Source organism: Cupriavidus sp. 30B13 (assembly GCF_049059565.2).
In the GTDB taxonomy this organism is placed as follows: domain Bacteria; phylum Pseudomonadota; class Gammaproteobacteria; order Burkholderiales; family Burkholderiaceae; genus Cupriavidus.
Window position 1 is genome coordinate 2074081 of sequence record NZ_CP188223.1, and the last position, 113321, is coordinate 2187401.

Annotated in this window: 96 protein-coding genes (2 of these 96 only partly in view); 58 read left to right on the top strand and 38 right to left on the bottom strand. The window is 70.7% G+C overall.

Features of this window, described 5'->3' with window-relative positions:
• Positions 1-571, bottom strand: the 5' portion of a protein-coding gene (locus ACKI2N_RS09515; RefSeq protein WP_420994184.1) for a hypothetical protein. The gene continues 365 nt to the left of window position 1, outside the view; only the first 571 of its 936 coding nucleotides appear in the window; it begins with the start codon at positions 569-571; the stop codon falls past the left edge of the window.
• A gap of 455 nt (positions 572-1026) precedes the next feature.
• Here ACKI2N_RS09515 and ACKI2N_RS09520 point away from each other — a divergent pair, with 455 nt between their 5' ends.
• The 7 genes from ACKI2N_RS09520 (at position 1027) to ACKI2N_RS09550 (ending at position 12196) form a co-directional block, all read left to right on the top strand.
• Positions 1027-2028, top strand: a complete 1002-nt coding sequence (locus tag ACKI2N_RS09520) for a LysR family transcriptional regulator (protein WP_420994185.1) — start codon at positions 1027-1029, stop codon at positions 2026-2028.
• A 448-nt stretch (positions 2029-2476) separates the two neighbouring features.
• Complete coding sequence (locus tag ACKI2N_RS09525; RefSeq protein WP_420994186.1) at positions 2477-3352, top strand: alpha/beta hydrolase; 876 nt, start codon at positions 2477-2479, stop codon at positions 3350-3352.
• 19 nt (positions 3353-3371) lie between these two features.
• On the top strand, positions 3372-4577 hold the full coding sequence (locus ACKI2N_RS09530; RefSeq protein ID WP_420994187.1) for an efflux RND transporter periplasmic adaptor subunit: 1206 nt from the start codon (positions 3372-3374) through the stop codon (positions 4575-4577).
• 18 nt (positions 4578-4595) lie between these two features.
• On the top strand, positions 4596-7811 hold the full coding sequence (locus tag ACKI2N_RS09535; RefSeq protein WP_420994188.1) for an efflux RND transporter permease subunit: 3216 nt from the start codon (positions 4596-4598) through the stop codon (positions 7809-7811).
• Between the two features lie 9 nt (positions 7812-7820).
• A complete protein-coding gene (locus ACKI2N_RS09540) occupies positions 7821-9353 on the top strand; it encodes an efflux transporter outer membrane subunit (RefSeq protein WP_426990806.1) in 1533 nt (510 codons plus the stop codon).
• 200 nt (positions 9354-9553) lie between these two features.
• On the top strand, positions 9554-10672 hold the full coding sequence (locus ACKI2N_RS09545) for an alkene reductase (RefSeq protein ID WP_420994190.1): 1119 nt from the start codon (positions 9554-9556) through the stop codon (positions 10670-10672).
• A gap of 303 nt (positions 10673-10975) precedes the next feature.
• Complete coding sequence (locus ACKI2N_RS09550) at positions 10976-12196, top strand: MFS transporter (protein WP_420994191.1); 1221 nt, start codon at positions 10976-10978, stop codon at positions 12194-12196.
• A 34-nt stretch (positions 12197-12230) separates the two neighbouring features.
• Here the strand turns inward: ACKI2N_RS09550 and ACKI2N_RS09555 are convergent, their stop codons facing one another.
• Together ACKI2N_RS09555 and ACKI2N_RS09560 are read right to left on the bottom strand one after the other, a co-directional pair.
• Positions 12231-13100, bottom strand: coding sequence for an aldo/keto reductase (locus ACKI2N_RS09555; RefSeq protein ID WP_420994192.1), 870 nt, complete (start codon positions 13098-13100; stop codon positions 12231-12233).
• A 116-nt stretch (positions 13101-13216) separates the two neighbouring features.
• A complete protein-coding gene (locus ACKI2N_RS09560) occupies positions 13217-13438 on the bottom strand; it encodes a hypothetical protein (RefSeq protein ID WP_420994193.1) in 222 nt (73 codons plus the stop codon).
• Between the two features lie 1245 nt (positions 13439-14683).
• Between ACKI2N_RS09560 and ACKI2N_RS09565 the strand changes: the two genes are divergently transcribed.
• The 4 genes from ACKI2N_RS09565 (at position 14684) to ACKI2N_RS09580 (ending at position 18546) form a co-directional block, all read left to right on the top strand.
• Positions 14684-15406, top strand: a complete 723-nt coding sequence (locus tag ACKI2N_RS09565) for an IclR family transcriptional regulator (protein ID WP_426990809.1) — start codon at positions 14684-14686, stop codon at positions 15404-15406.
• Positions 15407-15553: 147 nt separating this feature from the next.
• Positions 15554-16447, top strand: a complete 894-nt coding sequence (locus ACKI2N_RS09570; protein ID WP_420994195.1) for a TauD/TfdA dioxygenase family protein — start codon at positions 15554-15556, stop codon at positions 16445-16447.
• Positions 16448-16508: 61 nt separating this feature from the next.
• Complete coding sequence (locus tag ACKI2N_RS09575; protein ID WP_420994196.1) at positions 16509-17486, top strand: Bug family tripartite tricarboxylate transporter substrate binding protein; 978 nt, start codon at positions 16509-16511, stop codon at positions 17484-17486.
• Between the two features lie 127 nt (positions 17487-17613).
• The gene (locus ACKI2N_RS09580) at positions 17614-18546 is read left to right on the top strand and encodes a 3-hydroxyacyl-CoA dehydrogenase (RefSeq protein ID WP_420994197.1); all 933 of its coding nucleotides are present in this window, start codon (positions 17614-17616) and stop codon (positions 18544-18546) included.
• A 317-nt stretch (positions 18547-18863) separates the two neighbouring features.
• On the opposite strand, the gene ACKI2N_RS09585 is transcribed toward ACKI2N_RS09580, so the two are convergent.
• The gene (locus ACKI2N_RS09585) at positions 18864-20984 is read right to left on the bottom strand and encodes a TonB-dependent receptor family protein (protein ID WP_420994319.1); all 2121 of its coding nucleotides are present in this window, start codon (positions 20982-20984) and stop codon (positions 18864-18866) included.
• A 275-nt stretch (positions 20985-21259) separates the two neighbouring features.
• On the opposite strand from ACKI2N_RS09585, the gene paaA reads away from it, so the two are divergent.
• From paaA to ACKI2N_RS09625, 8 genes are all read left to right on the top strand, one after another.
• Positions 21260-22264, top strand: coding sequence for a 1,2-phenylacetyl-CoA epoxidase subunit PaaA (paaA, locus tag ACKI2N_RS09590; protein WP_420994198.1), 1005 nt, complete (start codon positions 21260-21262; stop codon positions 22262-22264).
• Positions 22265-22299: 35 nt separating this feature from the next.
• On the top strand, positions 22300-22584 hold the full coding sequence (gene paaB, locus ACKI2N_RS09595; protein WP_420994199.1) for a 1,2-phenylacetyl-CoA epoxidase subunit PaaB: 285 nt from the start codon (positions 22300-22302) through the stop codon (positions 22582-22584).
• Positions 22585-22592: 8 nt separating this feature from the next.
• Entirely contained in the window at positions 22593-23429 is an 837-nt protein-coding gene (gene paaC / locus ACKI2N_RS09600) for a 1,2-phenylacetyl-CoA epoxidase subunit PaaC (RefSeq protein WP_420994200.1), read from the top strand.
• A 6-nt stretch (positions 23430-23435) separates the two neighbouring features.
• Positions 23436-23981 (top strand): 1,2-phenylacetyl-CoA epoxidase subunit PaaD, encoded by a 546-nt coding sequence (gene paaD, locus ACKI2N_RS09605; protein WP_420994201.1) that lies wholly within the window; start codon positions 23436-23438, stop codon positions 23979-23981.
• 14 nt (positions 23982-23995) lie between these two features.
• Entirely contained in the window at positions 23996-25084 is a 1089-nt protein-coding gene (gene paaE / locus ACKI2N_RS09610; RefSeq protein WP_420994202.1) for a 1,2-phenylacetyl-CoA epoxidase subunit PaaE, read from the top strand.
• A 246-nt stretch (positions 25085-25330) separates the two neighbouring features.
• Positions 25331-25753: a VOC family protein gene (locus tag ACKI2N_RS09615; protein WP_420994203.1), complete on the top strand. Its 423-nt coding sequence runs from the start codon at positions 25331-25333 to the stop codon at positions 25751-25753.
• 192 nt (positions 25754-25945) lie between these two features.
• Complete coding sequence (locus ACKI2N_RS09620) at positions 25946-26656, top strand: SDR family NAD(P)-dependent oxidoreductase (protein WP_420994204.1); 711 nt, start codon at positions 25946-25948, stop codon at positions 26654-26656.
• Between the two features lie 304 nt (positions 26657-26960).
• Positions 26961-27188 (top strand): DUF2188 domain-containing protein, encoded by a 228-nt coding sequence (locus ACKI2N_RS09625; RefSeq protein WP_420994205.1) that lies wholly within the window; start codon positions 26961-26963, stop codon positions 27186-27188.
• Between the two features lie 47 nt (positions 27189-27235).
• On the opposite strand, the gene ACKI2N_RS09630 is transcribed toward ACKI2N_RS09625, so the two are convergent.
• From ACKI2N_RS09630 to ACKI2N_RS09650, 5 genes are all read right to left on the bottom strand, one after another.
• Positions 27236-28423 carry an extracellular catalytic domain type 1 short-chain-length polyhydroxyalkanoate depolymerase gene (locus ACKI2N_RS09630; RefSeq protein ID WP_420994320.1) on the bottom strand — a complete coding sequence of 396 codons (1188 nt, stop codon included), beginning with the start codon at positions 28421-28423 and terminating at the stop codon, positions 27236-27238.
• 39 nt (positions 28424-28462) lie between these two features.
• Positions 28463-28894, bottom strand: a complete 432-nt coding sequence (locus ACKI2N_RS09635; protein WP_420994206.1) for a CopG family transcriptional regulator — start codon at positions 28892-28894, stop codon at positions 28463-28465.
• Between the two features lie 86 nt (positions 28895-28980).
• Positions 28981-30417, bottom strand: coding sequence for an efflux transporter outer membrane subunit (locus ACKI2N_RS09640; RefSeq protein WP_420994207.1), 1437 nt, complete (start codon positions 30415-30417; stop codon positions 28981-28983).
• An 18-nt stretch (positions 30418-30435) separates the two neighbouring features.
• A complete protein-coding gene (locus ACKI2N_RS09645) occupies positions 30436-32040 on the bottom strand; it encodes a DHA2 family efflux MFS transporter permease subunit (protein ID WP_420994208.1) in 1605 nt (534 codons plus the stop codon).
• Positions 32033-33202, bottom strand: coding sequence for an HlyD family secretion protein (locus ACKI2N_RS09650; RefSeq protein WP_420994209.1), 1170 nt, complete (start codon positions 33200-33202; stop codon positions 32033-32035). Before ACKI2N_RS09650 ends, ACKI2N_RS09645 begins: the two co-directional genes overlap by 8 nt.
• Before the next feature lie 178 nt (positions 33203-33380).
• On the opposite strand from ACKI2N_RS09650, the gene ACKI2N_RS09655 reads away from it, so the two are divergent.
• Complete coding sequence (locus ACKI2N_RS09655) at positions 33381-34118, top strand: CerR family C-terminal domain-containing protein (protein ID WP_420994210.1); 738 nt, start codon at positions 33381-33383, stop codon at positions 34116-34118.
• Positions 34119-34195: 77 nt separating this feature from the next.
• Here ACKI2N_RS09655 and ACKI2N_RS09660 read toward each other — a convergent pair whose 3' ends face one another.
• From ACKI2N_RS09660 to ACKI2N_RS09675, 4 genes are all read right to left on the bottom strand, one after another.
• Positions 34196-35215, bottom strand: a complete 1020-nt coding sequence (locus tag ACKI2N_RS09660; protein ID WP_420994211.1) for a Bug family tripartite tricarboxylate transporter substrate binding protein — start codon at positions 35213-35215, stop codon at positions 34196-34198.
• An 81-nt stretch (positions 35216-35296) separates the two neighbouring features.
• Positions 35297-36463, bottom strand: coding sequence for an acyl-CoA dehydrogenase family protein (locus ACKI2N_RS09665; RefSeq protein WP_420994212.1), 1167 nt, complete (start codon positions 36461-36463; stop codon positions 35297-35299).
• 37 nt (positions 36464-36500) lie between these two features.
• Positions 36501-37766 (bottom strand): CaiB/BaiF CoA transferase family protein, encoded by a 1266-nt coding sequence (locus ACKI2N_RS09670; RefSeq protein WP_420994213.1) that lies wholly within the window; start codon positions 37764-37766, stop codon positions 36501-36503.
• A gap of 10 nt (positions 37767-37776) precedes the next feature.
• Positions 37777-38553: an enoyl-CoA hydratase/isomerase family protein gene (locus tag ACKI2N_RS09675; RefSeq protein WP_420994214.1), complete on the bottom strand. Its 777-nt coding sequence runs from the start codon at positions 38551-38553 to the stop codon at positions 37777-37779.
• A 163-nt stretch (positions 38554-38716) separates the two neighbouring features.
• Between ACKI2N_RS09675 and ACKI2N_RS09680 the strand changes: the two genes are divergently transcribed.
• The 6 genes from ACKI2N_RS09680 (at position 38717) to ACKI2N_RS09705 (ending at position 49758) form a co-directional block, all read left to right on the top strand.
• Positions 38717-39553 carry an IclR family transcriptional regulator gene (locus ACKI2N_RS09680; RefSeq protein ID WP_420994215.1) on the top strand — a complete coding sequence of 279 codons (837 nt, stop codon included), beginning with the start codon at positions 38717-38719 and terminating at the stop codon, positions 39551-39553.
• Positions 39554-39746: 193 nt separating this feature from the next.
• On the top strand, positions 39747-40748 hold the full coding sequence (locus tag ACKI2N_RS09685; protein ID WP_420994216.1) for a bifunctional helix-turn-helix transcriptional regulator/GNAT family N-acetyltransferase: 1002 nt from the start codon (positions 39747-39749) through the stop codon (positions 40746-40748).
• Positions 40749-40928: 180 nt separating this feature from the next.
• Entirely contained in the window at positions 40929-42980 is a 2052-nt protein-coding gene (locus ACKI2N_RS09690; protein WP_420994217.1) for a CHAT domain-containing protein, read from the top strand.
• A gap of 1 nt (position 42981) precedes the next feature.
• Positions 42982-46767 (top strand): NACHT and WD repeat domain-containing protein, encoded by a 3786-nt coding sequence (locus tag ACKI2N_RS09695; protein WP_420994218.1) that lies wholly within the window; start codon positions 42982-42984, stop codon positions 46765-46767.
• 85 nt (positions 46768-46852) lie between these two features.
• Complete coding sequence (locus ACKI2N_RS09700) at positions 46853-48229, top strand: hypothetical protein (protein ID WP_426989521.1); 1377 nt, start codon at positions 46853-46855, stop codon at positions 48227-48229.
• On the top strand, positions 48226-49758 hold the full coding sequence (locus tag ACKI2N_RS09705) for a hypothetical protein (protein WP_420994220.1): 1533 nt from the start codon (positions 48226-48228) through the stop codon (positions 49756-49758). The genes ACKI2N_RS09700 and ACKI2N_RS09705 overlap by 4 nt, the downstream gene beginning before the upstream one ends.
• Here the strand turns inward: ACKI2N_RS09705 and ACKI2N_RS09710 are convergent.
• A complete protein-coding gene (locus tag ACKI2N_RS09710) occupies positions 49741-50799 on the bottom strand; it encodes a DNA-binding protein (protein ID WP_420994221.1) in 1059 nt (352 codons plus the stop codon). The two genes, ACKI2N_RS09705 and ACKI2N_RS09710, sit on opposite strands and share 18 nt — an antisense overlap.
• Positions 50800-50950: 151 nt before the next feature.
• Between ACKI2N_RS09710 and ACKI2N_RS09715 the strand changes: the two genes are divergently transcribed.
• Entirely contained in the window at positions 50951-52180 is a 1230-nt protein-coding gene (locus tag ACKI2N_RS09715; RefSeq protein ID WP_420994222.1) for a tyrosine-type recombinase/integrase, read from the top strand.
• 54 nt (positions 52181-52234) lie between these two features.
• Here the strand turns inward: ACKI2N_RS09715 and ACKI2N_RS09720 are convergent, their stop codons facing one another.
• The 3 genes from ACKI2N_RS09720 to ACKI2N_RS09730 form a co-directional block, all read right to left on the bottom strand.
• Positions 52235-54094, bottom strand: a complete 1860-nt coding sequence (locus ACKI2N_RS09720) for an FAD-dependent oxidoreductase (protein ID WP_420994223.1) — start codon at positions 54092-54094, stop codon at positions 52235-52237.
• A 53-nt stretch (positions 54095-54147) separates the two neighbouring features.
• Positions 54148-55509 (bottom strand): c-type cytochrome, encoded by a 1362-nt coding sequence (locus ACKI2N_RS09725; protein ID WP_420994224.1) that lies wholly within the window; start codon positions 55507-55509, stop codon positions 54148-54150.
• A 106-nt stretch (positions 55510-55615) separates the two neighbouring features.
• Positions 55616-55801: a DUF2970 domain-containing protein gene (locus tag ACKI2N_RS09730; protein ID WP_420994225.1), complete on the bottom strand. Its 186-nt coding sequence runs from the start codon at positions 55799-55801 to the stop codon at positions 55616-55618.
• Positions 55802-55971: 170 nt separating this feature from the next.
• Here ACKI2N_RS09730 and ACKI2N_RS09735 point away from each other — a divergent pair, with 170 nt between their 5' ends.
• Positions 55972-57396 (top strand): PLP-dependent aminotransferase family protein, encoded by a 1425-nt coding sequence (locus ACKI2N_RS09735; protein ID WP_420994226.1) that lies wholly within the window; start codon positions 55972-55974, stop codon positions 57394-57396.
• 6 nt (positions 57397-57402) lie between these two features.
• On the opposite strand, the gene ACKI2N_RS09740 is transcribed toward ACKI2N_RS09735, so the two are convergent.
• Positions 57403-58896, bottom strand: coding sequence for a glycine betaine ABC transporter substrate-binding protein (locus ACKI2N_RS09740; protein WP_420994321.1), 1494 nt, complete (start codon positions 58894-58896; stop codon positions 57403-57405).
• 282 nt (positions 58897-59178) lie between these two features.
• On the opposite strand from ACKI2N_RS09740, the gene ACKI2N_RS09745 reads away from it, so the two are divergent.
• The 15 genes from ACKI2N_RS09745 (at position 59179) to ACKI2N_RS09815 (ending at position 76272) form a co-directional block, all read left to right on the top strand.
• Positions 59179-60204, top strand: a complete 1026-nt coding sequence (locus ACKI2N_RS09745) for a LysR family transcriptional regulator (protein WP_420994227.1) — start codon at positions 59179-59181, stop codon at positions 60202-60204.
• Complete coding sequence (locus ACKI2N_RS09750) at positions 60201-61664, top strand: NAD(P)-binding domain-containing protein (RefSeq protein WP_420994228.1); 1464 nt, start codon at positions 60201-60203, stop codon at positions 61662-61664. Before ACKI2N_RS09745 ends, ACKI2N_RS09750 begins: the two co-directional genes overlap by 4 nt.
• Before the next feature lie 75 nt (positions 61665-61739).
• Positions 61740-62906, top strand: coding sequence for a CMD domain protein (locus ACKI2N_RS09755; RefSeq protein ID WP_420994229.1), 1167 nt, complete (start codon positions 61740-61742; stop codon positions 62904-62906).
• A gap of 301 nt (positions 62907-63207) precedes the next feature.
• Positions 63208-64974 (top strand): ABC transporter ATP-binding protein, encoded by a 1767-nt coding sequence (locus ACKI2N_RS09760; protein WP_420994230.1) that lies wholly within the window; start codon positions 63208-63210, stop codon positions 64972-64974.
• Positions 64975-65134: 160 nt separating this feature from the next.
• Entirely contained in the window at positions 65135-66844 is a 1710-nt protein-coding gene (locus tag ACKI2N_RS09765; RefSeq protein WP_420994231.1) for an ABC transporter substrate-binding protein, read from the top strand.
• A gap of 13 nt (positions 66845-66857) precedes the next feature.
• The gene (locus ACKI2N_RS09770; RefSeq protein WP_420994232.1) at positions 66858-67889 is read left to right on the top strand and encodes an ABC transporter permease; all 1032 of its coding nucleotides are present in this window, start codon (positions 66858-66860) and stop codon (positions 67887-67889) included.
• Positions 67886-68725 carry an ABC transporter permease gene (locus ACKI2N_RS09775; RefSeq protein WP_420994233.1) on the top strand — a complete coding sequence of 280 codons (840 nt, stop codon included), beginning with the start codon at positions 67886-67888 and terminating at the stop codon, positions 68723-68725. The genes ACKI2N_RS09770 and ACKI2N_RS09775 overlap by 4 nt, the downstream gene beginning before the upstream one ends.
• A gap of 20 nt (positions 68726-68745) precedes the next feature.
• Entirely contained in the window at positions 68746-70017 is a 1272-nt protein-coding gene (locus tag ACKI2N_RS09780; protein WP_420994234.1) for an SfnB family sulfur acquisition oxidoreductase, read from the top strand.
• A gap of 1 nt (position 70018) precedes the next feature.
• Positions 70019-71281 carry an SfnB family sulfur acquisition oxidoreductase gene (locus ACKI2N_RS09785; protein WP_420994235.1) on the top strand — a complete coding sequence of 421 codons (1263 nt, stop codon included), beginning with the start codon at positions 70019-70021 and terminating at the stop codon, positions 71279-71281.
• Positions 71281-72642 (top strand): LLM class flavin-dependent oxidoreductase, encoded by a 1362-nt coding sequence (locus ACKI2N_RS09790; protein WP_420994236.1) that lies wholly within the window; start codon positions 71281-71283, stop codon positions 72640-72642. Before ACKI2N_RS09785 ends, ACKI2N_RS09790 begins: the two co-directional genes overlap by 1 nt.
• A gap of 39 nt (positions 72643-72681) precedes the next feature.
• On the top strand, positions 72682-73509 hold the full coding sequence (locus ACKI2N_RS09795) for a MetQ/NlpA family ABC transporter substrate-binding protein (RefSeq protein WP_420994237.1): 828 nt from the start codon (positions 72682-72684) through the stop codon (positions 73507-73509).
• A gap of 4 nt (positions 73510-73513) precedes the next feature.
• A complete protein-coding gene (locus ACKI2N_RS09800; protein ID WP_420994238.1) occupies positions 73514-74668 on the top strand; it encodes a methionine ABC transporter ATP-binding protein in 1155 nt (384 codons plus the stop codon).
• The gene (locus tag ACKI2N_RS09805; RefSeq protein WP_420994239.1) at positions 74649-75302 is read left to right on the top strand and encodes a methionine ABC transporter permease; all 654 of its coding nucleotides are present in this window, start codon (positions 74649-74651) and stop codon (positions 75300-75302) included. The genes ACKI2N_RS09800 and ACKI2N_RS09805 overlap by 20 nt, the downstream gene beginning before the upstream one ends.
• Before the next feature lie 309 nt (positions 75303-75611).
• Positions 75612-75893, top strand: coding sequence for a type II toxin-antitoxin system RelE/ParE family toxin (locus tag ACKI2N_RS09810; protein ID WP_420994240.1), 282 nt, complete (start codon positions 75612-75614; stop codon positions 75891-75893).
• Between the two features lie 31 nt (positions 75894-75924).
• Complete coding sequence (locus ACKI2N_RS09815) at positions 75925-76272, top strand: HigA family addiction module antitoxin (protein WP_420994241.1); 348 nt, start codon at positions 75925-75927, stop codon at positions 76270-76272.
• Between the two features lie 27 nt (positions 76273-76299).
• Here ACKI2N_RS09815 and ACKI2N_RS09820 read toward each other — a convergent pair whose 3' ends face one another.
• From ACKI2N_RS09820 to ACKI2N_RS09855, 8 genes are all read right to left on the bottom strand, one after another.
• Complete coding sequence (locus tag ACKI2N_RS09820) at positions 76300-77538, bottom strand: sigma-54 interaction domain-containing protein (RefSeq protein WP_420994242.1); 1239 nt, start codon at positions 77536-77538, stop codon at positions 76300-76302.
• Between the two features lie 4 nt (positions 77539-77542).
• Entirely contained in the window at positions 77543-78727 is a 1185-nt protein-coding gene (locus tag ACKI2N_RS09825) for an acyl-CoA dehydrogenase family protein (RefSeq protein ID WP_420994243.1), read from the bottom strand.
• A complete protein-coding gene (ssuD, locus tag ACKI2N_RS09830; protein WP_420994244.1) occupies positions 78724-79872 on the bottom strand; it encodes an FMNH2-dependent alkanesulfonate monooxygenase in 1149 nt (382 codons plus the stop codon). Before ssuD ends, ACKI2N_RS09825 begins: the two co-directional genes overlap by 4 nt.
• A 14-nt stretch (positions 79873-79886) precedes the next feature.
• Positions 79887-80453, bottom strand: coding sequence for an FMN reductase (gene msuE, locus ACKI2N_RS09835; RefSeq protein WP_420994246.1), 567 nt, complete (start codon positions 80451-80453; stop codon positions 79887-79889).
• A gap of 498 nt (positions 80454-80951) precedes the next feature.
• On the bottom strand, positions 80952-81320 hold the full coding sequence (locus ACKI2N_RS09840; protein ID WP_420994247.1) for a cupin: 369 nt from the start codon (positions 81318-81320) through the stop codon (positions 80952-80954).
• Between the two features lie 87 nt (positions 81321-81407).
• Positions 81408-82208 (bottom strand): DUF2968 domain-containing protein, encoded by an 801-nt coding sequence (locus tag ACKI2N_RS09845; RefSeq protein WP_420994248.1) that lies wholly within the window; start codon positions 82206-82208, stop codon positions 81408-81410.
• Positions 82209-82265: 57 nt separating this feature from the next.
• Positions 82266-82445 (bottom strand): hypothetical protein, encoded by a 180-nt coding sequence (locus tag ACKI2N_RS09850; RefSeq protein ID WP_420994249.1) that lies wholly within the window; start codon positions 82443-82445, stop codon positions 82266-82268.
• A 142-nt stretch (positions 82446-82587) separates the two neighbouring features.
• On the bottom strand, positions 82588-86193 hold the full coding sequence (locus ACKI2N_RS09855; RefSeq protein WP_420994250.1) for a DNA translocase FtsK 4TM domain-containing protein: 3606 nt from the start codon (positions 86191-86193) through the stop codon (positions 82588-82590).
• Between the two features lie 252 nt (positions 86194-86445).
• Between ACKI2N_RS09855 and ACKI2N_RS09860 the strand changes: the two genes are divergently transcribed.
• Positions 86446-87663, top strand: coding sequence for an EAL domain-containing response regulator (locus ACKI2N_RS09860; RefSeq protein ID WP_420994251.1), 1218 nt, complete (start codon positions 86446-86448; stop codon positions 87661-87663).
• A 15-nt stretch (positions 87664-87678) separates the two neighbouring features.
• Here the strand turns inward: ACKI2N_RS09860 and ACKI2N_RS09865 are convergent, their stop codons facing one another.
• Positions 87679-88092, bottom strand: coding sequence for a DoxX family protein (locus ACKI2N_RS09865; protein ID WP_420994252.1), 414 nt, complete (start codon positions 88090-88092; stop codon positions 87679-87681).
• A gap of 165 nt (positions 88093-88257) precedes the next feature.
• The gene (locus ACKI2N_RS09870) at positions 88258-89214 is read right to left on the bottom strand and encodes a LysR substrate-binding domain-containing protein (RefSeq protein WP_420994253.1); all 957 of its coding nucleotides are present in this window, start codon (positions 89212-89214) and stop codon (positions 88258-88260) included.
• Positions 89215-89429: 215 nt separating this feature from the next.
• Here ACKI2N_RS09870 and ACKI2N_RS09875 point away from each other — a divergent pair, with 215 nt between their 5' ends.
• Both ACKI2N_RS09875 and egtB read left to right on the top strand, forming a co-directional pair.
• Positions 89430-90050, top strand: a complete 621-nt coding sequence (locus ACKI2N_RS09875) for an FMN-dependent NADH-azoreductase (RefSeq protein ID WP_420994254.1) — start codon at positions 89430-89432, stop codon at positions 90048-90050.
• A 316-nt stretch (positions 90051-90366) separates the two neighbouring features.
• On the top strand, positions 90367-91656 hold the full coding sequence (gene egtB, locus ACKI2N_RS09880; RefSeq protein WP_420994255.1) for an ergothioneine biosynthesis protein EgtB: 1290 nt from the start codon (positions 90367-90369) through the stop codon (positions 91654-91656).
• Positions 91657-91922: 266 nt separating this feature from the next.
• On the opposite strand, the gene ACKI2N_RS09885 is transcribed toward egtB, so the two are convergent.
• From ACKI2N_RS09885 to mltG, 7 genes are all read right to left on the bottom strand, one after another.
• A complete protein-coding gene (locus ACKI2N_RS09885; protein ID WP_420994256.1) occupies positions 91923-92621 on the bottom strand; it encodes an ankyrin repeat domain-containing protein in 699 nt (232 codons plus the stop codon).
• The gene (locus tag ACKI2N_RS09890; protein WP_420994257.1) at positions 92614-93408 is read right to left on the bottom strand and encodes a TatD family hydrolase; all 795 of its coding nucleotides are present in this window, start codon (positions 93406-93408) and stop codon (positions 92614-92616) included. The genes ACKI2N_RS09885 and ACKI2N_RS09890 overlap by 8 nt, the downstream gene beginning before the upstream one ends.
• A gap of 127 nt (positions 93409-93535) precedes the next feature.
• A complete protein-coding gene (locus tag ACKI2N_RS09895; protein ID WP_420994258.1) occupies positions 93536-94057 on the bottom strand; it encodes a GNAT family N-acetyltransferase in 522 nt (173 codons plus the stop codon).
• A 90-nt stretch (positions 94058-94147) separates the two neighbouring features.
• Complete coding sequence (locus ACKI2N_RS09900; RefSeq protein WP_420994259.1) at positions 94148-94591, bottom strand: PilZ domain-containing protein; 444 nt, start codon at positions 94589-94591, stop codon at positions 94148-94150.
• A 130-nt stretch (positions 94592-94721) separates the two neighbouring features.
• Positions 94722-95729, bottom strand: coding sequence for a DNA polymerase III subunit delta' (locus ACKI2N_RS09905; protein WP_420994260.1), 1008 nt, complete (start codon positions 95727-95729; stop codon positions 94722-94724).
• Between the two features lie 85 nt (positions 95730-95814).
• Entirely contained in the window at positions 95815-96429 is a 615-nt protein-coding gene (gene tmk / locus ACKI2N_RS09910) for a dTMP kinase (protein ID WP_420994261.1), read from the bottom strand.
• 9 nt (positions 96430-96438) lie between these two features.
• Positions 96439-97434 (bottom strand): endolytic transglycosylase MltG, encoded by a 996-nt coding sequence (gene mltG / locus ACKI2N_RS09915; RefSeq protein ID WP_420994262.1) that lies wholly within the window; start codon positions 97432-97434, stop codon positions 96439-96441.
• A 224-nt stretch (positions 97435-97658) separates the two neighbouring features.
• Between mltG and ACKI2N_RS09920 the strand changes: the two genes are divergently transcribed.
• The 3 genes from ACKI2N_RS09920 to ACKI2N_RS09930 all read left to right on the top strand — a co-directional run bounded on the left by ACKI2N_RS09920 (position 97659) and on the right by ACKI2N_RS09930 (position 99882).
• Positions 97659-98654 carry a YgfZ/GcvT domain-containing protein gene (locus ACKI2N_RS09920; RefSeq protein ID WP_420994263.1) on the top strand — a complete coding sequence of 332 codons (996 nt, stop codon included), beginning with the start codon at positions 97659-97661 and terminating at the stop codon, positions 98652-98654.
• 35 nt (positions 98655-98689) lie between these two features.
• A complete protein-coding gene (locus ACKI2N_RS09925) occupies positions 98690-98980 on the top strand; it encodes a DUF4936 family protein (protein WP_420994264.1) in 291 nt (96 codons plus the stop codon).
• A gap of 77 nt (positions 98981-99057) precedes the next feature.
• Positions 99058-99882, top strand: a complete 825-nt coding sequence (locus tag ACKI2N_RS09930; RefSeq protein ID WP_420994265.1) for an NRDE family protein — start codon at positions 99058-99060, stop codon at positions 99880-99882.
• Between the two features lie 38 nt (positions 99883-99920).
• Here ACKI2N_RS09930 and ACKI2N_RS09935 read toward each other — a convergent pair whose 3' ends face one another.
• The gene (locus ACKI2N_RS09935; RefSeq protein WP_420994266.1) at positions 99921-100403 is read right to left on the bottom strand and encodes a hypothetical protein; all 483 of its coding nucleotides are present in this window, start codon (positions 100401-100403) and stop codon (positions 99921-99923) included.
• 94 nt (positions 100404-100497) lie between these two features.
• Positions 100498-101397: a LysR substrate-binding domain-containing protein gene (locus ACKI2N_RS09940; RefSeq protein ID WP_420994267.1), complete on the bottom strand. Its 900-nt coding sequence runs from the start codon at positions 101395-101397 to the stop codon at positions 100498-100500.
• Positions 101398-101525: 128 nt separating this feature from the next.
• On the opposite strand from ACKI2N_RS09940, the gene ACKI2N_RS09945 reads away from it, so the two are divergent.
• Positions 101526-102800 carry an MFS transporter gene (locus ACKI2N_RS09945; RefSeq protein ID WP_420994322.1) on the top strand — a complete coding sequence of 425 codons (1275 nt, stop codon included), beginning with the start codon at positions 101526-101528 and terminating at the stop codon, positions 102798-102800.
• Between the two features lie 28 nt (positions 102801-102828).
• On the opposite strand, the gene ACKI2N_RS09950 is transcribed toward ACKI2N_RS09945, so the two are convergent.
• Positions 102829-103254, bottom strand: coding sequence for a GNAT family N-acetyltransferase (locus tag ACKI2N_RS09950; RefSeq protein WP_420994268.1), 426 nt, complete (start codon positions 103252-103254; stop codon positions 102829-102831).
• A 253-nt stretch (positions 103255-103507) separates the two neighbouring features.
• Here ACKI2N_RS09950 and ACKI2N_RS09955 point away from each other — a divergent pair, with 253 nt between their 5' ends.
• From ACKI2N_RS09955 to otnK, 8 genes are all read left to right on the top strand, one after another.
• Positions 103508-106168 (top strand): type VI secretion system Vgr family protein, encoded by a 2661-nt coding sequence (locus ACKI2N_RS09955; protein WP_420994269.1) that lies wholly within the window; start codon positions 103508-103510, stop codon positions 106166-106168.
• Positions 106168-107001, top strand: coding sequence for a VRR-NUC domain-containing protein (locus tag ACKI2N_RS09960; protein WP_420994270.1), 834 nt, complete (start codon positions 106168-106170; stop codon positions 106999-107001). The genes ACKI2N_RS09955 and ACKI2N_RS09960 overlap by 1 nt, the downstream gene beginning before the upstream one ends.
• 12 nt (positions 107002-107013) lie before the next feature.
• Positions 107014-108579: a type VI immunity family protein gene (locus ACKI2N_RS09965; protein ID WP_420994271.1), complete on the top strand. Its 1566-nt coding sequence runs from the start codon at positions 107014-107016 to the stop codon at positions 108577-108579.
• Between the two features lie 128 nt (positions 108580-108707).
• Positions 108708-110273: a type VI immunity family protein gene (locus ACKI2N_RS09970; protein WP_420994272.1), complete on the top strand. Its 1566-nt coding sequence runs from the start codon at positions 108708-108710 to the stop codon at positions 110271-110273.
• 128 nt (positions 110274-110401) lie between these two features.
• A complete protein-coding gene (locus ACKI2N_RS09975; protein ID WP_420994273.1) occupies positions 110402-110896 on the top strand; it encodes a hypothetical protein in 495 nt (164 codons plus the stop codon).
• Between the two features lie 66 nt (positions 110897-110962).
• Entirely contained in the window at positions 110963-111700 is a 738-nt protein-coding gene (locus ACKI2N_RS09980; protein ID WP_420994274.1) for a FadR/GntR family transcriptional regulator, read from the top strand.
• A gap of 34 nt (positions 111701-111734) precedes the next feature.
• The gene (gene ltnD, locus ACKI2N_RS09985; protein WP_420994275.1) at positions 111735-112634 is read left to right on the top strand and encodes an L-threonate dehydrogenase; all 900 of its coding nucleotides are present in this window, start codon (positions 111735-111737) and stop codon (positions 112632-112634) included.
• 11 nt (positions 112635-112645) lie between these two features.
• Positions 112646-113321 carry the 5' portion of a 3-oxo-tetronate kinase gene (gene otnK, locus ACKI2N_RS09990; RefSeq protein WP_420994276.1) on the top strand. The gene runs 632 nt beyond the window's last position, so 676 of the gene's 1308 nt are visible here — the first part of the coding sequence; it begins with the start codon at positions 112646-112648; the stop codon falls past the right edge of the window.

Sequence of the window (113321 nt, forward strand, 5' to 3'; positions counted from 1 at the left end):
CGTTGTCGTAGGGCTCGGGCAGGTGCAGGCGCAGCTTCATGACGGCGGGCGAGTCCGCCAGCGCGGCGGCGAAGCCCGGCACCCAGCCCGGAAAGGCGGCGCCGCTTCCCTGCAGGTAGACGTGCAACCGGTGCAGCCGGTCCGGGCCGTTGGGCGTGGCATCGGGCTGTCGGTCGACGTAGGTCCTGGAGCCCCGCGGCAGCAGGTACGCGTTGTCCCAGCCGAACAGGTGCACTTCTTCGCCGAACAGGATCGGGCTCGCGGCCAGGAACCGCGCCTGCTCGGATTCGCCGGCAAAGCCGATCTCGACCGCGCCGTCGAGGACGATATCCAGGCCGCGCACGCCGCTGGCTAGCGGCCACAGGTTGGCGCGGCGCTCGCGGGAGAAGTGGTGCTGCGCGTAGAAGCCGAGCCCGGGCAGGCGGGCGCACAGCGGTCCGTGCACGTCGCGCCAGTAGAGCGCGAACAGCTCATGGGGCACGCCGTCGCGCCGGCGCACCGGCGAATAGGTCTGGCACCTGATGGCGGCGTCGCGCTGGCCGTAGCCGGCCGGATTCGGTTTCTCGCTCATCGGTGCCGTCCTTGCCCGGGGGCGCATGCAATGCCCCAATCTTAAGCAGCCGGGGCCAAAGATAAATCGCGGCGGCGCCAACAGTGCATTCGGCGGGAGTGAACAGATTCACCTGCACGCGGCGCGCGCCGGCCGGCAGCGCGGCGCGCGCCCGCGCCGGGCCCTGCATTGTTCGGCATCCCCTAGCAGACAGTTGAACGGAACCAGGACAAACGGCGGCCTGCGGCGGCATAGACTGACGCCGTTGCCGGGCTGGCTCCCCTCAGGCTTGCCGCATCCGTCACGAAAGCGGACCAAAGCGACAGCGCGCGCACAACCAGGCGGCGGCCGCTATACAAAACGGCCTTTCCTTGCGGTTTTGGCACGCCGTTTGTAGAATACGGACGAACGTATTTTTCGTGCGGCCGGCTTTTTGTGGTCGATGACAGACATTCCAAGTTAGCGAGTGGACCGAAATGGACCGACTTCTGGCAATGAAAGTATTCACGCGTGTCGTGGAGACCAACAGCTTTACGCGCGCGGCGGATACGCTGGACATGCCGCGGGCCTCCGTCTCGGTCATCGTCCAGCAGCTCGAGGCGCACCTGAAAGTCCGCCTGCTGCAGCGGACCACGCGCCGCATCAACCTGACCGTCGACGGCGCCGCCTACTATGAGCGCTGCATCCGCATCCTGGAGGAAATCGAGGAAACGGAATCGTCGTTCGCCAACGCCGGGCAGCAGCCGCGCGGAAGATTGCGGGTGGAGATGCAGGGGGCATTGGGCAAGCAGATCGTGATGCCGCATATCGCGGAGTTCCACGCGCGCTATCCGGAGATCGAGCTGATGGCGGGTTTCGGCGACAGGCCGGTGGACCTGATCCAGGAAGGCGTGGACTGCGCGATCCGCGTGGGTATGTTGCAGGATTCCAGCCTCGTCGCGCGCCGCGTGGGCACCTACCAGGCGGTGACGGTGGCAAGCCCCGCCTACCTGCGCAAATACGGCGAGCCCGCCGCCATCGCGGACCTGGAACGGCATGTGGCGGTGAACTACTTCTGGCCACGCAGCGGCCGCATGATGGAGTTCACCTTCGCCACCGGCGGCGACCCCGTGGCGGTCAAGATGAACGGCAACATCGCCGTCAACGACGCACAGGCCTACCTGGAGAGCGCGCTGGAAGGCGTCGGCCTGGTGCAGGCCGCGCGGTTCATGGCGCTGCCGTATCTCAAGTCCGGCCGCCTGGTGGAAGTGCTGTCGCAATGGAAGCCGCTGCCCATGCCGATCTCCGTGGTCTATCCGCACAGCCGCCACCTCGCGCCCACGGTCAGGGCGTTCGTGGACTGGATCGCCGAGCTGTTCGAACGCAGCCCGCTGTTCTCGGCCGACGCGCCCCAGCCGCTTCCTGCCGGCACGGCGGCAAAGCGCGAGCGGGCGCCCGTAGCGGCGGCGGCGGAAGAAGAGGCCGCGCTGGTGGTCTGATCGCGCCGGCGGCAGGGCCGCCGCACGCGGCGGCGGCGGCTTGCCGCCGGCGTTGTCCCTCATTGTCTTCATGCGCCACGTGGCCAATCGCGTGGCGCCGGCGCTCGCGTGCCATTGCCGCGCGGCGCGTCGATACCGCGTCGATACCGCGTCGACATCCGCGCCGATGCCCATGGCCGGCGACCACGGCGCGGCCATGCCGCCGCGGCCGGTCTCTCCGGACACCCGCGTCCGAAATACGCCCCGTTAGCCCCAGTAGCCCCGGCAACTCCCTTAGCAGCCCCATCGGCGCCGGATATCCCGACGCCGTCCGTGCCGCCGCCATGCGCGGCGCCGCGCGCATGTTCCTCGCTGCCTTCGCGCTTCGCGTTCGCCATTGTTCGGCGTATCCGACAAATCTAGTCGCCGGCGGCGCATTGATCCGTGCCCACCCGGCAACAACAATTCGGTGCATCGCAACATCACCGGCATCGCCCGCGCTGCCACCGACATCATGCTTGCACAACACCGGCCAGGGCTGGAAATCACCGACCACGACATCGACGGCCACGCGGCGCGCATTCCGCTGCGCGCGTACCGCCCGGCCGCGTCGCGGCCGAAGATTCCGGTCATCGTCTACTTCCACGGCGGCCGCTTCATCGGCGGCGGCATGGACGAAGCGGACCACACCGCGGCCGCCATCGCCACCGGCACGCGGGCATGGGTAATCTCGGTGGGGTACTCGCTGGCTCCGCGCTATCCGTTCCCGACCGCGCTGGAAGACGGCTATCTCGCGGTGCGCTGGGCGGTCGGCCATGCCCAGGCCCACGCCGCGGATGCGCGCCGCCTTGGCATCGCCGGCAACGACGCGGGCGCCAACCTGGCCACCGGCGTCGCGGCGATGGCGCGCGACCGCGGCGAGATCGCGATCGCCGCGCAGGCGCTGCTGGCGCCGTTGCTCGACCCGAGCATGACGCGCATCGGGCAGGGCGAAGGGCAGGCGCTGGCGAACCTGGCCGAGCTGGCGCGCTGCTACCGCGCCTACCTGCCCGAGGTGGCCCAGCAACTGCACCCGTACGCCGCGCCGCTCGAATCGCGGCGCCTGGCCGGGCTGCCGCCGACCTGGATCGCCACCGCGCGGCACGACTGCCTGCAGCAGGAAGCCGAGCTGTACGCGGGCGCCCTGCGGGCCGCGGGCATCGTGACCGAGGTGCTTTCGTATGCCGCGCCCTCGCGCGAGGCGCTCGAGACCGATCCCGCCGCGCTGGCGGGCCTGATTGCCTTTTTCGGACAGCGGCTGGCGCCCCCCGGGGCGCGCCCGCGGAAATCACGCATTTCTCTTTGACGATACCGGAGCTACTCAAATGACATTCCATCGCAAGCGTTTGTATGTCGCGTTCGGCGCGGCACTTCTCGTGGCCGGCGTGAGCGCGGGCACGGCCTTCCGCGTGTGGGGCGACGCGCCCGCCAACGCGGCGCACGCCGCCGAGGCCCCGCCCGCCACCGAGGTCGACGTGGCCGGCGTGGTGACCGACACCATCACCGACTACCAGAACTACTCGGGCCGCATCGAAGCCATCGACAAGGTCGAGGTCCGCCCGCTGGTGCCCGGCACCATCGTGGCCGTGCATTTCAAGGACGGCGAGCTGGTGGCCAGGGGCGACCCGCTCTTCACCATCGACCCGCGGCCCTACGCGGCCGAGGTCGACCGCGCCGCCGCGCAGGTGGCCGCGGCCCAGACCCGCAGCGCCTACACCGCCACCGACGCGGCGCGCGCCGAGCGGCTGCTGGCGGACAACGCCATCGCCAGGCGGGACTACGACCAGACCCAGAACGCGGCACGCGAGGCGTCGGCCAGCCTGAAGGCCGCGCAGGCGGCGCTGGAGGCGGCCAAGGTCAACCTGGCCTATACGCGCATCGCCGCGCCGGTGGCCGGGCGCGTCTCGCGCGCCGAGCTGACGCTGGGCAACGTGGTGTCGACCGGCGCCAGCGCGCCGGTGCTGACCACCATCGTCTCGGTGTCGCCGATCTACGCCGCGTTCGACGTCGACGAGCAGACCTACCTGCGCTACCTGAAGCGCGGCGGCAAGTCGACCGTGCCGGTCGCCATCGGCCTGGCCGACGAGCGCGGCTTCTCGCGCGAGGGGCAGGTCGCCTCCGTCGACAACCGGCTGGACATCGGCTCCGGCACCGTCCGCGTGCGGGCGCGCTTCGACAACGCCGACGGCGCGCTGGTGCCGGGCCTGTATGCCCGCGTCAAGGTCGGCGGCGGCGCGCCGCACGCCGCGCTGATGGTGGACGAGGCGGCCATCGGCACCGACCAGGACCGCAAGTTCGTGCTGGTGGTGGACAAGGACAGCCGCGCGCAGTATCGCGAGGTCACGCTGGGCGAGCAGCACGGCGGCCTGCGCGTGATCGCGCAGGGCCTGCAGGCCGACGAGCGCATCGTCGTCAACGGCCTGCAGCGCGTGCGCCCCAACGATCTCGTCAAGGCCAACGTCGTCGCGATGGCGGGCAGCGCGGCAGCGCAGTCCTCCGCGCAGGCAGCGCAGCCGAAGTCGGCTTCATAAGCCGCCAGGAGAACCGCCATGAACATCTCCAAGTTCTTCATCGACCGCCCCATCTTCGCGGGCGTCCTCTCCATCCTCATCCTGCTGGGCGGGCTGATCTCGATCTTCAGGCTGCCCATCTCGGAGTATCCGGAGATCATCCCGCCGTCGGTGGTCGTGCGCGCCCAGTTTCCGGGCGCCAACCCGAAGGTCATCGCCGAAACGGTGGCCTCGCCGCTGGAAGAAAAGATCAACGGCGTCGAGAACATGCTCTACATGCAGTCGCAGGCCAACAGCGACGGCAACATGACCACCACGGTCACGTTCAAGCTGGGCACCGACCCGGACAAGGCCCAGCAACTGGTCGAGAACCGGGTCTCGCAGGCGTTGCCGCGGCTGCCGGAAGACGTGCAGCGCCTGGGCGTGACCACCATCAAGGCGTCGTCGACGATGACGCTGGTGGTGCACATCACGTCGCCCAACGACCGCTACGACATGAAGTACCTGCGCAACTACGCGCTGATCAACATCAAGGACCGGCTCGAACGCATCGAAGGCGTGGGCGACGTGCAGCTCAAGGGCTCGGGCGACTACGCCATGCGCGTCTGGCTCGATCCGCAGAAGGTGGCCGAGCGCGGCCTGACCGCCACCGACGTGGTCAACGCGATCCGCGAGCAGAACGTGCAGGTCTCGGCCGGCGTGATCGGTGCTTCGCCTTCGCTGCCCGGCGTGCCGCTGCAGCTCGACATCAACACCAAGGGCCGGCTGCAGACCGAGGGCGAATTCCAGAACATCGTGCTGAAGACCTCGGCCACCGGCGGCGTCACGCACCTGCGCGACGTGGCGCGCGTGGAAATGGGCGCCTCCGAGTACGGCTTGCGCGCGCTGATCGACAACAAGCAGGCCGTGGCGCTGTGGATCTTCCAGCAGCCCGGGGCGAACTCGCTGCAGATCGCCGAGGCCATCCGCAAGACCATGGCGGAGCTCAAGGCCGACATGCCGGCCGGCGTCGACTACCAGATCGTCTATGACCCGACCCGCTTCGTGCGCTCCAGCATCGAGGCGGTGGCCCACACGCTGATCGAGGCCATCGCGCTGGTGGTGCTGGTGGTCATCATCTTCCTGCAGACCTGGCGCGCCTCGATCATTCCGCTGCTGGCGGTGCCGGTGTCCATCGTCGGCACCTTCACCTTCCTGCTCGGCTTCGGCTTCTCGATCAACGCGCTGAGCCTGTTCGGCATGGTGCTGGCGATCGGCATCGTGGTGGACGACGCCATCGTGGTGGTGGAGAACGTCGAGCGCAACCTGGCGGCCGGGCTGTCCCCCAAGGAAGCCACCTACCAGGCCATGCGCGAGGTCAGCGGCCCGATCATCGCCATCGCGCTGACGCTGGTGGCGGTGTTCGTGCCGCTGGCGTTCATGAGCGGGCTGACCGGCCAGTTCTACCAGCAGTTCGCCATGACCATCGCCATCTCGACGGTGATCTCCGCCTTCAACTCGCTCACGCTGAGCCCGGCGCTGGCGGCGCTGCTGCTCAAGGGGCACGATGCGCCCAGGGACTGGCTCACGCGCGCCATGGACCGCGCCTTCGGCGGCTTCTTCCGCGTCTTCAACAAGGTGTTCCAGCGCGGCTCGGACGGCTATGGCAAGGGCCTGGCCGGCGTGGTCGGGCGCAAGGGCAGGATGCTGGCGGTCTACGCGATCCTGCTGGGCGCCACGGTGCTGGCCGGCCGCGCGGTGCCGGGCGGCTTCGTGCCCGCGCAGGACAAGGAGTACCTGATCGCCATCGCCCAGTTGCCCAACGGCGCCACGCTCGACCGCACCGAGGACGTGGTGCGCCGCATGACCGCCATCGCCATGAAGGAGCCCGGCGTGCAGTCCGCGGTGGAATTCCCCGGCCTGTCGGTCAACGGCTTCACCAATTCGTCCAGCGCGGCCATCGTGTTCGTGACGCTCAAGCCGTTCGGCGAGCGCCGCGGGCAGGCGCTGTCCGCCGACGCCATCGCCAGGCAGCTCAACACCAAGTACGGCGCCATCAAGGACTCGTTCATCGGCGTGTTCCCGCCGCCGCCGGTGCTGGGGCTGGGCACGCTGGGCGGCTTCAAGCTGCAGCTCGAAGACCGCGGCGCGCTGGGCTACGACGCGCTCAACGATGCCGCGCAGGCGTTCATCAAGAAAGCGGCGCAGGCGCCCGAGCTGGGGCCGATGCTGTCCAGCTACCAGATCAACGTGCCGCAGCTCGACGTGGACCTGGACCGCGTCAAGGCCAAGCAGCTCGGCGTGCCGGTGACCGACATCTACAACACCATGCAGGTGTACCTGGGCTCGCTCTACGTCAACGACTTCAACCGCTTCGGCCGGGTCTACCAGGTGCGCGTGCAGGCGGATGCGCCGTTCCGCGCCAGCGCCGACGACATCGGCCTGCTCAAGACCCGCAACGCCGCCGGCGACATGGTGCCGCTGTCGTCGCTGGTGACGGTGTCGCCGACCTTCGGCCCGGAAATGGTGGTGCGCTACAACGGCTATACCGCCGCGGACATCAACGGCGGCCCGGCTCCCGGCTATTCCACGGGCCAGGCGCAGGCGGCGGTGGAGCGCATCGCGGCCGAGACGCTGCCGCGCGGCATCAAGTTCGAATGGACCGACCTGACCTACCAGCAGATCCTGGCCGGCAACGCGGCGGTGTGGATCTTCCCGATCAGCGTGCTGCTGGTGTTCCTGGTGCTGGCGGCCCTGTACGAGAGCCTGACGCTGCCGCTGGCGGTGATCCTGATCGTGCCGATGAGCATCCTGTCCGCGCTGGCGGGCGTGTGGCTCACCGGCGGCGACAACAACATCTTCACGCAGATCGGCCTGATGGTGCTGGTGGGGTTGTCGGCCAAGAACGCGATCCTGATCGTCGAATTCGCCCGCGAGCTGGAGATGCAGGGGCGCGGCGTGGTGGAAGCCGCCATCGAGGCCAGCCGCCTGCGCTTGCGCCCGATCCTGATGACCTCCATCGCTTTCATCATGGGCGTGGTGCCGCTGGTGGTGTCGTCCGGCGCCGGTTCGGAGATGCGGCATGCCATCGGCGTGGCGGTCTTCTCCGGCATGCTGGGCGTGACGCTGTTCGGCCTGATGCTCACGCCGGTGTTCTACGTCGTCATGCGCAAGCTGGCCGGCGGCCACCGCCTGGTCAACAAGCACGGTCCCGCGCCGCAGACCGCGGCCACCGCCGCGATCCCGGCCGCGGCCACACCCTCCACGCAAGCCTGAGGAGCCATCATGCAACGCTATCTCAATCCACGGAATCTCGGCCTTTCGGCCCTGCTGGCGTCCTTGCTGGCGGTGGCGGGCTGCTCGCTGGCGCCGGTGTACCAGGTGCCGGACGCGGCGGTGCCCGCCGCCTTCAAGGAAGCCGCCGGCGCGGACGGCGCGCCGCCGGCGGTGTCGGCGGACGGTGCCTGGAAGACCGCCGCGCCGTCGGACCAGCTCGCGCGCGGCGAATGGTGGACGGTCTTCGAAGACGCCGCGCTCGACGCGCTGGAGCGCCAGGCCATCGACGCCAACCAGAACCTCAAGGCGGCGCTGGCGCGCGTCAAGGAAGCGCGCGCGCTCCGCCAGAGCGCGCGCGCCGCGCTGTTCCCCGACCTCAACGCCGGTTTCGGGCCGACGCGGGAGCGGGTGTCGCCGGCCTCGCAAGGCTTGCCCGCGGCGGCGGACGTGCCGGCGCAGACGCTGTGGCGGGCGCAGGCCACGGCGTCGTACGAGGTGGACCTGTTCGGCCGCGTCTCGGACTCGGTCGCCGCCGCCACGGCCGAGGCCGCGCAGAGCGAGGCGCTGATGCGCGGCGTGCTGCTCGCCCTGCAGGCCGACGTGGCGCAGAACTACTTCAACCTGCGCGAGCTCGACGCCGAGCAGGCACTGTTCGCGCGCACGGTGCGCCTGCGCGAAGACGCGCTCAGGCTGGTGCAGAGCCGCTTCGACGCGGGCGCGATCAGCGAGCTGGACATCGCCCGGGCCAAGGCCGAGCTGGCCACCGCGCGCTCGGACGCGATGACGGTGGCGCGCCAGCGCGCCGCCGCCGAGCACAGCCTCGCGGTGCTGCTCGGCCAGACGCCCGCGCAGTTTGCCGTGGCGCCGAGCCCGCTCGCGCCGGTGGCCGTCCGCATCCCGGCCGGGCTGCCTTCCGCGCTGCTGGAGCGCCGGCCCGACATTGCCGCGGCGGAACGCGCCATGGCGGCCGCCAACGCGCGCGTGGGCGTGGCCCGCGCCGCGTTCTTCCCGTCGCTGAGCCTGACGGGCGCGGGCGGTTTCGAGTCGGCCACGCTGGGTGACCTGTTCAAGTGGTCCAGCCGCGCGTTCCTGCTCGGGCCGCTGGCGGGCACCGCGCTGACCGTGCCGCTGTTCGACGGCGGCCGGCGCGCCGGCAACCTGGCCGGCGCGCGGGCCGCCTACGAGGAGGACGTGGCGAACTACCGCCAGCAGGTCCTGCAGGCCTTCCGCGAGGTCGAGGACGCGCTTTCCGACCTGCGCATCCTGGCCTCGCAGACGCAGACCCAGGCCGACGCGGTGTCGGCATCGGGGCGCGCGGCGCAGCTCTCGCGCACGCAATACACCGAGGGCGCCGTGAACTACCTGGATGTCATCGACGCGGAGCGCACGGTGCTGCAGGCGCAGCGCGCGGCCACGCAGCTGGCGGGACTGCAGGCGGTGGCGACGGTGAACCTGATCCGCTCGCTCGGCGGCGGCTGGGGGCCAGGCCAGCCAGGGCAGGGCGCCTCTGCCGCGGCAGTGGAGGAGGTGGCGGCGCGGTAACACCATGGCGCGCCGGGCCGCAGCCAGGCGCATTGCGGACGCCGGAGTCCGAAGTGATCGGAGCCCCCGACCGTTTTTCTTCGGAGGCCGAACGTATAGATTGGGAACCAGCTCCCAGGCAAACAAATCTCGCCGCTTCCGGGCAGCGAACGATCCAGGCATTCATCGTGAATCAACCCATCTCTTCAGCAGAGGAAATCATGTCCAAGCTCTTCTCCAGCATCGAAGTCGGTCCCTACCAGATCTCGCACCGCGTCGTGCTCGCGCCGCTGACCCGCATGCGTGCGGAAGAGGGCGCGATCCCCGGCCCGCTGATGGCCGAGTACTACGCCCAGCGCACTTCGGCGGGCGCGCTGCTGATCGGTGAAGCGACCATCGCGGCACCCGACGGCAACGGCTACCTGGGCGCGCCCGGCCTGTACGAAGACAGCCAGATCGCCGGCTGGCGCCTGGTGACCGACGCCGTGCACTCCAAGGGCGGCAAGATCTTCCTGCAGCTCTACCACGCCGGGCGCCAGTCGAACGCCGAACTGCAGCCGGGCGGCGGGCGCCCGGTGGGCCCGTCCGAAGTGCCGCATGGCGGCGTGGCCTACACCAAGGCGGGCTGGATTCCCAACACGCCCAACCGCGCGCTGGAGACCGGAGAGATCGCCGGGCTGGTGGAGAGCTTCCGCACCGCGGCCGCGCGCGGCGTGGCGGCCGGCTTCGACGGCGTGGAACTGCATGCCGCCAACGGCTACATCTTCGACCAGTTCCTGCAGGACGGCAGCAACAAGCGCACCGATGCGTACGGCGGCTCGTTCGAGAACCGCGCGCGCTTCCTGCTGGAAGCCACGCGCGCCGTGATCTCGGTGTGGGGCAGCAACAAGGTCGCGGTGCGCCTGGGCCCGAGCGGCTCGTGGGGCGACATGTCGGACAGCGACCCGGTGGGCCTGTTTACCTACGTGGCGGCGGAACTCGCCAAGCTCGACCTGGCCTACATCCACCTGATCGAGCCGCGCGTGCTGGGCAACGTCGATGACGAAAGCAAGGACCAGAACCCGGTCGCGGCGCAGACCATCCGCAAGCACTACAAGGGCACCATCATCGCCGCGGGCGGCTTCAAGGGCCACTCGGCGGAGGCCATCATCGCCGCCGGCGACGCGGACCTGGTCGCCTTCGGCCGCGATTTCATCGCCAACCCGGACCTGCCGGAACGCCTGCGCCGCAACCTGCCGCTCAATCCGTATGACCGTCCGACCTTCTTCGGCGGCACGGAAATCGGTTATACCGACTACCCGTTCTACGGCGAAGCGGCACAGGAAGCCCGCGCGGCCTGAGCGCGCGGTAACGCGCCGGCAAGGCGGGGCCGCAGCGGATTTCCCGTGCTTGTCTTCTCTCCCGCAGGCGGGCAGGGGAGGCAACCGGCTCGGGCCCCGCCTGGCCAATCACACCGCCCGTCGGGCGGTTTTTTGTTTCCGCTTTCTGTGCCCGCGTCCTGTGCCCGCCTCCTGTTCCCGCCTCGATTTCAACCGCGTGCCCATTGTCGGGCGAGGCTGATCAATGTGTTCGGCCCGTGCCAGCATATCCGCGCCCATTCTTTTCGTAGAGTGAGCCGCACCACGGATCACAAGGAAGCAGACGTGCACCAATCCCACCATTGCATGGCCCGGCGCGCGCCCGGCCCGGGAGCCGGTTTCTGGGTCGCGGCCGCGGTGGTGGCGCACACCCTGTGGACCAGCGCCGCGCCGTCCATGACCTATCCGCTCTACGCCAGCGCGTGGGGACTGACGCCGACGCAGACCACCGGCATCTTCGCGGTCTACCCGATCGTGGTGGTGGCGGTGCTGGTCGTGCTGGGAGACCTCTCGGACTATGCCGGCCGCCGCGCCACCATGTTGTTGGGGCTGTCGGCTTCGCTGGCCGGCACCCTGCTGTTCGCCGCGGCGCCGGGCGTGATGTGGCTCTATGCCGGGCGTGCCTTCATGGGCATCGGCGTGGGCCTGTCCGCCGGCCCCGCCACGGCGGCGATGTTCGAGTTCGCGGCCGAATCGCGCGGGGCGCAGGCGGCGCGCTTTGCCGGCGCGCTGAACACGTCGGCGCAGGCCAGCGGGCTGGCGGCGGCAGTGCTGGTCGGCGGCGGGTTGATCCAGTACGCGCCGGCGCCGATGCACCTGAACTTCTGGGTGCTTGCTGCCGTGCTGGCGCTGATCGCGGTCTTTGCATGGCGGCTGCCGCGCCGGCAGGCGCAGCGGCCGTATCGGGACTGGCGCTTCAGGCCGGTGTTGATTCCCGCTGCATTGCGCCCCGCCTTCCTCGTTTCGATGACCGCGGTCACCACCGCGTATGCGATCGGGCCGATGATGTTGTCGGTCGGCGCGCAGATCGTGCGCGATCTGGTCGGCTCCGCCAATGTGTTCGTCAACGGCATGGCGATCGGCCTGTTCGCCTTCGTGTGGGGCGTGACGGGGCTGCTGATCCGGGGCATCGCCCATGGCAAGGCGATGCGGCTGGGCGCGGTGGCCACGCTCGCGGCCATGGCCGCGCTGGTGCTGGCGGCGTCGCTGCATTCGCTGCCGTGGTTCGTGGCCGTGGTGGTGGCGTCCGGGATGGGCTACAGCCTGCTGTTTACCGGCGGGATCGGATCGATCAACAGCCACGCGCTGCCGGCGCAGCGCGGCGGCGTGCTGTCGGCGCTGTATCTGGTCGGCTACCTGGTGCAGGGCGCGCTGGCGCTCGGGCTCGGCGTGCTGGCGACCGCCTTCGGCCTGAGAACCGCGGTCGAGGCCGGTGCCGGCGCCGTGGCGCTGCTGGCGCTGGCCTCGCTGCTGCTGGCATTGAAGATGCCTGCCGCCCGCGCATGACGCGCAGGCGGCAGGCTAGCGCGCCAGGCGCGCTTCAGCGCGCGCGCGTGGCTTGATCGAGTGCCTGGAAGTCCGTGTCGGGAAGCACCAGCGCGGCTGCCGCGGCGTTTTCCTCGAGGTGGGCGACGTTCGACGTGCCCGGAATCGGCAGCATCGCCGGGCTCTTGCGCAGCAGCCAGGCCAGCGCCACCTGTCCCGGCGTGGCGCCGAGCTTGCGCGCGATCTCGTCGAGCACCGAACCCTTGCGGGCCAGCGCGCCCGCCGCCAGCGGATACCAGGGAATGAAGCCGATGCCGTTGTCGGTGCAGTAGTCCAGCACGGCTTCGCTCGACCGGTCGCCGAGGTTATAGCGGTTCTGCACGGTTGCCACGTCGAAGTATTCCGAGGCCGCCTCGATGTCGTCCACGGAGACTTCGCTCAGGCCCGCGTGCCGCACGAGCCCGCTGTCGAGCAGGAACTGGATCGCGCCGAACTGCTCGTCGCGCGGCACCTTCGGGTCGATGCGGTGAAGCTGCCACAGCGCGATCTGCTCTACGCCGAGCAGTTGCAGGCTCTGGTGCGCCTGCTGGATCAGGTATTCGGGCCGCCCCAGCGGGGTCCACTGATCGGGGCCGGTGCGCGCCAGTCCGGCCTTGGTCGCGATGACGAGATCGCTGGCGTAGGGCAGCAGCGCCTCGCGGATGATGGTCTCGGACACGCGGGGTCCGTACGAATCTGCGGTATCGATGAAATTCACGCCCAGCGCGGGCAGGCGGCGCAGCGTGCGGATCGCCTCGGCGCGGTCGCGCGGCTCGCCCCAGATGCCGTCGCCGGTGATGCGCATGGCGCCGAAGCCGAGCCGGTTGACCGGCAGGTCGCCGCCGATCAGAAAGGCGGGGGAGGCGGGTTGGCCAGTTGCGTTCATTGCTGTTCCTGTGTGAAACGTTGGCTCGGGAAAGCCCGGCGCCCCGCGCGGCGCCTTCGGCGGATGACCGAAGGCGGATGCGGGGCGGCCGGGTGCCGGAATGCGCAAGAAGGGAATCAGGCCCGCGCGTCCATCGCGGGATGCTCGCCCGGAACGGCCGAACGCTCCGGCGGGGCCGATGGCCCGGACTTGTCCATGCCGGCCGTGGTCAGCGCGGCGGGCTGCCTGCCGCGCGACGCATCGGCGGCGCCGTAGACTTCGGACGAAATGTGGCAAACGACGGCGCCGGCCAGTGCCAGGGCGCCGAGAAGGATTGCGGAGAAATGCCGTACGGCCATGAGGAATTCCTGATCGAATAGGGTAGGAGCGGATTAGCGGAGGTGCCACGTCGCGGCACGCGTGCCGGGCAGGATCGCGGGTGACGAAGCGCTGGCGGAAAACTCGATGGGTGCATCGTAGGCGCTGGCGACGCCCGAATAAATTGCGGGGGCCGAACAGTCATGTTCCTTGCCGCGAACAATGGAGGAGGGCGTGCCGCTTCGGCCGGCGATGGCGCGTGGCAAGGCCGTGCATGCGCTGATTGACACACTCGCCTATCACTTCGCGCAGGCTGCCGAAGCGGATGAGCGGCACCCTGAAGTCCCACCGGAGCGGCTGTCCGAGCCAGTGCCTCCGGTGGGTCCTCCGGTGGGTCCTCCGTTGGGTCCTTTACGCGCGCCGGCACCACCAGAATCCTGCGGTCGCGCCGAGCGGCCCGAATCGCCGGGAGCGTTTCCCGGCTTGCGCCTGGCGCCGGAACTGGAATGCGATCCCCGGCTGCTGTCCCCGCTCGCGGATGACCCGGATTCCCCGGTGCTGGAATTAGATCCCGTAGTGCCATTGGTTCCGGTTCCACCGGAATTGCCCTGAGCCATCGCTGCGGCACTAAAGCACAGCACCACTACCGACGCGCACACCGTTTCCGAAATCCACATTGCTGTCTCCTGATCTCTCTGCCGTATCGAACGCGGGCAAGTTCCATACCGGCGGCGCCGGGAACGACCGGGCGGCGCGCGGGCGCGGACGACCCGGGTGTCCGGGGCAATGCGGCATGCCGCGCATGGCTGGCCGTGCCAAGGCGAGCGTGTGCGCTTTACCTTTCCTTGTAATCGACACCGTCACTGCGGTCGTAAAAAACGCCTGCCGGAGGCAGGCGTTTCAAGGAGAGAGGTGCTGGACTTGCTGGCTTGTTTGCCGGTCAGCCAGGTGCGGGTTTCAGGCTTGCCTGGATTGCTCGCAGCGCCTTCTGCAGTGCCTGCCATAGTCTCCTTTTATTTAACATAACAATGATTATGCGGATAACAACGACACCGGCACACCAGCAACCCGGCTACCCCCAACGCCCCGCAGTGCGCCGACTCCGTATCATGAGCCTGGTACAACCCTCGGTTACGCCCGCGCGCCAAAGGCTCGTATCATGGGCAACACAGCAAAGAGGCCGATGCGGCCCGCCTAGTGCAGCCCCCACCATGCCTGAATCTCCGATCAAGACCTCGAAACGCGTCTTCGAAATCTTCGAGGCGTTCGAAAACGTGCAGCGGCCCATGGCGCTGAAGGACTTTACCCAGCGCTTCGGCTATCCGCCCTCGAGCGCGTCCGCGGTGCTCAAGAGCCTTGTGGCGCTCGGCTACCTGGACTACGACCGGTTCTCGCGCACCTACATGCCGACCATGCGCATCACCTCGCTTGGCAACTGGATCCAGCAAGCCATCTTCGGCCAGAACGAAGAAGTGCTGCGGCTGATGCAGCAGCTGTCGGATGAGTTCGGCGAATGCATCACGCTCAGCGCGCAGAGCGATCTTTACGTGCAGTACGTCTACCTGATCCCCTCGCGCCTGCCGATCTGGTACTCGGTCCCGATCGGCACGATTCGCCCGCTTGCCCGCTCCGGCAGCGGCTGGATCATGCTGGGCGCGCGCACCGATGCCGAGATCGACGAGCTGGTGCGCCGCATTAATTTCCACGAGCCCGATCCTTCGCGGAAAGTGAAGCTGGCCGAACTGATGGAGCATGTCGAGCAAGGCCGCCGCGACGGCTACCTGTTCAACAAACACACGCTTGAGCCGGGCGCCGGCGGCATTTGCATGGTGTTGCCCGAGCGGCGCTTCGGCCGGCTTTTCGCGCTGGCGGTTTCCGGTCCGGTCGAGCGCCTGGAGGCCACGCAGGAACGAATCCTGACCGCCATGCGCAAAGGCATCGCGGAACTGAGCACGACCGCCGTCCACGCGGAGGCCTGCCCGGAAGGGTCCGCGCAGACGGCTGGCTGATCGCCGTCTCCGCTCGTTTCACGTATGTGTAAATGCAGGCGGGAGGGGCGTTTCCCCCCTGCCGACCGAGGGTGCGGTGCTAGACTTTTTGCCACGTAACCGGAATGCCGCAACGGCGCCGAGTTTCATACAAAAAGGAGACATGGCATGCGCATCGAGCAGCTGCACGAAGACTTTGGGGCGGAAATCAGGGGTATCGGCCTGATCGACGCGGTATCGAATTCGGATGCCTTTGCCGAGGTACGCGCCGCCTTCGAGGAATATTCGCTGCTGGTCTGGCGCGACCAGCCCGTCAGCGACGATATCCAGGCCACCTTCTCGCGTGGCTTCGGTCCGCTCGAACTGGTCAAGGTGGGTTCGGTCGGGCATGGCACGTTCTACTCGCGGATGAACAACATCGGTCCCGACGGGGATGTCGTGCCGCTCAACGACATGGCCATGATCGTGGCGCGCGCCAACCAGCTATGGCACACCGACAGCTCGTTCAAGCGTCTTCCGGCCCTGGCTTCGGTGCTCTCGGCCCGCGTCATTCCCGAACAGGGCGGCGAGACCGAGTTCACCTCCACGCGCGCCGCCTGGGAACGCCTGGACGCCACGGAACAGTCCAGGCTGCGCGATGCCATCGCCATTCATAGCTACGCCACCTCGCGCGACAAGGTCGACCGCAACATGATGAGCCCGGAGGAACGCGCCGCCCTGCCCCCCGTGCGCCGCCGCCTGACATGGCGCAATCCGGTGAATGGCCGCTGCTCGCTGTACCTTGCCTCCCACGCCGGGGCCATCGAAGGCATGGCTGCGCGGGAGGGCGCCGAATTGCTGGAGAGCCTCATGGCGCGCGCCACCGAACCGGCCCATACGTACGTGCACGCCTGGCGTCCGGGCGACGTGATCATGTGGGACAACCGTGCCACGATGCACCGCGGCCGCCCCTGGGGTGGAAAGCAGCCCCGCTCGATCGTGCGCACGACCATCTCCGCCTGCGCTGCGGACGGGCTGGAAGACGTGCTGCCGGAATTGTGGCCACAGCGCGCAGTGGCCTGAAATCCGTCCGCGGCAAAGCACAACAGGCACGCTCGACAGAAGCGGCCAAGCAGGAGACAACATGAATTCGAAGCTCGCCCTCGCCGGCTGCCTGATCGGCGCCGTGCTCGGCACCGGGACCGCGCAGGCGGCCGGGCCGTATCCGGACAAGCCGGTCCGCATCGTCGTGCCCTACCCGGCCGGCGGCTCCACCGACATCCTGACGCGGCTGCTCGCGAAAGGCCTGAACAAGCGCTGGGGCCAGGCCGTGGTGGTCGACAACCGCGGCGGCGCGTCCGGCATCATCGGCACCGAGGTCGTGGCCCGCGCCGATCCGGACGGCTACACGCTGCTGATGAACGGCAACGGCCCGCATACGATCAACGTCAGCCTGTTCGACAAGCTGCCCTACGATCCGGTCAGGGATTTCGTGCCCATCGTGCGCGGCATGACGATCCCGCTGCTGATGGTGGCGCCGGCCAACGCGCCCTACAACGACGTCAAGTCGTTCATCGCCTGGGCCAAGGCGAACAAGAGCACCGCGAACTATTGCTCCATCGGCCCGGGATCGCCCTCGCACCTGGCCGGGGAACTGTTCAAGTCGATGGCCGGCCTGCCCCAGCTGACGCACGTGCCGTACAAGGGCAGCGGCCCGGCCATCATGGACACCATCGCAGGCACCTGCAATGTGATGTTCGACGCGGCGCTGTCGTCCGGGCCGCACGTCAAGAACCGCAAGCTCAAGCTGCTGGCGATCGGCACCGAGCAGCGCGACCCGTCCTGGCCCGACACGCCCACCGTTGCCGAAAGCGGCCTGCCCGGCTTCAGCGCCTACACCTGGAGCGCGCTGTTCGCCCCCGCCGGCACGCCGCCGGCCATCGTGAAGAAGATCCAGCAGGATGCCGACGCCGTGCTGCGCAGCCCCGAGCTCAAGGCCGCGCTGGTCGAGCAAGGCGCGCAGGCCGGCGGCGGCTCGTCCGAGGAACTGGCCAGGTTCGTCGACACCGAGATCGCCAAGTGGGGCAAGGTCATCAAGGACGGGCACATCACCATGAACTGACCCCCTCCTCTCTTCCCGCGGCCGGGCGGCGCCATCCGCCGCCCGGCCACGCCCGCGGAGGCCGGCTCGCAGCCTCGCCGTCAATCGTTCCCACGGGGAACATCGCAAAAGAACAGGACACTCGCTGATGGAAAAGATCGCAATCATTGGGGCCGGCCTGATCGGCCGCGCATGGGCATCGGTATTCGCCCGCGCCAACCATGTGGTTACGCTGTACGACGTCGACAAGGATGCGGTAGCCGCCGCGCGCGGCGCCATCCTGGCCGCCCTGGTCAAGCAGCACGAGCTGGGACTGCTCGGCGAAGCGCCGGAATCGGTGATCGAGCGGGTGCACGTCACCCAGTCGCTCGAAGAAGCCATGCGCGGCGCGGACTTCGTGCAGGAAAACGTGCGCGAGACCGTTGCCGCGAAGCAGGAGATCTACGCGCTGCTCGACCAGCTCGCGGGGCCCGGCACGCTCATCGCCAGTTCCACGTCCGGCATTCCGGCATCGAGCTTTACCGAGAACCTGGCCGGCCGCGCACGCTACTTCGTCGGCCATCCGATCAATCCGCCGTCCGTGGTGCCGCTCGTCGAGCTGGTGCCGGCGCCGTGGACCGACCCTGCCGTGATCGAGCGCGCCAGGGCGATCTATGCGCGCGCGGGCCAGGTGCCGATCATCGTCAACCGCGAGATCCAGGGTTTCATCGTCAACCGCCTGCAAGGCGCCCTGCTCGCCGAAGCATTCAGGCTGGTGGAAGACGGCTACGTGAGCAGCGGCGACATCGACAAGGCGGTCAAGGACGGACTCGGGCTGCGCTGGTCGTTCATGGGACCGATGGAAACCATCGACCTCAACGCGCCGGGCGGCCTGCGCGACTATTGCGGGCGCTATGGCCCGCTTTACCACGACATCGCCAGGCAGGCGACGCCGCGGCACTGGGACGATGCGCTGATCGGCAAGCTCGAGCAGGAGCGCCTTGCCGAACTGCCGGCCGACCAGCGCGCGGCGCGCCAGGCCTGGCGCGATCTGCGCCTCATGCAACTGGTCGCGCACAAGCGCGGCGCGCCAAGCGAATAGCCCGCCGTTGGGGCGCCAAGGTGACCTCTCCGGAAGGTCTTGCCGATCAGGCCCGACGCGGCCGGCCCCATGATGATCGAGCGGGACGGGAGCTCGGCAGGCGTGGCCGGGCGTGATCAAGGCCCGCAACCGGGCCATCCTCGGCCTGGAGTGAAGCGCGCAGGCACGGCGCCGGCCACGGGGCACGGGGCCATGCCGCTGGCGCGCCGAAACCTTGCGAGGGCAAGTTGGACGAGGCATCCGCCAGCCTCGCGCCGGACGGCGTGCCCCGCGGGCCGGGGCCCCTGCTTCCGCAGGCGCCCCCGCGCCGAGGTCTCTCAGAACCCCACGCGCGCCTGCACGTACACCATGCGCGGCGCGCCGACCATGCGGCCGGCGTTGCCGTCGACGTTGCGCGTGTAGAAGCGCTTGTCGAACAGGTTGTTCAGGCCGATGCTGATTTCGCTGTTCTTGCGTTGCGGCACCTTGAACATGGCCTGGATATTCCACAGGCGGAAGCCCGGGATGCGGCCCACGCTGGCGTCGGCGGACTCGGCCACGGTGTTGGCCAGGTCGGAGAACTGCGAGCTCTGGTGCGTGGTGGCGAGGTTGAAGGTCCAGTTGCCGAGCTCGTAGCGCGCGCCGATCGTGTCGGTATTGCGCGAGTAGAACGGCACGTCGAGCCCCGAGGTGGGACCCGATTTCTGGATCGCCCTGGTGTAGGTGTAGTTCGCGTACACGTTCAGGCCGGCCAGCGGGCCCTTGCGGTCGAAGGCGTAGTCGATGGCCAGTTCGACGCCGTCGTGGTGCGTGGCGCCGATGTTCTGGAAGGTGGCCGGCACGACGCCGGGCACCTGCAGGATCTGGTTGTCGAACTTCATCTTGAAGGCGGTCAGCTCGGCCTTGATGCGGCTGTCCTGCCAGCGCGTGCCGACTTCGAAGGTGCGCGCCACTTCCGGCTGCAGCGGGTTGCTGGCGGTCTGCGAGTTGAGCTGCAGGTTCTGCACCGGCCCGAACGACGTGCTGTAGTCGGTGAAGATCGTCCACGCGTGGTTGACCAGGTAGGACAGGTTCACCGACGGCAGCGGCTTGTTGTTGACCGTGTCGAACTGTTGCGTGGTGCCGCGCTGCTGGCGGCTCGAATCGATGTGCTCGAAGCGCAGGCCGGGCGTGAGGCGCCAGTTCCCGAACGCGATGCGGTCGTCGATGTACGCCGCGTGCGCGTCGGTCGCGTTGTCGAAGGTGGTGGTCGGGCCGTTGATGCCGGTGGCCAGGCTCTGGTTGAAGCTGTTGTCGTCGCCGCGCTCGCGGATGTAGCGATAGCCGACCGTCACGTCATGCGTGGTCGGGCCCAGCCCGATGCGCTGGGTGTAGCGCGGCTCCACGCCGAAGGTCTGGTAGTTGCGCGGCTGGTGCGCCAGCTGCGCGCCGCTGATCAGCGTGCTCTGGCGGTAGCTGTCGTTGTAGAAGGCGCGGATCTCGAATTCCTGCACATCCGACAAGGTGTTGATGTAGCCGATGTCGAACGCCGTGCGGTTGCCGCTCCAGTAGTCGGTCGGCCGCGTGTTCTGGAACGGGTTGGCGTTGTATTGCGCCACCGTCAGGCCGCCCGGCGTGCGCGACTTCACGTCGTAGTACGAGAACTTGCCGTACACCTCGGACGTGCCGCTGAGCGCGTAGCGGTACTTCAGCGCGAGGTCGTTGACGTTGTCGTCGCTGCCCGCGCGCCACTCGCGGCCCGTCATGCCGGAATACAGCAGCGCCAGGCCCAGGCCATTGTCGAGCTGCGTGCCGACGAAGGCGCTGTATTGCGTGTTCAGGCCCCCGCCCTGCGTGAAGATGTTCTCGCGCACCGATGCGTCGCCGCTCAGGCCGGGCGTGGTGGGAATCGGCCGCGTCGTGAAATTGATCACGCCGCCCACGTTCTGCGGGCCGTAGCGCACCGCGCCGCCGCTGCGCACCACGTCGATCGACTCGATGTTGGCCAGGCCGACCGGCACGAACGAGAGCTGCGGCTGGCCGTAGGGCGCCACCGCCATCGGAATGCCGTCGAGCAGCACCGTCGAGCGCGGCGTATAGCGGCCGGTCAGGCCGCGCACGCCGATGTTCAGCGAGATCGCGCTGCCCGCCGTGCCGGAATTGTCCGTCGCCTGGACGCCCGGGATGCGCCGCATGACGTCGCCGATGCTCGCCGCGCCGGATTCGTGGATCGACTCGGCCTCCACCACCGTGCGGGCGCCCGGGAAGGTCCGCACGCTGTTCTCCAGGCCGGTACCCAGCCAGTTGCCCGTGACCTGCACCGTATCGAGGGTCACGTCGGCCTTGCCGCCCTCGCCCTGGGCGCCGGCTTCCTGTGCCCGCAGCGCATCGGGCGCCCCCATCAAGGCCAGCGCTGCCGCCGCCGTCACGCAACGCGCGAAGCGCCGCGATGCCGCCTGCGCCACATTGTTTTCCACCATCATTACTACGCTCCCTTTCTTATTCCCGTACGTATCCCCGTACAAAACGGCCGTATTCTAAATGATAACTAGTTGCATTCCCCGACAAAAAATATTCGTCGCCAAAAAACAATCGATTTGCACACCGTTCTGTGCATCTGGCGCTACAGCGGATGCCGCGGGGCTCACCTTGGAGAGCTATTGGCTATTAAATTTTTTGGATCAATTTTCATAATTCATCGACCGATCGGTCGGTTTATAAATATACTCAGTCACTGGTCCCCAGGAAAATTCCCATGTACACCCAGTCCCTTGATCTCCCAGGCGGCCAGCAGCCGATCGCTGCGGCGAACGCCGAGGTTTCCCCCGAGCAGGCCCGCTTCGACGCGCTGATGCGCGCCGACGGCAAGATCGAGCCGCAGGACTGGATGCCCGACGCCTACCGCAAGACGCTGATCCGCCAGATCTCGCAGCACGCGCATTCCGAGATCATCGGCATGCAGCCCGAGGGCAACTGGATCAGCCGCGCGCCGAGCCTCAAGCGCAAGGCCATCCTGCTGGCCAAGGTGCAGGACGAAGGCGGCCACGGCATCTACCTGTACAGCGCGGCCGAGACCATGGGCGTGTCGCGCGATCAGCTGGTGGACGCGCTGCACGCGGGCAAGGCCAAGTACTCGAGCATCTTCAACTACCCCACGCCCACCTGGGCGGACGTCGGCGTGATCGGCTGGCTGGTCGACGGCGCGGCGATCATGAACCAGATCCCGCTGTGCCGCTGCACCTACGGCCCGTACGCGCGCGCCATGATCCGCATCTGCAAGGAAGAGTCGTTTCACCAGCGCCAGGGCTTCGACGCCCTGCTCTCGATGATGAAGGGCACGCAGGCCCAGCGCGACATGGTGCAGCAGGCGGTGGACCGCTGGTGGTGGCCGGTGCTGATGATGTTCGGGCCGAGCGACAAGGACTCGATCCACAGCGGGCAATCGTTCCGGTGGGGCATCAAGCGCATCTCCAACGACGACCTGCGCCAGAAATTCGTCGATGCCACCGTCGAGCAGGCCAAGGTCCTCGGCGTGACGCTGCCCGACCCCGACCTGAAATGGAACGAGGAACGCCAGGCGTACGACTACGGCGCCATCGACTGGGAAGAATTCTGGCGCGTCGTCAACGGCGACGGGCCCTGCAACAAGGAGCGCCTCGCCACCCGCGTGAAGGCGCACGAGGACGGCGCGTGGGTACGCGAGGCCGCGCTCGCCTACGCCGCCAAGCAACAGGCGCGCGCCCGCAGGCAGGCGGCCTGAGCGCGCCGGCATCCGAAACCGCACAGGAGACAGCAATGAGCAAGGAATGGCCGATCTGGGAAGTATTCGTGCGCAGCAAGCAGGGCCTGGACCACAAGCACTGCGGCAGCCTGCACGCGGCCGACGCGGCCACCGCGCTGCGCATGGCGCGCGACGTCTACACGCGCCGCCAGGAAGGCGTGAGCATCTGGGTGGTGCCGTCGGCCGCCATCACGGCATCCGACCCGGCCGACAAGGAAACGCTGTTCGAGCCGGCCGGCGACAAGATCTACCGCCACCCGACCTTCTTCGTGCTGCCCGCCGAAGTCGACCACATGTAAGGCGGGCCATGACCACGACCACGACCACGATGCCCCCCAAGAGCGCGGCTGCGTCCCCGCATCTGTCCTACGTGCTGCGGCTGGCCGACAACGCCCTGATCCTGGGCCAGCGCAACAGCGAATGGTGCGGCCAGGGCCCGGCGCTCGAGGAAGACATCGCGCTGGCGAACATGAGCCTGGACCTGATCGGCCAGGCCCGCCTGCTGTACTCGCACGCGGCGGCGCTCGAGGAAGCCGCCGGCGGCGCCCGCAAGACCGAAGACAGCTACGCCTACTTCCGCACCGAGCGCGAGTTCGCCAACTACACCCTCACCGAACTGCCGCATGCCGGCTCGCTGGCCGCCACCGCGCGCAGCGGGCGCGACTACGCGGTGACCATCACGCGCAATTTCCTGTACGCGGCGCTGATGCGCCACCTGTGGGCCGCCCTGCAGTCGTCGGCCGACCCGCAACTGGCGGCCATCGCCGCGAAGTCGCTGAAGGAGGCCCGCTATCACCTGCAGCACGCCGGCGAGTGGCTGGTGCGCTTCGGCGACGGCACCGGGGAGTCGCACCGCCGCGCGCAGGCCGCGCTCGATTACCTGATGCCGTACACCGCGGAATTCTTCGCGGCGGATGCCGTCGAGGCGGCCATCGCCGCCGCCGGCATCGGCCCGCTCACGGCGGATCTCCAGCCCGCGTGGCAGGAAGACGTGGCCGCGACGCTGGCCGAGGCCACCCTCGCGGCGCCGGCCCCGGCCAGGCACGTCACCACCGGCAAGCATGGCGAGCACTCCGAGCACATGGGTTACCTGCTGGCCGAGATGCAGTCGCTGGCCCGCCAGCACCCCGGCGCCACCTGGTAGGCCATCATGCACGCCACCGCCACGACCGAAGCGGACGCCACGCTGGAACAAGCCTGGGCCGTGCTGGAAACGGTGCCCGACCCCGAGATCCCCGTGGTCTCGCTGCGCGAGCTGGGCATCCTGCGCGAGGTGCGGCGCGGCGCCGACGGCGCGGTCGAAGTCGTCATCACGCCGACCTACTCGGGCTGCCCGGCCATGGCGCAGATCGCCGAGGACATCGGGCAGGCGCTGACCGCGGCGGGCATCGCGCCGCACCGCGTCGCCACCGTGCTGGCGCCCGCATGGACCACCGACTGGATCACCGGCGAGGCGCGCGAAAAGCTGCGCCGCTACGGCATCGCGCCGCCGCCGGGCAACTGCGCCAGCCCGTCCGCGCCAGGCGAAGCCACCATCCGCTTCGTGCCGCGCGCGGCCGCCGGCGCCACGCCGGCCTGCCCGCAATGCGGCTCCGCGCACACCGAGCGGCTCGCGCAGTTCGGCTCCACCGCGTGCAAGGCCCTGTACCGCTGCCTCGATTGCCGCGAGCCGTTCGACTACTTCAAACCGTACTGACCCGGACCGACACCATGGCGACTCCGCAATTCCATCCGCTGCGTATCCGCGAGGTAAGGCCCGAAACCGCCGACGCCGTCACGGTCTCGTTCGAGGTGCCCGACGACCTGCGCGAGGCGTACCGCTTCACGCAAGGCCAGTTCGTCACGCTCAAGACGCACCTCGACGGCGAGGAAACGCGCCGTTCGTACTCGATCTGCGTCGGCGTCACCGACTACGACCGCGACGGCGAGCTGCGCATCGGCATCAAGCGCGTGCGCGGCGGGCGCTTCTCGAACTTCGCGTTCGACACGCTGCGCCCCGGCCACGAGATCGAGGTCATGACCCCCGACGGCCGCTTCTTCACGCACCTGAACGCCGACCTGTCGCGTTCTTACGTCGCCTTCTCCGGCGGCTCCGGCATCACACCCGTGCTGGCCATCATCAAGACCACGCTCGAGACCGAGCCGACCAGCCGCTTCACCCTGGTCTACGGCAACCGCAGCGTCGACGCCATCATGTTCGCCGAGGAGCTCGAAGACCTGAAGAACCGCTTCATGAGCCGGTTCTCGCTGTACCACGTGCTGTCCGACGACCTGCAGGAAGTCGAGCTGTTCAACGGCGTACTGGACCAGGACAAATGCCGCGACTTCCTGCAGACGCTCATGCCGGCCGCGGAGATCGACGAAGCCTTCATCTGCGGCCCGGCGCCGATGATGGATGCCGCCGAAGCCGCCTTGAAAGCCGCCGGCGTGGCGCCCGAGAAGGTGCACGTGGAGCGCTTCGGCACGCCGCTGCCGCAGGCGGGCGTGCCGCCGGTGGAGATCACCGACGACATGCCGGCCGCCGATCTCGAACTCATCATCGACGGCAACAAGCGCAGGCTGCGGCTGCCGTACCAGGGCATCAGCGTGCTCGACGTCGGCCTCAAGGCCGGCCTGGCGCTGCCCTATGCCTGCAAGGGCGGCGTGTGCTGTACCTGCCGCGCCAAGGTCCTCGAAGGCGAAGTGAAGATGGAAAAGAACTACACGCTCGAGCAGCATGAGATCGACGATGGCTTCGTCCTCACCTGCCAATGCCACCCGGTGTCCGGCCGGGTCGTCGTAAGCTACGACGAACGGTAACCGGATCGCCGCACCTGCAAAAAGGCCCCCCGCAACGACCGACGCCGTGTTCACCAGGTACCCCGTGCGCCTCGCGCGCCAGGTGCTGGCCGCAGCCGGTTTGAAGACCGGGCGGGTGCCGGACCTGCGCCACGCGAACGCCTGCGGCCCGGCCGGCGGCCACGGCAGCTTGACGCCACGGGGCCGGCGCTACAGGATGCACGGGTGTCCCGCACGGGGACCCGACCATCCCGGAGAGGCAAGACCATGAACGATGAACCCCTGACCGCCGGCGTCGACCATGTCGGCTTGAGCGTGCCGCATCTTGCGCGCACCCGCGATTTCTTCATCCAGTGCCTGGGCTGGAAGCAGGTCGGCGAGAAGCCGGACTACCCGGCGGCATTCGTCTCGGACGGCAAGCTGCTGGTGACGCTGTGGCAGGTCGCCGATACGTCGGCCTACACCGGCTTCGACCGCAAGACCAACGTCGGCCTGCACCACCTTGCGCTGCGCGTGGCCACCGAAGACAAGCTCGACGAAGTCTTCGGGCGCGTGTCGAAATGGCCGGGGGTGGTCGTGGAGTTTCCGCCCGAGCAACTGGGCGCCGGTCCAAAGCGGCACACAATGATCCGCGAGCCGGGCGGCGTGCGCATCGAGTTCGACTTCGATCCGCGGCTCGCGGCCGGGTAGCCGCCGCGCGGGCGGCCCGGCAGCCCCATGGCCATGGACGGAAACGATATCGACCGCTTCATTTGTTCTCGCTGCGCAAGACTGTTTGTCCACCATGTGTGTACGCAGGACGCGCCGGATTGCCTAGATTTAGGCCCATCGGTGGCCGCCGTTCCCGGCGGTGACAACCGAGCCAACCTTCGCGAGACCATCATGAGCAATCAACAGAAAGTCGCCGTCGTCACCGGCGCATCCCAGGGCATCGGCGCAGAAGTCGTCAAGGCATTCCGCGCGCGCGGCTACCGCGTCGTGGCCACGGCGCGCTCCATCCGGCCGTCCGGCGACGACGGCGTCCTCGCGGTCGCCGGCGACATCGGCGATCCGGCCACCGCGCAGCGCGTCATCGACCAAGGCGTGGCGCGCTTCGGCCGCATCGACACGCTGGTCAACAACGCCGGCATCTTCATCGCCAAGCCGTTCACCAGCTACACCGCCGAGGACTACGCGGCGGTCATCAACGTCAACCTCAACGGCTTCTTCCACGTCACCCAGCGCGCCATCGCCGAGATGCAGAAAGTCTCCGGCGGCCACATCGTGAACATCACCACGAGCCTGGTCGACCATGCCGTCAGCGGCGTGCCTTCGGTGCTGGCCTCGCTGACCAAGGGCGGGCTGAACTCGGCCACCAAGTCGCTCGCGATCGAATATGCGAAGACCGGCATCCGCGTCAACGCCGTGTCCCCCGGCATCATCAAGACGCCGATGCACGCGGAGGAAACGCACGCCGCGCTGGCCAGCCTGCACCCGGTGGGCCGGATGGGCGAGGTGCGCGACATCGTGGACGCGATCCTCTACCTGGAAGCGGCGAATTTCGTCACCGGGGAGATCCTCCACGTCGACGGCGGCCAGAGCGCCGGCCACTGACCGCACCGGGCAAGCGCGCAAAGAAGCGCGCAAAGAAGCCCACCAGCAAGCGCGCCGCGCGGCCACGCCCTTCGGCGGGCCTGGCGGCGCGCCGCCGCGGAAGCGGCGCCCGGGCCGCAAGCAAGCCAGGGGCTTCAACATCTATACTCCACCCCAGGATCTGCCAACGGCCGGCCATGCCCCAGCCTGGATCCTCGTCCTGTCCCCGATGGAGCACCCGATTGATACCCCGGATACGCCACTTGCGCGCGCACACCCGTGGCCGCGCCCTGCCGCGCCGCGCCGGCCCCTGCGGTAGCCCGGCATGAGCACGCCCGCCAACTCGAACGTGCATGTGGTGCTGAGCGCCGACGGACACTGGACCGTCGCCGTGGAAGGCGTGGGGCGGGTGACCAGTTGCGTGTCGCGCGAGGCCGCCATCGAAACCGCCACGGCGCTGGCGCTTGAAAACCGCGTGGTGCTCTACGTCCACCAGCGCGACGGCCAGTTCGACTGGTGGAAGGATTTCGGCGACGGCGCCGCGCCGCCCTGACCCGCCTGACCCGCCCTGACCTGCCCCGTCCTTGGCCGGGCGCCGCGTCACTGGCGCAGCGGATGCGCGAGAAAGAAGCGGACCATCTCGGCGCTGGCATCCGGCCCGCTCGCGTCGGTAAACGATCCTTGCGGACTGCCGCCCGCCCAGGCGTGCGGCGCGCCGTGAATCAGCCAGTACTCCGCCTCCACGCCCTGCGGCGAAACCAGTTGCCGGCGCGTGAAGCCGCGCCCGCCTTGTCCTGCGCTGGCGGCCTGCCGCTGGCTGTCGCCGGCCGGGCCGCCCTCGAACTCCTGCAGCAGGCGAGCGCCGTTGGCCATGTGGACGGTCGTGTCGGCGTCGCCCTGGAACACGATCAGCGGCCGCAATGTGCCCGGGACCCCGGGCGCGCCGTCGCGCCGGGGCGCCGCCCGCCCCTTTGCCATCAGCTTCCCGGCCAGCTTGCCGCCGTTCATCGCCGCCAGCGCCGAGGGCAGGTCGTGAGCGCTGCCGTAAGGCAGGCCCGAGTGAATCCCCGCGGCGGCATACAAGTCCGGATAGGTGCGGATCATCACCGCGGCCATGGCGCCGCCGGCGGACAGGCCGGCGACGTACACGCGCGCCGGATCGACATGGTGCTCGGCCATGATCTGCCGCGTGATGCCCGCGATCAATGCGGGCTCGCCCAGTTCGCGCTGCTGGTCGCCCGGCTTGAACCAGTTCCAGCAGCGCGAGGCGTTGGCCGTCATCGGCTGCACGGGATAGGCCACCAGGAAGCCATGCTGCTCGGCCAGCGCGTTCATGCGGGTGCCGGCCGCGAAGTCGTCGGCGTCCTGCGTGCATCCGTGCAGCATCACGACCAGCGCGGGCGGCTCGCCCGCGCTGCCGCTGCGGTTGCCGGGCACATAGAGCTTGTAGCCGCGCTGGCCGGCCTGGCTGGCGTAGCTTCCAGCGCGGAATTGCCCGCCCTCCCGGACGTCCGCCGGCCGCGCGGGCGGCGGTTCCCGCCGCGGCTGGGCCGGCGGCGCCTCCCACGCCTTGCCGGCGGGCGGCACGCTGCCCGGCACCTCGGCCCCGTGAGGCAACAGCGCCTGGACCACCTGCGCGGGCCGGACTACGCCGGCGGCGGCGCCCTGGCCGGCGGCATCGCCGCGCAGCGCGCGCTGTATCACTTCGGTGGCCTGCAGCGGGTCGGCGTTCTGCAGCAATTGCATGGCTTCCTGCATGGAAGCCATGAACGCTTCGTTCATTTTCATCATGGTGTCCTTGGGATGGGCGATCAGCCGCCGCGTGGCTTAACTGATTCGCCCGGCCAGCGCTGCCTTGACCGCGGCGGAGGCATGGAAAGCGCCCAGCACCACGACCGACTGGATCGTGGCCAGAGCGAGCTCGGGTGTGATATCGGCGGCAAGGCTGGCAAGGCCCAGCACATGGATGTCGAGGCGCTGACCGGCCGCTTGCGCGGCCTCCAGGTCCCGGCGCGAGAAATGCTGCAGGCCGAGGACCAGTGCGCGGCGCGTCACGGTCTCGCTCACCGCCTGCGCGTGCGTGGCCAGTTGATTGCGGATCGCCGTGCGGATCAGGTCGGTGCGGTTCGAGTAAAAGCCTTCTTCGACCAGCAGGTCGATCTGGCCCAGGTCCACCGGGCCGAGATTGATCGTGATCTTCTCGGTTTCGCCGCCTTTGGGGCGAAGCGGCAGTATTTGTGCTTCTTCATTCTCTTTCATTATGCTCAACCATCCGAATACCATCCAGTGAGATGGTTATAGGCTGGTTTGCATCCGAAAGCAAGCGCCGATCGCGCCAGCGGGGGTCAGCCCGCCGGCCGCCAGCCCAGCCCGAGCGACTTCTGCAGCGAGACGAAGTCCTCCACCAGGCTGGCGTCGCCCGAGATGCGGTCCTGCTGGGCCAGCACGCGGGTGCGCTCGGCGTCGAGCCATTCGAGCATGGTGGCGGTGCCGGCGCGGTAGCGCTGGCGCGTGAGGTCGGCGGCGCGTTCGGCCGAGGCTTCGCGCCGGCGCAGCACCACCACGTTCTCGCGCTGGTGGCCATAGCGCGACAGCGCCACGTCGGCATCGCGCAGTGCCTTGAGCACGGTGCTTTCGTAGTTGGCCCGGGCTTCGTCGCGCCCGGCCTCGGCGCCCGCCACGCCGGCCGCCACGCGGCCGAAGTCGAGGATGTTCCATTGCAGGCGCGGCAGCGTCAGCCAGGTGGCGTTTTCCTTGCGCGCCAGGTGGCCCGGATCGGCCGCGCTGAAGCCGAGCGAGCCCAGCAGCGAGAGCTTGGGAAACCAGTCGGCCGTGTGCACGCCGATCTGGGCGTTCTGCGATGCCAGCCGGCGCTCGGCGGCGCGGATGTCGGGCCGCGCCTTGAGCAGCGCGGCGGGGTCGCCCACCGCCACGGTCGCGGGAATCGCCGGCATCGCCCTGGCATCCTGCAACTGCGCGTCGAGCGCGCCGGGCTCGCGCCCGCTGAGCACCGCGAGTTCGTCGAACAGCTCGGTGATCTTGGCCTGCACCGGCGCCATGTCGGAGCGCGTGCCGTCGAGCTGCGTGCTCAGGCGCTCCACTTCGAGCTGCGAGGCCACGCCCCGGCTGCGGCGCTGCTCGGTCAGGTCCAGCATGTCGGCTTCCAGCTTCTCCGAGTCGCGCAGGTGGTCCAGCCGCGATTGCTGCTCGCGCAGGCTGACGTAGGCCTGCGCCACCTCGGCGGCGAGCTGGACGTGCGCGTCGGCCAGGTCGGCCTGCGCGGCATCGGCCTCCGCCGAGGCTGCCTCGACGGCGCGGCGCGTGCCGCCGAACACGTCGATTTCCCAGCTGGCGTCGAAGCTGGCCAGATAGAGCGAAAGCGGCCCGCGCCCGCCTCCGGCATCGCCGCCGGTAAGCGCGGCCAGGTCGGGCGAGCGCGTGCGCAGCATGGCCGCGTCGGCGCTGACCGTGGGCAGCTCGCCGGCCTGCTTGCCGCGCAGCCCGGCGCGGGCCTGCCTGACGCGCGCCTGCGCGGCGCGGATGTCAGGGCTGTTGGCCAGCGCCTGTTCGATCAGCGTGTCGAGCTGGGCGTCGCCGAGCGCGTGCCACCAGTCGGCGGCCAGCGGCGCCTGCGCGTCCACGCCGGCGGGCGCGTGCGCAAAGCCGGCGCGGGTGGCGACACCGCCCACCTCGGGCGCGCCGCGGTAGTCGGGGCCGACGGTGCAGCCGGCCAGGGCGAGCGCGGCGGCCAGGGCCGCCAGCGCGGGTTGAAAGCGGGACATCGGCGGAAACATCATCAGTCAGTGACCGGAAGAGACAGGGGCGCCCGGCTTGGGCGTCTTGAGCAGCAGCGCCAGCGGAATGCACAGCAGCAGCGCCAGGCCGAGCGCGTAGAACGTTTCGGAATAGGTCATCACGGCCGCCTCGCGCGCGATGGTGGCGGCCATCTGGCCGACCGCCTGCAGCTTGGCGTGCGCCATGTCGCCATGCTGGGCGAAAAAGCCCGCCGCGCTGGAGGCCAGGTGCTCCTGCCCGAGCGGGCTGTTGGCGCTGACCGATTCGCGGATCACGGCGTCGTGGTAGGCGCTGCGGCGGTCGATCAACGTGCCCAGCAGGGCCAGCCCGATGGAGCCGCCGAGGTTGCGCGCCATGTTGTAGAGCCCGGCCGCGTCGCCCGCTTCATGCGTGGCCACCGCCGCCATCGAGGCCTGGTTGAGCGGCATCATCGCCAGGATCTGGCCAAAGCCGCGCAGGATCTGCGAGCCGGCGAAATCGTGGCCCACGCTCTGCGCGGTCAGCGAGATGTCCAGGAAGCAGCTGGCCACGAAGCACAGCAGCCCGGTGATCACCAGCACGCGGATGTCGAACTTGCCGAGGATGCGCGGCAGGACCGGCATCATCAGGAAGGCCGGCAGGCCGGACAGCAGCATGATGCCGCCCGCCTGCTCGGCGTTGTAGCCGGCGATGCTCGCCAGGAACTGCGGCAGCAGGTAGGACACGCCGTACAGCCCCGCGCCCACCGTGGACACGATCAGGATCACGCTGGCGTAGTTCTTGTTGAGCAGCAGCCGCAGCCGCACGATCGGCGTCTTCGCGGTGAACTGCGCCACCAGCATCATGGCGATGCCGGCGGCCGAGATCAGCGACAGCCACACGATCATCGGCGACTCGAACCAGCGCTCGCGCTGCCCCTCTTCCAGCACCACCGTGAGCGAGCTCAGGCCGATGGTCAGCCCGACGATGCCGAGCCAGTCGGCATCGACGAACTGCCTGAAATCGGCGCGGTCCGGCTTGAGGCCGAAATACAGCAGCGCCACCAGCACGGCGCTGACCGGCAGGTTGACGAAAAAGCACCAGCGCCAGTCCACGTTCTCGGCCAGCCAGCCGCCGATCACCGGCCCCAGCAGCGGGCCCAGCAGCACGATCAGGCCGAACGCCGACATGCCGACCGGCAACTGGTGGCGCGGCAGCCGGGTGCGCACGATGGTCTGCGCGGTGGGGATCATGGCGCCGCCGGCCAGGCCCTGCCCGATGCGGCCGATCACCATCACGCCCAGCGTATGCGAGAGCCCGCACATCATCGAGAAGCCGGTGAACAGCAGCGCGTTCCACATCAGGAAGCGGCGCAGCCCGAACACACGCGTGAGCCACGCGGTGAGCGGGATGATGACGATCTCGGACATCAGGTAGCCCGTGGAAATCCACGTGCCCTCGGTGCCCGCCGCGCCGATCTGCCCCTGGATCTGGGGCAGCGCCGAGTTGGTGATGGAGATGTCGAGCGTGGCCAGCAAGGCGCCGAGCGAGCCGGCCGCCACGGCGATCCAGTCCGCCGCCGAAGCGTTGGCGGGCGCGGCCGGCGGGCTGCCCGCCACGGCGCCGCCGGCTTGCGCCGCGGCCTCAGCCATGAGCGGCCCCGGCGACGGGCGCGCGGGCGCTCTGCGCAGCGTGCTTGCGGGTATCCACGTCCACCGTCACCGACAGCCCGGGCACCAGCGCCGGGCGCGCGCTGTCCGGGATGTCCATGTGGATGCGCACCGGCACGCGCTGCACGATCTTGGTGAAGTTGCCGGTGGCGTTCTGCGGCGGCAGCAGCGCGAACTGCGCGCCGGTGCCGGGCGCCAGGCTTTCCACGCTGCCGTGCAGCGCGCCGTCGGGCAGCGCATCGACGTGGATGGTGACCGGCTGGCCCGGGCGCATGTGGCCGACCTGGGTTTCCTTGAAGTTGGCCGTCAGGTACAGGTCCTGCACCGGCACCACCGTCAGCAGGCGGGTGCCGGGCTGGGCGAACTGCCCCACGCGCACCGCGCGGTCGGCCACGCGGCCGGCCAGCGTGCTGCGCACCACCGTGTCCTGCAGGTCGAGCTCGGCGCGGCGCGCGGCGGCCTGCGCCACCGACAACTGCGCGCGCGCCTGTTCGATCTGGGCCTGCAAGGTGCCGGTGCGGACCTGCGCCGCGCGCAGCGCCGCCTCGTTGGCGGCCAGCGTGGTGGCCGCGCGGGTCTGCGTGTTGCGCAGCTCGGCGGTGCGCTCCTCGGTCTCGGCGCCGGTCTTGACCAGCGGCGCGTAGCGGTCCACCTGCGAGGCCGCGTAGCGCACATTGGCCTGCGCGCCGGTCACCTCGGCCGCGGCCTGCGCGATATTGGCCTTCTGCTGCACCAGGTCGGCCTCGGCGCGGGCCACGTCGGCCTCGCGCGCGGCCACCGTGGCCCGCGCCTCGTCGGCGGCGGCCTGGTACTGGCGCGCATCGAGCCGCGCCAGCGGCTGGCCAGCCTCGACCACCTGGTTGTCGCGCACCAGCACCTCGGCCACGTAGCCGCCCACCTTGGGCGCCACCGTCACGCTGTCGGCCTGCAGGTAGGCATCGTCGGTCGACTCGATGAAGCGGCCGACCAGCCACCAGCGCACGCCCCAGGCGAGCGCGCCGAGCACCAGCACGGCAAGCAGGCCGAGCAGGAGCGCGCGGCGGCGGCTGCGAGGCTGGGCGCGGGCTTCGGGAGACGTTGCGGGGGCGTCGCCGCGCGGCGGCGGATTGCCGAGCGAATCGGCGGTGGGGGCGTTGGCGGACATGGAAGCTCACAGGTTCTGTGAGCGCAATTATTCCAGTTGGAAAAAATGTGTCAAGTGGTATATTTTCGTCCTGGCGCGGCCGGCCGGCGACTTGCTTCCGGCATGCGCCCACAATGACGACGAACGACACGACGAACCACGACGCGCCCCCGCCATCAACAAAAGGAGACCCGAGCCCATGGCCAGACACCGCCCCGCAGCCGAAGGCGGCTACCAGCGCGGAGAAGAAACGCGCGCGCGCATCGTGCAGGCGGCGCTGCGCCTGTTCGGCGAGCGCGGCTACGAGGGCGCCTCCACGCGCGACATCGCCCGCGAAGCCGGCGTCAACGCCCCGGCCCTGCAGTACTACTTCGACAGCAAGGAGGGCGTCTACCTGGCGTGCATCGCCTTCTTCGTGGAGCGCGTGTGGGAGCACCTGGAGGAGGTGGTGGCGCATGCGGAAAGCGTGCTGGCCGACGCGCACGCCGGCGACCGGGCGCTGACCGAGGCCTACCTGAGCATCCAGGCCCGCTTCGCCTCGTTCGCCTACGACGCGCCGGAAGCGGTCCACTGGCGCATGTTCATGGCGCGCGAGCGGGCCGGCCTCGGCCCCGCGGCCTCGTTCGACGTGATCGACAAGGGGCTCAACCGCCGGCTGTTCGCGGCCACCTCCGGCATCATCGGCCGCCTGCTCGGCAAGCCGGCCGACGACGAGGAAACGCGCATCCGCACCGTGGCCATCGACGGCCAGGTGCTGGTGTTCCGCATGATGCGCCGGCAGGTGCTCAGCGTGCTGGGCTGGGAGAGCATCGGCCAGCGGGAAACCACGCGCGTGGCGGCGGTCATCCTCGACCAGACGCGTGAACTGCTGGCGGCGCTGGTGAGGAGCCGGAAGGCGCGGCTGGCGGCGGAGCCGGGGCGCGGGGCGCGGGACTGAGCGCGCGCCGTGCCCGCCATCGTCGCTATTGCGCCCTTCCCGCCTCGCTCGCCCTTCCCGCTGTCCCGCGCGGCGCCCTACTGCAGCTCGATCTTCGCGATCTGGGCCAGCCGCTTCCAGCGCGCGATTTCCTCCTTCTGGTAGTCGCGCAGCTCCGCCGGCGTCGACAGGATCAGCGCCGTGGACTGGTGCTGGTAGTACTCCTTGACGTCGTCGGCCGCGCCCGCGGCGGCGAACAGTTCGCCGAGCCGCCGCGCGATCGGGGCCGGTGTCTTGGCGGAGACCGCGGCGGCCACCCAGTTGTAGGCCAGGAAATCCGGCACGCCCGCCTCCGCCGCGCTCGGCACGCCCGGCAGCAGCGGCGAGCGCTGCGGCGCGGTATAGGCGAGCCCGCGCACCTTGCCGCCCTTGACCAGCTCGATCGCGCCGCTGGCGTCGACCACGGCGAAATCCACGTTGGCGGCCATGACGCCGTTGATGGCGTCGCCCGCGCCCTTGTAGGGCACGGCGGTGGTCTTCATGCGGCCTTGCTCGTTGAGCCATTCGCTGTACAGCGTGTAGGACACCGAGCCGGTGCCGTAGTTGAGCGCGCCCGGGCGCTTGCGCGCGTCCTCCATCAGTTCCTTGAGCGTGCGGTACGGCGAGCCGGCCGGCACGATGATCAGGCAGGGGCCGCGCGACAGCAGCGTGATGGGCGTGAAGTCGGTCAGCGGGTCGTAGGGCAGCTTGCGGAAGGTGGCGGCGTTGGTGGACAGCGTGGAGTTGCTGCCGATGAAGACCGTGTAGCCGTCGGCCGGCGCGCTCAGCAGCGTCTGCACGCCGATGAAGCCGTTGCCGCCCGGCTTGTTCTCCACCACCACGCCCTGCCCGGTCAGCTCGCCGATCTTCTTGGCGAACATGCGCGCGGTGGTGTCGGTGCCGCTGCCGGACGGGAACGGCACGATGAAGCGGATCGGCCGGCTGGGAAAGGCCGGCGGCTGCGCCAGCGCGGCGGCGGGAAACGCCGCCAGCGCGGCGCCGGCGAGCGCGCCCCTGCCGGCGAGGCTGGCGAAGCGGCGGCGCGAGAGCGTGGTGGGTCGGGTGGTGGGTCGGGTCATGCTGTCTCCTTGATGCTCCGCCCGGCAGTGGAGTCCCCCGGTGCGGATGTGGCTTCGAATCGCGGCGCGGCGGCCGCCCCGCTAGCGCTTGAGCCCGAGCAGGTCGCGCGCGATGACCCAGCGGTGCACTTCCGAGGGGCCTTCGTAGATGCGCATCAGGCGCGTCTCGTTTGCCATCTGCTGCAGCGGCATTTCCTTGGTCATGCCCATCGCGCCGAAGGCCTGCATGGCATGGTCGATCACGTCCCACGCCATCTCGGTGGCGAACACCTTGATCATCGAGACCTGGGTGCGCGCCTCGTCGCCGGCGTCGATGCGCGCGGCGGCCTCGTAGGTCATCAGGCGGCAGGCATGGATGCGCGTGGCGGCATCGGCCACCCACCACTGGATGGCCTGGCGCTCGGCCAGCGGCGCGCCGAAGGTGTGGCGCTGCGGCGCGTACTCGCACAGCATGTCGAGCGCGCGCTGCGCGCGGCCGATGCACCACGCCGCCATCTGCACGCGCCGGCTCGACAGCCGCGCCTGCATCGGCGCGAATCCCCGGCCTTCCTCGCCCAGCAGCTGGGCGCGCGGAATGCGGCAGTCCTCCAGCACGACCTCGTAGGTGGAGGCGCCGCCGATCATCGGAATGCGCCGCTCCACCTTGAAGCCGGGCGTGCCGCGGTCGACCAGGAAGGCCGAGATGCCGCCGCGCGCGCCGCGCGCCTTGTCGGTCACCGCCATCACGATGGTCCAGTCGGCGCGCGCGGCGCGGCTGATCCAGATCTTGCGGCCGTTGAGCACCCAGTCGTCGCCGTCGCGCTCGGCGCGCGTCGACATCATGGCCGGATCGCCGCCGGCGCCGGGTTCCGAGATGGCGATGGCGGAAATGGTCTCGCCGCGCGCGTACGGCTCCAGGTAGCGCGCGCGCTGGGCCGCGTCGGCGGTCTTGAGCAGCATGCGCAGGTTGGGCGAGTCGGGCGGCAGGTCATAGGGCGCGATGGTCTTGCCCAGTTCTTCGTTGACGCCGACCATGGCCACCACCGGCAGGTCGGTGCCGCCCATCTCGGCCGGCGCGTCCAGGCCCCACAGGCCAAGCTCGCGCGACAGCCCGTCGAGCCGCTCCTGGTCCTGCGGCAGCAGCGCGAGCTGGCCGCCCTGCGCCTCGCGCGCCAGCGCGCCCGCTTCCAGCGGGATCAGCTGCTCGCGCACGAAACGCGCGACCAGGTCCTTGAGCATCTGGTGCTCTTCATCCAGCGCGAAGTTCATGCCTCGTCTCCTCTCGTTGTCATGGTGTGCGTGATCCTCATGGTGCGTTGCCGCCCGCGCAGTCCGCCGTTTCGGCGCCGCCCGCCAGCAGCGCGATCTCCTCCGGCGCCAGCCCCGCTTCGCGCAGGACTTCCGCGGTGTGCTCGCCCAGCGCCGGCGCGTGGCGGCGCAGCGACAGCGGCGTGGCGGAGAAGCGCGCCGCCGGCCGCATCTCGCGCAGCGGCCCTTCGGTGGGATGCTCGGTCCGCTGGAACAGGCCGACCGCGGCGAGATGCGGATGGCCGGGCAGTTCGTCCGGCGTGTAGATCGGCGTGGCCGGAATGTCGAGCGCCTCGAACAGCGCCATCCACTGCGCGGTGGTGCGCGCGGGCGTGATTTCCCCGAGATGCCGGTACAGCGCGCGGATGTTGGCGTTGCGCTTGGCGCGGCTGGCGATGTCGTACTTGTCGGCAAGCTCGTCGCGGCCCACGGCATGGAAGAAGGCCTTCCAGTGGCGGTCGGTATAGGGCAAGGCGCAGATCCAGCCGTCGGCGGTCTGCGCCGGGCGGCGCCCGCCCTGCAGCAGGCGCGCGTAGCCGGCGCCGCCGGTGGCCGGCTCGAAGGTCAGCCCGGCCAGGTGCTCGGCCATGACGAAGCTAGCCATGGTTTCCAGCATCGGCACCTCCACCGACTGGCCGCCACCGTGGCGCTCCCGGTGCAGCAGCGCGGCCAGCACGGCGTTGGCCAGCGCCAGCCCGGTGGTCTTGTCGGCGATCAGGCTGGGCACGTACTCGGGGCGCCCGCCCGCCGACGAGCCCAGCGCCACCAGCCCGCAGGCGGCCTGGATGATGTCGTCGAAGGCCGGCTTGTCGCGGTGCGGGCCGTCCTGGCCGAAGCCGGTGGCCACGCAGTAGACGATGCGCGGATTGATGGCCGCCACCGCCGCGTAGCCGAAGCCCAGCCGCTCGATGGCGGCCACGCGCATGTTGTGGACCAGCACGTCGGCCCCGGCGATCAGGCGCCGCAGCGCGGCCGCGCCCTCGGGGCGCTTGAGGTCCAGCACCACCGAGCGCTTGTTGCGGTTGAGCGCCAGATAGATCGAGCTCATGCCGGCGTGGCGCGAAACGCCGTTGGCGCGCATCAGGTCGCCTTCCGGGCCCTCGATCTTGATGACGTCCGCGCCGAGGTCCGCCAGCGCCTGCGTGGCCATCGGGCCCAGCACCACCGAGGTCAGGTCGAGCACGCGGATGCCGTCCAGCGGGCCGGCCGGCGCCGCTGCCGCTGTCGCCGCTGCCGAATTCGCTGCCGGGATCGGTTTGTCCATGCGGCCTCCCTCAGCAGCGCCGGAACACGGGCGTGCGGCGCTCGGCCATCGCCGCCACGCCTTCGCGGAAATCGGCGGTGGCGAACTGCCCGCGCTGGATGGCCAGCTCGCGCCGGTTGGCCTCGGCCACCCGGTCGGCCAGCCCCAGGCGCAGCGTCTCGCGCGTGCTTTCCACGGCCAGCGGCGCCGACGCCGCGATCTCGTGCGCCAGCGCCAGCGCGCGTGGCAGCACTTCGCCCTGCGCCACCAGCTCGTCGGCCAGCCCGATGCGCACCGCCTCCTCGCCGCCGATGCGCCGGCCGGTATAGAACAGCAGCGCGGCCTGCTGCTCGCCGACCAGGCGCGGCAGCGTCACGCTCATGCCGAAGCCCGGGTGAAAGCCCAGCCGGTTGAAGTTGGCGCTGAAGCGCGCCTCGCGGCAGGTCACGCGGAAATCCGCCACCAGCGCCAGGCCCATGCCGGCGCCGATGGCCGCGCCCGCCACCGCCGCCACGATCGGCTTGCGGCTGCGGTACAGCTTCATGGCCTGGGCGTAGAAGGCCGACGGATCGCGCGACACGCTGCCCTGCTCCGCGCCGCTGAAATCCGCGCCGGCGCAGAAAGCGCCCACGCCGGACGACAGCACCACGGCGCGGCACGTGTCGTCGTCGTCGAGCCGCAGCAGGGTCTCGGCCAACTGGCCCATGAGGCCGGCGTCGACAAAGTTGTGGGGCGGGCGCGAGATCTCGATCTGCGCGACATGCTGGTCGCGCGACAGGCGGATCTCCGGCGGGGATGCCAGGGTCATGGCGTAGGCTCCGGATAGACGGTGAAGAAGGAAGGGAGGCAGCGCCGCCGCATGCCGGCACCGCCTCGCTGGCCGACAGTATTCGCCGATGCACGGCCCGGCGCTACGCTACAATTTCGGATACCGAAATCATGGGCAGTCCACCGACGCCGCCGCCTGCCGCATGCCAGCCCCCTCGCCCGCCGTCTCCACGCGCCAGCTCACCCACAGCACCGGCCGCTTCACGCGCCAGACCGGCGGCAGCCAGTCGCTCGAGCGCGGGCTGATGCTGCTGCGCGCGTTCCGCGTGGGCTCGTCCAGCCTGACCAACGCCGAGCTGGCCGCGCGCACCGGCCTGCCGCGGCCCACCGTGAGTCGCCTCACGCGCTCGCTGGTCGATGCGGGCTTCCTGCGCTACGACATCACCGAGCGCGCCTACCGGCTGGCCGCCGTGGTGCTCAGCCTGGCCGACGCCTTCGGCCACGCCAGCGTCGTGCCTGAGGTCGCCTTGCCGCTGATGCGCAGGATTGCCGAGGCGAAGAAGGTCAACGTGGGCCTGGCGGTGGCCGACCAGACCGCGATGGTCTACCTGGCCTCGGTGCGCCACAGCGGCGACAGCGTGTCGCGCACGCGGCGCGTGGTGCCCGGCACGCGCGTGCCGATGGAAGCCACGGCGATCGGCCTGGCCTACCTGGCCGCCCTGCCCGCCGCGGTGCGGGAAGACCTGGTGCAGGAGATCACGCAGAAGGCCGGCGAGCCGTGCCCGGAACTGCGCAAAGAAGTGGCCCGCGGCATCGCGCAAGCGCAGGCCCTGGGCTACTGCACGGCCAATTACCAGCCCGGCCACCTGACCGCCGTGGGCGCCGCGTTCCAGGGCCCGGACCACCAGTGGTACGGGCTCAACATCAGCTTCCCGCACAAGGCCAGCGAGAAGCCGCGCGACGTGGCGCGCTATGCGCCGCTGCTGCTCGGCCTGATCGCGGAGATCCGCGCCGCCTGCGACGGGCGCGCGCGCGCCTGAGCCCGGCGCGGCCGGTCCGGCGAAGCAAGCCGATGTCCGCGAAACAGTGGCCGGCCCGCCTTGAACAAGTTGCGCGTCGCAAGTATATTGGTTGCGGACCGCAACCCTTCGATTGCCGGATTCCCGGATTCCCCGGATTGCCGGATTGCCAGCCCGGTGTCCCGGCCCTCCCTTCCAGCCTAACCCCGCTCCCATGGACTTCGTCGACCTCCCCGCCCAGACCCGCGACCGCACCATCCTGGAACTGCGCGAGTTTTCCCGCAAGCTGGTGCGCGAGCTGGGCTTCATGCGCAACACCCTGGCCGACAGCGAGCTCTCGCCGTCGGCCGTGCACGCCATCATCGAAATCGGCCTCGCGCCGGGCCTGCCGGCACGCGATCTGGCCCTGCTGCTGCGCCTGGACAAGTCCAATACCAGCCGGCAGCTCGCCAAGCTGGAGGCCGCCGGCCTGCTGCGGCGCGAGGCCGCGAGCGACGACGGGCGCTCGGCCCGGCTCTACCTGACCGAAGCGGGCCAGAAGCTGCGCCGCAAGATCGACCGCTTCGCCACCGACCAGGTGTCCGGCGCGCTGCGCAAGCTGATGCCTGCCGACCAGCAGACGCTGGTGCGGTCGCTCTCGCTGTATGCCGATGCGCTGGCGCAGGACAACGCCACCAGGGCGGCGCGCGCGGCCAGCGATGGCGACGGGCGGATCGTCGAAGGCTACCAGCCCGGATGCATCGGCGACGTGGCCAGCCTGCACGCGCGCCACTACGCGGCGGCGTCGGGCTTCGGCGTGTATTTCGAGCGGAAGGTGGCGACCGAGCTGGCGGAATTCGCAGCGTCCCTGCCCGCCCCCGGCAAGGCGCTCTGGCTCTACGTCGAGAACGGCAGGACGCTGGCTTCGCTCGCCATCGACGGCGACCCGGCCGGCGGCGCCGCCCATCTGCGCTGGTTCATCGTCGACGCCTCGCTGCGCGGCACGGGCCTCGGGCGGCGCTTGCTGGACAAGGCCATGGCGTTCGTCGACGCGCGCTTCGGCGAAACGTATCTCTGGACCTTCAAGAGCCTGGACGCGGCGCGCCATCTCTATGAGTCGTCCGGCTTCCGGCTGACCGGCGAGGCGGAAGGCTCGCAGTGGGGCACCGTGGTGGTGGAGCAGCGCTTCAGCCGGCGCGCGGGCGGTGCCGGCGACGCCGCGCAAACGCCGCGCTGACCTTTGCCCCCGCGCGCTGGCCAGCCAGGCCATGGCGGATGACGCTTGCGTCACCGCTGCGGCGATCGGCATACGGAGGCGTCGCCGCCCAAATTGCATTTTTGGCAAATATCACCTTCATTAGCTAGGGAAGACAAAAACACCCCAAAAATACCGGCGCCCGGGCTCGCGGGAGGGACCATGGCTCGCAACTACTCCGAGCTCGAGATCGTCCTCGGCACCGATGGCAGCGGCCGGTACGAGGTGGAAGCGCGCCATCGCGTGCCCGAGGGCGACGCCATCACGCCGCGCGTGCCGCTGGCGCTCGATCCGGCCGCGCCGGCGCTGCGCGATGCCGATCCGCAGGTGTGCGGCCGCGCGCTGGCGGCCAGCCTGTTCGCCGCGCCGGCCGTGCGCGATGCGTTCGTGGCCGCGCAAGCCGCGGCGGACGAGCGCCGCCTGGATCTGCGCGTGCGCCTGCGCATCGGCGTGGAAGCACGCGAACTGCATGCGCTGCCATGGGAAACCCTGTTCGACCCGGCCGGCGAGCACGCGCTCTTCATCGCGCAGCGCTGCTTCTTCTCGCGCTACCTGTTTGCGCGCGAGATGCGCCTGCCCAAGCTGCGCGCCAAGAGCGACGTGACGGCCCTGGTGGCGGTGGCCAACCCCAGCGGCCTTGGCCCCGGCATGGCGGCGATCGACGCGCAGGGCGAGGCCGCGCGCGCCTGCGCGGCGCTGGCCCCGGTCCCGGTGACGGTGCTGGCCGAACCCGGCCAGGCCTCGGTCGAACGGATCCTGGACGCGCTGCGCAACGGCGCCGACGTGCTCTACCTGGTCTGCCACGGCGCGCTGGTGGACGGCGAGCCGATGCTGTGGCTGGAACGCATGGACGGCAGCCGCGACCTGGTGGCCGGCAGCGTGCTGGTGAACCGCATCGCCACGCTGGACCGGCCGCCCAACCTGGTGGTGCTGTGCTCGTGCCAGAGCGCCGGCGCGGGCCCCAGGGCGGGCACCACGCTGATGGCGCTGGGCCCGCTGCTGGCGCAGGCCGGGGTGCCGGCGGTGCTGGCCATGCAGGGCAACGTGGGCGTGGCCACCATGAGCGCCTTCATGCCGGTGTTCTTCGCCGAGCTGCGCGACCACGGCGAGGTGGACCGCGCCGCGGGCGTGGCGCGCGCCGCCGTCAGCCAGTACCCCGACTGGTGGATGCCGGCGGTGTTCACGCGGCTCGACAGCGGCCGCATCTTCTACCCGCCGGGCTTCGGCCCCGACGAAGGCGATGGCACCGACGCCTGGCGCGCCGTCATCGAGAACATCCAGCACGGCGAAACCACGCCCATCCTCGGCCCCGCCATGAGCGAAACGGTGTTCGGCTCGCGGCTGCAGCTGGCGCAGATGTGGGCCGAGGCCTATCACTTCCCGATGGCGGCGCACGAGCGCGACGAGCTGCCGCAGGTGGCGCAGTACCTGGCGGTCTCCCAGCAAGGCGTGTTTCCGCGCCGGCTTTTCTACAAGTTCGCCTACCAGCACCTGTGCGAGCAGTATCGCGACATCCTGCCGCCCGCGCTGTCGGCGCTGCGCAACGAAGACATCATCGCGCAACTGGGCGAGGCGGTTTGCGCGGTGGGGCGCGCGCAGCGCCGGCAGGATGCCGACAATCCCTACCGCGCCATGGCCCGCCTCAGGCTGCCGGCCTACCTGACCACCGATCCCAGCGACCTGCTGGCCGACGCGCTGCGCGAGGCCGGCACCGACCCCGGCGTGCGGCTGTGCCGCTGGAACCGCCAGGCCGAAGCCTGCGACGACGCGCTGGCCGAAGGCCGCAAGCGCGCCAATCCCACCGCGCAGGCGCCCATGGTGCTCAAGCTGTTCGGCGACCTGCGCGAGCCCGGCTCGCTGGTGCTGACCGAGGACCAGTATTTCGACTACCTCACCAGCGTGTCGATGAACCGCAACGCGATACCGCTCTCGGTGCGCGCGCGGCTCAACGACAGCGCGCTGCTGTTCGTCGGCTTCGACGTGCAGTCGTGGGAATTCCGCATCCTGTTCCGCAGCATCCTCAACCTGGAGGGCGCGGACCTGCGGCAGGAGTACCAGCACCTGTCGGCCCAGCTCGACCCCAACAGCATCGTCGACCCGGTGAGCGCGCGGCGCTACCTGGAACGCTATTTCCAGGACAAGGCGCGCCTCAAGCTGTACTGGGGCGACGTGGGCATGTTCACCGCCGAGCTGCTGCGGCGCCTGGAGGGATGAGATGGCGGCCCTTCCCGCTTCCGGCGCCGCCCGCAGCGACGCGCATGCCGGCGCGCGGTGCCCCTACATCGGGCCCATGCCGCTGGGCGAGGCAGATCCGATCTTCGGCCGCGACGCCGAGATCGACGAACTGCGCGACCGCCTCGTCGCCGACCGCATCGTCTTGCTGTATTCGCCTTCCGGCGCGGGCAAGAGCTCGCTGATCGAAGCCGGGCTGCGGCCGCGCCTGGCCGACCGCTTCGACGTGCTGCCGAGCGCGCGCGTGAGCGTGCCCTACGACGGCGGCAACCGCTATGTCACCAGCGTGCTGCATTGCTGGGCGGCGCGCGCCGGGCTCGCGCCGCGGCCGGACGACACGCTCCTGTCCTGCCTGGCCCGCCTGGAGGACCACGGCGCGGGCGGCCGCGCGCGGCGGCTCCTGATCGTGCTCGACCAGTTCGAGGAAATCTTCACGCTCGACAGCACCGACCTCGCGGCCAAGCGCGCCTTCTTCGCGCAGCTGGGCGAACTGCTGGGCCGCGGCGGCAGCCCGGTGTGGGCGCTGGTGGCGATGCGCGAGGAATATTTCTCATGGCTCGACGCTTATCGCGAGCTGGTGCCGACGCGGCTGGTAAACACCATGCGCATCGACCTGCTGTCGCGCGAGCAGGCGCTGCAGGCGCTGCGCGGGCCGGCGCTGGCGGCCGGCGTGGACTTCCGCGAGGACGCGGCGCGGCAACTGGTGACGGACCTGGCCCAGGTGCGCACGCGCGACGCCGCCGGGCAGGTCAGCCTGCGCGAGGGGCGCTATGTCGAGCCGGTGCAGCTGCAGGTGGTCGGGCTGAGCTTGTGGCAGTCCTGCTTCGGCCCGGCCGGGCCGCCGGCGCGCGGGGGCGTCATCACGCTCGAGCAGGTACGGCACCTGGACACCGGCGCGGCGCTGGCTTCGTATTGCAACCTGGCCCTGGACGCGGCCACCGCCACGCGCATCCGCCAGCGCGTGGTGCGCGACTGGATCGAGAACAGCCTGATCACCGCCACCAACATGCGTGCCCAGGCCACGCTCGATGCCGGCTCGCGCAACGCGCCCACCGCGGCCGAGCTCGACGTGCTGCAGCAATACCACCTGGTGCGCGCGCAAAGCCGCCAGGACGCGCAGTGGCTGGAGCTGGCGCACGACCGGCTGATCGAGCCGGTGCGCGCCAGCAATGCGCAATGGCGCACCCGCTACCTGCCGCACTGGAAGCAGCTGGCGCGGGCCTGGGCCCTGTCGGGCGAGAATCCGGGCGTGTTCGGCAAGCTCACCTCCACCGAGGAACTCGACGACACCCTGCTCGAAGCCGAAGACCGGCACAGCGAAGCGGAAAACCGCTTCCTCGCCGCCTACCAGCGCCACCGCGCCGAGCGCGAGCGCGCGCGGCGCTGGCACATCTTCGGCTACTCGCTGGCGGGCGCCACGCTGCTGTTCCTGATCGTGGTGGTGGTGCTGGCGTGGCAACTGCGCGCGACCAAGCAAGACCTGGCCATGCAGAACGCCTTGTTCTCCCTGCTCGGCTCGCGGCCGACGCCGGACGCCGCGCTGCTGGCGGCGGTCGAAGGCACGCGCGGGCAGCCCGGCCACGCACGGCCGGAAGGCTTCGATTTCCGGCGCTCGCTGGTCGGCGCCATGAACCGGGCGCGCCATATCGAGGCCTATCTGGCGCGCGCCGACCAGCAGATGCTGGAAGTGCAGGCCGACGCCGGCTACCGGGCGACCGCGCGGCTCGGCGGCAGCCGCCAGACCGTGGACATCACAGCGCTCGAACCGGGCGGGCGCACCGTGCGCCTGGACGAGACCGCGCTGCGCAACCAGCATCCCGCGGGCGTGCGGGTATTCGCGCTGACCGGCGCCGGCACGCTGGCCACCGGCGGGCAGGACGGCAGCGTGGCCGTGTGGAACGCCGCCCGGCCCGCGCGCGCGACGGTGCTGCTGCCGCCGCCGGACGCCGGGCGCGACGGCGGCTGGGGAGCGGTTTCCGCGCTGTCGAGCGACGGCCGGCGCCTGGTCGCGGGGTACGACCGGGGCGGCGTCGCCGTGTGGGATCTGGCCAGGGCCGGCGATAGCTGGCGGCGCCCGATCGCCGGCGGGCGCGCGCACGCGCTGCGCGTCGCCGCTGCCGTGCTGTTCGACCAGGGCCGCCAGCTCGCCACCGCGGGGCGCGACGGCAAGGCCCGGCTGTGGCGCCTGCCGGAAGATCCGCAGGCGGACCCCGCGCTATTGACGGCGCCCGAGCACGACCTGCCGGCGCCGGCCGGCGAGGCCGACTGGTATGCCGGCTACCACAGCATCGCGGTCAGCCCGGACGGCCGCCTTGCCGTCGCCGGCACGCGCGGCGGGCGCATCAGCGTGTGGCGCACCGCCGACGGCGAGCTGTGGCCGCGCCCGCTGCAGGGCCACGACGACGCGGTGGCGCGGCTGGTGTTTACCGACGACAGGCAGCTGCTTTCGGGCGGCTGGGACGGCCGCGTGATCCGGTGGCAACTGGATCCCGAGCGCATGCAGTCCGCCCGCAACGAGCTGCTGGACCTGCCGAGCCAGATCACCGGCCTGGCACTGGCGGGCAAGGACCAGCGCCTGTTCGCCTCCACCGAGCAAGGGGAACTGCTGCAGATGCGCTTCGATGCGCCCCGGCACCCGATGGCCAGCGTCGTCTCGCGCGGCCGGGACGAGACGCCGCTGCTGCTGGCGCTGGCCGGTGTCGCCCCGCCGCTGGCCGCCGCGGCCGAGAACGGCAAGCTGGTGCTGCTGCAGGCCGAAGCGGGCAAGCCCGCCAGCCGGCGCCCGGTCGCCTTGCCCGCCGCGCCGGTGCGGGCGCTGGACTGGGCGCGCCGCGCGCGGCGCCTCGCCGTGGCGGACGACAACGGCCAGATCTGGCTGCTCGACGCCGACGGCAACGGCAGGCCCATCCTGCCGGGCGTCATGGCCGGCGCCGGCACCCGCCTGACGCTCAGCGACGATGCCCGGCTGCTGGCGGTCCGCTCGGGCGATCCGGCCGGCGAGCGGCGCCTCGAACTCTGGCGCCTGGCACCCGACGCGGGCGCGGCTGCCGCCACGGCTTCCATGGCCCCTGCCGCCTCCGCCGACGAGGCCATGACCTGCCGCATCGCGCTGCCCGAGCCGCTCGCGCACGCTGCCTATGCCGCGTTCAGGCCCGGCACGGCCGAGCTTGCCGTGGCCGAGGACGACAAGATCAGCCTGTGGCGCATCGCGCTGCCCGGCGCCGGCTGCGGCGACGCCACGGCGGCCGTGGCCCTGCGCTTCGAGGCCCTGCCGCGCGGCCAGGTCACCAGCCTGGCCTTCGATGCGCGCGGCACCGCGCTGGTGGCCGGCAACTATCTCGGCAAGGTGTACCGGCTGGCATTGCCGGCGGCATCCGGCGCCGCCGGGGCGGCCCAGGCCGCCCCGGCCATCCTCAAGCAGGATGCCGCCGGCGTCATCACCGCGCTGGCCGCGCCCGAGGCGCCGTTCGTGGTGGCCGGCGACGACCACGGCAACCTGTTCCTGCTCGATCGCGAGACCGAGCGGCCGCTGCCCGTCCCGCAAACGCTCTATCGCGACCCGCGCCAGCCGATCGCCGCCCTCTCCGTCAGCGACGACGGGCGCTGGCTGTACGCCGCCGGCACCAGCCTCTCGGCCATCTGGGACCTGGACATGGCGCACTGGCGCCAGCAAGCCTGCGCCATCGTGGGCGGCGGCTTTACCGCGGCGCAGAAGGCGGAGTTCTTCAAGGGCGATACGCCGCGGCCGACCGCGTGCGAGCCGCATTGAACACCATGCACGCCATGCACTGAATGTTTTCGATGGAGCGGGCAGTGCGGACCACCCTGCCGCGCCCGCGCAAAAGGAGCACCCCATGCCAATCCAGACCATTGCCGGCGGCAGTGCCACCTACGCCCTGCTCGCGCTCGATGCCGGCGGCAACGAGCGCGGCGGCGACCCCGACGGCATCGGCGGATGCCTGTCCGCGCGCCTGCTGGCGCAGTGGCAGGCCGCCGCGCCTACCGATGTCTTTCTCTGGAGCCACGGCTGGCAAGGCGACCTGCCGGCCGCGCGCAGCCAGTACGACCGCTGGATCGGCGCCTTCTCGCGCAGCGCGGGCGACGAGCAAGCCATGCGCGCGCGGCATCCGGACCTCGCCGTTGCCCATATCGGCGTGCACTGGCCCAGCCTGCCGTGGGGCGAGGAGGAGCTCGGAGAGACGGGCGCCGGCGCCAGCTTTGCGGCACAGGCCGGCGCCGGCCCGCAGGCTCTGATCGAAGCCTATGCGCAACGCCTCGGCGACACGCCGGCGGTGCGCGCCGCGCTCGCGGCCATCTTCGAGGCGGCGCGCACCCAGGCCGACGCCGTCCGCCTGCCGGCGCAGGCGCGCCAGGCCTATCTGCGGCTCGACCAGGCGCTCGCGCTGGGCAGCGCGGGCGTGGGCGGCGACGCCGGCTCCGACCGGCTGCCGTTCGATCCCGACGCCGCCTTTGCCGAAGCCACCCAGCTGGGCGCCGCGTTCGGCGGCGGCGCCTTGCTGGGCGGGCTGCTGGCGCCGCTGCGCCAGCTTTCCTTCTGGAGCATGAAAAAGCGCGGCCAGACCGTGGGCGAGCAAGGCGTGCATGCGCTGGTCAACCACATAGAAGAGGCGCTGCCGGCCGCGCGCATCCACCTGATGGGCCACAGCTTCGGCGCCGTCGTCATGTCCGCCGCGCTGGGCGGCCCCGGCGGCACGGCGGCGCTGCGCCGCCCGGCGTGCTCCTGCGTGCTGGTGCAGGGCGCGATGTCGCTGTGGGCCTACGCGCCCGACATTCCGGTGCGGCCGGGCACGCCAGGCTATTGCCACCGCCTGCTGCCCGATGGCAAGGTCGGCGGGCCGCTGGTGGTCACGCGCTCGCGGCACGACAGCGCGGTCGGCACGCTCTATCCCTGGGCCGCGGGCGTGGCGGGCCAGGTCGCCTTCGATGCGCCCGATGCGCTCGATGGACCCGATGGGCCCGAAGCGGCGCCGGCCTATCCCACCTTCGGCGCCATCGGCGCGTTCGGCATCCAGGGCGTCGCCGGCAGCGCGGACGCCGCCATGCAGCCCTTTGACGGCCGCTACGACATGGCCGGCGGCACGGTGCTCAACGTCGACGCCAGCCAGTACATCTGCCACAAGAGCGGCGTGGCGGGCGCGCACAACGATATCGACGGCCCCGAGGTGGCCCACCTGATCTGGCAAGCCGCGCTGGCCGGAGCGGCATCGTGAGCCAGCTTCCCGCCCCCGCGCCCGCCGCGGCCGACGGCGAGCCGGCGCCGTCCATGCCGGTGCCGCTCGGCATCCAGGCCGACACCGGGCGCCCGCTGCCGGAAATCGACGCGCCCGGCCTCGCCGCCTTCAGCGCGCGCGAGCAGGCCGCACGCCGCGCGCCCGAGCGCGCCGCGGAAAAAGCCCGGCAGGCCGAAACCTACGCCGTGCTCGGCGATATCGACGGCGACAAGCTCGGCGAGGCCGGCTGGGGCCTGCTGTTCCCCTCCGACCTCGATCCCGCGCCCTACCTGGACGCGCTGGCGCCGCTGATCGCCTGGCGGCGGCGCGAGGCGGGCGACATCGCGGTATTCCAGGGCGCCGACGGCTGCCTGCCCGGCGAGACCGCCGCCACCTGGCTGGCGCGGCACAAGGTCTCGCTCAACGTGGTCGATCCCGCGCTGGGCGTGCCCTACTACCTGGTGCTGGTCGGGCCGCCCGGCAGGATTTCCTTCGCCTTCCAGTACACGCTCGACCTCTACTGGGCGGTGGGCCGGCTGGATTTCGCCGAGGTGGCCGATTTCCGCCACTACGCCGACAGCGTGGTGGCCTACGAAACCGCCGCCGGCGTGGCCGCCAGCCGCAGCATCGCGCTGTTCGCCACCTGCCACGATTTCGACCGCGCCACCCAGTTGCTGACGCGGCAACTGGCCGCGCCGCTCGCGCTGGGCAACGCGCAGGCCGGGCCGCTGGGCGCGCGCCAGGGCTTCGCCATGCAGCCGCTGCTGGGCGAGGCCGCCACCAAGGCCGCGCTGGCCGAGGTCCTGCGCGGCAAGGGTCCCGGCGGGCCGCCCGCCCTGCTCTTCACCGGCTCCCACGGCATGGGCTTTCGCGCCGACGACGCGCGGCTGGCCGCTGCCCAGGGCGCGCTGGTCTGCCAGGACTGGCCCGGCTACGGCGCCATCGGCCCCGAACACTGGTTCGCCGCGCAGGACGTGCCCGACGACGCGCAGTGCCACGGCCTGATCCAGTTCTGCTTCGCCTGCTATGGCGCCGGCTGCCCGGAATTCGACAACTTCAGCCGCGCCGACGGCCCCGCCGCGCGCCTGGCGCCCGCCCCCTTCACCGCGCGCCTGCCGCAGCGCCTGCTGGCGCACCGCCATGGCGGCGCGCTCGCCGTGCTGGGGCATGTCGACCGGGCCTGGGCCTATGGCTTCCAGTCCGAACGCGCCGACCCGCAGACGCAGGGATTCCGCGACGTAGCCGGCAGCCTGCTGCGCGGCGAGCGCGTCGGCCAGGCCACCGACCGCTTCAATATCCGCTGGGCTGCCCTGAGCACCGAACTGGCCGACCTGCTGCGCGACCGCGGCGCGGGCGCAGCGGTGTCCGACGCCGACCTCGCGCTGCGCTGGGTGGCGCGCGACGACGCACGCAACTACGTGGTGCTGGGCGACCCGGCGGTGCGGCTGAGGGTGCGCGACATGGCCGGGCCGGCCGCCGGCCAGCCTTGCCCGCCGCAGCCCGGCCACGCTTCACGCGCCGGTCTTTGACGGCGGCTTGCCGGGCAGGAACCTGGTCCGCGTCACCGGCGCCTTGCGCCGGCCGGTCCCGCTGCGCCGCAGGGCGGCGGCCTCCGCCTCGGCGTGCCCGGCGCGGCGCGCGGCGGCTTCGCGTTCGGCGCGCAGCGCATCCAGCGCTTGCGCCCTCCCGGCCAGTTCCCGCTGCGCCGCCGCCAGCCGCTGAAGCAGCGCCTCGGCTTCGGCCTGCAGCCGCGCGCGCTCTGCGCTGCTGGCCACCGCCGCTTCCTGCGCCCTGGCCTGCGCGGCCGACAACTCGGCGCGCTGGTCCGCCGCCGCCTGTTCGCCCTTCTGGCGCAGCGTGCGCTCCTGGTCGATCTCCCGCAGCGCGCGCCGCTCGGTGGCGCCGGCACGCTCCTGGGCCACGGCGGCCTGCTCGCGCGCGCGCTCGAGTTCCGCCGAGAACTGCGCGCGCAGCTCGCCCAGTTGCCGTTCCTGCGCCTGTGCCTGGTTCCTGCCTTCCTCCAGCCGCGCCCGGGTGGCGGCATGCGCCTGGCGCTCGGCATCCAGTTCCGCCTGCAGCGCGGCCAGCGCCTGGCGGGCCGCGTCCCTTTCGTCCGCGGCCACGGCGGTCTCGCGCTCGGCCGCCGCGGCGGCGGCGCGCGCCTGGTCGCGCTGCGCCTGCGCCTCGCTGGCCTGGCGGCCTGCCTCGGCGCGCAGCGCCGCCAGCTCGCCGGCGGCGGACTCGCTGGCGGCCTGCCAGATCTGCTGCACGGCATCCGCCGCGACCTGCTTGATGGCGTCGGGCAGGCCGGGATGCTCGATCCGCACGCGCGACTGCTCGCGCAGGTCCTGCCAGAACTGGCCCAGCACCTCGAGCGGCGTGCCCATGCTGCCTTTGCGCACGAGTCCGTAGAGCTTGTTGGCGGTGGGCGTGATGCCGTAGCGGAAGAACAGCAGGCCGCAAACCTCGCGGTACAGCGCGCGGGTTTCGGGAAAACGCTCGCGCAGCGCGGCGACGTCGGCGTGGAGGCCGGCCTCGGTGGTTTCGGGCGATTCGGGCTGGAGCGGCATGGTGGATGTCGATAAATTCGTATTTAGTAAATATTACTACGTAATACGTATAATTACTTGAAAATCGCCCAATACTTTAGACATAATTACGCTTCTGTCTATATTCTGCCTATAATTAGGCGCCGAGTTGCTTCGAGATCGTTTTCCACGCATGCCCGTCCCCACCCTGTCCCTCGCCGCGCCGCCGGGCACGCCATTCGAACAACTGCGCCTGCCCACCGAGCTCTCCGGTGCCGACGGCGCCAACCGCGCGCGCGGCGGCACGCCCCAGATCGCCGCCAGCGACGACGTGGCCGCCGTCGCGGCGTGGCTGGCGCGCTACCGGGACACGCCTGCCACGCTGCAAAGCTACCGGCGCGAAGCCGAGCGCCTGCTGCTGTGGTCGGTCATGCAGCACGGCAAGCCGCTGTCGTCGCTCACGCACGAGGACCTGCTGGCATATGAGCGTTTCCTGGCCGACCCGCAGCCGGCCGCGCGCTGGGTGATGGCATCGCGCAAGAAGCTGGCGCGCGGCACGCCCGCGTGGCGGCCTTTCGCCGGCCCGCTCTCGCCGGCCAGCGTGCGGCATGCGCTGGTGATCATCAACGCACTCCTCTCCTGGCTGGTGGAGGCCGGCTACCTGGCCGGCAACCCGCTGGCCCTGGCGCGCCGGCGGCGCGGCCACGCCCAGCCCAGGATCACGCGCTACCTGAGCCACGAGCTGTGGCAGGCGGTGAAGGACGCCATCGAAGCCATGCCGGCGCACAGCGAGCGCGAGCGGCTGCATGCGGCGCGCTGCCGCTGGCTGCTGACGGTGCTGTACCTGGGCGGCCTGCGCGCGGCGGAAGCGGCCGGCACCACCATGGGCGCGTTCTTCTGCCGGCGCGATGCGCACGGCGCCGAGCGCTGGTGGCTGGAAGTGACCGGCAAGGGAAACAAGACGCGGCTGGTGCCGGCCACGGATGAGCTGATCGCGGAGCTGGCGCGCTACCGGCGCGCGCACGGCCTGCCGCCCGCGCCGCTGCCGGGCGAGGAGCGTCCGCTGGTGCTGCCGGTGATCGGGCAGGCGCGCGCGCCGAAGCCGCTGTCGCGCGGCGCGCTGCACCTGGTGCTCAAGGAAGTGTTCGCGCTGGCGGCGGACCGCCTGCGCGCGCGCGGCCCGGAGTGGGAAAGCCGCGCCGCGCTGCTGGCCAGCGCCTCGGCTCACTGGCTGCGCCACACCGCCGGCTCGCACATGACCGATGGCCAGGTGGACCTGCGCTTCGTGCGCGACAACCTGGGACACGCCTCGATCGCCACCACCAGCGGCTACCTGCATACGGAGGACGATGCGCGGCACCGGGCCACCGAGGCGGCGCACCGCATCGCATGGCGCGAAGGGCCCGCGCGCCAGGAAAACTAGCCGGCCGGCCTACCCGGCGCCGTGCCGGCGTTCCCTGGCCCCGCCCTTGCCGCCTTACCCCGCCAGTTCCCCCACCGCCCGCGACGCCTGCTCGATGGCCGCCGTCAGCGACGGGCTGCCGGCGCTGTCGCAGTTGGCGATGACCACGTTGCCCGCGGCGGCGCGCGCGCGTTCCAGCGTGGCCTGCGCGGCCGCCTCTTCGTCGTAGAGGCTGTTCGGCATGTAGCTGTAGCCGTGCGCCCAGCGGTTGACGGTGATGCCGCGGATCACTTCGCCGGAGGCAAAGCCGCCGCCGGCCAGCATGCGGTCGAGCTGGCCGCGGATGCCGGCTTCGAGCGTGCTGAACGGCGTGCCGAGCAGGAACGCGCGGCCGGCGCGGAAACGGTCGCGCGCGGGCATGCCGCTGTCCGGCACGGTCGGCACGTAGAGCATGTGCAGCACGACCGGGTCGGCCGGACGCGCGCCGGCCGGGGTTTCCAGCCACAGGTCGGTATAGGCCATGGCCGGCGCGTGGATGCGGCGGGCCTTGAGGGCGGCGAAGGCCTGCCAGTTGTCGAGCGCCACCTTGCTGTAGACCACCGGCGCCTTGACGTCGGCGCGCAGGGCCTGTTTCTGGGGCCCGGGCAGGCCGGGCATGATGAACGGGATCATCATGTTGTAGCCGGCCAGCACCACGTGCGCGGCTTCCACGCGATGCAGGTTGCCGCTCCAGCCATAGGTCACGCGCGTGATGCGCTGGTCGGGCTCGATGGCGATGGCGGTGCTGTTCAGGCGCACCTTGACCTTGGCGTCCTCGGTGTCGAGCCGGCTGTAGTCGAAGGCGGCGGCACCGATGGCATCGGCTCCCGCGCCCTTGGCCACGCCGGGGACCAGGTTCTGCACCAGCAGGCGCGCCAGCGTGGCGTTGCCGTCGGGGAACCATAGCGCGGAGCCCGGCGACTTGCCCAGGCGCGGATTGCGGCCGGGCGGCGGCATGTTCTTGCCGCCGGGCAGGCCGATGGCGAGCGCATCGGACACGGAGATGCCGTCGGCGTCGAGCGCGTAGGCGTCGTTGCCGCGGCTGCGAAAAAAGCGCTGGCCGGCCAGGCCCAGGCCGGCCTTGTCGCGCAGGAAGGTGGCGTACGGGGTGCGCTTGAGGTAGGCCAGCCGCTCGGCCTCGCCCAGGCCCGGCAGGTAATCGGTATCGCCCTCGGCCAGGCGCGCCAGCGCGGCGCGGTCCTGCGGCGGCAGCGGCGCCTTGTCGAGGAAGGCCCTGAACGCATCGGGCGATGGCGGCGCGCCGCCGGCGTTCCGCGCATTCTCCGCGTTCCGCGCATCGATCAGGTCGGCGAACGGATCGCCGGCCAGCAACTGGTCGCGGCCGAAATGCTCGGCGTCGAAGAACACCGCGCGGCCCATGCCGAGCGCGCGGTAAGGATCGGGCGCGGCCGGCGGCGGCCGCTTCGTGTCCACGCCCAGCCCGGCCAGCAGCGTGGCCACCGCGCGGCTGTCGAGCGCCGCCGCGGGCATGTCGGCGCTGCCGCCGTAGGTGACCAGCTTCTGGCCGCGCACGGTGAACTCGTTGCGCTTGGCGTGGCCGCCGAAATCGTCGTGGTTGTCGAGGATCAGGATGCGCTTGCCGGCGCCGAAGCGGCGCTGGTAGAACCACGCCGCCGCCAGCCCGCTGATGCCGCCGCCCACCACCACCAGGTCGAACACCTCGCGCGCCATCACGCCCGGGTATCTGGCGCCTTCGCGCGCCAGGCTGTGCGCCAGCGTGTAGGTGCCGGCGTGGTTGCCGCGCAGCCCGGTGAGCGCCGGCGGGTAGGCCGCGCCCGCGCCGCGTTCGGCGGCCTGCAGCAAGCTGGCCGGCGCCAGGCCGGCGGCGATGGTGAGCGCGGCGCCGTTGAGGAAATCCCTGCGCGTGATGGTCATGGGGTCATGGGGTCATGTCGTTTTTTCTTCGCTGGCCTGGGCGCGGCGCGGGCTCAGCGCCCGGCCGCCGCCGGCTTGCGGCGGTCGAGCTCGGCGCGGCGCGCGGCTACCGTGGCCTCGTTGACGGGGCTGGCGCCGTTGCCCCAGCCGGCGCGGATGAAGGTCAGCACGTTGGCCAGCTCCTGGTTGTCCAGCGTCCAGCCGTAGCCGGGCATGTGATAGTCGGTGGCGGCGGTGCCGACCTGGGCCGTGACGGCGCCGTCGAGCAGCAGGCTGGCCAGCGCCGACGGGTCCGGGTCCATCACGGCGGGATTGCCTGCCAGCGGCGGGAAGACCCGCGCGAAGCCCTTGCCGCCGGCGCCGTGGCACGGCATGCAGAACTCCGCGTACTGGCGCGCGCCGGCCGCGTCGAAGCGGCCCTGCGCCAGCCGCTCCGCGGTGGCGGCGTCATAGCGGTACGGCGCCTCGTCGCGCGCGCCGGGGATGGACTTGAGGTAGGTGGCAACCGCCTCCAGGTCCGGGCGGCTCATGAACTGCGTGGAAGACGCGATCACCTCGGACATCGGCCCGAACGAGGTGGCATGCGCGTTGCGGCCGGTGTGCAGGTATTCGGCGATCTCCTCGCGCGACCAGCCGCCCAGCCCGGTGCGCGGATCGCCGCGCAGGCTGGTGGAGGCCCAGCCGTCCACGCTGGCGCCGGCCAGGAAATGCCGGCTGCGCTCGTCCAGCCCGCGCTCGGCCAGCAGCGTGCCGCGCGGCGTGTGGCAGGCGCCGCAGTGGGCCACCGCCTGCACCAGGTAGGCGCCGCGCTGCCACTCGGCGCTCTGGCCGGTGCCGGCGTGCACCGGCCCGCGCTCCAGGAACAGCCAGTTCCACACGCGCAGCAGCCAGCGCATGCCGAACGGCCAGCGCATCTCGGGCGCGGCGGCCTCCCGGCGCACCGGCCGCACCTCGGCGCGCAGGTAGGCGTAGAGCGCCTGCACGTCGGGCTCGGCCAGCCTGGCGTAGGACGGGTAAGGCATGGCCGGATAAAGCCGCTTGCCGTGCTTCGCCACGCCCTCGCGCAGCGCGCGGTCGAACTCCGCGAGGCTGTAGCCGCCGATGCCGGTCTCCGCGTCGGGCGTGATGTTGGTGGAATAGACGGTGCCCACGCCGGTGCGCAGCGGCAGGCCGCCCGCGAACGGCGCGCCGCCGGGCGCCGTATGGCAGGCCGCGCAGTTGGCGACCCTGGCGAGGTAGCGGCCGCGCTCGACGCGCGCGCTGCCGGCAGCATCGGCGGGCTGGGCCGCGGCCGGCGGCGCCAGCCCGGCGCAGCCGGCCAGCAGCAGGACGGCGCCGAGAGCGCGGCGCAGGCCGCCGGACAAGCGGTCGGAAAAACCATCGGCAGCGGCGGGCCGCCCGGGGAAGAGGCTCATGTCGTCGTTTTCTTGTGGTCGGCGCCGCCCGGCCAACGCGGCGCGGCCCGCGCGCGGCGGGCCCGGTCCGGCGGCCGCCGGCCAGGCCGGCACGGCGCCGTTGCGCTCAAGCGTGCGTCACCGCCCAATGCGCGAGCGTGACCAGCAGCAGCACCAGGCCAGCGGCCAGGGCCACGCCGGTCAGGATCAGCGGGACCGGCCGCACCGCCTGCAGGTCGCGCATGTGCTCCTCGCCGCGGCGCAGGCCGAGGAATCCCCACAACACGGTGGTCACCAATCTCAAGGGGTTCATTTTGCTCTTCCTTCCATGCCGCCTTGCGCCGCCGGGGAGGACCGGGGCGCAAAGCCTCTACGGGTTGCTAGCGATTATCGTCGCTGCCGGCAAGCAATAACAGCATCAGATCGGCGATAATTTTGCGTATCAGTTTGATTGCCGCCCCGCTCGCCGGGCCGGCCCTGCCCATGAAGCGCTACGAAGAACTGGCGGAAACGCTGGCCAAGGACATCCGCAACGGCAGCCTGCCGCCCGGCACCAAGATGCCGTCCATCCGCAAGACCGTGGCGCAGTACAGCGTGAGCCCGGCCACCGCGTTCCAGGCCTACTACCGGCTGGAGGAGCGCGGACTGGTGCGCGCGCGCGAGCGCTCGGGCTACTACGTGACCGGGCCGGTCGGGCGCACGCTGCCGCTGCCGCAGCCCGCGCCGCGTCCCGCCCAGCAGGTCTCCACCGACGTCGACATCTCCAAGCTGGTCTTCTCCGTGCTGGACGCCGCGCGCGACCCGCGGCTGATCCAGCTCGGCTCGGCCTTCCCTTCGCCGGAACTGTTCCCGTGGGAGCGGCTGGGCAAGTCGCTGGCGCGCGCGGGCCGCGAGCTGGACCCGTGGTACTCGGTCAGCGACATGGCGGCCGGGCACCTCGCGCTGCGCCAGCAGATCGGGCTGCGCTACCTCGGCGCGGGCGCGCCGCAGCCCACCGAGGAAATCGTCGTCACCAGCGGCGCGCTGGAGGCGCTCAACCTGTGCCTGATGGCGGTGACCCAGCCCGGCGACGTGGTGGCGATCGAATCGCCGGGCTTCTACGCCTCGCTGCAGGCGCTGGAGCGCCTGCGCCTGCGCGCGGTGGAGATCCCGGTGGACTCGCGCGAAGGCATCGACCTCGACGCGCTGGAGGCCGCGCTCGCGCGCCATCCGATCAAGGCCTGCTGGTTCATGACGCAGTTCCAGAACCCGCTGGGCGCCAGCATGTCCGAGGCGCGCAAGCAGGCGCTGGTGGAACTGCTGGCGCGCCACCGCGTGCCGCTGATCGAGGACGACGTGTACGGCGAGCTGTATTTCGGCAATCGCTGCCCGCTGCCCGCCAAGGCCTTCGACCAGGAGGGGCTGGTGATGCATTGCAGCTCTTTCTCCAAGACGCTGGCGCCGGGCTTCCGCGTGGGCTGGGTGGCGCCGGGCCGCTATGGCCAAGCCATCCAGCGCCTGCGCCTGATGACCACGCTGTCGGCCGGCGTGCCGACCCAGGTGGCGCTGGCGGAATACCTGCAGAACGGCGGCTACGACAAGCACCTGCGGCGCCTGCGCCATGTGCTGGAGATACAGCAGGGCCAGCTGATCGCCGCGATCGGCCGCCACTTCCCGGACTCGGTGCGGGTCTCGCGGCCCGACGGCGGCTATTTCCTGTGGGTGGAGTTTCCCGAAGGGTTCGATGCGCTGGCGCTGCACCGCGCGGCGCTGGAGCACGGCATCGGCATCGCGCCGGGGCCGATCTTCTCGGCGCGGCAGGGCTACCGCAACTGCATCCGGCTGAACTACGGCCACCTGTGGAGCGATGCGGTGGAGGCCGCGGTGGCGACGCTCGGCACGCTCGCCAGGGCGCAACTGCCGCGCTAGCGCCGCTCAGCGCGCGCCCGCGCGCCGGTGCCGGCCGAGGTAGCGTTCGGCCAGCGCGAAGCCGCCCTGCGCCAGCAGCGCCAGCGCGGCGGCGGGGATCGCGCCGCCCATCAGCAGGCGGTCGTCGTTCAGCGCCAGCCCCATGACGATGCGCTCGCCGTAGCCGCCCGCGCCGACGAAGGCGGCGATGGTGGCCGTGCCCACGCTGATGATGGTGGCGGTCTTGATGCCGGCCAGCAGCACCGGCATCGACAGCGGCAGCTCCACCAGCCGCAGCACCTGCCCGGGCCGGAAGCCCAGCGCGCGCGCCGCGTCGCGCATGCCGGGGGACACTTGCTGCAGCCCGGTCAGCGTGTTGCCGACGATGGGCAGCAGCGCGTAGAGGAACAGCGCCACCAGCGCCGGCCACACGCCGATGCGCCCCAGCAGCGGGATCAGCATCGCCAGCAGCGCCAGCGACGGCACCGTCTGCAGCACGCTCACCGCCGCCAGCAGCACCTGCCCCAGCCGGGGCCGGCGCGCGGCCAGGATGCCCAGCGGCACCCCCAGCAAGGTGGCCGCCCCGACCGCGCCCAGCACCAGCGCCAGGTGGCGCCAGGTCAGGCGCAGCGTGTCGCGGCTGAACAGGATGCCGGCCAGCCCGGCGCGCGCGCCGCGCTCGGCCGACACCACCCCGCCGATGCCGCGCGCCAGGAAGTTGCGCGCCACCGTGGCGAACGAATCGCCGTCCAGCTCGGCGGCGGCGTTCATGGCCACCATGTCGGCCGCGCTGATCTTGCCGGCCAGGCCCGTCAGCGCCTGCCACGCGGCGGGAAAGCGCTGCGGCACGTCGCGCCGGTAGAGCACCACGGCTTCGTAGCCGGGGAAGTAGTGGCGGTCGTCGGCCAGCACGCGCAGGCCGTACTTGCGGATCTTGGCGTCGGTGGAATAGATGTCGATCACGTCGACCTGCCCGCTGGCCAGCGCTTCGTAGGCCACGCCATGGTCCAGCCCGGTGGGGCGCTGCGGCAGACGGTAGGCACGCGCCAGCCCGGGCCAGCCGTCGGCCCGCCCGAGGAACTCCTGCGACAGCCCCAGGTGCAGCGCCGGGTGCGCGGCCAGGTCGTCCAGCGTGGCGACGTGGAGCTGGCTTGCGCGGGCGGCGGTCATGGCCAGCGCGTAGGTGTCGTCGAAGCCGAAGCGGATGCCGGCCGCCAGCCCCAGCGGCGCCAGCGCCTGGTTGATCTGCCCGAGGCTGGCGTCGGGCGGCAGCTTGAGGATCTCGGCGGCGATGGTGCCGGTGTAGTCGGGATAGAGGTCGATGCTGCCGGACTTGAGCGCCTCGAACACGATGGCCGTGTTGCCCAGGCCGGGCGTGTTCTGCACGCTGGCGTGCGGGGCCGCGGTCAGCGTGAGGATCTCGCCGAGGATATAGGACTCGGTGAAGCGCTTGGAGCCGATGCGCAGCGTGTCGGCCTGGGCCGGCGCGGCCAGCCCCGCCAGCGCCCAGCACAGGGCCATGGCCAGCCAGGCGCGCAATGGGCTGATGCGGGCGCTTCGGGATGCCTGAGTCAAGGGGACTTTCCTGAGGTGCGCCGCGCGGAGGGCGGCGCCTGTGCCTTGCATGATACGTGCTGGCTCCGGCGCCTGCAGGCCCCTGTGGCTCTCCGTTGCGGGCGCCGAATGATGGAATGCGGAAATTAGGATGCGCAAATAGTATTTGCAATCAGAATACTGGATGGCGCAGAATTCGATAATCGCATACATCGAAGCGGCACCCCTGCGCCCCGCGGCGCCTCAGGCATGGAAATCCGTCAACTCGAAGCCTTCGCGGCCGTCATCACCAGCGGCAGCGTCACCGCCGCGGGCCGCCTGCTGGGCCGCTCGCAGCCGGTCATCACGCGGCTGATCCAGGAGCTGGAGGCGGAAATCGGCTTCGCGCTGTTCGTGCGCAGCGGCCCGCGCGTGACGCCCACCGAGCGCGGCTTCCTGCTGTACGAGGAAGTGGAGCACGCGCTGGTGGGCCTCAGGCAGATCCGCGCGCGCGCCGGCGAGATCGCCCGCGAGGAACACCGGCCGCTGCATGTCGCCGCCACCCCGGCGCTGGCGGCCGGGCTGCTGCCGCTGGCGCTGGCCGGCCGCCAGCCGGACCATGCGCGGGACCGCGCGGGCAACGAGCGGGGCGTGGCGGGTCAGTCCAGCCAGATCCACATCGACAGCCTGTTCCCCGAGAAAGTGGTGCACGCGGTGCTGACCGGCGCCGCCGAGATCGGCGTGACCAGCCTGCCGCTGGAGCACCCGGGCGTGACGGTGCACTGGATCGGGCAGGCCGCCTGCGTGGCCGCGGTGCGCGCCGACGACCCGCTCGCCGCGCGCGCCACCATCCCGCTGGCGGCGTGCAGCGGCCGGCGCATCATCACCATGCACAACCCGTACCGGCTGCGCCGGCGCCTGGACGAAGGCCTGGCCCGTGCTGGCGTGAAGCCGGCCGCGCTGATCAATACCAACTCGTCCTTCAATGCGCTGACCTCGGTGCGCGCCGGCCTGGGCATTGCCGTGCTGGAGCCGGTGACCGCGCGCGGCGTGCCGCTGGCCGACATCGTGGTGCGCCCCATCGACGCCGACATCCCGTTCTACTTCGGCGTGATCACGCCGCAGGGCCGCCCGGCCAGCGGCGCGGTGCTGGCGCTGATCGACGCGCTGGCCGGCGCGGCGCGCGCGCTGCTGCCCGACTTCACGCAGCGCGGCCCCGAACAGCACGGCGCGCTGCTGCAGGCGCTCTACGGCGCCGCCGGCATCCCGGACGACACAGAGACCGACCCATCATGACCCTGACCCCACTTCCCACCGCCGGTGCCGGCGCCGAAGGACTGGCCGCGCTGGAAGCCCGCCTGCGCCAGGACCTGGCCTGGCTGGAACTGCCCGCCCGGCCCTGGAGCCCGCCGCGCACGCATGACGGCCAGCCGGTGCTGGACGTGGCCGTGATCGGCGGCGGCATGGCCGGCATGGCCGCCGCCGCCACGCTCAAGCACCTCGGCATCGGCGTGCGCATCTTCGACCGTGCTCCCGAAGGCTTCGAAGGCCCGTGGGCCACCACCGCGCGCATGGAAACGCTGCGCTCGCCCAAGCAGCTCACCGGCCCCGCGCTCGGCCTGCCCGCGCTGACCTTCCGCGCCTGGTTCGAGGCCCGCTTCGGCGCGGCGGCCTGGGAGGCGCTGGACAAGATCCCGCGCCTGCAATGGATGGACTACCTGCGCTGGTACCGCCGCGTGCTGGAGCTGGACATCCGCAACGAGCACAGCGTGGCGCGCGTGCTGCCGCGCGCCGACGGGCTGGTGGCGCTCGAGCTGCGCGCGCCCGCCGGCGCGCACACCGTGCTGGCGCGCCGCGTGGTGCTGGCCACCGGCCGCGACGGCCTCGGCGGCGCCTACGTGCCGCCGTTCGCGCAGGCACTGCCGCGCACGGCGTGGGCACATTCGAGCGACGCCTTCGACTACGGCACGCTGCGCGGCAAGCGCGTGGGCGTGGTCGGCGCCGGCGCCTCCGCGATGGACAGCGCGGCCACCGCGCTGGAAGCGGGCGCGGCCGGCGTGGACCTGTTGATCCGCCGCGCCGACATCCCGCGCGTCAACAAAAGCAAGGGCGCCGGCAACCCCGGCCTCACGCACGGCTATCCGGGCCTGCCGGACGAATGGAAATGGCGCATCCGCCATTACATCAACGTGCAGCAGGTACCGCCGCCGCGCGGCAGCACGCTGCGCGTGTCGCGCCACGAGAACGCGCGCTTCCACCTCGGCTGCGCCATCGAGCGCGTCGAACCAGCCGGCGGCGCCTTGCGCGTGCACACCACCAGGGGCGTGTTCGAGCTGGACTTCCTGGTGTTCTCCACGGGTTTCCGCATCGCGCTCGGCAGCCGCGCCGAATTCGCCGCCTTCGCCCCGCATGTCCGCTACTGGCGCGACCGCTACGCGCCGCGCGCGGGGCAGGAAGACCAGGAACTGTCGGACTCGCCGGACCTCGGCCCCGCCTTCGAATTCCTGGAGAAGACGCCGGGCGCCTGCCCGGGGCTGTCGCGCATCCACTGCTTCAACTACCCGGCGGCGCTGACGCACGGCACCGTGTCGGGCGACATCCCGGCCATCAGCGACGGCGCAAGACGGCTCGGCCAGGGGATTGCCGCGTTGCTCTACCAGGAAGACATCGAGACCCACTTCGCCAACCTGGAAGCGTTTGCCGAACCCGAGGTCTTCGGCGACGAATGGGTGCCGGCCCCGCCGCCGGCGGCCTGATCCCGCCATCGCATCCGCCGATTTCCGAGCCAACCGTACCAACCGTACCAAACCGTACCGAGAGCAAGACAAGCCATGACCCAAGCCAATCCCCACGCCGACGTGGTCGACCAGGTAGCCGGCCTGGTGGCCGGCTCCGCCACGCACGCGCTGCGCCACCAGCGCGACAAGGTGGCTGCCTCCACCCAGGGCAGCTATGACGCCCTGTTCGATCCCGCCCTGCCCGGCCTGTCGCTCGCCGAGCGCCTGCTGGTGGCGCTCTACGCCGCGCGCCTCACCCCCTCGCCCGAACTGGCCGCGCATTACCGCCAGCGACTGGCGGCGGCCCGCGCCGACGCCGCACTGGTCGAGGTGGCCGAACGGGGCGACCCCGCCACGCTGGCCGACGCGCGCCTGCGCGCCATGCTGGCCTTCACCCGCGCGCTGATCGAAAAGCCGGTGGAAGGCGACGAGGCCGCCCTCAAGACGCTGCCCGCCGCGGGCCTGTCCACGCCAGAGGTGGTGACGCTGGCGCAGCTGATCGCTTTCCTGTCCTACCAGGTGCGGCTGGTGGCCGGCCTGAAGGCGCTGGACACGCCGCGCACGTCCGCGGAGCCCGCGGGCGGCGCGGAGCCCGCCCCCGCCAATGTGCCCGCCACGGCGCTCACCAAGGCGCCGATCAAGGCGCACGGCTTCACCAACGAAGTGCTCGACTGGAAGGCCTGGCTCGACGTGGTCCGGCTGGACCAGGCCACGCCCGAGCAGATCGCGGTGCTGGAGGAGAGCCACCCGAAGGCCAAGGTGTCCGACTATTACCTGTTCCTGGTGCACCAGCCCGAGATCCTGCGCCAGCGCTCGACCGCGTTCAACGCCATCATGTACGCGCCCGGCGGCATGGCGCGCGCCGAGCGCGAGCTGGCCAGCACGGTGGTGTCGCGCGTCAACGGCTGCGTGTACTGCGCCTCGGTCCACGCGCAGCGCTTCGAGCAGCTGGCCAAGCGCAACGATGTGATCTCCCAGGTCTTCGAAGACCCGCGCAGCGCCGGCACCAGCGAGCGCGAGCAGGCCATCGCGCAATTCTCCGTCGCGCTCACCGAGCGGCCCGACGAGATCGGCGCCGGCAGCCTGCGCGCGCTGCGCGCGGCGGGTGTGAACGATGCAGAACTCCTCGACCTGATCCACTCGATCGCCATCTTCGCGTGGGCCAACCGCCTGATGCTGAACCTCGGCGAGCCGGTGTTCCCGGCGCCGCAAGCGGCATGAAAACGGCCGCGCGCGGGCCGGCCCTGCCGTAGCACGGCGGGCAAGCGCACGCGCGCGCTGCCCGCCCGCCAACAGTGCCTGCGCAAACTGTGCGCGGGTCAGCAGCCACCACGTGGCCGCCGGCATGCGCCGCGGCGCACCCGCGAAGCCGCGCCGTCCCGCCAGGCCGGCCCGCGGCGCGGCCTGGCGCCCCGCCGGCGCGCGCTAGCACAGCGCGCCGCCCGGCACAAACGCATATCCGAGTAAGCATCTACGCAAATATTCGTGGGAAGACCGCGGGGTGCCATGCTGCAATGCACGCATGGTTTTTCCTGCCCCGACTCCCCGCCCCGACGCCGTCCCCACCGCCAGCATCGCCGCGCCGCTGCTTGCCGTGCGCGGGCTCGACGTGCGTTTTCCCGGCAAGCATGCCGTGCAAGGACTCGACCTGCAGATCGCCGCGGGCGAGATGCTGGCGCTGGTCGGCGAATCCGGCTGCGGCAAGTCGAGCGCCGCGCTGGCGCTGATGGGCCTGCTGCCCGCTTATGCGCGCAGCACCGGCAGCGTGCGGCTGGACGGCCGCGAGCTGGCCGGCCTGGGCGAGCGCGCCCTGAGCGCCGAGCGCGGGCGCAGCCTGTCGATGATCTTCCAGGAGCCGATGACCTCGCTGAACCCCGTGCTCAGCGTGGGCCGGCAGGTTGCCGAGGCCATCACGCTGCACCAGCCGCTGTCGCGGGGCGCCGCGCGCGCACGCGCCATCGAGCTGCTCGAACTGGTGCGCCTGCCCGAGCCCGCGCGCCGCTTCGACGCCTATCCGCACGAGTTCTCCGGCGGCCAGCGCCAGCGCATCATGATCGCCATGGCGGTGGCCTGCGGGCCGCGCCTGCTGATCGCCGACGAGCCCACCACCGCGCTCGACGTCACCATCCAGGCGCAGATCCTGGCCCTGATCGACAGCCTGCGCCGCGAGCTCGGCATGGCGGTACTGCTGATCACGCACGACCTCGGCGTGGTGGCCGACTATGCCGACCGCGTGGCGGTGATGCATGGCGGGCGCAAGCTGGAGGAAGGCGCCACCGCGGACGTGTTCGCCGCGCCGGCCCATGCCTACACGCGCGGCCTGCTCGGCGCCTCGCTGCACGTCGCCAACGGCCTGCACTACAGCCGCGACCGGCTGGCCGAGATCCGCGCCGACGGCGACGGCGATTTCCGCCTGGTGACGCCGCCCGCGGCGCCGCGGGCGGCGTCCCGCGCCGCCACCGCCGGCGCCGCGCCGCTGCTGTCGGTGCAAGACCTGACCTTGAGCTACCCAGGCGACGGCCACCAGCGCGTGCGCGCGGTGGATGGCCTGTCGCTCGACATCGCCGCCGGCGAGACGGTCGGGCTGGTGGGCGAATCGGGCTGCGGCAAGTCCAGCCTGTCGCGCGCCATCGTGCGGCTGGCGCAGGCCGATGCCGGGCGCGTGCTGTTCGACGGGCAGGACCTGCTGGCGCTGGCGCCGTCCGCGCTGCTGCCGTGGCGCCGCCGCGTGCAGATGGTGTTCCAGGACCCCTACGGTTCGCTCAACCCGCGCCAGCGCGTGGAAGACATCCTCGGCCACGCGCTGGCCATCCACGGCGTGCGCGAGCGCGCCGAGCGCGCGCGCCGCATCGCCGCCATCCTCGACGACGTCGGCCTGGGCCGCGGCGCGGCCGGGCGCTATCCGCACGAGTTCTCCGGCGGGCAGCGCCAGCGCATCGCCATTGCGCGGGCGCTGGTGCTGCGCCCGGAACTGGTGATCTGCGACGAGCCGGTCTCGGCGCTGGACGTGTCGATCCAGGCCCAGATCCTGAACCTGCTGGCCGACCTGAAGGCCGAGCATGGCCTGACCTACCTGTTCATCTCGCACGACCTGTCGGTGGTGCGCTACATCGCCGACCGCATGTGCGTGATGCAGGCCGGGCGCATCGTCGAAACCGGCACGCCCGAGTCGCTGTGGACCAGCCCGCGGCACCCGTACACGCGCGCGCTGCTGGCCGCCGTGCCGGGCGCCGCGCCGCCGGACCGCGACGACGCGCCGGCGCCGCCGCAACTGGCGCTGGCGGGCTGAGGCGGTCCGAGTCCGCTTGGTCGCCTCGGCTTCGCCGCGCAACCTCGCCGCCGCCTTCGTCCCTCGCTTTCGTTCTCCTGTTCTTCTGTCCCGCTGTCTTCGTTCCTTCGCCTCTCTCAACCTTCCGCCTTCCGGCCCTCAGACGCTCCATAGACGCCCCATGACCGCACCCGACCATCCCTTCGCCGCTCCGACCTCCGCTGCCGACGCCGTCTCGCCGGGCACCGCCGACCTCCAGAGCCCGCAACGCCGCCAATGGCTCGGCGCCGGCGGCGCGCTGCTGGCCGGCGGCCTGTTCGGCGGCCTGCTGCCCGAGGCGCAGGCGCTGGACAAGGCCTTGCCGAATACCGAGCAAGGCGCAAGCCGCGGCGGCGCGCTCGATGCCGTGGTGCACCCCGAGCCGCCCACGCTGGCCTTCTTCATCAATACCTCGACCCCGGGCCGCACCGTGGTCAGCAAGATCTTCGACGGCCTGCTCGACTACGGCCCCGATCTCAAGCCGCGCCCGCAGCTGGCCGAGAGCGTGGACATCTCGCCCGACGGCCTGACCGTGCGCATCAAGCTGCGCCGCAACGCGCTGTGGCACGACGGCAAGCCCTTCACCGCGGCCGACGTCAGGTTCTCCGCCGAGCAGATCTGGCCCAAGTACGCGCCGACCGCGCGGCGCGTGTTCCAGCACCTGCGCAAGGTGGACACGCCCGACAACTACACGGTGGTGCTCACGCTGGCCAAGCCGACCCCGGTGATCCTCAACGCGCTCGACGTGGTGGCCGCGCCGGTGCTGCCGCGCCACCTGTACGAGAACACCGACATCCCCAACAACCCGTACAACAACAAGCCGGTCGGCACCGGCCCGTTCGTGTTCAAGGAGTGGGTGCGCGGCCAGCACATCGCGCTGGAGCGCTTCGACAAATACTGGGCGCCGGGCCTGCCCTACCTCGACAAGCTCACCTTCAAGATCATCCCCGACGTGGCCGGCCGCGCCACCGCGCTGGAGACCGGCGCGGTGCAGTACGGCGAGCGCAACCCGGTCACCTTCGCCGACGCCGACCGCCTGGCCAAGTCGCCCAACCTGGTGGTCAGCACCGAGGGCTACAACGGCTTCGCCGGCTGGCTGTGGCTGATCCCCAACCTGCGCGACCCCATCATCGGCAAGCTCAAGGTGCGCCAGGCCATCCTGCACGCGATCAACGTCCAGGCGCTGGTCAAGACCGTGTGGGGCGGCTACGCGGTGCCCGCCACCGGGCCGGTGTCGTCGCTGCTCAAGACCTTCTACACGCGCGATACCCAGCAATACCCGTACGACCGCAAGAAGGCCGAGGCGCTGCTCGACGAGGCCGGCTTCCCGCGCAAGGCCGACGGCTGGCGCTTCAAGCTCGACCACGACTACATCCCGTTCGGCGACGACTACCGCCGCACCGGCGAGTTCGTGCGCCAGTCGCTGCGCGCGGTGGGCATCGACGTGAACCTGCGCGGGCAGGACCTGCCCACCTGGAGCAAGAACGTCTTCACCGACTACAACTTCCAGCTGGTCAGCTCGTGGGGCCTCAACTGGCAGGATCCGCAGATCGGCGTGGAGCAGCATTACTGGTCCAAGGCCGAATCGAAGGGCACGCCGTGGCAGAACGCCTCCGGCTACGCCAGCCCGGAAGCCGACCGCCTGCTCGAAGCGGCCCAGGTGGAGCCGGACCCGGCGCGCCGCGTGCGGCTCTACCAGGACTTCCAGAAGCTGGCGCAGCAAGACCTGGCGCTGCTCAACCTGTTCGAGTTCCGCTGGTTCGGCGTGTGGGACAAGCGCCTGCGCAACGTCACCGATACCTTCGACCACAGCCAGAGCAATTTCGCCCGGGTCTGGCTGGCCGCCAAATAACAGCGAGGACGCCGTGCGCATAGCCAGATCCCTGCTCAGGCCGCTGCTCCGGCGGCTGCTGCAACTGCTGGGCGTGGTGTTCGCCACCGCCGTGCTCGACTTCGCGCTGCTCAAGGCGCTGCCGGGCGACCTGGTCGACGTGATCGCCAGCGAAAGCGGCAGCGTGCCGCCCCAGTACGTGGCGCAGCTGCGCCAGCTCTACGGGCTGGACCGCAGCCTGCCGGAACAGCTGCTGGGCTACCTGGGCCGCATCGCGCAGGGCGACCTGGGCTATTCGTTCCGTTTCGGCGAGCCGGTGCTCAACCTGGTGCTGGACCGGCTCGGCCCCACGCTGGCGCTGGTCGGCGCGGCGCTGCTGCTGTCCACGGTGGCCGGCGTGCTGCTCGGCGTGGCGGCGGCGCGGCGCCCGCACGGGCTGACCGACACCGTGCTGTCGGCGCTGGCCACGGTGGGCTATTCGGCGCCGATGTTCTGGACCTCGCTGATGCTGATCGTGCTGTTCGGCGTGCAGCTCGAATGGCTGCCGGTGGGCGGCCTGCGCGAGGTCAACGCCGGCTACCACGGCGCGCGCCTGTGGCTGGACTACCTCCAGCACCTGGTGCTGCCGGTGCTGACGCTGGCGATCTACTACGTGGCGGTGTACGCGCGGCTGGCGCGCGCCGCCATGATCGAGACGCTGGCCGAGGACTACATCCGCACCGCCCGCGCCAAGGGCGCGCGCGAGCACCAGGTGATCTTCCGCCACGCGCTGCGCAACGCGCTGCTGCCGGTGGTCACCATGCTGGGCGTGCAGAGCAGCGCGCTGCTGGGCGGCTCGATCGTGGTGGAGACGGTGTTCGCCTGGCCGGGCCTCGGACAGTTGTCGTTCGAAGCCATCAAGAGCCGCGACATCCCGGTGCTGCTGGCCGTGCTGATCTGCAGCGGCGTGCTGGTGGTGCTGGCCAACCTGCTGGTGGACCTGGCGCAGGCCGCGCTCGATCCGCGCGTGCGCCGCGCCGCATCGCCGGCCCGCCAGCCCTCGACCGCCACCGGGAGCGCCGCATGAAACGCTGGTACCTGCAACCCTCGATCTGGCTCGGCGGCGCCGTGCTGCTGGTGGTGGCCGCGGCCGCCGCGCTGGCCGGCGTGCTGTTCCCCGACGACCCGCTCGACATGGTGGGCGCGCCCTACACCTGGCCCGGCGCCGACCCGGCCACGCCGCTCGGCACCGACCTGATGGGCCGCGACCTGCTGGCCGGGCTGGCGCACGGCGCGCGCGTGTCGCTGCTGGTGGGCGTGTCGTCGGCGCTGGTGGCGCTGGCCATCGGCGTCGCCGTGGGCGCCGCGGCCGGCTTCTACCGCGGCCGCACCGACGCGGTGCTGAGCCGCGTCACCGAGTTCTTCCAGACCATCCCCGCCTTCCTGCTGGCCATCATCCTGGTGGCGGTGCTCAAGCCCACGCTGGGCACCATCGTGTTCGCGCTCGGCGTGACCTCCTGGACCAGCGTGGCGCGGCTGGTGCGCGCGGAGTTCCTGTCGCTGCGCGAGCGCGAATACGTGCGCGCCGCGGTGGCGGTGGGCGCCAGCGACGCGCACCTGATCTTCCGCGAGATCCTGCCCAATGCCTGGACGCCGATCATCGTCTCCACCGGCCTGCTGGTGGCCAACGCCATCCTGTCCGAGGCCGGGCTGGCCTTCCTCGGCCTGGGCGACCCCAACGTGGTGAGCTGGGGCTCGATGATCGGCCTGGGCCGCGACGCGCTGCGCACCGGCTGGTACATGACCGCCATCCCCGGGCTGGCGGTGGTGCTGACGGTGCTCGCGCTCAACCTGTTCAGCGACGGCCTGCAGGCCGCCCTCAATCCGCGCCTGCGTCGCGTCCGCGCCGCCACGCCGGCCTAGTTTCCCTTTTCCCGACCGCCATGACCAGACTGTCCGATTTCCCCGCCACCGCCCTGCCGGCCGCGCCGGCGCATCTGCCCGACCCCGGGCGCGTGCGGCGCATCGCCGACGACGCGCAGGCCCTGCAGGCCGCGCACGACCTTGCCGCCCGCTTTGCCGAGGGCGCGTCCGAGCGCGACCGCGCGCGCCGCCTGCCGTGGGCGGAACTGGACCTGTGGTCCGAGAGCGGCCTGGGCGGCATCACGGTGCCGCGCGCGTACGGCGGCGCCGAAGTGTCCTACGCCACGCTGGCCGAAGTCTTCGTGATCCTGTGCGCCGCCGACCCGGCGCTGGGCCAGATCCCGCAGAACCACTTCGGCCTGCTGGGCGTGCTGCGCGAAGCCGGTTCCGAGGCGCAGAAGCGCCGCTTCTACAGCGAAGTGCTGTCCGGCGCGCGGCTGGGCAACGCGGGGCCCGAGCGCCGCTCCGAGCACAGCCAGAACGTGCTGCAAGGCACCACCCGCCTGAGCGAGACCGCCCAGGGCCTGCGCCTGAACGGGCATCGCTTCTACTCCACCGGCGCGCTGTTCGCGCACCGCGTGCCGGCGCGCGCGCTCGACAGCCAGGGCCGCGCGGTGCAGGTGTGGTCGCCGCGCGAGGCGCGCGGGCTGTCCATCGTCGACGACTGGTCCTCGTTCGGCCAGCGCACCACCGCCAGCGGCAGCGTGGTGTTCGACAACGTGCCGGTCTCGCCCGACGACGTGCTGCCGGTGTGGCAGCTGGCGGACCGCCCGGGCCTGTACGGCGCCACCTCGCAACTGATCCAGGCCGCCATCGACCAGGGCATCGCCGAGGCCGCGCTGGCCGATGCCATCGCCTTCGTGCGGCAGTACGCGCGCCCGTGGATCGACTCCGGCCTGGAGCACGCCACCGACGACCCGCACCTGATCGCGGACGTGGGCCGCCTGCAGATCGACGTGCATGCCGCGCGCGAAGTGCTGCTCGAAGCCGGCCGCGCGCTGGACGCCATCGCCGCCGCGGCCGCGCCGCACGGGCTCGACGCCGAGGCCAGCGCGCGCGCCTCGGTGGCCGTGGCCGAGGCCAAGGTGCTGACCACCGAGGCGGCGCTGGCGGCCAGCGAAAAACTGTTCGAGCTGGCCGGCTCCTCCGCCACGCGCGCGCGCCACAACCTCGACCGCCACTGGCGCAACGCGCGCACCCACACGCTGCACGACCCGGTGCGCTGGAAGACCCACCTGATCGGCAACTACTACCTCAATCACGTGCTGCCCGCGCGCCACTCCTGGAACTGACATGTCCTTGCTGCTTACCCCGGTTCCCGCCGACCACAGCCCCGCCAGCCGGCCCGCGCCCGCCGCGCCGCCGGCGCAGCCGCCCGCGCTGATCCGCGACGACGCCGACGCCATCGCCACCGCGCGCCGGCTGGCCGCGCAGTTCGCGCCCGAGGCGGCGCAGCGCGACCGCGAGCGCCGCCTGCCCTGGGCCGAGCTCGATGCCTTCAGCGCGAGCGGCCTGTGGGGCATCACCGTGCCGCGCGAGTTCGGCGGCGCCGGCGTCTCCACCGTGACGCTGGCCGAGGTGATCTCCACCATCGCCGCCGCCGACGGCTCGCTGGGCCAGATCCCGCAGAACCATTTCTACGCGCTGGAAGTGCTGCGCGTGGGCGGCAGCGAGGCGCAGAAGCGCTTCTTCTATGCGCGCGCGCTGGCCGGCGAGCGCTTCGGCAACGCGCTGGCCGAGATCGGCCACAAGGACTTCAAGCGCCGCACCCGGCTCAGCCCCGACGGCGACGGCTGGCGCGTGGACGGCAAGAAGTTCTACTGCACCGGCGCGCTCTACGCGCACTGGATCCCCACGCTGGTGGTGGCCGAGCAGGACGGCCGCGAGGTCACGCTGCTGGCCATCGTGCCGCGCACCGCGCCCGGCGTGTCCATCGTCGACGACTGGGACGGCTTCGGCCAGCGCATCACCGGCAGCGGCTCGGTCACGTTCGACAACGTGCGCGTGGAGGCCGACTGGGTGGTGCCTTTCCTGGCCTCGTTCGAGCAGCCCACCACCATCGGCCCGGTGGCGCAGATCCTGCACGCGGCGATCGACCTGGGCATCGGCCGCGGCGCCTTCGACGCCACGCTGCCGTTCGTGCGCGAGCAGTCGCGCCCGTGGCTGGACGCCGGCGTCGAGCGCGCGGCGGACGACCCGCTGACCATCCACGAGGTCGGCAACGTGGCCGTGCGCCTGCGCGCCGCGGCGGCGCTGGTGCGCCGCGCCGGGCGCATCGTCGACGCGGCCCAGGCCGCGCCCGGCGAGCGCAGCGTGGCGGCGGCCTCGATCGCCGTGGCCGAGGCGCGCGCGCTCACCACCACCGCCTCGCTGCTGGCCGGCAGCAAGCTGTTCGAGCTGGCCGGCACCAGCGCCACGCTCGACGGCCTGGGCCTGGACCGCTTCTGGCGCAACGCGCGCACCCACACGCTGCACGACCCGGTGCGCTGGAAATACCACGCGGTCGGCAACTACTACCTGAACGACCGCCTTCCCACCCGGCACGGAGCCCTCTGATGGCACGCAAGCAAATCCTGCTCAACGCCTTCAACATGAACTGCGTGGGCCATATCAACCACGGCCTGTGGACGCACCCGCGCGACCGCTCGGTCGACTACAACACCATCGAATACTGGACCGGCCAGGCGCGCACGCTCGAGCGCGGCCTGTTCGACGGCCTGTTCATCGCCGACATCGTGGGCGTCTACGACATCTACCAGGGCAACGTGGACGTGACCCTGCGCGAATCGATCCAGCTGCCGGTCAACGACCCGCTGCTGCTGGTGTCGGCGATGGCCGCCGTGACGCGGCACCTGGGTTTCGGCGTGACCGTCAACCTGACCTACGAGCAGCCCTACTTGCTGGCGCGGCGCTTCTCCACGCTGGACCACCTCACGCGCGGGCGCGTGGGCTGGAACATCGTCACCGGCTACCTGGACAGCGCCGCGCGCGCGATGGGGCTGGACAGCCAGATCGCCCACGACGAGCGCTACGACCGGGCCGACGAATACCTGGAGGTGCTCTACAAGCTGTGGGAAGGCAGCTGGGAAGACGGCGCGGTGCGGCGCGACAAGGCCGCGCGCGTGTTCGCCGACCCCGGCCGCGTGCACAAGGTGAACCACCAGGGCAAGTACTACAAGGTCGAGGGCTACCACCTGGCCGAGCCGTCGCCGCAGCGCACGCCGGTGCTGTTCCAGGCCGGCAGCTCGGGGCGCGGCCAGCGCTTCGCCGCGCGCCATGCCGAGTGCGTGTTCATCTCGCCGCCCAGCAAGGAGGCCGCGCGCAACACCGTGCGCGCGCTGCGCGAGCAGCTGGTGGCGGCCGGGCGCCGCCCCGGCGACATCAAGGTGTTCGCCGGCGCCGCCGTGGTGGCCGGCCGCACCAACGCCGAGGCGCGCCAGAAGCACGCCGACTACAAGGATTACGCCAGCCGCGAGGCCGGCCTGGCCCACTTCGCCGCCAGCACCGGCGTGGACTTCGGCCGCTACGACCTCGACGCGCCGGTGGACTACAACGGCGGCAACGCCATCGAATCCGCCACCCGCACCGCCCAGCAGCACGGCTGGACGCGCCGGCGGCTGCTGGAACTGTTCGAGCTGGGCGGGCGCTATCCGGCCATCGTCGGCGACGCCGCGCAGGTGGCCGACGAGCTGCAGTCCTGGATCGACGAGACCGGCATCGACGGCTTCAACCTGAGCCGCACCGTGGTGCCGGAAAGCTACGAGGATTTCGTCGAGCTGGTGGTGCCAGAACTGCAGAACCGCGGGCTCTACAAGACCAGCTACGCCGAGGGCAGCCTGCGCGGCAAGCTGTTCGGCGAGGGCGACCGCCTGCCGGCGCGCCACGCGGCGGCGCAGTTCCGCCACGCGGCGGATTGAACCACCCGACACGCATCCAGACTCCATTCCACCCGCCCCATGACACTCAAGCCGACACTCAAGCGACTGCTGATCTCCGCCCTCGCCACGCTCTCCCTGGCCACTGCCCACCTCGCGCACGCCGCGCCGCTGCGCATCGGCGTCACGCCGGGCGCGCTGGCCGATTCGGTCGAGGTGGCCGCCGCCGAGGCGCGCAAGCAGGGCCTCGACGTCAAGGTGGTCGAACTGACCGACTGGACCACGCCCAACGTGGCGCTGGCCTCGGGCGACCTCGACCTCAACTACTTCCAGCACCAGGCCTTCCTCGACAACGCCGTCAAGGAGCGCGGCTACGCCTTCAAGAGCGTGGCGGTGGGCGTGCTGCCCAATATCGGCCTGTATTCCAGCCGCATCAAGCGCTTCGACGAGCTCAAGGACGGCGCGCGCGTGGGCGTGGCCAGCGACCCGGTCAACCAGGGCCGCGGCCTGCTGCTGCTGCAGAAGGCCGGCCTGATCAAGCTGCGCGACGGCGTGGGCGCGCGCGGCGGGCTCGACGACATCGTGGCCAACCCGAAGAAGCTCAGGTTCGTGGAGATCGAAGGCCCGCAACTGGTGCGCGCGCTCGACGACGTGGACCTCGCGCAGGGCTACCCGGCCCACTTCGTCAACGCGGGCAAGCCGCAGGTGGCCGGGTCCGGCCTGCTCTATTCGGGCGTGGACGACGTCTATTTCGCCATCCGCTTCGTCAGCCGCCAGGACAACGCCGGCGACCCGCGCATCGCCCGCTTCGTCAAGCTCTACCAGGAGTCGCCGGCCGTGCTGCAGAAGCTGCGCGAGTCCTATGCCAACAACGACAAGCTCTACAGCTTGCCGTGGCGCAAGCAGTGACGCCATGGGCACGCTGACCTTCCTGCGCCGGCGCGACGCCGCGCCCGGCCTGCCCGAAGCACCGGCATCCGCCCGCGCCGGCGGCGCGCACGATGGTCCCGGCGCGGCCGCCGGAGCGGGCTCGGTTTCGTTCCGGCAGGTCGGCAAGGTTTACCGCACGCCGGCCGGCGAGGTGCATGCGCTGCGCGAGATCGACATCGACATCCCCGCCGGCGGCGTGTTCGGCATCATCGGCCGCAGCGGCGCCGGCAAGTCCAGCCTGCTGCGCACCATCAACCGCCTGGAGACGCCCAGCAGCGGCCGCGTGCTGGTGGACGGCACCGACCTCGCCACGCTCGACGCCGCCGCGCTGGTGGCCCTGCGCCGCCGCATCGGCATGATCTTCCAGCACTTCAACCTGCTTTCGGCCAAGACCATGTGGGACAACGTGGCGCTGCCGCTGAAGGTGGCCGGCGTGCCGCGCAAGGAAATTGCGCCGCGCGTGGAGGAGCTGCTCGGCCTGGTCGGGCTGGAAGGCAAGCAGCGCGCCTACCCGGGCCAGCTCTCCGGCGGCCAGAAACAGCGCGTGGGCATTGCCCGCGCGCTGGTGCACCGGCCCGAGATCCTGCTGTGCGACGAGGCCACCTCGGCGCTGGACCCGGAAACCACGCAGTCCATCCTGGCGCTGCTGCGCGACATCAACCGCCGCCTGGGCCTGACCATCGTGCTGATCACGCACGAGATGCGCGTGATCCGCGACATCTGCGACCGCGTGCTGGTGCTCGAAGGCGGCCGCATCGCCGAGCACGGCCCGGTGTGGGAGGTGTTCGGCAATCCGCGCCATGCCGCCACGCGGGCGCTGCTGCAGCCGCTGCAGGCCGGCCTGCCCGACGACCTCGCGCAACGGCTGCAGGCCGCGCCGCCCGCGCACGGTGCCTGCGAGCAACTGGTCGAGCTGCACTACAGCGGCGCCGGCGCCGCGCCCGAGCTGGCCGGCATCGCCGCCGCGCTGGGCGGCCAGGCCCGCCTGCTGCACGCCGGCGTGGACCGCATCCAGGGCCACAGCCAGGGCCGACTGCTGCTGGCCACCTCCGCCCCCGGGCTGGCGCCCGAGGCGCTTGCGGCAGCCACCCGATCCCAACACGCCAAGGTAATCGGCTATGTCCCCGCTGACCATTGAACGCATCTGGCAAGGCCTGTTCGACACGCTCACCATGGTCGGCGCCTCGGCGCTGGCGGCGGTGGCGCTGGGCATTCCGCTGGCATTGGTGCTGGTGCTGAGCGCGCCCGGCGGCGTGCTGGCCTCGCCGCGCCTGCACCGCGTGCTCGGCAGCGTGGTCAACGGCTTCCGCGCCACGCCCTTCATCGTGCTGCTGGTGGCGCTGCTCCCGTTCACGCGGCTGGTGGTGGGCGCGACCATCGGCGTGTGGGCGGCGGTGGTGCCGCTGTCGATCAGCGCCACGCCCTTCTTCGCCCGCATTGCCGAGATCAGCTTGCGCGAAGTGGACCGCGGCCTGGTGGAAGCCGCGCAGGCCATGGGTTGCCAGCGCCGCCACATCGTCTGGCACGTGCTGCTGCCGGAAGCGCTGCCCGGCATCGTGGGCGGCTTCACCATCACCGTGGTGTCGCTGGTCGGCGCCTCGGCCATGGCCGGCGCGGTGGGCGCGGGCGGGCTCGGCGACATCGCCATCCGCTACGGCTACCAGCGCTTCGACACCACCGTGATGGTGGTGGTGATCGTGCTGCTGATCGGCCTGGTCAGCATCATCCAGTGGCTGGGCGACCGCTGCGTGCGCCTGCTGCGGGCGCCCTGAGCGCCTCCATCTGACCGGCGGGCCGGCTTGCCTGATTGCCACCGGCCGCGCCGCGGCCGTCCGGCCCGGCGCTTTGCGAATCCTCTCATGCATGCGCGGAACGCGCGGACTTACGCTGCTCAGGCGGGACCGCGAATGGTTCGCCATGCATGGGCCCCGGGAACACACCCTCCTCGCGATCCGGCGCGCGCATCGCATCGGCCGAGCCGTCCACGCGCCAGCGCCCCGGAGCACGACACCGTCTTCCCAGGGTTAACGAGATACGATTAACATTTGACGTTAAACTCGTCTCATTATAGGATCGCAACCATGATTCGAAGCTTCGCCAGCAAAGCCACCGCAGCGGTGTACGCGGGCAAGTTCGTGAGCAGCCTCCCGCGCGAGATCCAGCGGGCCGCGCTGCGCAAGCTCGAGATGCTCGACGCGGCGGCCGCGCTCGATGACCTGCGGGCGCCGCCCGCCAACCGGCTCGAGGCGCTCAAGGCCGAGCGCAGAGGACAGTGGAGCATCCGGATCAACAACCAGTGGCGGATCTGTTTCCGCTTCGGCAACGGCGACGTCTATGAGGCGGAGATCACCGACTATCACTGACCTGACCAGCATACTGACCAGCGAGGGCACCATGACCATCAAGCGCGAGGACCTGAAGAAGGTCGATTTCTCGGATGTCGCCACCGGCGAAAGCATCAAACCGGTCCACCCGGGCGAGATCCTGCGCGAGGACTTTCTCGTTCCCAACCACATGACCGCGCATGCGCTGGCGATGGCCCTGCATGTCCCGGCGCCGCGCATCAACGACATCGTGCGCTGCCGGCGCGCCATCTCGTCCGAGACGGCGCTGCGCCTGGCGCGCTATTTCGGCACCACGCCGGAATTCTGGGCCAGCCTGCAGGCGGCCTATGACCTGCGCGTGGCGCAGGCGGCCTCCGGCGAGGCGATCGCCCGCGAGGTCGTGCCGCTGGCGGCCTGAGCGCCGCCGGCCCGGCACCCGGCCGGTTCAGATGGCGATCGCGAATACCTTCGGCGCGCCGGCCTGCGGCGTGTCGCCGGCGGTGCCGTCCGGATTGCCGTCCGCGTTGTCGTCAATACCGGCCGCCCCCGCGCTTCCCGGCTCCCCGGCCTCGCCCGGCTTGCGCCGGTTCACGCGCAGCTCGCCGATCTGGATCAGCCGGGCGCGCGTGATGTTGCGGCTCAGGCCCAGCAGCGCAGCCGTGTGGACCTGGTTGTAGCGGCAGTAGCGGAAGGCGGCGCGCAGCAGCGCGCGCTCCACGGTCTCGTGCACGCCCTCGGGCGCGTCCTCGAACAGGCGCAGCAGCGCGCGCTCGAGCAGGGCGGCCGCGGGCTCGTCGGCGGGTTCCGCGGCTGCGGCCGGCGTGGCGCCCGCGCCGGCGGGAACCGCCAGGCCGCCGGCCGCGTCGGGCTGCGCCGGGCAGGCCTCCGTGCCGGGCTCCCGCACATGCAGGTCCGTGGTCTCGATACGGTCGTCCTGGCAGGTCAGCAAGGCATGGTGCAGCACGTTCTCCAGCTCGCGGATATTGCCGGGCCACGCGTAGCGCTGCAGCTTGTGCTGCGCGTCGGGGCTCAGCGCGACCTCGCCGTAGCCGAGCCGTTCGCCGTACTTGCGCAGGAAATGCTGCGCCAGCGGCAGGATGTCGCCGGGGCGTTCCTGCAGCGGACGGATCTCCAGCGTCACCACGTTGAGCCGGTAAAACAGGTCCTTGCGGAAGCTGCCGTCGCGGATGGCCTGGTCCAGCGGCCGGTTGGTGGCGGCCAGCACGCGCACGTCGATCGGCACCGGCTTGCGCGAGCCCAGCCGCACCACTTCGCGCTCCTGCAGCACGCGCAGCAGCTTGACCTGCAGCGACATCGGCAGGTCGCCGATCTCGTCGAGGAACAGCGTGCCGCCGTCGGCCTCCTCGAACCAGCCCGGCTTGGCGCCGAGCGCGCCGGTGAAGGCGCCTTTCTCGTGGCCGAACAGCTCGGCGTCGACCAGCGATTCGGAAAACGCGCCGCAGTTGACCGCGACGAAGCGCCGGTGGCGGCGCGCGCTCAGGTTGTGGACGTGGCGCGCCATCATTTCCTTGCCGGTGCCCGTCTCGCCCACGATCAGGATGCTGGCCTCGCTGGGCGCGACCTTCTCCACGTGGCTGAGCAGCGCCAGCGATCTCGGGTCGGCGAAGACGTGCGACAGATGCGCCGGGCGCGGCGCCGGCGGTGGCCAGGACACTAGCTGCATGGGCTCATGAGTAGAAGGATGGGCTCGGCGCGGCGCCGTTCAGTGCCCAGTCGCCGAGTTCGTGGAGCTTGTAGTCGAGCGGATCGTGCAGCGACTGCGTGCGCAGGTTGCGCCAGTGGCGGTCCAGCCGCAGCGCGCCGTGCGTGGCGCGCGCGCCGGTGACCTCGAAGATGCGGCTGGCGAGCTCGAGCCCGGTGCGGGTCGAGGCCACCTTGGCCGCGGCGATGTCCACCGCGAGCGCGCCGCGCGCCTCGGCGTCGAGCTGCTCGCCGGCGCGCCAGGCCTGGTCGAAGTGCGCGGCGGCGCGCTCCACCAGCAGCCGCACGCCTTCCAGGCCGACCCAGAATTCGCCGTAGCGCGCCAGCACGTAAGGGTCCTCGGTCACGTGCGCGGCCTCCGAGCGGAACCATGGGCGCGCCTCGTTGAGCGTGTAGCCGCGCGCCTCCTCGAAGGCGCCTTCGGCAATGCCGAGGAAGGTGTGGCAGAACACCAGTTGCGCCAGCAGCGGCCGCAGGCACGCGAACGGCGTGCTCAGCGGGCCGGGGTCGAGCAGCAGCTCCTGCGGCTCCACGCGCACGCGCTCGAACGAGACACTGCCGCTGTCGGTCTGGCGCTGGCCGATGCTGTCCCAGTCGTGGTGCGGCGTGATGCCGCTGCGGCTGGTCGGCAGGGCCGCGATCAGCAGGCGGCCGCTGCCCTCCTCCAGCGCCGACGCCACCAGCATCTCGGAGTCGATGGCGCCGGAGCAGAAACTCTTCTTGCCGGAGAACTCGTGGCAGCCCTCGCCGCGGCTGGCCACGGTGCGCGTATCGAGCGGGTTCAGCGCGTTGCCCCAGAACCAGCCGCGCAGCGCGGTCTGCTCCCACCACGGGCGCCATTGGCCGGCGTTGCCGAACAGCCGCAGCGTGGCCAGCGTCAGGTGGTGGAAGCCGTAGACGTGGGCCAGCGAGGCATCGGCGCGGGCCAGCGTGCGCACCACGGCCAGCATGTCGGCCCAGTTGCCGCCCAGCCCGCCGAGGTCGGCCGGAATGGTCAGGGCCAGCAGGCCGCTGGCGCGCAGCGCGTCGCGCTCGGCCTTGGGCGTGCCGCCGCGGGCGTCGCGCTCGGCCGCGGTCTGGGCAAAGTCGCGCGCCAGCGCCTGCGCCGTGCGGCGCGGGTCCAGCGGCACCACGCGGGGACGCACGCTCATGCCGCGGCCTTGCTGCCCGGCAGCACGTCGTTGGCGATCATCTCGCCGAACGGCCCGGTCAGGTTGGTGGCGCCGCCGCGCGCCAGGCTGGCGTACGGCTCGGGCGGCAGCGGAAACACCAGTTCGGCGAAGCGGTAGGCTTCCTCCAGGTGCGGGTAGCCCGAGAAGATGAAGCTCTCGATGCCGAGGTCCGCGTACTCCTTGATGCGCGCCGCGACTTCCTCCGGATTGCCGACCAGCGCCGTGCCGGCGCCGCCGCGCACCAGGCCCACGCCGGCCCACAGGTTGGGATAGATCTCGAGCTGGTCGCGGCGTCCGCCGTGCAGCTGCGCCATGCGGCGCTGGCCGACCGAGTCGAAGCGCGCGAACGATGTCTGCGCGGCGGCGATGGTCTCGTCGGAGATCCGCGCGATCAGCTCGTCCGCGGCGCGCCAGGCTTCCTCGCTGGTATGGCGCACGATCACGTGCAGCCGCACGCCGAAGCGCACCGTGCGCCCGAGCCGCGCGGCGCGCTCGCGCACGTCGGCGATCTTCTGCGCCACCGCGGCCGGCGGCTCGCCCCAGCTCAGGTAGACGTCGACCTGCTCGGCCGCCAGTTCGTGCGCCTCTTCCGAGGAGCCGCCGAAGTACAGCGGCGGGTAAGGACGCTGCACCGGCGGATAGAGCGCCTTGGCGTTCTCCACCTTGATGTGCTCGCCCTCGAAGTGCACCGCCTCGCCTTCGAGCACGCGGCGCCACACGCGCAGGAACTCGGCCGAAGCGGCATAGCGCTGGCCGTGGTCCAGGTAGAGGCCGTCGCCGCGGTTCTCGTCGGGGTCGCCGCCGGTGACCACGTTGATCAGCAGCCGGCCGTTGGTGATGCGGTCCAGCGTGGCCGCCATGCGCGCCGACACCGTGGGCGAGATGATGCCCGGGCGGATCGCCACCAGGTAGCGCAGGCGCTCGGTCCAGGGCGCCACGGCCGAGGCGATCACCCACGAGTCCTCGCAGGAGCGGCCGGTGGGAATCAGCACGCCGTAGTAGCCGAGGTCGTCCGCGGCCTGCGCGATCTGCTTCAGGTAGCGCAGCGAGACCGGCCGCGCGCCCTCGGTGGTGCCGAGGTAATGGCCGTCGCCGTGCGTGGGAAGGAACCAGAATACGTTCATTGCCGGTGCGTTCCTCAGGCCACGCGCTGCAGCGCCGTGCGCCGGTGCTCGGCGAACAGCGGCGCGGCGCGGTCGGCGGCCAGGCGGATGCGCTCGGCCAGCGCCGGGCTGCTCACCTGGTAGTGCTCGAACTCGCCCGGACTGCCGTACACGCCGATCGGCAAGGTCAGCGCCTGCATGAAGCCGAACAGCGGCCGCAACTGATGCTCGAGCACCAGCGCATGGCGGTCGCTGCCGCCGGTGGCGGCCAGCAGCACCGGCTTGTCGACCAGCGCTTCCTGCCCGGCCAGGTCGAACAGATGCTTGAAATGGCCAGGATAGGAACCGCGGTAGACCGGCGCGGCCACCAGCAGCAGGTCCGCCGCCTCGATCGCCGCCAGCTCGGCTTCGATCTCGGCCGGCAGTTCCGCGCGCGTCAGCGCGCCGCCCAGCGGCCTGGCGATCTCGCCCAGGTTGACGATGCGGCTCTGGATCACCAGCCGCGTGTCGAGCTCGGCCAGCAGGGCCTGGACCAGCGCCAGGGTGCGCGAGGGTTGCTGCGCGCTGCCGTTGACGGCAACTACGTTCAGCGGTTTAGCCATTGAGAAAACCTCCTGTGGAATGAATCCGGATGGACGCGGCGGCCAGGCCGGCCGGCCCGGCTGCGCGAGCGGCTGCGTGCAGACAAGGCAAGAAGCAAGCCCGCCCGGCCGGGCCGCAATTGGCGGCATTCGCGGCGTCTTGCGGCCATCCGCCGATGTGCGCGGCGGGTTCGCCCGCGTCTCGCGGCGGCTGCGGGCGCAGCTTGCTGAATCGCTGTTGCGCCGGCAACAGTGCCGGCGCGCGACGGCGGGGACGGGGAACGGACGGCGCCGCGGACAGCCGCGCCTGGGGCGGGAAGAACATGATTCGGGATGGGGCCAGCCGTTGGGTATTGCGATGCAAGCCGCTACGGACTGGTTGGCTTGCCAGGCTCACACGATAGCCGAGCGGCACGCCGCGCCGAAGTGCGCATTTCGTCTATGCATAGAGGCGCGGGCCGCATATCGGTATGCGGGCACCGGCGCGAGTGTCAGGCAACCGTGTCGGGCGCAGAGGGATCAGCCCTGCGCGCCCGGGCCGAAATGCACGGCCAGCCAGACCGAGGGCTGCGCCGCATCGGTCCAGGCCACGCGATGGCGGCAATGCGCCGGCAGGTGCAGCCAGTCGCCGGGCAGCAGGCGGCGGGGCCCGGCTTCGCCTTCGAGATGCAGGCCGGCGCTGCCGCTGAGCAGCAGCACCCATTCGTCCTGCGCGCTGTCGTACCAGAAGCCGGGCGGACTGGCCTGGCCGTTCGAGACGATGCGCTCGATCTTCAGGCCGGGGCGCTCCAGCAAGGCATCGAAGCGCTCGGCGGCGCGGTCGGCCGGCACCTCCGCCAGCAGGTTGCCGTGCGGCACCGCGCCGGCCGGCTCGTGATTGGTGTCCATCGTCGTCTCCGCATTGGCCGGCGGCGCCGGCCCCGCCATTTTGCCGGTTTGCGCCGGCGCCGTGCGCACCGGAAGACGGCGCCGGGCTCAGCGGACCGGCAAATGCGGCAGCCCTTCGTTTTCGGCCAGCATGAGCTGGTGGGCCTGGCGAGCCGACTTGTTGAGCTGCGCCTGGGCCGTGACGCGCAGGCCTTCGAGCCGGGCCAGCTCCCGGCGCACCTGCTGCTGGCGCGCGTTCAGCGCCTGCTCCTGCAGCGCCACGCGCTGCAGGTCGCTGCGCAGCCGCTCGGCCCGCTGCTCGGATTGCTCGAACAGGCGCGCGAGGTGCTCGTTGCGGGCCTTGACCAGCGCGCAGCGCGCCTCGCCTTCGGCCCAGCGCCGCGCGCGTTCCTCGAAGTGGACGAACACCGATTCGCTGGTCTCGTGGTCGGCGCAGGTCATCACGCGCCAGGGCGCCCCGTCCTGGTAGAGCACGGTGTAGAACACCATCTCCGCGGCGTGGAAGAACAGCACCACCGAATAGCCGAAACTGCGGAACACGCGGAATTCCGTCAGCGCGTCCTGCTCGGCGAGGCGCTCGAACGCGGCGATGTCCGCCACCTTGACGGTGCGCGCGCCGGGCTGGGCGGCGGCGGACGCCACCGGCATCAGGCGCGGGAACTGGCGCGCGCCTTCGCGGGCATCGGGCTGGCCCGGGGCGGGCTGCGCATGGTCCATGCCGGCGATGGCATCGATCGCCTCGATGGCGTCGCTTGCCTGCGCCGCCTCGACCGCATCGCTGCCGCCGCCCGCCTCGGCCATGCCGGCGAGCGCTTCGCCAAGAACCTGCCTCAGCGGCGACGCCTCATAGGTATCCACATCCATGTACTGTTCGGCGATGTTCTTCACGGGAGTTCCTTGAGCGCTGCGAGGCGCCATCAAAATGAAGCCAAGCGGCCGGCCGCGTCAGTCCCACTGCCGCTGGAGCGCGCAGCGCTGCTGGCTTGCCGAGGCCGCCTTCTGCTCGCACTCGGCGACCACCCGCAGCGTAGCCTCCTGCAGCAGCGAGCCCTGCGTCAGCACGCTGGCGAACGCCTTGAGCTGGTCGAGCGAGAGGTAAACGGGAAGGGAGGGTTCTTCGCCCATGCTGGCCTGCCGAAGTTCGATCGCACCAGCATAGGGGCGGCAGCCGGCCTTTCAGGCGGACATTAGCGGGGAAAAGCCGGCGTTATTCGGCCATTGCGCGCGGAATGTGCGGCTTGTGGCATGCGGTGCGAAGTTTTCTTCCTCAGTCTCCCGAGCCCGGCGCGAGCACGTCGCGCGCGCCGTTGCGGCCCATCGGCGAGACCAGGCCGGCGACTTCCATCTGCTCGATCAGCCGCGCGGCGCGGTTGTAGCCGATGCGCAGCTGGCGCTGCACGGCGGAGATCGAGGCGCGCCGCGTGTTGAGCACGAAGGCGGCGGCTTCGTCGTAGAGCGGGTCGGCCTCGACGTCGCCGCCTTCGCCGAACAGGTCGGCTGCGGCGGCCTCGCCAGGGTCGCCGGCGAGGATCGCCTCCTCGTAGTCGGGCTCGCCGAACTGCTTCCAGTGCTCGACCACGCGGTGCACTTCCTCGTCGGCGACGAAGGCGCCGTGCACGCGCTGCGGATAGCCGGTGCCGGGCGGCAGGAACAGCATGTCGCCCTGCCCCAGCAGGCTTTCCGCGCCCATCTGGTCGAGGATGGTGCGCGAGTCGATCTTGCTGCTGACCTGGAACGCCACGCGGGTGGGAATGTTGGCCTTGATCAGGCCGGTGATGACGTCCACCGAGGGCCGCTGCGTGGCCAGGATCAGGTGGATGCCCGCGGCGCGCGCCTTCTGCGCCAGACGGGCGATCAGTTCCTCGATCTTCTTGCCGGCCACCATCATCAGGTCGGCCAGCTCGTCGATCACCACCACGATCAGCGGCAGCGTGCGCAGCGGCTCGGGCGCGTCGGGGGTGAGCGAGAACGGGTTGGGCACGTGCTCGCCGGCGGCCTCGGCGGCGCGGATCTTCTGGTTGAAGCCGGCCAGGTTGCGCACGCCCAGCGCCGACATCAGGCGGTAGCGCTTTTCCATCTCGCCCACGCACCAGTTGAGCGCGTGCGCGGCCTGCTTCATGTCCGTGACCACCGGCGCGAGCAGGTGCGGGATGCCTTCGTAGACCGACAGCTCCAGCATCTTGGGGTCGATCATGATCAGGCGCACGTCGTCCGGCGTGGCCTTGTAGAGCACCGACAGGATCATGGCGTTGACCGCCACCGACTTGCCCGAGCCGGTGGTGCCGGCCACCAGCAGGTGGGGCGCGCGCGCGAGATCGGTCACCACCGGATTGCCGGTGATGTCCTTGCCCATCGCCAGCACCAGGTGCGAGTTGTGCGCGAGGAAGGACGAGGCAGCCACGATCTCCGACAGGCGGATCATCTGGCGCCGCGCGTTGGGCAGTTCCAGCCCCATGCAGGTCTTGCCGGGGATGGTCTCGACCACGCGGATCGAGGTCACGCCGAGCGCGCGCGCGAGGTCCTTCATCAGGCCCACCACCTGCGCGCCGCGCACGCCCATCGCGGGGTCCACCTCGAAGCGCGTGATGACCGGGCCGGCCGAGGCGCCGACCACCGACACCGGCACCTTGAACTCGGCCAGGCGCTGCGCGATCAGGTTGCCGGTTTCCTGCAGGCGCTCTTCGCTGACCTGCTCGATATCGGCCGAGGCGGCCTCCAGCAGCGCCAGCGGCGGCAGCCGGTAGTCGGCGATGCGGGCGGGCGCCGGCGTGACGGCGATGGCCTGCAAGGGCGGCATCGCGGGCGCGGCAGGCGCGGCGGGCGCGAGGGCGCTGAGCGGCACCGTCTTGCCGACCACGGCGGGCAGCACGATGCGGGGCTTGGGCGCGGCAGGGGCGGGCGGGGTTTCCGGTTCGCCTTCGGCAGCGGGTTCCGGCTCGGCCACGGTTTCCGCCGCCGTTACCGCCGCCATTACCGCCGCGGTCTTCGCCACCGTTTCCGCTTCCGGTCCGGCATTTGCCGCCGGGTTATCTTCCGTTTCCGTTTCCGTTTCCGTTTCCGCTTCTGTTTCCGCTTCTGCCTCTGCTTCCGCCGGCGCCGCGGTTCCGGTTTCCACGCCAGCCGCCAGCGCGGCTTCCACGGTCTCGGCAACCGGAGAGTCGTCGGCGCCGGCTTCCGTGCCGGCGACGACAGCGTCGTCGCTCGGCTCGACCAGCAGGTTGGCGTCGAGCACGCTGTCGGCGCCCTCCTCCGTGCCTGCCTCGGGCTGGATTTCCGTTTCCGTTTCCGTTTCCGTCTCCGGCGCGGCGGCGTCGGGCGCTTCCTCATTGCCGGCGAACAGGCCGGCGTCGGGCGATGCGGATTCGGCGGGCACGGCTTCGCCGTCGGCGTCGACAGCCGGGCCGTCACTGCGCGCGCCGGCAACGTCCGCAATGGCCATATCCCGGACCGCGTCAGGCGGCGGGATTTCGGCAACCCCGGCGGCAACCCCGGCGGCTTCGCCGGCGCCATCTGCCGGCACGTCCGCGACGGCCGCTACCTCAGGCGCCCCGACAGTTTGCGGCGCCGCGGGACGGCCGGCGGCCAGCGCCTTCAGTTCGGCCATCAGCGTCTCGGCTTCCAGCCGGATCTGCGCCAGCGTGGCGCGCCGGGCTTCCTCGTCGGCGGCGCAGGCTGCGTCAGCGGCGGCGGCGGCCGCCGGCATGGCCACGTCGCTGGAGGACAGCACGGCCACGGCCTGCGGCGCTTCCGGCAATGTTTCCGGCAACGTGCCCGGCAGCGCGGCCGGAGTATCGGCCAGCGCCACCTCGCCTTCCGGCGCGGCGGCGGCTTCCGGAACGGAGGCCGCCTGGGGAACGTCCGGCGGCAGCGCGGCCGCCGGCTCGTGCGCGGCGACGGGCCGAACCGGCTCCTGCGCGGTGGCCGGCCGGACTTCCTGGCCGGCTGCGGGAGCCGCCGGCGGGGCCCGGCGCGCCGGCGCATCGGCTTCGGGCAGCGTGGTGATGGCCGAGCGCGGGGTCGGCGGGGTCAGGTCAGGCTGGCGAAACGGGCTGCTGACCACGGTCGCGCGCGGCGTGCCCGCCGCGGGCAGGCCTACGGCGGCGCGCGCCTGCGCTACCGCGGCCGCGCGGCCGGCGGCACGGGTGGCGTCCTGCGGCCGGACCGCCGGGCGTTCCTGCGCCGGCTGCGCGAGCGGCCGCGCTGCCGCCGGCGGCACCGTCACGGCCGGCGCCGCGGGTTCAGGCGTGACCGCGCCCGGCGGCGCGGCCTGCTGCAGCCAGATCTCGCCCGGCTGCGGCGGGGAGCTGCGGGTGCGCGCGGGCGGTTGCCAGACCGGCTGGCGCCGCGCCGACACGGCCTCGATGCCCTTGTGGCGCGGCACGTAGTCGATCGCGCCCGGGGTGGCGGCGGGCACGGCGCCCAGATGGGTGGTTTCCCAGCTGTCCGGCTCGCGCGCGGCGCGCGACGGCGCGCGCGGCGGCGCGAAATCTTCCTCGTCGGGCTCGGGAGCATGCGGCTTGCGCGAGAACAGGCTGCGCCAGGTCTCGCCGAATACCATCGGCGCGGCCAGCGCGAGCACGCCGAGCATGATCAGCAGGCTGGCGCTCCAGCCGAGCATGCCGGCCAGCAGCCCGCCGAGCACGCGCCCCGCGCTGCCGCCCGACGAACTGGCCGCCATGCCGCCCTCGCCCGCCGCGCCCGTGAGGGCTTCCAGCGATGCGCTCGCGCACAGCACGATCAGCGTGCCCATCCAGACGCGCAGCGTTCCGCGCCCGCCGAAGAACCGGCGCTCGCCGGCGAGCAGGCGCGCCACCGTGCGCCACAGCAGCGGCACCAGCCACAAGGTCGAAAAACCGAACCAGCCAAAACCCATTATCGAAACGCCATCGTCAAATACCTCGGGCAGCGATTGTAGCGGGTCTGGGCGCCGCGGCGCCGTGCAAGATGCGCCACCGTGGCGGAATCCCCGCAGTTCCCCGGCGCGCGGCGGCAGCGGCGGCGCGCATGCGGGCCTGCCCGCCGCGGGGCATGTGCGCTACTATGGGCGACGCCCGCCGCGGCTGGAACAGCCGCGGCCTGACCCACCCCCAGCCGAACCCGAGCGAGCGCCGCCGCCGAGCCAACCATGCAGACACGCTACGCCGGATTGTCGGCACTGGTGGTCGATGACCACCCCTTCCAGCTGCTGGCGGCAGAGCAGTTGCTGAGCCAGCTCGGCGTGGCCGACGTGCATTGCGCGGCCGACGGCCGCGTCGCGCTCGATCTGCTGGCCGCGCGCAAGTTCGACCTCGTGCTGTGCGATATCGAAATGCCGGGACTCAACGGCCCGGCCATGATGGACGAGCTGACCCGGCGCGCGGACCACGCCTTCGTCGGCGCGCAGCCGCTGTGGGTATGGGTGTCGGCGCTCGAGGACGACATCATCGATTCCCACGTGAGCCTGGCGGACTCGGTCGGGCTGGCCCACGTGCGCGCCGTGCACAAGCCGATCTCCGCCGTGGTGCTGGAGGAAATCCTGCAGGATGCGCTGGCGCGCGACCAGACCCTGTCGGCGCCGACGAGCGCGCAGGACCAGCCGGACGACGCCGAACTGCTGGCCGCGCTGCAGACGCCCGGCGCCATCTTCATCATGCTGCAGCCCCAGTTCCATATCGTGAGCGGCAAGCTGGCCGGCGCCGAGGCGCTCTGCCGCTGGCGCCATCCGGCGCTGGGCCTGGTCCGGCCCGACCAGTTCATCCCGCGGCTGGAGACGCTGGGCAAGGCCGACGCGATCTTCCAGCTGGCAGGCCAGCAATGCCTGGCGGTGCAGCGCCAGTTGCTGGCGCGCGGCGTGCGCATTGCGCTGAGCATCAATGCCTCGGCGCAGACGCTGTGCCGGCCCGGCGTGCTCGACGCCTTCGATGCCATGGTGGAGGCCAGCGGCATGCCGCGCCAGTTGCTCATCATCGAGCTGACCGAGGGTTATCCGGTGCCGGACGCGCGCGCCCTGTCGATCGCGCTGAACCGGCTGCGGCTGCTCGGCTACGGCGTGGCCATCGACGATTTCGGCGTGGGCATCGCCACCCTCAAGCTGCTGGCGGACCTGCCGTTCACGCAGGTCAAGCTGGACCGCTCCTTCGTGGTGGCGCTGCCGGGCAACAGCCAGCGCGCGGCGATCTGCCGCAACATCATCAACCTCGCGCGCGACCTCAAGCTGGAGTGCGTGGCCGAAGGCATCGAGACGCCCGCGCAGCGCGACGCGCTGCAGGCGCTGGGCTGCGACCTGGGCCAGGGCTACCTGTGGTCGCCGGCGCTGCCGCCCGACATGTTCGTGGCCGAGACCCTCGGCCTCTGGACCACCTGAACGGCGGCGCCGGTCCTAGTTCCAGCGCCCGGCGATGCCGCCCACGCTCAGGCGCCCCGCGCCCAGCAGCAGCACCGCCAGCGCGCTGGCCAGGAACAGCGCCTGCAGCTCCACCGCCCAGCCGCCGGTCTCGTTGAGCAGGCCGAGCTGCCCGGTGTGCACCAGCGCCACCGCCACGATCATGTTGACGGCCACCACCAGCGCCGCGAGGCGCGTCCACAGGCCCAGGATCAGCAGCACCGGGGCCACCACTTCGCCGATATAGACCAGGTACGCCACGGCGGGCGGCAGGCCGGCCTGCGTCACCACCTGCGTGACGAAACCGGGGCCGTTGATCAGCTTCGACACGCCGTGGAAGAGAATCAGCGCACCGAGCACGATGCGCAGCACCGCCTTGCCGAGGTCCTGGGATGCCTGGGTTCCGCTCATGGTCGTCGCTCCTTGTGCGGTCCTGCGCTGTATCGGGGACGCTGGCAGCGTCCGCAGGCCCGTGGTTGATGCGCCTTTCGCGCCACGCGGCGCGCGCTTATGTACCTTAGTGCGCGGCGCCGTGAAGGTAAAGCCACAAGTTGCGGGCGCGCCCGGCCCGCGCGGTCAGGCCACGCTGACCGGCCGCCGGTGCATGCCAGGCTGGTGCAGCTGCATGCCGGCCTTGCGCGCGGTCTCGGGCAGGATCTCGGCCAGGAAATCGAGGAAGCGCCGCAGCGCCGGCGGCATGCCCTTGCGCGAAGGAAACACGGCATGCAGGGTGCCGACCGGCGTGATCCACTGCGGCAGCAGCAATTCCAGCTCGCCGCTGTCGATGGCGTCGCGGCAGAACATGCGCGGCAGCATGGCCACGCCGACGCCGGCGATGGCCGCCTCGCGCAGCAGCGCGAACTCGTCGGTGATCAGGCGCGGATCGTAGGCGATATGCACGGCCTGGCCGCTGTCGCAGGTCAGCGTCCACACATGCTTGCCGTCGTGCGGCTTCTGGTTGACGCCCGGCATGCCGTCCAGCGCCTGCGGCGTGCGCGGCCGCCCGATGCTGTCGAGCAGCGCCGGGCTGGCCACCAGCATCAGCGGGCTTTCGCCGAAGTTGCGCACCACCAGCGAGGAATCGTCCATCACCTCGCGCACCCGCAACGCCAGGTCGAAACCCTCGCCGATCACGTCCACGCGGCGGTTGGTGGCTTCGATCTCCACCCGCACGCCGGGATTGGCCTGCATGAAGCGCCCGATTTCCGGCGCCAGCAGGCTTTGCGCGATCGCCACCGGGCAGCTCACGCGCAGCGTGCCGCCGGGCTGGTCGCGCGCCTGCTCGATGACCTCGCGCGCGCCTTCCGCCTCCGCCAGCATGGCGCGGCAGCGTTCGTAATAGGCCTCGCCGATGGGCGTCACGCGCACCTGGCGGGTGGTCCGGCGCAGCAACTGCACGCCCAGCTCGCGCTCGAGCTGGGCGATGCGCCGGCTCAGGCGCGATTTCGGCACGCCGCTGGCGCGGCTGGCGGCGGAAAAACTGCCGTACTGGACTACCTGGGCAAACAGGGAAAGATCGTTCAGGTCTTGCATCGTGACTGCCTCGAGCAATGGCTGGGAGCTGGAAACGGGGCGGGAAACGGGGCGGGAGCTGGAGAACGGCGCCTGCGTTGCACCCGGCACACCCGGCTGCATGTTCCGCCGCTGGAACAATAATTTCCATTTTGCACCACTACCGGCATCAATGGGGGACCGCTATCTTTCGCTTCACCTAACCCCGAAACATCGATCCACCTGTGGAGCTGAACATGAACATCCTGCAAATCGACTCGAGCGTACTGGGCGACCATTCCGCTTCCCGCAGCCTGACCGCGCAGGTCGTCGCCGACCTGGTCGCCAAGAACCCCACCGCAACCGTGACCGTGCGCGACCTGGACCAGGACGCGCCCGCCCACCTGTCCGGCGCGCTGCTGCCGGTGCTGGGCGGCCCGAAGGACGGCCTCAACGCCGTGCAGGAAGCCGAACTGCAACGCACCGAAGCCTTCCTCAAGGAATTCCTGGAAGCCGACGTGCTGGTGGTGGGCGTGCCGCAATACAACTTCGGCATCCCCAGCCAGCTCAAGTCGTGGATCGACCGCATCGCCCAGGCCGGCCGCACCTTCCGCTACACCGAGAAGGGCCCGGAAGGCCTGGCCGGCGGCAAGCGCGTGATCGTGGTGTCGTCGCGCGGCGGCGTGCGCGCGGATGCCTCCGCGCTGGACCTGCATGAGCAGACCGTCGACGTGGTGTTCCGCTTCCTCGGCATCACCGACATCACCTATGTGCGCGCCCACGGCCTGGCGTTCGGCCCGGACGCCCGCGAAGCCGCCCTGGCGGCGGCCCGCGGCGAAGTGGCGGCGCTCAACGACGGCGCCGCCCTGGCAGCCTGACCGCAGCCTGGGCATCACCCGCAGGACGCCCGCCCGCGACCCGCCGGCGGGCGTCTTGCGTGGCGGGACACCGCCGCCCCGCAGCCCCGGGGCTTCTGGCGGCGCGGCCCGCCGCGGGCACCCCGCCCCGCGCCTTTGTAGGAGCGCGCCGCCTATGCCTGCCGCGCGTTTCGGGTCTATGATGGTTCCGGACGCGCCCGCTTCGGGTGCGGATCCCCAGGGGCAAGCCCGCACAGCCAGGCAGCACGGGCCCGGGCAGCGGCCTGCCCGCCATCCGCCTGCCATGGCCGGCGCAACGTCCGATCCGGGAGCCCGCATGTCTTCTGCCCTGCTGCCTGCCAGCGCGCTGCACCCCCCGCACGAACCCGCCCTGCTCGCCCAGTACCGCCATGTGCGCGCGGCGACCGAGGCGATGGTGGCCGACCTCACCGATGCCGATGCCACCGTGCAGTCGATGGAAGACGCCAGCCCGGCCAAATGGCACCTGGCGCATACCACCTGGTTCTTCGAGGAATTCGTGCTGACGGCGCGCATGCCGGACTACGAGCCGGTCGACGAGCGCTACCGCTATCTCTTCAACTCCTATTACGAGTCGGTCGGCGCGCGCCACCCGCGCCCGCGCCGCGGCCTGCTCACGCGGCCTTCGCTGGACGAAGTGCTGGCCTACCGCGAGGTGGTCGACGAGGCCATGCTCGGCCTGCTGATGCATGCGCAGACCGACGCCGAGGCGGCCCTGATCGAGCTTGGCCTGAACCATGAACAGCAGCACCAGGAACTGCTGCTGACCGACATCCTGCACCTGTTCGCGCAGAACCCGCTCAAGCCCGCCTTCGCGCCCGAGCTGCTGGCGCCGGTGATCGCCGACCCGCGGCCGGCCGCGGAATGGCTGCGCTTTCCCGGCGGCGTGGTTGCCATCGGCCATGACGGCGAGGGCTTTGCCTTCGACTGCGAGGGGCCGCGCCACAACGTGCTGCTGCGCCCCTACCAGTTGGGCTCGCACCCGGTCAGCAACCGCCAGTGGTTCGAATTCATCGAGGACGGCGCCTACCGCACCGCCGGGCTGTGGCTGTCGGACGGCTGGCGCTGGGTCAACGAACAAGGCATCGAAGCGCCGCTGTACTGGGAAGAGCGCGAAGGCACGTGGTGGCAGATGAGCCTGCGCGGCATGCAGCCGGTGGACCCGGACAGCCCGGTCACGCACATCAGCTTCTACGAGGCCGACGCCTTCGCGCGCTGGGCCGAGCGCCGCCTGCCGACCGAGGCCGAATGGGAGCACGCCGCGCGCAACCTGCCGGCCACCGGCAACTTCGCCGAGGGCCGCGTGCTGCGGCCGCTGCCGGACCGCCAGAATACCGCCGGCGCGCTGCGCCAGATGTTCGGCGACGTGTGGGAATGGACCGCCAGCCCGTTCCAGCCCTATCCGGGCTTCCGCCCGGGCGCCGGCGCGGTGGGCGAATACAACGGCAAGTTCATGTGCAGCCAGATGGTGCTGCGCGGCGGCTCATGCGTGACGCCGGAATCGCATATCCGCGCGAGCTACCGCAACTTCTTCTATCCGCACCAGCGCTGGCAGTTCACGGGGGTCAGGCTGGCCGACGACGTGTAGGCGCTGACGGCGCCGGGATGGGTCGAAGCCACCACCTCTGCGCACTCGCCTGGATCGACCGCCGGACCGTGTCCAACGGCAAGACCAGCCGCCGCGGCCATCCGAACTCTCAATTTTCGCCTTCCAGATCTGCAGCGAGCTGCAGCTTGGATGGCTCACTGTCCGAGGCGGCGTCTTGCCCCAAAACGACAAGCGCCACGGCATATGCCGTGGCGCTTGTCGTTTTTTGCCGGCCCGGTTCGTCAGGATCGCGGCCTCACACGATCTCAGTTCGCGCCCTTCTGCGGCGCCGGCGCGCCCATCGGCGTCTGTGGATACAGCTTCTGCCAGCGCGCTTTCAGCCCGCTGGCGATCTCCGGCTGGTGGTAGCGCTCGGCGAAATCGATCACCGTCATGCCCTGCTGGTTGCGCAGCCGCATGTCCGCGCCCTCGTCCAGCAGCAGCTTGACCGTCTCGATATGGCCGCCGCGCGCGGCCATCATCAGCGGGGTGCTGCCGTTGGGGCTTTCGGCGTCGATGTAGGCGGCGTGGTCGATCAGGTATTTGACGATCTCGTTGTTGCCGTTGGTCGCCGCGTAGTGCAGCGGCGTCCAGCCGGTCTTGTTGATCTCGACTTCCATCTTGTCGACCATCAGCTTGACGAGGTCGACCTCGTTCTGCAGGCTGGCCATCATCAGCGGCGTCTCGCCGGCGGCGTTGGTCTTGTCGAAATCGATATTCTTGGCCCGGATCAGCACCGCCGCCACCTTCAGCGACTTTTCCCGCAGCGCCACCACCAGCATCGGGTTGCCCTTGGCGTCGAGCACATTGGGATCGACGCCGCGCGCGAGCAGCTTCTGCGCGGTGTTGGCGTCGTCGAACTCCACCGCCTTGCGCAGGTCGTCGGTGGGCGTGCCCCAGGCGGCGCAGCCCACCAGCAGGGCCGCGCCTGCGGCCAGACCTCTCAATGACTTCATGTTAAGCATGAGGTTTCCTGTTTATATGCTTGAAAAGGCGGAAGAAATTATCGGTGGTACGTTCCGCCAGCTCCTCCACGGGAATGCCGCGCAGGTTGGCGACGAACTCGCCGACATGGCGCACCCAGGCCGGCTGGTTGGTCTTGCCGCGGTACGGCACCGGCGCGAGGTAGGGCGAATCGGTCTCGATCAGCATGCGGTCCAGCGGCACCTTGCGCGCGGTTTCCTGCAGCTCCACGGCGTTCTTGAAGGTGACGATGCCGGAGAACGAGATATGGAAGCCCTGGTCGAGCGACTGGCGGGCGATCTCCCAGCTCTCGGTGAAGCAGTGCATCACGCCGCCCACGGCGCCGGCGTCCTCCTCGCGCATCAGGCGCAACGTGTCGTCGGCCGACGAGCGCGTGTGGATGACCAGCGGCTTGCCGGTCTGGCGCGCGGCGCGGATATGGGTGCGGAAACGCTCGCGCTGCCACTCCATGTCGGCAATGCTGCGGCCGTTGAGGCGGTAATAGTCGAGCCCGGTCTCGCCGGTGCCGACCACGCGCGGGTGCGCGGAGAGCGCGAGCAGGCGCTCCAGCGAAGGATCCTCGCCCTCCTCGTAGTCGGGATGCACGCCGACCGTGGCGTACAGGTGCGGGTGCTGCTCGGCCAGCGCCAGCACGCGCGGGAAGTCTTCCAGCGTGACCGAGATGCACAGCGCATGCGTGACCTGGTTGGCCCGCATATTGTCCAGCAGCTCGGGCAGGCGCGCGGCCAGGTCGGGGAAATCTAGATGGCAGTGGGAATCGACAAACATGAGGGCGGTGTCCGGATAACGGCGGCGCCATTCGGCCTGAGTTCGGCCTGCGGCGCCGCCACTAGCCATTGTATCCGGTCGCACCCGGCGGCCCGGTCTCGGCCGGCCACCGCGGCGGGCCGCCGAGCTAGCTTGCCGGCTTGGTCAGGTGGCGGCCAAGGATGACGAGGTCGCGCTCGACGCCGTCGAGCACGGCCACGCGCGGCAGGTTGCCCCAGCGCTCGAACCCCAGCGAGGCGAACAGGCCCAGGCTGGGCGCATTGTGGCCGAAGATGAAACCGAGCAAGGTATGCACGCCGATCTGCGGCGCATGGGCGATGGCCTTGTGCAGCAGGTGCCGGCCCAGGCCCTGGCCGCGGCTGGCGGCGTCCAGGTAGATCGAGACTTCGGCGGTGGCGCCGTAGGCCGGACGGCCATAGAAATCGGAAAAACTGAGCCAGCCGGCCATGCGGCCCGCGCTGTCTTCCGCCACCCACAGCGGACGGCGCCCGGGCGGATGGGCGTCGAACCAGGCCTGGCGCGATGCCACGCTGACCGGCTCGGTATCGGCCGTGACCATGCGCGAGGCGACCGTGCTGTTGTAGATGGCGACGATGCCGGCCAGGTCGCGCGGCTGCGCATCCCGGACGGTAAAAGCGGTATCACTCATATTGTCGATTCTTCTCTGACTTCTCGTAAATTCCTTGCAAATCAGCGGCCTGCAAGCGGAACCTGATGTTTCACCCGATATCGGTCGCGCCTACAGCGTCTGCGTGGGCCGGCCGGACTCGATGGCCTTGCCCAGGATCTCTTCCACCGCGCGGCGCAGGTTGCGGCCATTGTCGTCGTCGGGCAGGTGGATGCCGATGCCGGGCGTCTTGTTGGGCGTGCCGACCGGCGTGATCCAGGCCACCTGCCCCGCGATCTGGTATTTCTGCGGCCGGTCCAGCAGGGACAGGACGAGGAATACCTGCTCGCCAAGCCGGAACGGCCGGTTGCTGGGCACGAAGATGCCGCCGCGCTGCAGGAACGGCATGTAGGCGGCGTAGAGGCCCGCCTGGTCCTTGATCGAGAGCGAAAGCACGTTCGGGCGCGAAGCCGCGCCCGGCACCGTGGCCGCCCCGATGCCGCCCGCCGTCGGCGCGCCCACGCCTGCGGCGCCGGGAACGCCTGGGCTCCGGCCCCCTGTTGCTGCTGTACTCATGACTGACCCCTTGTTGCTGACCGTGGCCTTCAGGCCTTATCGGTATGACTGACAGACACCACCAGGCAAAAACACAACCACAACCACAAACGATTGCCAGGCAACGGCGGCCGGGCAACTGTGCGAACAACTACTGGAACAACTGCCGGTACTCGAGAAACACCGCCTCCATCACCAGGCGAGCCGCGAGCGGATGGTTCTCGCTGCGCCGGTGGTTCACCAGCCGCGCCAGGAAGGCCTGCAGCCGGTGCGCATCGGTAGCCTGCGCGCAGCGTGTGACGGCGGCCTGTTCGCGCGGGAAGTAGCGCGGCGGCTGGGCCGCGGCCAGGCATGCCGACAGCAAATCGTACGTCCAGCGCTGCAGGATGCCAAGCACCGCGGGCACCGGCATCTTCTGCAGGTGCTCGGCGGCGCCCAGCGCGTCGAAGCCGGCGCCCGCGGCAAGCTGGCTCACCAGCCAGCGCTGCAGCGGCTGCTCCTCGGCCTCGGTGGCATGCAGCGCGGTCAGCGGCGAGCCGCCGGCCAGCGCCAGCTGGGCCTCGGCGTCGCCCACGCCCTGCCCGCGCAGCCACGCCAGCGCGTCGGCCTGCGCCGGCCGCTGCACGGAAAACTGGCGGCAGCGCGAAAGGATGGTCGGCAGCACGCGGTCCAGCCGGTCGGTGACCAGCAGGAACACGGTCGAGGGCGGCGGCTCCTCCAGCGTCTTGAGCAGCGCGTTGGCGCCCTCGCTCTGCAGCGCGTCGAGCGGGTACACCACCACCAGCCGCAGGCCGGCGCGGTGGGTGCCGATGCCCACGGTGTCGATCAGCGCCCGCACCTGCTCCATGCGGATGACCTTGCTGGGCGCCTTCTTCTTGCCGCTGTCGTCGGTGTCCGCGTCGCCGGCGGCCTCCAAAGCCTCCGGGCGGACCACGGTGAAATCGGGATGGTTGCCCTGGCTGAACCAGTGGCAGGCCGCGCAGGTGCCGCACGGCTGGCCGTCGGCGCGCGGCGTGTCGCACAGCAGCCCCTGGGCGAAATGCAGCGCCAGGTCGCGCTTGCCGATGCCTTGCTGGCCATGGATGAGCAAGGCGTGCGGCAGCCGCCCGCGCAGTCCGGCCAGCCGTTGCCAGTCTTCTGTCTGCCAGGGATAAAGCATGCGAATCAAGGAGTTAGGAAGTGAACTTCATCTGCTGCATGGACTGTTGTCCGTGGTATCAGCCAGCCATGATAGTGCCGCCGAATCAAAGCGTTGCGAGAATTTTCTCAAGCTCGGACTGAATATCGGCGATGGTGCGCGTGGCGTCGATCACGCGGAAGCGCTGCGGCGCCTCCGCCGCGCGCCGCAGGTATTCCTGGCGCGTGCGCTCGAAGAAGGCGCGCGACTCGGCCTCGAACTTGTCGGGTTCGCGCGCGCCGGCCAGGCGCGCGCTGGCGGTTTCCAGCGGCACGTCGAACAGCAGCGTCAGATCGGGCTGCAGGCCGTCCTGCACCCAGCCCTCCAGCACCTCCAGCCGTGCGCGCGGCAGGCCCCTGCCCCCGCCCTGGTAGGCGAAGGTGGCATCGGTGAAGCGGTCGGACACGACCCAGTCGCCCCGCGCCAGCGCGGGTTCGATGATCTCGGCGATATGCTCGCGGCGCGCGGCGAACATCAGCAGCGCCTCGGTTTCCAGGTGCATCTTGCGATGCAGCAGGATCTGCCGCAGGTCCTCGCCCAGCGGCGTGCCGCCGGGCTCGCGGGTAGTGACCACCGCAGCGCCGCCGGCCAGCCTGGCGCGCAGGCGCTCGGCCACCCACTCCACGTGGGTGCTTTTGCCGGCACCGTCGATGCCTTCGAATGTGATGAATTTTCCGCGCATGGGAGAGACTTATTTGCCGCGCTGGTACTTGTCGACCGCGCGGTTGTGTTCGGGAAGCGAGTTGGAGAAATAGCTGCTGCCGTCGCCGCGCGCCACGAAGTACAGCGCGTCCGACGGGGCCGGCGTGGTGGCCGCGGCCAGCGAGGCCAGCCCGGGCAGCGAGATCGGCGTGGGCGGCAGGCCCGCGCGGGTGTAGGTATTGTACGGGGTGTCGGCCAGCAGATCGCGCTTGCGGATATTGCCGTCGAAAGCCTCGCCGATGCCGTAGATCACGGTGGGATCGGTCTGCAGCATCATGCCCTTCTTGAGCCGGTTGACGAATACCGCGGCGATCATGGCGCGCTCGCCCGGCTGGCCGGTTTCCTTCTCGACGATGGAGGCCATGACCAGCGCCTCGTAGGGCGTCTTGTAAGGCAGGCCGGGCGCGCGCGCGTTCCAGGCGTCGGTCAGGCGGCGCTGCATGGCGCGGTAGGCGTGGCGGTACAGTTCCAGGTCGCTGCTGCCGCGCGCGAACAGGTAGGTGTCGGGGAAGAACATGCCTTCGGGTGCCGCCTCCGGCGCGCCGATGGCCTTCATCAGTTCGGTGTCCGACAGGCCGCGGCTGTCGTGCTTGAGCGCCGGGTGGGCGTCGACGGCGGCGCGCATCTTGCGGAATTCCCAGCCCTCGATCACGGTCAGGACGTAGTGGGTGACCTCGCCGCGGGCGACCTTGCCGATCACCGTCAGCGGCGTGGCACCGCGCTCGAACTCGTAGCCGCCGGCCTTGAGATCGGCGCCGTGGCCGGTCAGGCGCGCCAGCAGGGCGAACAGGCGCGCGTCCATCGGCACGCCGCCGCGCTGGATCTGGCGGCCGACGCTGGCTACGCTGGAATTGGGCTTGATCACCACTTCGACCGGCGCGGCCGGCAGCTCGAGCGGGCGGTTGGCCCACCAGGCGAAAGCGCCGGCGGCGGCGATCGCGAACACCAGCGCGACCAGCAGCAGCCGCAGGAAAATACGTTTCATGTAGGGCAAAAGGTAGCGGCGCCGCGTGCGCCCGGGCGCGCCGCGGCGAAGACGGCGGCGCGCGGCAACGGTTGCGCACGCGCCGGCTGAAATGGCGACAGCCCCATATAATACCGGGAGCCTTGCGCCGCCACGAGCACGCGCAGCAGTCGCACTCGCCATCCGGCGCGCCCGCGCGCGCGTTGGCGGTCCCGATACGAGCAATCACGAGCCCTGTTCCCGCCATGAATTCCCCTGTCCCAGACCTTGCCACCCAGTTCGAAGCCGTGCGCCGCAGCGGTATCGTCTGCCGCCCCGCGCACCTGGGCCTGATCCGGGTCGCCGGCGAAGACGCCGGCAGCTTCCTGCACACGCAGCTGACCAACGCCATCGACGACCTCGCCGCCGGCACCGCCCGCCTGGCGGGCTACTGCTCTCCCAAGGGCCGCCTGCTCGCCAGCTTCCTGGTCTGGCGCGACGAGGAAGGCATCGTCCTGCAGTTGTCGGCGGACCTCCAGGCCGCCATCCAGAAGCGCCTGAGCATGTTCGTGCTGCGCGCCAAGGCGCGCCTGTCCGACCTGACGCCGGCGCTGGCATTGCTCGGCGTGGCCGGCCCGGCCGCTGCCGCCGCGCTGCAGGCCGCCGGCCTGCCGGCCCCGGACGCCCCGTGGCAGACCGCCGCCGCGGCCGGCGCCACGGTGATCCGCCTGCCCGACGGCGCCGGCCTGCCGCGCTGGCAGGTTGCGCTGCCCGCCGGCCAGGCGGCGGACATGCAGGCCGCGCTGGCGGCGGCGCTGCTGCCGGCCGACGGCGCCGTGTGGGACTGGCTGGAAGTGCAGTCCGGCGTGCCGCGCATCGCCGCGGCCACGCAGGAACAGTTCGTGCCGCAGATGATCAACCTGGAACTGGTCGGCGGCGTGAGCTTCCGCAAAGGCTGCTATCCGGGCCAGGAGATCGTCGCGCGCAGCCAGTACCGCGGCACCCTCAAGCGCCGCATGTGGCTGATCCACGGCGAAGGCGAGGTGCCGGCCGCCGCCACCGAGATCTTCCGTCCGGACGATCCGCAGCAGCCGTGCGGCATGGTCGTCAACGCGGCCGCCGCGCCGCAGGGCGGCTGGGACGGCCTGGCCGAACTGAAGATCGATGCCGCCGGCGGCGCGCTGCATCTTGGCAGCGCCACGGGCAGCCCGGTGCGCCCGGGCGAGCTGCCCTACGCGGTGCCCGTCGGCGAGGCCGCCTGAGCGCCGGCGCGCCGCAGGACACGGGCAGGACCGTCATGAGCGATCACCTCTACGTCTATTTCCGGGTGCCTGAAACCCTGGCCGAAGAGGCGCTGCCGCACTGGCACCGCTGGATGGAGACCGTTGCCGAAGCGGGCGGAATTGGTGGTACGCTCTTACGCAGGCCCGAGACGCGCAACGGCATGCAGACCTGGATGGAAGCCTATGCCGACGTGCCTCCCGCCTTCGACATCCTGCTCGACGGGCTGTGGCGGCAGAGCAGCCTGCAGCGGTTCATCAGCGGCGAGCGCCAGACCGAGCGCTTTGTCGACCTGGACCAGCTCTGAACCGCTGCGCGGCTCTCCGCCCGGGACGGACAGGCAGTGAGTGAAGTGAATGCAGCAAATGCAGTAAAGGAAGCGCTATGTGCCTGATTCTGGTGGCCTGGCAGTCCCACCCTGACTATGCCCTGGTGGTGGCCGGCAACCGCGACGAGTTCTACGCCCGCCCGGCGGCGCCGGTGCACTGGTGGGAAGACGCCCCGCAAGTGCTGGCCGGCCGCGACATGGCGGAAGTGATCGGCGAGCCGGGCACCTGGATGGGCCTGGCCGGCGATGGCCGTTTCGCGGCCCTGACCAACTACCGCGCCCCCTCCGAGAAGCGCACCGACGCCCGCTCGCGCGGCGAACTGGTGGCCGGCTTCCTGCGCGGCGACAGCGATCCGCGCGGCTACCTGGCCGGGCTGGCGCCGCGCGCCGGCGTCTACAACGGCTTCAACCTGCTGACGTGCGACCTGCACGAGCTCTGGTGGTACAGCAACCGCGGCGCGTCGCCCCACCCGCAGCGGCTCAAGGCCGGCCTGTACGGCTTGTCCAACGCCCTGCTCGACACGCCCTGGCCCAAGGTGGTCAGCCGCGTCGGCGCGCTGGCCGAGACGCTGGCGGCCGATAGCGGCCAGGCCGGCGCCAGCGCCGATCCCTACTTCGACCTGCTGGCCGACACGCGCCAGGCGCTCGACTTCGAACTGCCCCGCACGGGCGTCACACCGGAATGGGAGCGGCTGCTCTCGTCCGCCTTCATCCGCTCGCCCAACTACGGCACGCGCGCCAGCACCGTGCTGCGGGTGCGCCACGACGGCCGCTTCGAGCTGAGCGAGCGCAGTTTCGACGCCAGCGGCCGCACCGGCGAAGTCTCCTACCGCGGCCGCCTGCGCGTGTCGCGCGACGCCGGACAGGTGCCCGCGCCCTGAGGCTGCCGAGGGCGCGGCTTCCTGCTTCCTTCTTCTGCTCAATATTGCCGCGCTTGCAGCCCCCAGGGCCGCAGCGCCGCGCCCAGCGCGCGGATCGCGGCGGGATCGTTGCGCACGGCCAGCAGCCAGGCGGGATCGCCGCGCCCGAGCTCCAGCAACTGCATGCCGTGCGGCGCCAGTTCGCGGTTGGCGTGCGCCAGGTAGAGCGCCGCGGGCTCCATGTCGAAATCGTTGTCGTCGCCGCCGAGCGGAATGCCGTCCTCGTCGTAGAGATCCTCCACGTCGAGGGAGGACACGCCCGCCGCGCGCAGCACGGCAAGCCCGGCCACGGCCGCGGCACCATGCGTGCTGAATTCGCGCCAGTCCACCTGCGCCAGGCAGTGCCCTGCCAGCCAGGGACCGAGCCATGCCGGCAGCAGTGCGTCGGCGGCTGGCGGATCGCCGGCCGGTGCGGTGGCGGGATCGACGGCGGGAATGGCATCGGCAAGCGCCTGGAGCAGGCGGGAGCGGTTCTCTGGCATGGTATGAAACGCGGGCAACGGCCGCCGCAAGGCTGGCGACGGCGCGGCGGCAAAAAAACAAAGACCGCGATGATACCGCTTCCTCGGGCCGTCTTCAGGCCGCTTCGGCCAGCCTGAGCGGCAGTGCCGCGCGCACCGCCTCGGCCACGATGCCGGCCAGCCGCGCCGCGGGCGCATCGAGCTCGTCGTCCTTGCGGTACAGCGCCAGCGCCAGCGACGGCAGCCGGGGCAGCCCGCCTTCGCCCGGCTCCCAGGTCCGCACCGACGGCGGCAGGCCCATCGCCGTGCGGATGGTCAGGCCCAGCCCCGCCGCCGCGCCCGCCCACAAGCCGCCCAGGCCCGGGCTGGTGAAGGCCACGCGCCAGGCGATGCCGGCCCGGTCCAGCGCCGCGGTGCCGGCCGAGCGAAAACGGCACGGCGGCTCGAACGCGACCAGCGGCAGCGGCTCGCCGTCCTGCCACTGGACACGCGCCGCGGACGGCCCGATCCAGCGCATCGGCAGCTCCGCCACGCGCTCGGCATGCGGCATGCGCACGCCGTCGTCCCAGGCCAGCGCCAGGTCCAGCCGGCCCGCGGCCACGCCCTCCAGCAATTCGGCGTTGCGCGCCACGCGCGCCTCGATGCGCACCTTGGGATGCGCGCGCGCGAAGCGGCCCAGCACCTCCGGCAGCAAGGCCTCACCGAAATCCTGCTGCAGCCCGAAGCGCACCCAGCCCTCCAGCGCCACGCCGTTTACCGCCGCGGCCGCCTCGTCGTTGAGTTCCAGCAGCCGGCGCGCGTAGGCCAGCATGGTCTCGCCGGCCTCGGTCAGCGCCAGGCCGCGTCCGGCCTTGCGGAACACCGCCGTGCCCGCCTGCTCTTCCAGCTTCTTGAGCTGCGCGCTGACCGCCGAGGTCGAGCGGCCAAGCCGGTCGGCGGCCCGCGCGAAACTGCCCAGTTCCATGCCGACGACAAAGCTGCGCAGCACGTCGAGATCGAAGTTGACGGAAGCCATGGCCAATCATCCTGATTTTTAGAACATTAAATCAAAAACTATCTGATATTCAGGATCATTCTCGGCTGACAAAATCGAGTCGTCAAGGCCATCCGCGCCGCTTTTCCAGGTTCGATTCCATGTCACGTATGTCCGCCCCTGCTTCTCCCGCCCCGCTTTGCGCGGCCCCCGCCAGCGCACCCCGCCACGGCCCCGGCCACCGATGGAAGGTGCTGGCCACCGGCGTGGCGGCCAACGTCAGCTTCGCCGCGGCGATCGGCGGCATCCCGACCACGGCGGTGCTGATGCGCGGCAGCTACCGGCTCGGCGACGGCGAGTTGGGTTTCTGCCTCGGCATGATGGGGCTGGGCATCGCCTTGAGCGAAGTGCCGTGGGGCCTGCTGACGGACCGGCTGGGCGACCGCCGGGTGCTGATGGGAGGACTGGCCGCCACCGCGTTGTGGCTGCTGCTGATGGCGGTCTCGGTGGTGCCGGCGGCGGGCCACGTGCCCACGCACGCGCTGCTGGCAGCCGGCCTGCTGGTGCTGGGCCTGCTCGGCGGCAGCGTCAACGGCTCGAGCGGCCGTGCCGTGATGGCGTGGTTCCGCGAAGGCGAGCGCGGCCTCGCCATGAGCATCCGCCAGACCGCGGTGCCGGCCGGCGGCGGCCTGGGCGCGCTCGCGCTGCCGCCGCTGGCGCAGGCCTGGGGCTTTGCCGCGGTCTATGGCGCGCTCGCCCTGCTGTGCGCGGTCACCGCGGCGTTTGCCTGGCGCTGGGTCCACGAGCCGCCCGCCGCGCAGCCGGCCAGCCGCCCGGTCCACGCCGCCGCGCCGGCGCGCGGCCCGCTGCGCGATGCCCTGGTCTGGCGGCTGGTGGGCGGCATGGGGCTGATGTGCGCGCCGCAGGTGGCCGTGCTGACCTTCGCCACGGTGTTCCTGCACGACTTCGGCCACATCGGCGTGGCCGCGGCCGGCATGACGGTGGCCGCCGTGCAGGCCGGCGCCGCCGTGACCCGCGTATGGAGCGGCCGCTGGACCGACCGGCACGGCAACCGGCGCGCCTATATGCGCGGCTGCAGCCTGCTCACCCTGTTCGTGTTCGCCGCCATGGCCGCCCTGACCTGGCTCAGCGCGGCCGCGCCGGGCTGGCGCGCCCTGGTGATGCCCGCGCTGATGGCCTGCCTGGTGCTCGGCGGCATCTGCGCCTCGGCCTGGCACGGCGTGGCCTTCACGGAACTGGCCACCATCGCCGGCGCGGCGCGCGCCGGCACCGCGCTGGGGCTCGGCAACACCTTCGCCTTTACCGCGTTCTTCGTCGTGCCGCTGGCGATTCCCGGCACCGCGGCGGGGTTTGGCTGGGCCAGCGTGTGGCTGGCGGCAAGCGCCTGCGCGCTGCTGGCCAGGCCGCTGTTCCCGCGCGCGTAGCGTGCGGCCCGGTGCCGCTCAGTGCCGCTCAGCGCAGCGACTTGCGCATCTCCACGTGCGGGATGCCAACCTCCTCGAACGGCTCGCCGACCTGCTCGAAGCCCACGCGCGCATAGAACGGCGCCGCGTGGCTCTGCGCGCTCAGCACCAGTTCGGGATAGCCGAGCTCGGCCGCCTTGGCCATCAGCGCCTCCAGCACCCTGGCGCCCACGCCCGTGCCGCGCGCCGGCTTGAGCACCGCCATGCGCCCGATATGCCCGTCGGGCAGCAGGCGGCCGGTGGCCAGCGCGCTGCCGTCCTCGGCCAGCGCCAGCGCATGCCAGCTCGGCTCGTCCCATTCGTCCCATTCCATCTCCACCGGCACGCCCTGCTCCTCGACGAAGACGGCGTAACGGATGGCGCGCGCGGTTTCGCGCGCTTCGGACCAGGGAGCGATGCGGATGGAAATCGTCATGATGTGTGGTGGACAGTGCAGGGGAAAGGCGCCCCGGACCAACCTGGGGCGGCCGTCATGATACTCCGCGAGCGGGGCGGCCGGGATGTCGGCAGGAGGGCATGGGAAGGCAGAACCCCGTCCGCTCCCCAAGAAATTTCCGCACCTCCTTTGCACCCTCTCCGACACCCTCCGGAGAACTCCCTGACACAAAATAGGCCGCACTTTAAGGATCATTGACGGCATTGCCTTCAGGCTTTCCCGGAAGTCCGCCGTGCCCCGCCAGAGTGACCTGCGTTTTACCTTCGCGCCCGCCGCGGGCGACTTCGAGGTGATCGAATTCACCCTCGACGAAGCGATTTCCGAACCCTTCGTGCTGCGGCTGGAGCTGGCCAGCTTCGATCCCGCCGTCGACTTCGGCAAGTTGCTCGACCGGCCCGCGCTGTTCACCCTCTGGCGCGGCGAAACCCCGGTGCGATACGTCCACGGCATCGTCAGCGCCTTTACCCAGCGCGCCACCGGCTTTCGCCGCACCCGCTACAGCGCGGTGGTTGAGCCGGCCCTCGCCCGCGCGGCGCTGTGCTCGGACTGGCGCATCTTCCAGCAGCAGTCGGTGCCGCAGATCCTGCAGGCCATTGTCAGGAAACACCATATCGCACACTACGAGCAGGTCATCACGGCCACGCACCTGCCCCGCGAGTATTGCGTGCAGGCCGGCGACACGGACCTGCATTTCCTGCACCGGCTGGGAACCGAGGAAGGCCTGTTCTTCCGCTTCGCGCATACGGCCGAAACACATCGCCTGATTCATGGCGACATGCTCTACATCCAGGGCGCCGTCGCCGGCGGCCCGGTGCTCTACAACCCCGCCCCGGGCGGCGACCAGCCCGAACCCGCCCTGCGCCGCTTCGACTACACCGAGCGCGTGCGCACCGCGCGCCAGACCCAGCGCGACTACACCTTTAAGCACTCGCGCTACAACCAGGAGCACAGCTTCGCCGGCCCCGGCCTGGAGCGGCAGGGCAGCGCCTACGAACGCTACGATTTCCCGGGCCGCTACAAGCTGGACGAGGCGGGCAAGCCCTTCACCCGCGCCCGCCTGCTCGGGCTGCGCCGCGACGCGCGCATGGCGTATGTCGAAGGCGACGACGCGCGCCTCGTGCCCGGCGTGGCCTTCGACCTCGCCGGCCATCCGCGCGAGGACTGGAACCACGGCTGGCGCCCGGTGCGCATGCGCCACGCGGGCGTGCAGCACGCCAGCCAGGCCGAGGAGAGCGCCGGCGGCGAGCAGGGCACGCGCTACGGCTACACCGCCGAGATCGTGCCCGACCGGCTGGAGTGGCGCCCCGAGCCCTGCGCCAAGCCGCGCATCGACGGCCCGCACGTGGCCACCGTGGTCGGCCCGCCCGACGAGGAGGTCTACACCGACGCATACGGCCGGGTGAAGGTCCAGTTCCCGTGGGACCGCGAGGGCAAGGAAGACGAGCGCAGCTCGTGCTGGATCCGCGTGGCGCAGAACTGGGCCGGGCGCAGATGGGGCCATATGGCCATCCCGCGCATCGGCCACGAGGTGATCGTGGACTTCCTGGACGGCGATTGCGACCAGCCCGTCATTACCGCAAGGGCATACCCGGCCATCAATCCGCCGCCCTATGAACTGCCGAAGTTCCACGCGCTGACCACCATCAAGAGCAAGGAGCACAAGACCTGGCGCGCCAACGAACTGCGCCTGGACGACACCCATGGCCAGATCAGCGCCGCGCTGATGAGCGACCACGGCGAGAGCGCGCTGCACCTGGGCTACCTGACCCATCCGCGGCCCGACGGCGGCAAGCCGCGCGGCGAAGGCTTCGAGCTGCGCACGGACGAACACGGCGCGCTGCGCGCGGCCAGGGGGCTGCTGCTCTCCACCGATGGCCGCGCGCAGGCGCAGGGCGGGCAACTCTCGCGCGGCGAGCTGGTGGCGTGCCTGGAAAGCGCGCTGGCGCTGGCCAGGCAGCTTGGCGACTACGCCGCGCGGCACGAGACCCTGCCCCACGACGCCGGCCCGCAGCGGCACCTGAGCGAAGCGGTGCGGGACCTGGGCCACGGCGCCAACGACGAGCAGGCGGGCGGGACGGCAGGCGAGAACGCGGGCGGTAACGGCGGCCAGCCGCTGATCGCGCTGAGCAGCCCCGCAGGGATCGCCGCCGGCACGCCGCAGTCGATCACGCTGGCCGCGGGCCAGCACATCGACAGCGTGGCGGCACAGAACCAGCAGATCACCGCAGGGCAGGCGCTGGTGATGAACGCGGGCCAGGGCATCAGCCAGTTCGCGCAGGGTGGCGACATGCGCCACATCGCCCACCGGGGCCAGTTGCTGCTGCAGGCCCAGCACAACGCTATCCGCGTGCAGGCGGACCGCAGCGTGGAGATCAGCGCCAGCCGCGAACACGTGCTGGTCGCGGCCGAGCAGCACATCACGCTGCTGTGTGGCGGCGCTTATATCAAGATCGCCGGCGGCAATATCGAGATGGGCATGCCGGGGACGTTCACGGTCAAGGCCGCCCGCTTCATGACGGTCGGCCCTGACAGTACCCGCGCCATGCTGCCGGCATTCAAGTCGCCCGAAGCCACCGGCGGGGACCATGACGCGCGCTACCGCCTGTGCAAGACGGACGAGCGCGCCTTCCAGGGCTATCGCTACCGCCTGATGAGCGGCAGCCAGTTGCTAGTGGAGGGCGTGACCGGCCAGGACGGCGAGACCGATACCGTGGAAACCGAGCGCAAGCGCCCCATCCGCGCCTACAAAAGCGTCATGCGAGAAGACCAGCGCATCACCGAAGACTGGAAAGCCCTGATCAGCGCCATCGACGACGGCAGGCCTCACAAAGATAAGACGGCGCCGTTCGACGACGACGCCTTCCTGGATCAATTTCATTCGGAGGAAGACTGATGGCCCTGCCCGCCGCCGCGGCTGCCGTTGTCATCTGGGGCTACCGTGCCTATCGCGCCTACGCCGCGTACGAAACCGCGCAGACCGCCAAGGAAGCCGCCGAAATGGCGCTGGAGATCGCCAGGCGCAAGGACGAGGTAAAGAAGCTGCTCGACAGCACGCTTTCCAGCCTCAAGAAAGAAATCGACTTGAATATCGCCACGCTGGCGGCCGTCGACCACGGCGGCCGCAGCACCGTCTCGCGGCGCGGCACGGAAGCGACGACCTACCGGCAATACATCGAGCGCAGGGTGCCGTTCCGCCCCGCCATCAGCGTGGTGTGCAACTGGGCGCTCGCCGCGCCGATCAAGGTGCCCCGGCGCATACGCAGGAAGATCCCCGGCGAGGCCGTCGAATCGACCATCGAGATCGCGCTCAAGCAAACCACAGCCTCGCTGGTGTTCGAAGCCATCGACGACATCCTGGACTGGAAAAGCCCGCTCAAGGCCGAGCCCAACTACAACGGCAACTCCGGCAAGGCGATGCTTGGCGAGCCGCCGACCCGCCCCATGCGGGTCAGCGAGGTCTTTCCGTTCTGGCCGCGCCCGCGCGGCAGCCTCGCGCCGGACCTGGTGATCGTGGAATACCGGCAGCAGCCGTTCGAGGTGGACAACGTCTTTGTCGCGGTGGAGATCAAGTTTCCGGGAGACTGGGTGAAACAGGAGCAGATGGATAACTATGTTGATCTGATGGGGAATAACACAAGAAAGGTTGCATTGCTAAGAGTGCCGGAGGATTGCAGCGGATTCAATCGAGATGCCAATAGCAGAAAAAGAAACCGGTTACCCCGGTGAAAGGAGAAGTCGATGAGTACAACAGAGACACTGACAAGCGACGACGATGTCGCCGGCATGGTGGAAGACCTGAAAAAGTGGCCCAGTACTGCTGTCGACAATGGAGAGTATGAGCTTGCCGTCATGCCCTTCATCACCTTCTACTTTACCTACGCCCCAGCCCATTACCTGGCGACCTCGCTGGCGATGATCGAGGTTCACGAGGCATTCGAACGACTGGCCGGAAAGCCATACAAGATCGCAACCCATCCCGATTCCGAGCGGCCGCATCCCTATGGCTCCAAGCGGCTTGGCGACCTGCGCGAATGGGCGCGCAAGACCAGGATCGACAAGTCTTTTCTTTTCAATTTCACCGACCAAGAAAACCATTGTAGCTCCCCAAGCACGTCAGGATATTTCTGGCGTAATGCGGACCGGGAAAATGGCTCGACCGATTACTCCTCCATTCAGCTCTATTACCGTTGGCAGTGGTGGCTGGACAACAAGGATGCCTGGCGACGCTTCGTACACGAGACCATCGAACGCCTGCGACCTGAGCAAGTCTATAGCGGCTTCTCCGTGGCCAACCCGCTGGCGTTCGGCTGCCGCGCCGAAGTCACGGTATGGGATCGGGCGCTGGCGCCGCACTTCTACGGCCTCGACACTGACTATCCGTTCGGCATGAAGAGAACGCCTCAACTGCCCAGCGGCCTGCGCCCGCCCACATGGGGTTTCTTCCTCTCCGACACGTGGCGCGAGCGGCTGTCTATCGAGCGCGAGGCCGTGCGCACCTTCCTGAACGACCCGCGCATCCGCATCGATGGGCTGGGCTGCGGCCAGTGGATCGAACTGGGACCACAGCCCGAGTTGTATCCGGTCGAACAAGGCGTGCCGGTAATGCCGGCGCGACTGAACCGAATGCTGCGGCCCCTGCGTCATCCGAACCTCGACCTGGGGGGCTTCGGCGAATGGGATGGCGACCCCAACGAGCGCTTCAACCTTGCCGACACCCGGCGCTGGCTCGCCCGCTTCGACGACGACGGCGACTGGCCCACGCCGCAGGCGCGCGGCAGAACGCCCGGCGCGCCGCCGAACGAGCCGGCACCATCGCATATCGCCGCGGGAGAGACCGTTCCGCGGGCCGGATGGTGGTTCACTCCGGCCAAGCGCGGCTCCCGCCGGTACTTCGAGGCAGGAGAAATCGCACCTAAGATGCCCACGGAGCCCGCGCGCGGCATCGTGGTCTGGCAATGGGACACGGATCAGCGCATGCCCCTGCCCGAGCCGGCACGGATGGCCGATACCGGACAGCCCGCTCCCCGCGCAGGTCACTGGCAACGCGCCGGCGACAGTGCCGTGCGGTGCGTGGCTGCCCTGTCCGAGCCCCTGCCGGCCTATCGAGGCAACCCGGTGCGCTGGGTGTGGCAAGGCGAAACCACCCAGGGAGCGCGCGTGCGCTCGGGCCAGCCCTGCCCTTATCCCGGAGTCTGGGCCTGCGAGCAGATTCCGACCGGGCCGGAGGTCTTCAAATATCAGGCGCCCATGCCGCAGGTGGCGGGACGCGACGTGACCTGGACGATGGTCAGGTTCCTGCGCTGAGGATTGCTCGCGCAACTGACAGGCATACGAGACACGAGAAAAGTCACCCTGCTGAGCGGGCCAGAGGATTGCACGAGGTTCAAACCAGACGCCGGTAAGGGGAAGCGCCAAAATGACAGGAAGAGCCGATGAGTACGACCGATAGCCTGATGAGCGACGACGATGTCGCCGGCATGGTGGAAGACCTGAAAAAGTGGCCCAGTACTGCTGTCGACAATGGAGAGTATGAGCTTGCCGTCATGCCCTTCATCACCTTCTACTTTACCTACGCCCCAGCCCATTACCTGGCGACCTCGCTGGCGATGATCGAGGTTCACGAGGCATTCGAACGGCTGGCCGGAAAGCCATACAAGATCGCAACCCATCCCGATTCCGAGCGGCCGCATCCCTATGGCTCCAAGCGGCTTGGCGACCTGCGCGAATGGGCGCGCAAGACCAGGATCGACAAGTCTTTTCTTTTCAATTTCACCGATGAAAAGAACCATCGCAGTTCGCCAACCATGGCGGGATATTTCTGGCGTAGTCCGGATTGGGATGACGGGTCATCCGACTACTCCTCCATCCAGTTCTATTACCGTTGGCAGTGGTGGCTGGACAATAAGGATGCCTGGCGGCGCTGCGTACACGAAACCATCGAACGCCTGCGACCTGAGCAAGTCTATAGCGGCTTCTCCGTGGCCAACCCGCTGGCGTTCGGCTGCCGCGCCGAAGTCACGGTATGGGATCGGGCGCTGGCGCCGCACTTCTACGGCCTCGACACCGACTATCCGTTCAGCATGGCGCTGACCCCTCAACTGCCCGGCGGCCTGCGCCCGCCCACATGGGGTTTCTTCCTCTCCGACACGTGGCGCGAGCGGCTGTCTATCGAACGCGAGGCCGTGCGCACCTTCCTGAACGACCCGCGCATCCGCATCGATGAGCTGGGCTGCGGCCAGTGGATCGAACTGGGACCACAGCCCGAGTTGTATCCGGTCGAACAAGGCGTGCCGGTAATGCCGGCGCGACTGAATCGAATGCTGCGGCCCCTGCGTCATCCGAACCTCGACCTGGGGGGCTTCGGCGAATGGGATGGCGACCCCAACGAGCGCTTCAACCTTGCCGACACCCGGCGCTGGCTCGCCCGCTTCGACGACGACGGCGACTGGCCCACGCCGCAGGCGCGCGGCAGAACGCCCGGCGCGCCGCCGAACGAGCCGGCACCATCGCATATCGCCGCGGGAGAGACCGTTCCGCGGGCCGGATGGTGGTTCACTCCGGCCAAGCGCGGCTCCCGCCGGTACTTCGAGGCAGGAGAAATCGCACCTAAGATGCCCACGGAGCCCGCGCGCGGCATCGTGGTCTGGCAATGGGACACGGATCAGCGCATGCCCCTGCCCGAGCCGGCACGGATGGCCGATACCGGACAGCCCGCTCCCCGCGCAGGTCACTGGCAACGCGCCGGCGACAGTGCCGTGCGGTGCGTGGCTGCCCTGTCCGAGCCCCTGCCGGCCTATCGCGGCAACCCGGTGCGCTGGGTGTGGCAAGGCGAAACCACCCAGGGAGCGCGCGTGCGCTCGGGCCAGCCCTGCCCTTATCCCGGAGTCTGGGCCTGCGAGCAGATTCCGACCGGGCCGGAGGTCTTCAAATATCAGGCGCCCATGCCGCAGGTGGCGGGACGCGACGTGACCTGGACGATGGTCAGGTTCCTGCGCTGAGGATTGCTCGCGCAACTGACAGGCATACGAGACACGAGAAAAGTCACCCTGCTGAGAGGGCCAGAGGATTGCACGAGGTTCAAACCAGACGCCGGTAAGGGGAAATGCCAAAATGACAGGAAGAGCCGATGAGTACGACCGATAGCCTGATGAGCGACAACGATGTCGCCGGCATGGTGGAAGACCTGAAAAAGTGGCCCAGTACTGCTGTCGACAATGGAGAGTATGAGCTTGCCGTCATGCCCTTCATCACCTTCTACTTTACCTACGCCCCAGCCCATTACCTGGCGACCTCGCTGGCGATGATCGAGGTTCACGAGGCATTCGAACGGCTGGCCGGAAAGCCATACAAGATCGCAACCCATCCCGATTCCGAGCGGCCGCATCCCTATGGCTCCAAGCGGCTTGGCGACCTGCGCGAATGGGCGCGCAAGACCAGGATCGACAAGTCTTTTCTTTTCAATTTCACCGATGAAAAGAACCATCGCAGTTCGCCAACCACGGCGGGATATTCTGGCGTAGTCCGGATTGGGATGACGGGTCATCCCGCCGCAGGCGCGCGGCAGAGTGCCTGGCGCGTCGCCGGCTGGCGAACCACCGGCGTGACTACCGCCCCCGGGTAATCCCCAATCGGCACCCCCACCCCAAATTTGTATGATGACCATATCACCCAATCACCTGAGACCTCCGTGTTCCAGAAAGTCCCGGCCCGCGCGCTGACCGATACCGTCGCCGAGCAGTTGCTAGAGAAGATCAACGGCGGCGCCTTTGCCCGCGGCGACAAGCTGCCGACCGAGGCGGTGCTGTCGGAGGAGTTCGGCGTGAGCCGCACCGTGATCCGCGAGGCTATCGCGCGGCTGCGGCATGAGGGCGTGGTGGAGTCGCGCCAGGGCAGCGGCGTGTTCGTCACCGAGCAGGCGGGCATCCAGCCGCTGCGGATCGACTACACCGATACCGCCACGCTGGAATCGGTGCTGCAGATCCTCGAGCTGCGCCGTGCCATCGAGGCCGAGGTGGCGGCGCAGGCCGCGCGCTGCCGCACCGATGCCAGCATGGTGGCCATCGATGCGGCGCTGGCGCGCATCGATGCGGAGGAAGCCGACGGCGGCGACGGCGTGGCGGCCGACGTGGCCTTTCACCGGGCCATTGCCGGGGCTACCGGCAACCCGTATTTCCTCAAGACGCTGGCATTCCTGAGCCAGTACCTGGAGACCGCCACGCGCGTGACGCGGACCAACGAGGCGCGCCGCGCGGATTTCTCGCGCCAGGTGCGCGAGGAGCACCAGTCCATCGTGGCGGCGATCCGCGCCGGCGACGCGCTGGCCGCGCGCAATGCGGCGCAGACCCATATGTACAACGCGGCGCGGCGCCTGTCGCAGGGCAGCCAGCCCGACTCCGACGGGGCCGCGCGCGGCCCGTCCAACTGATCACCCGATCCCGCCTTTCCTGCAGGAGTTCTCAATGAGTCAATCGATCGGCGTCATCGGCCTTGGCGCGATGGGCAACGGCGTCGCGCACAGCCTGCTGCGCGCCGGCTTCAAGGTGCATGCCTGCGACCTGCGGCCCGAGGTGCTGCAACGCTTTGCCGACGCCGGCGGCACGCCCTGCGCCAGCCCGGCCGAGCTGGGCAGCCGGTGCGACGTGGTGGTGACGCTGGTGGTCAACGCCGCGCAGACCGAGGCCGTGCTGTTCGGCGAGGACGGCGCGGCCGCCGCGATGCGGGCCGGCTCGCTGGTGATCGCCAGCGCCACCGTGCCGCCCAGCTTTGCCGAGGCGCTGGGCAAGCGCCTCGCCGGGCACGGCATCCTGCTGCTGGACGCGCCGGTATCCGGCGGCGCGGCGCGCGCCGCCAGCGGCGAGATGACCATGATGACTTCCGGCCCGGCCGAGGCCTATGCGCTGGCCGAGGACGTGCTGGCCGCGATGGCCGGCAAGGTCTACCGGCTGGGCGACGCGCACGGCGCGGGCTCCAAGGTCAAGATCATCAACCAGCTGCTGGCCGGCGTGCATATCGCCGCGGCGGCCGAGGCCATGGCGCTGGGCCTGCGCGAAGGCGTGGACGCCGAGGCGCTGTACGAGGTCATCACCCACAGCGCCGGCAACTCGTGGATGTTCGAGAACCGCGTGCCGCATATCCTGGCCGGCGACTACACGCCGCTGTCGGCGGTGGACATCTTCGTCAAGGATCTCGGGCTGGTGCTCGATACCGCGCGCGCCAGCAAGTTCCCGCTGCCGCTGTCGGCCGCGGCGCACCAGATGTTCATGATGGCGTCCAGCGCCGGGCATGGCGGCGAGGACGATTCCGCCGTGATCAAGGTATTCCCCGGCATCGCATTGCCGGAACGCAAAAAAGCGGAGTGAGACAAGCAAAGATGACCGTATCCACCCAACCCTCCCCGCGCGCCCTGCTCGGCTGCATCGCCGACGATTCCACCGGCGCCACCGATCTTGCCAACACGCTGGTGCGCAACGGCATGCGCACCGTGCAGACCATCGGCGTGCCGGCCGGCGGCAGCGTGCTGCCGGGCGTGGAACAGGCCGACGCGCTGGTGGTGGCGCTCAAGTCGCGCACCATTCCCGCCGCCGACGCCGTCGCGCAATCGCTGGACGCGCTGCGCTGGCTGCAGGCGCAGGGCTGCCGCCAGTTCTTCTTCAAGTACTGCTCCACCTTCGACTCCACCGACGCGGGCAATATCGGCCCGGTGGCCGAGGCGCTGCTGGCGGCGCTCGGCAGCGATTTCACCATCGCCTGCCCGGCCTTCCCGGAGAACGGCCGCACCATCTTCCGCGGCCACCTGTTCGTGGGCGATGCGCTGCTCAGCGAGTCGGGCATGGAGAACCATCCGCTCACGCCGATGCACGATGCCAACCTGGTACGCGTGCTGCAGCGCCAGAGCGAAGGCAAGGTGGGCCTGCTGCGCTATGACACCGTGGCGCGCGGCAGCGGCGCCACCGCGCAGGCGATTGCCGCGCTGCGCGGCGACGGCGTGCGCCTGGCCATCGCCGACGCGGTCAGCGACGCCGACCTGCACACGCTGGGCGAGGCCT

Excerpts from the sequence above, each read along its gene's own strand:
- ACKI2N_RS09520 (WP_420994185.1), top strand. The coding sequence starts at position 1,027 with ATGGACCGACTTCTGGCAATGAAAGTATTCACGCGTGTCGTGGAGACC.
- ACKI2N_RS09530 (WP_420994187.1), top strand. The coding sequence starts at position 3,372 with ATGACATTCCATCGCAAGCGTTTGTATGTCGCGTTCGGCGCGGCACTT.
- ACKI2N_RS09535 (WP_420994188.1), top strand. The coding sequence starts at position 4,596 with ATGAACATCTCCAAGTTCTTCATCGACCGCCCCATCTTCGCGGGCGTC.
- ACKI2N_RS09540 (WP_426990806.1), top strand. The coding sequence starts at position 7,821 with ATGCAACGCTATCTCAATCCACGGAATCTCGGCCTTTCGGCCCTGCTG.
- ACKI2N_RS09545 (WP_420994190.1), top strand. The coding sequence starts at position 9,554 with ATGTCCAAGCTCTTCTCCAGCATCGAAGTCGGTCCCTACCAGATCTCG.
- ACKI2N_RS09555 (WP_420994192.1), bottom strand. The coding sequence starts at position 13,100 with ATGAACGCAACTGGCCAACCCGCCTCCCCCGCCTTTCTGATCGGCGGC.
- ACKI2N_RS09560 (WP_420994193.1), bottom strand. The coding sequence starts at position 13,438 with ATGGCCGTACGGCATTTCTCCGCAATCCTTCTCGGCGCCCTGGCACTG.
- ACKI2N_RS09565 (WP_426990809.1), top strand. The coding sequence starts at position 14,684 with ATGGCGCTGAAGGACTTTACCCAGCGCTTCGGCTATCCGCCCTCGAGC.
- ACKI2N_RS09570 (WP_420994195.1), top strand. The coding sequence starts at position 15,554 with ATGCGCATCGAGCAGCTGCACGAAGACTTTGGGGCGGAAATCAGGGGT.
- ACKI2N_RS09575 (WP_420994196.1), top strand. The coding sequence starts at position 16,509 with ATGAATTCGAAGCTCGCCCTCGCCGGCTGCCTGATCGGCGCCGTGCTC.
- ACKI2N_RS09580 (WP_420994197.1), top strand. The coding sequence starts at position 17,614 with ATGGAAAAGATCGCAATCATTGGGGCCGGCCTGATCGGCCGCGCATGG.
- ACKI2N_RS09585 (WP_420994319.1), bottom strand. The coding sequence starts at position 20,984 with ATGGTGGAAAACAATGTGGCGCAGGCGGCATCGCGGCGCTTCGCGCGT.
- paaA (WP_420994198.1), top strand. The coding sequence starts at position 21,260 with ATGTACACCCAGTCCCTTGATCTCCCAGGCGGCCAGCAGCCGATCGCT.
- paaB (WP_420994199.1), top strand. The coding sequence starts at position 22,300 with ATGAGCAAGGAATGGCCGATCTGGGAAGTATTCGTGCGCAGCAAGCAG.
- paaC (WP_420994200.1), top strand. The coding sequence starts at position 22,593 with ATGACCACGACCACGACCACGATGCCCCCCAAGAGCGCGGCTGCGTCC.
- paaD (WP_420994201.1), top strand. The coding sequence starts at position 23,436 with ATGCACGCCACCGCCACGACCGAAGCGGACGCCACGCTGGAACAAGCC.
- paaE (WP_420994202.1), top strand. The coding sequence starts at position 23,996 with ATGGCGACTCCGCAATTCCATCCGCTGCGTATCCGCGAGGTAAGGCCC.
- ACKI2N_RS09615 (WP_420994203.1), top strand. The coding sequence starts at position 25,331 with ATGAACGATGAACCCCTGACCGCCGGCGTCGACCATGTCGGCTTGAGC.
- ACKI2N_RS09620 (WP_420994204.1), top strand. The coding sequence starts at position 25,946 with ATGAGCAATCAACAGAAAGTCGCCGTCGTCACCGGCGCATCCCAGGGC.
- ACKI2N_RS09625 (WP_420994205.1), top strand. The coding sequence starts at position 26,961 with ATGAGCACGCCCGCCAACTCGAACGTGCATGTGGTGCTGAGCGCCGAC.
- ACKI2N_RS09630 (WP_420994320.1), bottom strand. The coding sequence starts at position 28,423 with ATGAAAATGAACGAAGCGTTCATGGCTTCCATGCAGGAAGCCATGCAA.
- ACKI2N_RS09635 (WP_420994206.1), bottom strand. The coding sequence starts at position 28,894 with ATGAAAGAGAATGAAGAAGCACAAATACTGCCGCTTCGCCCCAAAGGC.
- ACKI2N_RS09640 (WP_420994207.1), bottom strand. The coding sequence starts at position 30,417 with ATGTCCCGCTTTCAACCCGCGCTGGCGGCCCTGGCCGCCGCGCTCGCC.
- ACKI2N_RS09645 (WP_420994208.1), bottom strand. The coding sequence starts at position 32,040 with ATGGCTGAGGCCGCGGCGCAAGCCGGCGGCGCCGTGGCGGGCAGCCCG.
- ACKI2N_RS09650 (WP_420994209.1), bottom strand. The coding sequence starts at position 33,202 with ATGTCCGCCAACGCCCCCACCGCCGATTCGCTCGGCAATCCGCCGCCG.
- ACKI2N_RS09655 (WP_420994210.1), top strand. The coding sequence starts at position 33,381 with ATGGCCAGACACCGCCCCGCAGCCGAAGGCGGCTACCAGCGCGGAGAA.
- ACKI2N_RS09660 (WP_420994211.1), bottom strand. The coding sequence starts at position 35,215 with ATGACCCGACCCACCACCCGACCCACCACGCTCTCGCGCCGCCGCTTC.
- ACKI2N_RS09665 (WP_420994212.1), bottom strand. The coding sequence starts at position 36,463 with ATGAACTTCGCGCTGGATGAAGAGCACCAGATGCTCAAGGACCTGGTC.
- ACKI2N_RS09670 (WP_420994213.1), bottom strand. The coding sequence starts at position 37,766 with ATGGACAAACCGATCCCGGCAGCGAATTCGGCAGCGGCGACAGCGGCA.
- ACKI2N_RS09675 (WP_420994214.1), bottom strand. The coding sequence starts at position 38,553 with ATGACCCTGGCATCCCCGCCGGAGATCCGCCTGTCGCGCGACCAGCAT.
- ACKI2N_RS09680 (WP_420994215.1), top strand. The coding sequence starts at position 38,717 with ATGCCAGCCCCCTCGCCCGCCGTCTCCACGCGCCAGCTCACCCACAGC.
- ACKI2N_RS09685 (WP_420994216.1), top strand. The coding sequence starts at position 39,747 with ATGGACTTCGTCGACCTCCCCGCCCAGACCCGCGACCGCACCATCCTG.
- ACKI2N_RS09690 (WP_420994217.1), top strand. The coding sequence starts at position 40,929 with ATGGCTCGCAACTACTCCGAGCTCGAGATCGTCCTCGGCACCGATGGC.
- ACKI2N_RS09695 (WP_420994218.1), top strand. The coding sequence starts at position 42,982 with ATGGCGGCCCTTCCCGCTTCCGGCGCCGCCCGCAGCGACGCGCATGCC.
- ACKI2N_RS09700 (WP_426989521.1), top strand. The coding sequence starts at position 46,853 with ATGCCAATCCAGACCATTGCCGGCGGCAGTGCCACCTACGCCCTGCTC.
- ACKI2N_RS09710 (WP_420994221.1), bottom strand. The coding sequence starts at position 50,799 with ATGCCGCTCCAGCCCGAATCGCCCGAAACCACCGAGGCCGGCCTCCAC.
- ACKI2N_RS09715 (WP_420994222.1), top strand. The coding sequence starts at position 50,951 with ATGCCCGTCCCCACCCTGTCCCTCGCCGCGCCGCCGGGCACGCCATTC.
- ACKI2N_RS09720 (WP_420994223.1), bottom strand. The coding sequence starts at position 54,094 with ATGACCATCACGCGCAGGGATTTCCTCAACGGCGCCGCGCTCACCATC.
- ACKI2N_RS09725 (WP_420994224.1), bottom strand. The coding sequence starts at position 55,509 with ATGAGCCTCTTCCCCGGGCGGCCCGCCGCTGCCGATGGTTTTTCCGAC.
- ACKI2N_RS09730 (WP_420994225.1), bottom strand. The coding sequence starts at position 55,801 with ATGAACCCCTTGAGATTGGTGACCACCGTGTTGTGGGGATTCCTCGGC.
- ACKI2N_RS09735 (WP_420994226.1), top strand. The coding sequence starts at position 55,972 with ATGAAGCGCTACGAAGAACTGGCGGAAACGCTGGCCAAGGACATCCGC.
- ACKI2N_RS09740 (WP_420994321.1), bottom strand. The coding sequence starts at position 58,896 with ATGGCCCTGTGCTGGGCGCTGGCGGGGCTGGCCGCGCCGGCCCAGGCC.
- ACKI2N_RS09745 (WP_420994227.1), top strand. The coding sequence starts at position 59,179 with ATGGAAATCCGTCAACTCGAAGCCTTCGCGGCCGTCATCACCAGCGGC.
- ACKI2N_RS09750 (WP_420994228.1), top strand. The coding sequence starts at position 60,201 with ATGACCCTGACCCCACTTCCCACCGCCGGTGCCGGCGCCGAAGGACTG.
- ACKI2N_RS09755 (WP_420994229.1), top strand. The coding sequence starts at position 61,740 with ATGACCCAAGCCAATCCCCACGCCGACGTGGTCGACCAGGTAGCCGGC.
- ACKI2N_RS09760 (WP_420994230.1), top strand. The coding sequence starts at position 63,208 with ATGGTTTTTCCTGCCCCGACTCCCCGCCCCGACGCCGTCCCCACCGCC.
- ACKI2N_RS09765 (WP_420994231.1), top strand. The coding sequence starts at position 65,135 with ATGACCGCACCCGACCATCCCTTCGCCGCTCCGACCTCCGCTGCCGAC.
- ACKI2N_RS09775 (WP_420994233.1), top strand. The coding sequence starts at position 67,886 with ATGAAACGCTGGTACCTGCAACCCTCGATCTGGCTCGGCGGCGCCGTG.
- ACKI2N_RS09780 (WP_420994234.1), top strand. The coding sequence starts at position 68,746 with ATGACCAGACTGTCCGATTTCCCCGCCACCGCCCTGCCGGCCGCGCCG.
- ACKI2N_RS09785 (WP_420994235.1), top strand. The coding sequence starts at position 70,019 with ATGTCCTTGCTGCTTACCCCGGTTCCCGCCGACCACAGCCCCGCCAGC.
- ACKI2N_RS09790 (WP_420994236.1), top strand. The coding sequence starts at position 71,281 with ATGGCACGCAAGCAAATCCTGCTCAACGCCTTCAACATGAACTGCGTG.
- ACKI2N_RS09795 (WP_420994237.1), top strand. The coding sequence starts at position 72,682 with ATGACACTCAAGCCGACACTCAAGCGACTGCTGATCTCCGCCCTCGCC.
- ACKI2N_RS09800 (WP_420994238.1), top strand. The coding sequence starts at position 73,514 with ATGGGCACGCTGACCTTCCTGCGCCGGCGCGACGCCGCGCCCGGCCTG.
- ACKI2N_RS09805 (WP_420994239.1), top strand. The coding sequence starts at position 74,649 with ATGTCCCCGCTGACCATTGAACGCATCTGGCAAGGCCTGTTCGACACG.
- ACKI2N_RS09810 (WP_420994240.1), top strand. The coding sequence starts at position 75,612 with ATGATTCGAAGCTTCGCCAGCAAAGCCACCGCAGCGGTGTACGCGGGC.
- ACKI2N_RS09815 (WP_420994241.1), top strand. The coding sequence starts at position 75,925 with ATGACCATCAAGCGCGAGGACCTGAAGAAGGTCGATTTCTCGGATGTC.
- ACKI2N_RS09820 (WP_420994242.1), bottom strand. The coding sequence starts at position 77,538 with ATGCAGCTAGTGTCCTGGCCACCGCCGGCGCCGCGCCCGGCGCATCTG.
- ACKI2N_RS09825 (WP_420994243.1), bottom strand. The coding sequence starts at position 78,727 with ATGAGCGTGCGTCCCCGCGTGGTGCCGCTGGACCCGCGCCGCACGGCG.
- ssuD (WP_420994244.1), bottom strand. The coding sequence starts at position 79,872 with ATGAACGTATTCTGGTTCCTTCCCACGCACGGCGACGGCCATTACCTC.
- msuE (WP_420994246.1), bottom strand. The coding sequence starts at position 80,453 with ATGGCTAAACCGCTGAACGTAGTTGCCGTCAACGGCAGCGCGCAGCAA.
- ACKI2N_RS09840 (WP_420994247.1), bottom strand. The coding sequence starts at position 81,320 with ATGGACACCAATCACGAGCCGGCCGGCGCGGTGCCGCACGGCAACCTG.
- ACKI2N_RS09850 (WP_420994249.1), bottom strand. The coding sequence starts at position 82,445 with ATGGGCGAAGAACCCTCCCTTCCCGTTTACCTCTCGCTCGACCAGCTC.
- ACKI2N_RS09855 (WP_420994250.1), bottom strand. The coding sequence starts at position 86,193 with ATGGGTTTTGGCTGGTTCGGTTTTTCGACCTTGTGGCTGGTGCCGCTG.
- ACKI2N_RS09860 (WP_420994251.1), top strand. The coding sequence starts at position 86,446 with ATGCAGACACGCTACGCCGGATTGTCGGCACTGGTGGTCGATGACCAC.
- ACKI2N_RS09865 (WP_420994252.1), bottom strand. The coding sequence starts at position 88,092 with ATGAGCGGAACCCAGGCATCCCAGGACCTCGGCAAGGCGGTGCTGCGC.
- ACKI2N_RS09870 (WP_420994253.1), bottom strand. The coding sequence starts at position 89,214 with ATGCAAGACCTGAACGATCTTTCCCTGTTTGCCCAGGTAGTCCAGTAC.
- ACKI2N_RS09875 (WP_420994254.1), top strand. The coding sequence starts at position 89,430 with ATGAACATCCTGCAAATCGACTCGAGCGTACTGGGCGACCATTCCGCT.
- egtB (WP_420994255.1), top strand. The coding sequence starts at position 90,367 with ATGTCTTCTGCCCTGCTGCCTGCCAGCGCGCTGCACCCCCCGCACGAA.
- ACKI2N_RS09885 (WP_420994256.1), bottom strand. The coding sequence starts at position 92,621 with ATGCTTAACATGAAGTCATTGAGAGGTCTGGCCGCAGGCGCGGCCCTG.
- ACKI2N_RS09890 (WP_420994257.1), bottom strand. The coding sequence starts at position 93,408 with ATGTTTGTCGATTCCCACTGCCATCTAGATTTCCCCGACCTGGCCGCG.
- ACKI2N_RS09895 (WP_420994258.1), bottom strand. The coding sequence starts at position 94,057 with ATGAGTGATACCGCTTTTACCGTCCGGGATGCGCAGCCGCGCGACCTG.
- ACKI2N_RS09900 (WP_420994259.1), bottom strand. The coding sequence starts at position 94,591 with ATGAGTACAGCAGCAACAGGGGGCCGGAGCCCAGGCGTTCCCGGCGCC.
- ACKI2N_RS09905 (WP_420994260.1), bottom strand. The coding sequence starts at position 95,729 with ATGCTTTATCCCTGGCAGACAGAAGACTGGCAACGGCTGGCCGGACTG.
- tmk (WP_420994261.1), bottom strand. The coding sequence starts at position 96,429 with ATGCGCGGAAAATTCATCACATTCGAAGGCATCGACGGTGCCGGCAAA.
- mltG (WP_420994262.1), bottom strand. The coding sequence starts at position 97,434 with ATGAAACGTATTTTCCTGCGGCTGCTGCTGGTCGCGCTGGTGTTCGCG.
- ACKI2N_RS09920 (WP_420994263.1), top strand. The coding sequence starts at position 97,659 with ATGAATTCCCCTGTCCCAGACCTTGCCACCCAGTTCGAAGCCGTGCGC.
- ACKI2N_RS09925 (WP_420994264.1), top strand. The coding sequence starts at position 98,690 with ATGAGCGATCACCTCTACGTCTATTTCCGGGTGCCTGAAACCCTGGCC.
- ACKI2N_RS09930 (WP_420994265.1), top strand. The coding sequence starts at position 99,058 with ATGTGCCTGATTCTGGTGGCCTGGCAGTCCCACCCTGACTATGCCCTG.
- ACKI2N_RS09935 (WP_420994266.1), bottom strand. The coding sequence starts at position 100,403 with ATGCCAGAGAACCGCTCCCGCCTGCTCCAGGCGCTTGCCGATGCCATT.
- ACKI2N_RS09940 (WP_420994267.1), bottom strand. The coding sequence starts at position 101,397 with ATGGCTTCCGTCAACTTCGATCTCGACGTGCTGCGCAGCTTTGTCGTC.
- ACKI2N_RS09945 (WP_420994322.1), top strand. The coding sequence starts at position 101,526 with ATGTCCGCCCCTGCTTCTCCCGCCCCGCTTTGCGCGGCCCCCGCCAGC.
- ACKI2N_RS09950 (WP_420994268.1), bottom strand. The coding sequence starts at position 103,254 with ATGACGATTTCCATCCGCATCGCTCCCTGGTCCGAAGCGCGCGAAACC.
- ACKI2N_RS09960 (WP_420994270.1), top strand. The coding sequence starts at position 106,168 with ATGGCCCTGCCCGCCGCCGCGGCTGCCGTTGTCATCTGGGGCTACCGT.
- ACKI2N_RS09965 (WP_420994271.1), top strand. The coding sequence starts at position 107,014 with ATGAGTACAACAGAGACACTGACAAGCGACGACGATGTCGCCGGCATG.
- ACKI2N_RS09970 (WP_420994272.1), top strand. The coding sequence starts at position 108,708 with ATGAGTACGACCGATAGCCTGATGAGCGACGACGATGTCGCCGGCATG.
- ACKI2N_RS09975 (WP_420994273.1), top strand. The coding sequence starts at position 110,402 with ATGAGTACGACCGATAGCCTGATGAGCGACAACGATGTCGCCGGCATG.
- ltnD (WP_420994275.1), top strand. The coding sequence starts at position 111,735 with ATGAGTCAATCGATCGGCGTCATCGGCCTTGGCGCGATGGGCAACGGC.